Source organism: Vibrio sp. VPAP30, from assembly GCF_001188205.1.
Classification (GTDB): Bacteria; Pseudomonadota; Gammaproteobacteria; order Enterobacterales; family Vibrionaceae; genus Vibrio; species Vibrio bivalvicida.
The window spans coordinates 1-103689 of record NZ_LBLS01000035.1 but is presented as its reverse complement, the minus strand read 5'-3'; the positions used below and the strand labels follow the sequence as shown (position 1 = coordinate 103689).

At 44.3% G+C, this 103689-nt stretch carries 96 protein-coding genes and 6 tRNA genes; 53 read left to right on the top strand and 49 right to left on the bottom strand.

Annotated elements, in window-relative coordinates:
* Window positions 1-40 precede the first annotated feature (40 nt).
* Window positions 41-125 (top strand) — tRNA-Leu (locus ZX61_RS15350).
* Window positions 126-396: 271 nt separating this feature from the next.
* Here ZX61_RS15350 and ZX61_RS15345 read toward each other — a convergent pair.
* From ZX61_RS15345 to ZX61_RS15275, 15 genes are all read right to left on the bottom strand, one after another.
* Window positions 397-1530 (bottom strand): flagellin, encoded by a 1134-nt coding sequence (locus ZX61_RS15345; protein WP_049845491.1) that lies wholly within the window; start codon window positions 1528-1530, stop codon window positions 397-399.
* A 498-nt stretch (window positions 1531-2028) separates the two neighbouring features.
* On the bottom strand, window positions 2029-3174 hold the full coding sequence (locus ZX61_RS15340) for a flagellin (protein ID WP_049845490.1): 1146 nt from the start codon (window positions 3172-3174) through the stop codon (window positions 2029-2031).
* 371 nt (window positions 3175-3545) lie between these two features.
* Window positions 3546-4739 (bottom strand): flagellar hook-associated protein FlgL, encoded by a 1194-nt coding sequence (gene flgL, locus ZX61_RS15335; protein ID WP_049845489.1) that lies wholly within the window; start codon window positions 4737-4739, stop codon window positions 3546-3548.
* A gap of 10 nt (window positions 4740-4749) precedes the next feature.
* Entirely contained in the window at window positions 4750-6624 is a 1875-nt protein-coding gene (gene flgK / locus ZX61_RS15330) for a flagellar hook-associated protein FlgK (RefSeq protein WP_049845488.1), read from the bottom strand.
* Window positions 6625-6885: 261 nt separating this feature from the next.
* Complete coding sequence (gene flgJ, locus ZX61_RS15325; protein ID WP_049845487.1) at window positions 6886-7794, bottom strand: flagellar assembly peptidoglycan hydrolase FlgJ; 909 nt, start codon at window positions 7792-7794, stop codon at window positions 6886-6888.
* Between the two features lie 10 nt (window positions 7795-7804).
* Complete coding sequence (locus ZX61_RS15320) at window positions 7805-8896, bottom strand: flagellar basal body P-ring protein FlgI (protein ID WP_049845495.1); 1092 nt, start codon at window positions 8894-8896, stop codon at window positions 7805-7807.
* Window positions 8897-8963: 67 nt separating this feature from the next.
* Window positions 8964-9743 (bottom strand): flagellar basal body L-ring protein FlgH, encoded by a 780-nt coding sequence (flgH, locus tag ZX61_RS15315; RefSeq protein ID WP_049845486.1) that lies wholly within the window; start codon window positions 9741-9743, stop codon window positions 8964-8966.
* A 24-nt stretch (window positions 9744-9767) separates the two neighbouring features.
* On the bottom strand, window positions 9768-10556 hold the full coding sequence (gene flgG, locus ZX61_RS15310; RefSeq protein ID WP_049845485.1) for a flagellar basal-body rod protein FlgG: 789 nt from the start codon (window positions 10554-10556) through the stop codon (window positions 9768-9770).
* Between the two features lie 19 nt (window positions 10557-10575).
* On the bottom strand, window positions 10576-11325 hold the full coding sequence (locus ZX61_RS15305; protein WP_049845484.1) for a flagellar basal body rod protein FlgF: 750 nt from the start codon (window positions 11323-11325) through the stop codon (window positions 10576-10578).
* Between the two features lie 216 nt (window positions 11326-11541).
* Window positions 11542-12846, bottom strand: coding sequence for a flagellar hook protein FlgE (gene flgE / locus ZX61_RS15300; RefSeq protein ID WP_049845483.1), 1305 nt, complete (start codon window positions 12844-12846; stop codon window positions 11542-11544).
* A gap of 39 nt (window positions 12847-12885) precedes the next feature.
* Window positions 12886-13596, bottom strand: a complete 711-nt coding sequence (flgD, locus tag ZX61_RS15295) for a flagellar hook assembly protein FlgD (RefSeq protein ID WP_049845482.1) — start codon at window positions 13594-13596, stop codon at window positions 12886-12888.
* A 15-nt stretch (window positions 13597-13611) separates the two neighbouring features.
* The gene (flgC, locus tag ZX61_RS15290; RefSeq protein ID WP_004746770.1) at window positions 13612-14028 is read right to left on the bottom strand and encodes a flagellar basal body rod protein FlgC; all 417 of its coding nucleotides are present in this window, start codon (window positions 14026-14028) and stop codon (window positions 13612-13614) included.
* Complete coding sequence (gene flgB / locus ZX61_RS15285; protein ID WP_049845481.1) at window positions 14029-14427, bottom strand: flagellar basal body rod protein FlgB; 399 nt, start codon at window positions 14425-14427, stop codon at window positions 14029-14031.
* Between the two features lie 243 nt (window positions 14428-14670).
* Entirely contained in the window at window positions 14671-15498 is an 828-nt protein-coding gene (locus ZX61_RS15280) for a protein-glutamate O-methyltransferase (protein WP_049845480.1), read from the bottom strand.
* Between the two features lie 12 nt (window positions 15499-15510).
* Window positions 15511-16437 (bottom strand): chemotaxis protein CheV, encoded by a 927-nt coding sequence (locus ZX61_RS15275; protein ID WP_049845479.1) that lies wholly within the window; start codon window positions 16435-16437, stop codon window positions 15511-15513.
* 80 nt (window positions 16438-16517) lie between these two features.
* Between ZX61_RS15275 and flgA the strand changes: the two genes are divergently transcribed.
* The 3 genes from flgA to ZX61_RS15260 all read left to right on the top strand — a co-directional run bounded on the left by flgA (window position 16518) and on the right by ZX61_RS15260 (window position 18108).
* Window positions 16518-17264: a flagellar basal body P-ring formation chaperone FlgA gene (gene flgA / locus ZX61_RS15270; RefSeq protein ID WP_049845478.1), complete on the top strand. Its 747-nt coding sequence runs from the start codon at window positions 16518-16520 to the stop codon at window positions 17262-17264.
* Between the two features lie 85 nt (window positions 17265-17349).
* A complete protein-coding gene (gene flgM / locus ZX61_RS15265; protein ID WP_049845477.1) occupies window positions 17350-17664 on the top strand; it encodes a flagellar biosynthesis anti-sigma factor FlgM in 315 nt (104 codons plus the stop codon).
* Between the two features lie 18 nt (window positions 17665-17682).
* Complete coding sequence (locus ZX61_RS15260; protein ID WP_049845476.1) at window positions 17683-18108, top strand: flagella synthesis protein FlgN; 426 nt, start codon at window positions 17683-17685, stop codon at window positions 18106-18108.
* A gap of 66 nt (window positions 18109-18174) precedes the next feature.
* Here the strand turns inward: ZX61_RS15260 and flgP are convergent, their stop codons facing one another.
* A complete protein-coding gene (flgP, locus tag ZX61_RS15255) occupies window positions 18175-18606 on the bottom strand; it encodes a flagellar assembly lipoprotein FlgP (protein WP_049845475.1) in 432 nt (143 codons plus the stop codon).
* An 8-nt stretch (window positions 18607-18614) separates the two neighbouring features.
* Window positions 18615-19250, bottom strand: coding sequence for a FlgO family outer membrane protein (locus ZX61_RS15250; RefSeq protein WP_049845474.1), 636 nt, complete (start codon window positions 19248-19250; stop codon window positions 18615-18617).
* A 164-nt stretch (window positions 19251-19414) separates the two neighbouring features.
* On the opposite strand from ZX61_RS15250, the gene ZX61_RS15245 reads away from it, so the two are divergent.
* The 3 genes from ZX61_RS15245 to ZX61_RS15235 all read left to right on the top strand — a co-directional run bounded on the left by ZX61_RS15245 (window position 19415) and on the right by ZX61_RS15235 (window position 21375).
* Window positions 19415-20551 (top strand): flagellar assembly protein FlgT, encoded by a 1137-nt coding sequence (locus ZX61_RS15245; RefSeq protein WP_049845473.1) that lies wholly within the window; start codon window positions 19415-19417, stop codon window positions 20549-20551.
* A gap of 53 nt (window positions 20552-20604) precedes the next feature.
* Window positions 20605-20681: transfer RNA gene (locus ZX61_RS15240), tRNA-Arg, on the top strand.
* Window positions 20682-20868: 187 nt separating this feature from the next.
* On the top strand, window positions 20869-21375 hold the full coding sequence (locus tag ZX61_RS15235; protein WP_049845472.1) for a hypothetical protein: 507 nt from the start codon (window positions 20869-20871) through the stop codon (window positions 21373-21375).
* Between the two features lie 65 nt (window positions 21376-21440).
* Here the strand turns inward: ZX61_RS15235 and ZX61_RS15230 are convergent, their stop codons facing one another.
* The 5 genes from ZX61_RS15230 to ZX61_RS15210 all read right to left on the bottom strand — a co-directional run bounded on the left by ZX61_RS15230 (window position 21441) and on the right by ZX61_RS15210 (window position 27468).
* Window positions 21441-22412 (bottom strand): OmpA family protein, encoded by a 972-nt coding sequence (locus tag ZX61_RS15230; protein WP_049845471.1) that lies wholly within the window; start codon window positions 22410-22412, stop codon window positions 21441-21443.
* 228 nt (window positions 22413-22640) lie between these two features.
* Window positions 22641-23618, bottom strand: a complete 978-nt coding sequence (locus ZX61_RS15225) for an OmpA family protein (RefSeq protein ID WP_049845470.1) — start codon at window positions 23616-23618, stop codon at window positions 22641-22643.
* A 430-nt stretch (window positions 23619-24048) separates the two neighbouring features.
* Entirely contained in the window at window positions 24049-25476 is a 1428-nt protein-coding gene (gltX, locus tag ZX61_RS15220; protein ID WP_049845469.1) for a glutamate--tRNA ligase, read from the bottom strand.
* A gap of 121 nt (window positions 25477-25597) precedes the next feature.
* Window positions 25598-26248, bottom strand: a complete 651-nt coding sequence (locus ZX61_RS15215; protein WP_049845468.1) for a YccT family protein — start codon at window positions 26246-26248, stop codon at window positions 25598-25600.
* A 74-nt stretch (window positions 26249-26322) separates the two neighbouring features.
* Window positions 26323-27468 carry a porin gene (locus tag ZX61_RS15210; RefSeq protein WP_049845467.1) on the bottom strand — a complete coding sequence of 382 codons (1146 nt, stop codon included), beginning with the start codon at window positions 27466-27468 and terminating at the stop codon, window positions 26323-26325.
* Window positions 27469-27945: 477 nt separating this feature from the next.
* Between ZX61_RS15210 and ZX61_RS15205 the strand changes: the two genes are divergently transcribed.
* From ZX61_RS15205 to ZX61_RS15195, 3 genes are all read left to right on the top strand, one after another.
* Complete coding sequence (locus tag ZX61_RS15205) at window positions 27946-30642, top strand: heavy metal translocating P-type ATPase (RefSeq protein WP_049845466.1); 2697 nt, start codon at window positions 27946-27948, stop codon at window positions 30640-30642.
* Window positions 30639-31082 (top strand): DUF411 domain-containing protein, encoded by a 444-nt coding sequence (locus ZX61_RS15200; RefSeq protein ID WP_049845465.1) that lies wholly within the window; start codon window positions 30639-30641, stop codon window positions 31080-31082. The genes ZX61_RS15205 and ZX61_RS15200 overlap by 4 nt, the downstream gene beginning before the upstream one ends.
* Window positions 31083-31423: 341 nt before the next feature.
* A complete protein-coding gene (locus ZX61_RS15195; protein ID WP_235431343.1) occupies window positions 31424-32923 on the top strand; it encodes a winged helix-turn-helix domain-containing protein in 1500 nt (499 codons plus the stop codon).
* Between the two features lie 58 nt (window positions 32924-32981).
* Here the strand turns inward: ZX61_RS15195 and ZX61_RS15190 are convergent, their stop codons facing one another.
* From ZX61_RS15190 to htpG, 4 genes are all read right to left on the bottom strand, one after another.
* The gene (locus ZX61_RS15190) at window positions 32982-33668 is read right to left on the bottom strand and encodes an oligogalacturonate-specific porin KdgM family protein (RefSeq protein WP_049845463.1); all 687 of its coding nucleotides are present in this window, start codon (window positions 33666-33668) and stop codon (window positions 32982-32984) included.
* Window positions 33669-34149: 481 nt separating this feature from the next.
* The gene (hemH, locus tag ZX61_RS15185) at window positions 34150-35109 is read right to left on the bottom strand and encodes a ferrochelatase (RefSeq protein WP_049845462.1); all 960 of its coding nucleotides are present in this window, start codon (window positions 35107-35109) and stop codon (window positions 34150-34152) included.
* A gap of 132 nt (window positions 35110-35241) precedes the next feature.
* Window positions 35242-35886, bottom strand: coding sequence for an adenylate kinase (gene adk, locus ZX61_RS15180; RefSeq protein WP_049845461.1), 645 nt, complete (start codon window positions 35884-35886; stop codon window positions 35242-35244).
* Window positions 35887-36202: 316 nt separating this feature from the next.
* Window positions 36203-38107: a molecular chaperone HtpG gene (gene htpG, locus ZX61_RS15175; RefSeq protein ID WP_049845460.1), complete on the bottom strand. Its 1905-nt coding sequence runs from the start codon at window positions 38105-38107 to the stop codon at window positions 36203-36205.
* Window positions 38108-38373: 266 nt separating this feature from the next.
* On the opposite strand from htpG, the gene ZX61_RS15170 reads away from it, so the two are divergent.
* Genes ZX61_RS15170 through ZX61_RS15155 form a run of 4 tightly spaced genes read left to right on the top strand, consistent with a single transcriptional unit; the run spans window position 38374 to window position 40847 of the window.
* Window positions 38374-39240 carry a transcriptional regulator gene (locus ZX61_RS15170; RefSeq protein ID WP_049845459.1) on the top strand — a complete coding sequence of 289 codons (867 nt, stop codon included), beginning with the start codon at window positions 38374-38376 and terminating at the stop codon, window positions 39238-39240.
* A gap of 11 nt (window positions 39241-39251) precedes the next feature.
* Window positions 39252-39767, top strand: coding sequence for a regulatory protein ToxS (locus ZX61_RS15165; RefSeq protein ID WP_049845458.1), 516 nt, complete (start codon window positions 39252-39254; stop codon window positions 39765-39767).
* Between the two features lie 35 nt (window positions 39768-39802).
* Entirely contained in the window at window positions 39803-40558 is a 756-nt protein-coding gene (locus ZX61_RS15160) for a sulfite exporter TauE/SafE family protein (RefSeq protein WP_049845457.1), read from the top strand.
* Window positions 40559-40568: 10 nt separating this feature from the next.
* Window positions 40569-40847, top strand: coding sequence for a SelT/SelW/SelH family protein (locus tag ZX61_RS15155; protein ID WP_049845456.1), 279 nt, complete (start codon window positions 40569-40571; stop codon window positions 40845-40847).
* Window positions 40848-40881: 34 nt separating this feature from the next.
* Here the strand turns inward: ZX61_RS15155 and yfcE are convergent, their stop codons facing one another.
* Genes yfcE through ZX61_RS15130 form a run of 5 tightly spaced genes read right to left on the bottom strand, consistent with a single transcriptional unit; the run spans window position 40882 to window position 43747 of the window.
* On the bottom strand, window positions 40882-41430 hold the full coding sequence (yfcE, locus tag ZX61_RS15150; RefSeq protein ID WP_049845455.1) for a phosphodiesterase: 549 nt from the start codon (window positions 41428-41430) through the stop codon (window positions 40882-40884).
* 50 nt (window positions 41431-41480) lie between these two features.
* Complete coding sequence (locus tag ZX61_RS15145) at window positions 41481-41885, bottom strand: CBS domain-containing protein (RefSeq protein ID WP_049845454.1); 405 nt, start codon at window positions 41883-41885, stop codon at window positions 41481-41483.
* Window positions 41882-42232 carry a P-II family nitrogen regulator gene (locus ZX61_RS15140; protein ID WP_049845453.1) on the bottom strand — a complete coding sequence of 117 codons (351 nt, stop codon included), beginning with the start codon at window positions 42230-42232 and terminating at the stop codon, window positions 41882-41884. The genes ZX61_RS15145 and ZX61_RS15140 overlap by 4 nt, the downstream gene beginning before the upstream one ends.
* Window positions 42222-43016 carry a DUF1538 domain-containing protein gene (locus ZX61_RS15135; protein WP_049845452.1) on the bottom strand — a complete coding sequence of 265 codons (795 nt, stop codon included), beginning with the start codon at window positions 43014-43016 and terminating at the stop codon, window positions 42222-42224. Before ZX61_RS15135 ends, ZX61_RS15140 begins: the two co-directional genes overlap by 11 nt.
* Window positions 43013-43747 carry a DUF1538 domain-containing protein gene (locus ZX61_RS15130; protein ID WP_049845494.1) on the bottom strand — a complete coding sequence of 245 codons (735 nt, stop codon included), beginning with the start codon at window positions 43745-43747 and terminating at the stop codon, window positions 43013-43015. The genes ZX61_RS15135 and ZX61_RS15130 overlap by 4 nt, the downstream gene beginning before the upstream one ends.
* Window positions 43748-43977: 230 nt before the next feature.
* Between ZX61_RS15130 and ZX61_RS15125 the strand changes: the two genes are divergently transcribed.
* The 6 genes from ZX61_RS15125 to ZX61_RS24365 all read left to right on the top strand — a co-directional run bounded on the left by ZX61_RS15125 (window position 43978) and on the right by ZX61_RS24365 (window position 48968).
* On the top strand, window positions 43978-44892 hold the full coding sequence (locus tag ZX61_RS15125) for a TIGR01777 family oxidoreductase (protein ID WP_049845451.1): 915 nt from the start codon (window positions 43978-43980) through the stop codon (window positions 44890-44892).
* Between the two features lie 46 nt (window positions 44893-44938).
* Window positions 44939-45766: an SDR family oxidoreductase gene (locus tag ZX61_RS15120; RefSeq protein ID WP_049845450.1), complete on the top strand. Its 828-nt coding sequence runs from the start codon at window positions 44939-44941 to the stop codon at window positions 45764-45766.
* 321 nt (window positions 45767-46087) lie between these two features.
* Window positions 46088-46942, top strand: a complete 855-nt coding sequence (locus tag ZX61_RS15115) for a co-chaperone YbbN (protein ID WP_049845449.1) — start codon at window positions 46088-46090, stop codon at window positions 46940-46942.
* A gap of 141 nt (window positions 46943-47083) precedes the next feature.
* Complete coding sequence (locus tag ZX61_RS15110; RefSeq protein WP_049845448.1) at window positions 47084-48007, top strand: SPFH domain-containing protein; 924 nt, start codon at window positions 47084-47086, stop codon at window positions 48005-48007.
* Window positions 48008-48014: 7 nt separating this feature from the next.
* Complete coding sequence (locus ZX61_RS15105; RefSeq protein ID WP_049845447.1) at window positions 48015-48470, top strand: NfeD family protein; 456 nt, start codon at window positions 48015-48017, stop codon at window positions 48468-48470.
* 330 nt (window positions 48471-48800) lie between these two features.
* Window positions 48801-48968: a hypothetical protein gene (locus tag ZX61_RS24365; RefSeq protein WP_167350318.1), complete on the top strand. Its 168-nt coding sequence runs from the start codon at window positions 48801-48803 to the stop codon at window positions 48966-48968.
* 87 nt (window positions 48969-49055) lie between these two features.
* Here ZX61_RS24365 and ZX61_RS15100 read toward each other — a convergent pair whose 3' ends face one another.
* From ZX61_RS15100 to zipA, 4 genes are all read right to left on the bottom strand, one after another.
* Window positions 49056-49862: a hypothetical protein gene (locus ZX61_RS15100; protein WP_049845446.1), complete on the bottom strand. Its 807-nt coding sequence runs from the start codon at window positions 49860-49862 to the stop codon at window positions 49056-49058.
* Between the two features lie 136 nt (window positions 49863-49998).
* Window positions 49999-51159 (bottom strand): porin, encoded by a 1161-nt coding sequence (locus ZX61_RS15095; protein WP_049845445.1) that lies wholly within the window; start codon window positions 51157-51159, stop codon window positions 49999-50001.
* A gap of 496 nt (window positions 51160-51655) precedes the next feature.
* Window positions 51656-53665, bottom strand: a complete 2010-nt coding sequence (gene ligA / locus ZX61_RS15090) for an NAD-dependent DNA ligase LigA (protein ID WP_049845444.1) — start codon at window positions 53663-53665, stop codon at window positions 51656-51658.
* 149 nt (window positions 53666-53814) lie between these two features.
* Window positions 53815-54705 carry a cell division protein ZipA gene (gene zipA, locus ZX61_RS15085; RefSeq protein ID WP_049845443.1) on the bottom strand — a complete coding sequence of 297 codons (891 nt, stop codon included), beginning with the start codon at window positions 54703-54705 and terminating at the stop codon, window positions 53815-53817.
* A gap of 193 nt (window positions 54706-54898) precedes the next feature.
* Between zipA and cysZ the strand changes: the two genes are divergently transcribed.
* The 5 genes from cysZ (at window position 54899) to crr (ending at window position 60108) form a co-directional block, all read left to right on the top strand.
* Window positions 54899-55636, top strand: a complete 738-nt coding sequence (gene cysZ / locus ZX61_RS15080) for a sulfate transporter CysZ (protein ID WP_049845442.1) — start codon at window positions 54899-54901, stop codon at window positions 55634-55636.
* Between the two features lie 468 nt (window positions 55637-56104).
* Complete coding sequence (gene cysK / locus ZX61_RS15075; RefSeq protein ID WP_049845441.1) at window positions 56105-57073, top strand: cysteine synthase A; 969 nt, start codon at window positions 56105-56107, stop codon at window positions 57071-57073.
* 300 nt (window positions 57074-57373) lie between these two features.
* Window positions 57374-57631, top strand: a complete 258-nt coding sequence (locus tag ZX61_RS15070) for an HPr family phosphocarrier protein (RefSeq protein ID WP_004415108.1) — start codon at window positions 57374-57376, stop codon at window positions 57629-57631.
* 138 nt (window positions 57632-57769) lie between these two features.
* Window positions 57770-59494: a phosphoenolpyruvate-protein phosphotransferase PtsI gene (gene ptsI, locus ZX61_RS15065; RefSeq protein ID WP_049845440.1), complete on the top strand. Its 1725-nt coding sequence runs from the start codon at window positions 57770-57772 to the stop codon at window positions 59492-59494.
* A gap of 104 nt (window positions 59495-59598) precedes the next feature.
* Complete coding sequence (gene crr / locus ZX61_RS15060; protein WP_049845439.1) at window positions 59599-60108, top strand: PTS glucose transporter subunit IIA; 510 nt, start codon at window positions 59599-59601, stop codon at window positions 60106-60108.
* A 63-nt stretch (window positions 60109-60171) separates the two neighbouring features.
* Here crr and ZX61_RS15055 read toward each other — a convergent pair whose 3' ends face one another.
* A complete protein-coding gene (locus ZX61_RS15055; protein ID WP_049845438.1) occupies window positions 60172-61350 on the bottom strand; it encodes a 2-octaprenyl-3-methyl-6-methoxy-1,4-benzoquinol hydroxylase in 1179 nt (392 codons plus the stop codon).
* A gap of 287 nt (window positions 61351-61637) precedes the next feature.
* Here ZX61_RS15055 and miaB point away from each other — a divergent pair, with 287 nt between their 5' ends.
* The 5 genes from miaB to lnt all read left to right on the top strand — a co-directional run bounded on the left by miaB (window position 61638) and on the right by lnt (window position 67275).
* Complete coding sequence (gene miaB / locus ZX61_RS15050) at window positions 61638-63062, top strand: tRNA (N6-isopentenyl adenosine(37)-C2)-methylthiotransferase MiaB (RefSeq protein ID WP_049845437.1); 1425 nt, start codon at window positions 61638-61640, stop codon at window positions 63060-63062.
* A 119-nt stretch (window positions 63063-63181) separates the two neighbouring features.
* Entirely contained in the window at window positions 63182-64291 is a 1110-nt protein-coding gene (locus tag ZX61_RS15045) for a PhoH family protein (RefSeq protein WP_049845436.1), read from the top strand.
* A complete protein-coding gene (ybeY, locus tag ZX61_RS15040) occupies window positions 64288-64752 on the top strand; it encodes an rRNA maturation RNase YbeY (protein WP_049845435.1) in 465 nt (154 codons plus the stop codon). The genes ZX61_RS15045 and ybeY overlap by 4 nt, the downstream gene beginning before the upstream one ends.
* Before the next feature lie 76 nt (window positions 64753-64828).
* Complete coding sequence (gene corC / locus ZX61_RS15035) at window positions 64829-65728, top strand: CNNM family magnesium/cobalt transport protein CorC (RefSeq protein ID WP_049845434.1); 900 nt, start codon at window positions 64829-64831, stop codon at window positions 65726-65728.
* A 38-nt stretch (window positions 65729-65766) separates the two neighbouring features.
* Window positions 65767-67275 (top strand): apolipoprotein N-acyltransferase, encoded by a 1509-nt coding sequence (lnt, locus tag ZX61_RS15030; RefSeq protein ID WP_049845433.1) that lies wholly within the window; start codon window positions 65767-65769, stop codon window positions 67273-67275.
* A 275-nt stretch (window positions 67276-67550) separates the two neighbouring features.
* Here lnt and ZX61_RS15025 read toward each other — a convergent pair whose 3' ends face one another.
* The gene (locus tag ZX61_RS15025) at window positions 67551-68021 is read right to left on the bottom strand and encodes a zinc ribbon-containing protein (RefSeq protein ID WP_049845432.1); all 471 of its coding nucleotides are present in this window, start codon (window positions 68019-68021) and stop codon (window positions 67551-67553) included.
* Between the two features lie 189 nt (window positions 68022-68210).
* Here ZX61_RS15025 and leuS point away from each other — a divergent pair, with 189 nt between their 5' ends.
* From leuS to ZX61_RS14960, 13 genes are all read left to right on the top strand, one after another.
* Window positions 68211-70799 carry a leucine--tRNA ligase gene (leuS, locus tag ZX61_RS15020; RefSeq protein WP_049845431.1) on the top strand — a complete coding sequence of 863 codons (2589 nt, stop codon included), beginning with the start codon at window positions 68211-68213 and terminating at the stop codon, window positions 70797-70799.
* Between the two features lie 148 nt (window positions 70800-70947).
* Window positions 70948-71595 (top strand): LPS-assembly lipoprotein LptE, encoded by a 648-nt coding sequence (locus ZX61_RS15015; protein ID WP_049845430.1) that lies wholly within the window; start codon window positions 70948-70950, stop codon window positions 71593-71595.
* A gap of 8 nt (window positions 71596-71603) precedes the next feature.
* Window positions 71604-72617, top strand: a complete 1014-nt coding sequence (gene holA, locus ZX61_RS15010; RefSeq protein WP_049845429.1) for a DNA polymerase III subunit delta — start codon at window positions 71604-71606, stop codon at window positions 72615-72617.
* A 72-nt stretch (window positions 72618-72689) separates the two neighbouring features.
* Window positions 72690-73007: a ribosome silencing factor gene (gene rsfS / locus ZX61_RS15005; RefSeq protein ID WP_049845493.1), complete on the top strand. Its 318-nt coding sequence runs from the start codon at window positions 72690-72692 to the stop codon at window positions 73005-73007.
* A 3-nt stretch (window positions 73008-73010) separates the two neighbouring features.
* Window positions 73011-73481, top strand: a complete 471-nt coding sequence (rlmH, locus tag ZX61_RS15000; protein ID WP_049845428.1) for a 23S rRNA (pseudouridine(1915)-N(3))-methyltransferase RlmH — start codon at window positions 73011-73013, stop codon at window positions 73479-73481.
* 6 nt (window positions 73482-73487) lie between these two features.
* Window positions 73488-75368, top strand: coding sequence for a penicillin-binding protein 2 (gene mrdA, locus ZX61_RS14995; protein ID WP_049845427.1), 1881 nt, complete (start codon window positions 73488-73490; stop codon window positions 75366-75368).
* Between the two features lie 2 nt (window positions 75369-75370).
* On the top strand, window positions 75371-76492 hold the full coding sequence (rodA, locus tag ZX61_RS14990; protein WP_049845426.1) for a rod shape-determining protein RodA: 1122 nt from the start codon (window positions 75371-75373) through the stop codon (window positions 76490-76492).
* Window positions 76493-77275: a septal ring lytic transglycosylase RlpA family protein gene (locus tag ZX61_RS14985; RefSeq protein ID WP_049845425.1), complete on the top strand. Its 783-nt coding sequence runs from the start codon at window positions 76493-76495 to the stop codon at window positions 77273-77275.
* 90 nt (window positions 77276-77365) lie between these two features.
* The gene (locus tag ZX61_RS14980) at window positions 77366-78544 is read left to right on the top strand and encodes a serine hydrolase (protein WP_049845424.1); all 1179 of its coding nucleotides are present in this window, start codon (window positions 77366-77368) and stop codon (window positions 78542-78544) included.
* A gap of 148 nt (window positions 78545-78692) precedes the next feature.
* Window positions 78693-78971, top strand: a complete 279-nt coding sequence (ybeD, locus tag ZX61_RS14975) for a DUF493 family protein YbeD (RefSeq protein ID WP_004415161.1) — start codon at window positions 78693-78695, stop codon at window positions 78969-78971.
* A gap of 179 nt (window positions 78972-79150) precedes the next feature.
* Entirely contained in the window at window positions 79151-79819 is a 669-nt protein-coding gene (gene lipB, locus ZX61_RS14970) for a lipoyl(octanoyl) transferase LipB (protein ID WP_049845423.1), read from the top strand.
* A gap of 7 nt (window positions 79820-79826) precedes the next feature.
* Window positions 79827-80792, top strand: coding sequence for a lipoyl synthase (lipA, locus tag ZX61_RS14965; protein WP_049845422.1), 966 nt, complete (start codon window positions 79827-79829; stop codon window positions 80790-80792).
* Between the two features lie 197 nt (window positions 80793-80989).
* Window positions 80990-81316 (top strand): hypothetical protein, encoded by a 327-nt coding sequence (locus tag ZX61_RS14960; RefSeq protein WP_049845421.1) that lies wholly within the window; start codon window positions 80990-80992, stop codon window positions 81314-81316.
* A 110-nt stretch (window positions 81317-81426) separates the two neighbouring features.
* On the opposite strand, the gene glyA is transcribed toward ZX61_RS14960, so the two are convergent.
* On the bottom strand, window positions 81427-82677 hold the full coding sequence (gene glyA / locus ZX61_RS14955) for a serine hydroxymethyltransferase (protein WP_049845420.1): 1251 nt from the start codon (window positions 82675-82677) through the stop codon (window positions 81427-81429).
* Window positions 82678-83043: 366 nt separating this feature from the next.
* On the opposite strand from glyA, the gene ZX61_RS14950 reads away from it, so the two are divergent.
* On the top strand, window positions 83044-83643 hold the full coding sequence (locus ZX61_RS14950; protein WP_049845419.1) for a YitT family protein: 600 nt from the start codon (window positions 83044-83046) through the stop codon (window positions 83641-83643).
* Window positions 83644-83939: 296 nt separating this feature from the next.
* Here the strand turns inward: ZX61_RS14950 and vexH are convergent, their stop codons facing one another.
* Both vexH and ZX61_RS14940 read right to left on the bottom strand, forming a co-directional pair.
* Complete coding sequence (gene vexH, locus ZX61_RS14945) at window positions 83940-87062, bottom strand: vibriobactin export RND transporter permease subunit VexH (protein WP_049845418.1); 3123 nt, start codon at window positions 87060-87062, stop codon at window positions 83940-83942.
* Window positions 87062-88132, bottom strand: coding sequence for an efflux RND transporter periplasmic adaptor subunit (locus ZX61_RS14940; RefSeq protein WP_049845417.1), 1071 nt, complete (start codon window positions 88130-88132; stop codon window positions 87062-87064). Before ZX61_RS14940 ends, vexH begins: the two co-directional genes overlap by 1 nt.
* 288 nt (window positions 88133-88420) lie before the next feature.
* Here ZX61_RS14940 and ZX61_RS14935 point away from each other — a divergent pair.
* From ZX61_RS14935 to ZX61_RS14920, 4 genes are all read left to right on the top strand, one after another.
* Window positions 88421-88505, top strand: a tRNA-Tyr gene (locus tag ZX61_RS14935).
* A 108-nt stretch (window positions 88506-88613) separates the two neighbouring features.
* Window positions 88614-88698 (top strand) — tRNA-Tyr (locus tag ZX61_RS14930).
* 118 nt (window positions 88699-88816) lie between these two features.
* Window positions 88817-88901 (top strand) — tRNA-Tyr (locus ZX61_RS14925).
* Window positions 88902-89019: 118 nt separating this feature from the next.
* Window positions 89020-89104, top strand: a tRNA-Tyr gene (locus tag ZX61_RS14920).
* A 223-nt stretch (window positions 89105-89327) separates the two neighbouring features.
* Here the strand turns inward: ZX61_RS14920 and treC are convergent.
* The 5 genes from treC to gmhB all read right to left on the bottom strand — a co-directional run bounded on the left by treC (window position 89328) and on the right by gmhB (window position 94681).
* Window positions 89328-91010 carry an alpha,alpha-phosphotrehalase gene (treC, locus tag ZX61_RS14915; RefSeq protein WP_049845416.1) on the bottom strand — a complete coding sequence of 561 codons (1683 nt, stop codon included), beginning with the start codon at window positions 91008-91010 and terminating at the stop codon, window positions 89328-89330.
* 75 nt (window positions 91011-91085) lie between these two features.
* Window positions 91086-92510 carry a PTS trehalose transporter subunit IIBC gene (gene treB, locus ZX61_RS14910; RefSeq protein ID WP_049845492.1) on the bottom strand — a complete coding sequence of 475 codons (1425 nt, stop codon included), beginning with the start codon at window positions 92508-92510 and terminating at the stop codon, window positions 91086-91088.
* 209 nt (window positions 92511-92719) lie between these two features.
* On the bottom strand, window positions 92720-93667 hold the full coding sequence (gene treR, locus ZX61_RS14905) for a trehalose operon repressor TreR (RefSeq protein ID WP_049845415.1): 948 nt from the start codon (window positions 93665-93667) through the stop codon (window positions 92720-92722).
* Window positions 93668-93736: 69 nt separating this feature from the next.
* Window positions 93737-94081 (bottom strand): MliC family protein, encoded by a 345-nt coding sequence (locus ZX61_RS14900; protein ID WP_049845414.1) that lies wholly within the window; start codon window positions 94079-94081, stop codon window positions 93737-93739.
* Window positions 94082-94129: 48 nt separating this feature from the next.
* Window positions 94130-94681 carry a D-glycero-beta-D-manno-heptose 1,7-bisphosphate 7-phosphatase gene (gene gmhB / locus ZX61_RS14895; RefSeq protein WP_049845413.1) on the bottom strand — a complete coding sequence of 184 codons (552 nt, stop codon included), beginning with the start codon at window positions 94679-94681 and terminating at the stop codon, window positions 94130-94132.
* A 223-nt stretch (window positions 94682-94904) separates the two neighbouring features.
* On the opposite strand from gmhB, the gene metN reads away from it, so the two are divergent.
* The 3 genes from metN to ZX61_RS14880 are packed head-to-tail and all read left to right on the top strand — an operon-like array spanning window position 94905 to window position 97463.
* Entirely contained in the window at window positions 94905-95939 is a 1035-nt protein-coding gene (metN, locus tag ZX61_RS14890) for a methionine ABC transporter ATP-binding protein MetN (protein ID WP_049845412.1), read from the top strand.
* On the top strand, window positions 95929-96606 hold the full coding sequence (locus ZX61_RS14885) for a methionine ABC transporter permease (protein WP_049845411.1): 678 nt from the start codon (window positions 95929-95931) through the stop codon (window positions 96604-96606). Before metN ends, ZX61_RS14885 begins: the two co-directional genes overlap by 11 nt.
* A gap of 47 nt (window positions 96607-96653) precedes the next feature.
* Entirely contained in the window at window positions 96654-97463 is an 810-nt protein-coding gene (locus ZX61_RS14880) for a MetQ/NlpA family lipoprotein (protein WP_049845410.1), read from the top strand.
* 52 nt (window positions 97464-97515) lie between these two features.
* Here ZX61_RS14880 and ZX61_RS14875 read toward each other — a convergent pair whose 3' ends face one another.
* The 4 genes from ZX61_RS14875 to ZX61_RS14860 all read right to left on the bottom strand — a co-directional run bounded on the left by ZX61_RS14875 (window position 97516) and on the right by ZX61_RS14860 (window position 100871).
* Window positions 97516-98286, bottom strand: a complete 771-nt coding sequence (locus ZX61_RS14875) for a substrate-binding periplasmic protein (RefSeq protein WP_049845409.1) — start codon at window positions 98284-98286, stop codon at window positions 97516-97518.
* A gap of 223 nt (window positions 98287-98509) precedes the next feature.
* Entirely contained in the window at window positions 98510-100096 is a 1587-nt protein-coding gene (locus ZX61_RS14870; protein ID WP_049845408.1) for an AbgT family transporter, read from the bottom strand.
* A 388-nt stretch (window positions 100097-100484) separates the two neighbouring features.
* The gene (gene ykgO / locus ZX61_RS14865) at window positions 100485-100610 is read right to left on the bottom strand and encodes a type B 50S ribosomal protein L36 (RefSeq protein WP_004744821.1); all 126 of its coding nucleotides are present in this window, start codon (window positions 100608-100610) and stop codon (window positions 100485-100487) included.
* Window positions 100611-100871, bottom strand: coding sequence for a type B 50S ribosomal protein L31 (locus ZX61_RS14860; RefSeq protein WP_049845407.1), 261 nt, complete (start codon window positions 100869-100871; stop codon window positions 100611-100613). It lies immediately after the preceding gene.
* Between the two features lie 115 nt (window positions 100872-100986).
* Here ZX61_RS14860 and tsaA point away from each other — a divergent pair, with 115 nt between their 5' ends.
* The gene (tsaA, locus tag ZX61_RS14855; protein ID WP_049845406.1) at window positions 100987-101682 is read left to right on the top strand and encodes a tRNA (N6-threonylcarbamoyladenosine(37)-N6)-methyltransferase TrmO; all 696 of its coding nucleotides are present in this window, start codon (window positions 100987-100989) and stop codon (window positions 101680-101682) included.
* Between the two features lie 111 nt (window positions 101683-101793).
* Window positions 101794-103509: a proline--tRNA ligase gene (locus ZX61_RS14850; protein ID WP_049845405.1), complete on the top strand. Its 1716-nt coding sequence runs from the start codon at window positions 101794-101796 to the stop codon at window positions 103507-103509.
* Window positions 103510-103689 lie beyond the last annotated feature (180 nt).

The following is a 103689-nucleotide window of genomic DNA, read 5'->3' as shown; positions in this document are numbered from 1 at the left end:
AGTTGATTCTCCAATTATCAGCTAAGACTAAAAACTTGATGCGGAAGTGGCGGAATTGGTAGACGCACCAGATTTAGGTTCTGGCGCCGCAAGGTGTGAGAGTTCAAGTCTCTCCTTCCGCACCATTATTCGAAGAAACCCAGCTATTTAGCTGGGTTTTCTTTTGTCTGGAATTTGTCACCATTCATGCTTAGCTCTGCAGATCAGCCATAATTTAATAATCGCTACTACCCATTGCTTTAGCTCTAATGCAATCGGGATAAATCGGTGTAGAGAAAACTGGGCAGGAATAATCGCTTACAGCAAGCCTTACTGTTGACTTGAAGACATAAAAAATCCAGCCGAAACTGGATTTTAGTTAAGTCATGACTTTTGGTTTGCTAAGAAATTAACTCTTTAGCCTAAAAGCCCCAACGCTGAGTTGGGCGCTTGCTTTGCTTGTGCAAGAACAGAACTTGATGCTTGCGATAGGATCTGTGACTTAGTAAGAGCCGTTGTCTCTTTAGCAAAGTCAGTGTCCTTGATGCGGCTCTTAGACGCATTCACGTTTTCGTTGATGTTGTCTAAGTTGTTTATCGCATGGTTAAAGCGGTTCTGGAATGCACCTAACTCGGCACGGTGACTATCAACAAACTTGAGTGCTGAGTCCACAATTGCAACCGCTTGCTGCGAACCACCTACAGTCGTAACATCCATAGTGTCGACTGTTACGGATTGTGCTGCACCGATACTAAGTTCACCAGCAAGAGCGCCACCAAAAGTCGCTACACCTTCAACACGGTTGTTGTCTGTGAACAGTTGAAGCTTACCATCTTCGTCTACAGACGCAGTTACCAGATCCGTTTGACCGTTGATATAAGTTGCTAGCTCTTCGATATCATCGCCTTCTTTGGCATTAATAGTAACGTTTTGAGCTTGACCAAACTTATCGGTGAGAGCGATGGTCAAATCATTCGCACCAGCTTGTACACCCCAGTCCTTATCTTGACCGTTGGCAGCAACATAGCTATTACCACCCATCAAAGCGTTGTCACTTCGCATATTGTTCATGGTTAGCATAACCGCTTCACCATTGTCCGAACCAATCTGGAAAGACTTAGTAGCAAAAGTACCATTGAGTAGCTTATTACCACCAAATGATGTTGTTTCTGCAATACGGTTTAGCTCATCATTCAGCGCCGTTACTTCTTCTTGAATCGCAACTCGTTCAGACTTAGAGTTTGAACCGTTGGCAGATTGAAGGGACAAGTCACGCATACGTTGCAAGATGTTAGTCGTTTCGTTCATCGCACCTTCAGCAGTCTGTGCCATCGAAATACCATCATTTGCGTTTCGTACTGCGACGTCTAAGCCACGACTTTGCACGTTCAAACGGTTGGAGATCTGTAGTCCCGCCGCGTCATCTTTCGCGCTGTTAATCTTAAAGCCAGATGAAAGTCTTTCCATCGACGTTTCTTGGGCAGTAGTCGCACTGTTTAAATAACGCTGTGCTGTCATCGCCGAAACGTTTGTATTTACATTAACCGCCATAGTGGTTTCTCCTATTGATTTCCGTACACCGGAGGTAAAGGGTTTCCGACGTCTCGGCAAACCAATTAGTTCTCTCAAAGTAACCTTATTAACGACGCCAATTTGATTATCTTTAGAGCTAATTAGCCATTTATTTTAAAAATCTAACGATTAGAAAGAGATATTGACACAGGCAACATATATGAAATCAATTGCTAAAGTTTTAGCTTTTTTGGCCGATATAACGCGATTTTTGATGAGGTTTAAAAATTGAGGGAGAGTGCCATTTTCTTTAGGCAAAAGAAAAGCCCCTTTTCCTTTGAGAGAACCGGGGCTATTTGGTAGCCAATGCCAATATGGAGATCGAGAGAAATGATCACAGCCTGGCCGCCGTGTTACATAAGTGACTCCAGAAATGGAGCAGGTGAGAGAGAGAACTCCATAACCTGATCACCTATGTTTGCCGTCAAAACTACACTGACCCTACGTCTAGGTTAACGCCAGTGATAAGTTTGACCACTACTGCAATAGTGATATTGCAGAGTTAGGCAACTGTTTTGCTTGAGCAAGTATCGAAGTACCTGCTTGTTGCAGAATTTGTGCTTTAGTCATCTGTGTTGTCTCTTTCGCGAAATCTGTATCACGGATTCGACTATTCGATGCTTCAACGTTTTCTTGAATATTTGCAAGGTTATTAATGCTATGACTTAGACGGTTCTGTTTTGCACCTAAGTCAGCACGCTGTGAGTCAACATACTTAAGAGCCGCATCAATAATGCCTACAGAATTTTGTGCGCCACCTACTGAGCGAACGTCAATGTTCTGCACTGTGGTCTGAACACCTGGTCCACCATTTAGTCCAAGTTCTCCAGCCAGGCCCCCTGAAATATTCAAGTTACCTTGTAGGTTTGGTTCAGCGGCAAAGATTTGCAGTCTGCCATCTTGGTCTACTGAGGCATTTAGCTTGTCGGTTTGGCCATTGATGTAAGTCGCTAACTCCTCGATATCGTCACCTTCTTTGGCAATAACATCTAAAGTAATCGCTTCACCATCTTTGGTTGTGAACTCAAACTTCAGATCTTTGGCTGCCGCCGGAACACCCCATTCTTTATCTTTTGCCTTTTCAAGGTCAGAGATAAATGATTGACCACCCATGCGAAAATCGTCCGCACGAATACTGGTCAAGCCCATAATGATTGCCTCACCAGAACTCGCGCCGATTTGGAAAGAGGCTTCACCAAATGATCCGTTCAATAGCTTTCGACCACCAAATGATGTGGTTTCAGCGATTCGGTTAAGCTCATCTTGCAGTGCCGAAACTTCTTCATGTAATGCTTGGCGTTCAGACGCTGAGTTCGTACCATTAGCAGATTGCAGTGACAAGTCACGAATACGTTGAAGAATCGAAGTCGACTCATTCATCGCACCTTCCGCTGTTTGGGCGATGGAGATGCCGTCATTCGCGTTGCGCATTGCGACATCTAAACCACGAGACTGAGCCGTTAAGCGGTTCGAAATTTGTAGGCCTGCCGCATCATCTTTAGCGCTGTTAATTCTTTGACCTGAAGATAGACGTTCCATGGAGGTATTTAACTCTCCAGTCGCCTTATTCAAGTAACGCTGAGCGGTCATCGCCGACACGTTAGTATTTACAGTAATGGTCATAGTTTGCTCTCCTATTGAGTTCGCAAGTGCTTGCGAAGCGGCCAGCTTAGTCTCATTGGGAAGCACTGACCGTAAATGACTTGCTAAGTAGGTCTACTGCCTACTTAAAACTAATTTGTTTAACTCTGAACTAAACAATTCAAGTTGTATGCCAATATTCTAAAAGTTAACCAATAAAATATTTTTTCTTTATTTATTAGCCACTTAAAAGATAAGCTTGTTATTTGCTCGCATTGAGTAAATTTCACTCATCTAAAACGGCAAACTGATTGCCGCTCTTTTGCCACTCGATTGCCACTGCATTTATCAGTCGCACTATCTTTCTGGCACATCTATCTCGCTCTTATGGCATTGCACATAAGGCATTGAGCTTAGATGTAGTTAAATAGGGTTAGATCTTTGGTTTTACCAAATGCCTGTTGTGACGCCTGCAGCGCGCGTGAGTTCTCATTGAATTCAATGATCGCTTCTGCGTAATCAAGATCTTCAAAATTGCTCTTAGACTTAGCCAAGGTCATTTTGAAGTCATCATGCTGTTCTTCTTGAATATCTAATGTACTCAAGCGTGCGCCTACATCTGTACGCGCTTTGTTCAAATGAATAAATGCAGAATGGAACTCTTGGACAATCTGATGTAATTGCGCAGTATTAGACGTATCTGACACTGATCCCCGAGACAGAGCCATCGCATTTTGGAAGGTTTCAAAAATACTGTATGCTTTTTTAGGCTCAAGGGTGATCTCATCACCTTTCGTAATCTGCCCTTTAACCTGAATGGAAACATCTTCGAACTTGATGCCAACCGCTGGATCAAAGGTATCCGCTTTTACTATTGAGCCATCACGTTCTAACTGATAGCCATATTTGCCATCAGGCATATCCACGAACGTCACCTTATAAGTGGAGCTGTCGTCAGGATTGATATTTATGGCACGCTCCAGCAATAGCTCAGACGTTTCGTTAAGATTGTACTTAGGTTCAAAATCACCAAAGGGATTGTCGATCTCCATAAATAGCTTGCTGCCAGGGTCATTGATTGGCATCTCTAAGCTATTAGAGATCTTCATTTTGCGCTGATAGTCATCGCCTGCGTATACCACATCCCCATCTTTATCACGGAAGAAAGGCTGATTTTTAGGCTTAGTACCAGCAAAAATGTAGTTGCCCGATTCATCCTGAACGTTAACTAGGTTCAGAAAGTTGTTGGCTATTTCCTGCATTTCTCGACGCTTAGCCAAACGGTCTTCTGGAGACAACGAGCCATTGATCATTTCCATTACCGTTCGTTTTGCTTCATCAGCATACTCTTCGGCATTCGAGATAATCACCTCATGGTGCTCTAGACGGTTACGGGAAAGCGTAATCGCATCGGTGAACTGGCGTAGTTGCTCTTTTTGCTGGCCAATATTCTGTATGTAGTGTGTTGCTAACGGGTCATCACTCGCTTTCATCAGCTTCTTGCCAGAGGCTAGCTGAGCTTGATTGTGATGGACTTTTGCTTCCGAACGGCGCAAATCATTCTGCACTGATTGATAGTTATGGAAGCTAGAAATACGATTCATCATTTACGCCTCCTTATCTCAACGCAAGAATGGTGTTAAAGGTATCGTTAGCCGCCTGCATAATTCGAGACGAGGCCATATATGCTTGTTGGAACTTCATCATGTTGGCCGCTTCTTCATCCAAGTTCACACCGGCAATTGATGCCACTCTTTCTTGAGCGGCTTCTTTCTCTAAACGAGAAACATCGGTTAGGCGTGAAGCGGTGGACATTTGCAAGCCAACATCTGTATTCAAGTTGTGGTAAATATCCAAAATAGTCGACTCACCATCATTCAGCTTTTTGTCGGTCTGGATATTTTGCATTTTAAGCAAGTTGCCGTTGTCCCCTTCTGAAGGGACAAGGTTTGCCGTAAACTTATCATTGGGCAAAGCGCCACCGCTGAGTTCAAACGATGTTCCCTGAACCGTCACTGGGCCTGTTGGTGGATATGTTTGAGGCTGAAGTAAAATTTTGCCATCTGTATCAGTAACGGCAAATTGTTGTCCGTCAGGAGAGATAATCACTTCAAACTCACGCAGACTACCCGCTTGCGCAATACTGAACTCAGCACTGCCCTGAGCAAATGTGGTGGAAGCTTCATAACTTTGTGCAGCAATATCGCTCGGATCATTGGTTGCCATCTGCATCTGAGCAGCACCATTGCGAGTTGGACGAATGAGCACCCTCTCCCCAGCCTCTAAACCGTTACGAATATCAATACGCAAACCGTCTAACGCTATCGAATTATCAACCACTGGAACAATAAACTGCTCACCAGATGGACGAGTGACGTAGTAATCTCCGCCGACGTATTGCAGTGAATACTGACCACCGACTAGCTGATTGGTATTGTCGATATATACTGCCAAATCTGCTTTTGAATTGGAGGAAGTCACAACACGAGATTCCGCTACAAAATCAGAGTTCACATCGGTAAACATTAAGCCACCAATATTGCCCCTGAGATCCAGACCTTGAGACTGCAAACTGTTAACTTCATAAGAGAAAGAAGTCGCTAATTTACCAAGCTCATCCATCAACTGGGGAATCTTCTCATCGCGCATTGTCAGCATCGCACCTATCTTGCCATCAATATCTTTGGTGGTGATTGCTTTGATCCCTTTACCTTCAATCATGGCAAGGCGACGCTGATGTACATCTGGATAGCCATCAATCATTTTAAGCTCACTAGCTTCAGTGCCTGAAACCAATGTATGACCATTACCAATATGAACGTTGAAGCCCTCTGCATTCTTACGCGGTGTTACCGTCACTTTTGTATATTCAGATAGCTCAGAGATAAGCTTTTCATGGGTGTCCATCAGGTCATTGTGCGGACCAGGGGTACGCATCATTAGGCGGTGAAGATCTCTTATTTCTAAAGCAAGTTGGTTGACGCGCTCAATACCTAGATCCAGTTTTTTGTTGGTTACATCAGATTGACGACGCACTGTCTCATGAAAGTCATTTAGGTTCTGAGTGATTAAGTTAGCTTTCTCAAGCACAACTTTTCGCGCGCCGACATCATTAGGGCTATCAGCTAAGGACTTAACTGCGTCGAACCACTCATTGAGATTTTCTGGAATCTTTTTAGAAGCGACGGAAGACAGCATGTTGGACAGCATTTCCAAGTTGGCTTCATCATCGACTTTATGAGCATAGTTGGTAGTGGAAACGTTAAGCTCATTAACGGCAAACTGATCCCAAGAGCGGCGAACTTTTTCCACATGAACGCCCATACCATAGGTTTCCCCGCCATATTGGCGCGGCATATTTGTGCCTTGTATCACCGACTGACGGCTATAACCCTCTGTATTTACATTAGAGATGTTATGACCAGTGGTGTTTAATTGTCTCTGAGCTGTGAGAACGCTTTGCGAACCAAGATTCAGAAGATCAGACGACATATTGCCCCCAAGAAACCTTTTAAAATCAGTGTTAACTGAACATCTAGGTTAGAATCTGCAATATGTGTGCCAAGTGCGGGATGCGGGATGCGGGATGCGGAATGCGGGATACGGGATACGGGATACGGGATACGGGATGATTTTATCTAGTTTGAAAGAAGCCCTGTCAACAGCTCCTCTCCCCTCCCGAAACGCAGTGTTCTGTAGGGCGTAGCCCGTTCTCGAGCGAAGCGTCCGTAGGACGAAGTCCGCTCCTTCACCTTACATCTGGTCTATGCGTGCTTTAACGCTTAATACCTTGTCTGCGTACCTTGGATCGGTCGCATAGCCTGCTTGATGAATGCCTCTAATAAACTCTTCGTTATTACCGCCATGACGTAGCGCAGTGGTGTAACGAGGGTTTTGATTAAGGAAACGCACGTAGTCGTTGAAACTATCTTCATAGCTAGAGTAAGAACGGAAAGCTGCATTTTCTTTAACAGGCACACCTTGATGATACTCAAGAGTTTGAGTCGATACCTTATCTCCAGACCAACTACGATCCGCTTTGATATTGAATAGGTTATTACTGCTACCACGTGAGTTATTGACAACCTTCTGTCCCCAACCCGTTTCTAATGCGGCTTGAGCAAGTAGAAGCGATGAATCAATACCTAGCGCACTTGCCGCTTTTTCTGCATAAGGCTTCATTGATTTAACAAAAGTTTCTGGCGACTCAAAGCGAGAAGGTGGTGTCGATGCTGGCAAGGCTACAGTTGTAGAGTCCGCTCGTTCATGACGGGTACGGTCTATTTTTTCCATCATAGCTTCAAAATCTTCATTACGCGCTTTGGCAGTTTGATTTTCTACGCTGCCTGTAGAGAGCTGAGCAACAATCATATCCGCGAGCCCTAATGATCCCGAGGCACTTAGCTCACTCGACATTTGCTCATCCATCATCTGACGATAGAACTGCTGATTTTGGCTGTCCATCAAACCAGATTCGAACGTTGAGTTAGCATCGCGCATAGACTTAAACAGCATAGAGGTGAAAATGGCCTCAAACTGCTTTGCCGCCGCTGTTAGAGCTGCTTTTTCGCTTCCTTCATCACCCGCTACCGCTTGTTTACGTAATTTATCTAAGCCAGCGATATCGTGAATAAAGCCGATGTCATTGCCGTTGTTAATCATGCTCTACTCCTTAGATTACGATCAGTTGTCCTTCAATAGCACCTGCTTGCTTCAACGCCTGCAAGATAGCCATTAAATCAGAAGGGGCCGCTCCAACTTCGTTCACCGCTCGAACCAGATCATCCAAGGTCAACCCAGGCTCAAACTTAAACATTTTGCCCTGTTCTTCCGTCACCTCAATGTCGGTATCGGGAACGACGACAGTCTCACCACCACCAAAGGCATTCGGCTGGCTGACATTAAGATTCTCTTTGATCGCCACTGTCATACCGCCATGCGTAACCGCTGCTGGTTTTAAGCGCACATGTTTACCGACAACTATGGTGCCAGTACGCGAGTTAACTATAATTTTCGCAGAGCCTTCCGCTGGGTTAAATTCGATATTTTCAATCGCCGATAAGAAAGCAACACGCTGAGTAATGTCACGCGGAGCACGTACTTTTACCGACGTCGCATCGACCGCAGACGCCATTTGCGGACCAAGGAAGTTATTAACCGCATCGGCCATACGCTGTGCAGTGGTAAAATCAGACTCAAGGAGGTTAAAGGTAATATAATCGCCACGGCTAAACGGAGTTGGGATTTCACGTTCAACCATAGCACCGTTTGAAATCATGCCTGCAGTTGGGTTATTGCCGACAATTTTTGAGCCATCAGCCCCTGTTGCACTAAAGCCACTAACCACAAGATTGCCCTGCGCAACGGCATAGATTTGCCCATCTAAGCCTTTCAGCATCGTTTGCATCAGGGTACCGCCTCGTAGGCTCTTTGCCGAACCAATCGAAGACACCGTCACATCGATTGTTTGACCTTGTTTTGAAAAGGCAGGCAATTCAGCCGTCACAATCACAGCCGCTACATTTTTACTCTTTGGCTTCGTACCGGGTGGCATCTGAATACCAAAGTTTTGCAACATTGCATTGAAACTTTGATCGGTAAAGGGGGTTGATTCTCCTGTACCAGGTAAACCTGTGACCAAGCCATAACCAACTAATTGGTTACTACGCACACCAGCGACCTGAGACACATCTTTAATGCGTGCCGCCTGTGCGGAAGTGGCAACAAACACTATACAGGTTAAAAGGAGAAACAGCTTTTTCATGATCATGCCCTTGTTCTAATCTCTATGCCCACTTTATACACTGCCAAAAAAGCGGCATCAGATGGAATTATAGGGAGACATTAAAGAATCGTGCCAAGAATCCAGGTTCTTGCATATCTTGTTGGGTGCCCGTACCAGAGTATTGAATTCGAGCATTAGAAATTCTATTCGATGCAATCGTGTTATCGTACTTGATGTCATCCGGACGAATCGTGCCACTTAGGCGAATGTACTCATCTCCTGTATTCAGCGTTAGCCACTTCTCACCACGAATCACTAGATTGCCATTAGCGAGTACTTCTATCACTTCAACGGTAATCGAGCCAGAAATACTGTTGCTTTGGTTAGCGGCCGCACTGCCTTTAAATTTATTGTCGTTGCTTAGGTTATACGAGAAATTGTAATCACCAATGTTGAGTTGCTGGCCACCAACTTCTAATGGGTCCATTGACGCATCATTATTTTTTGATAAGTCAGCATCTGAGCTTTTTGCCGCTTTGGTACTTTCATCTAAAGTGACAGTAATGATGTCACCAAGCCCACGTGGTTTTGAGTCATCATACAAACTGTTGGTGCTCGCCGTATTAAACAGCGAGCCTGTTTCCGCTGCATAGTGCTCAGGTTGGTGCTTAGGGTGAATAGGAGCCCAAGCAGGGTCGCCTGAAACAGGATCGGAGCGGCCACGCATAGAATCAACCAGACCTGAACTTTCTTGCTTAGATTTGTCGCCCTCGACGGCATCAACAGTTGTTGTTCCCTGTATAACATCAGGGGTTTCGATTGGCGGCTCTAACATTGTACAACCCGACATCACTGCTAGCGTAAAAAGTGCAATTATTCGATTCATTTCTATTCCCACCCTAAACCGAGCTTATAACTGCTGATTCACAAAGCTCATCATCTTGTCTACTGCTGAGATGACTTTTGAATTCATTTCGTAAACACGTTGAGCTTCTATCATGTTGACTAGCTCTTCGGTCACATTCACATTCGATGTTTCAAGCATTGACTGTCTTACTTCACCAAAGCCGTCAAAACCTGGGACACCTTCTTGCGGATCACCACTTGCACCTGTCGGTAGATAAAGATTTTGACCTATCGGCTCTAGCCCGCCTGGGTTAATAAAATCGACCGTTGCAATCTGTCCGACAACTTGGTTATCTTGCTGACCTCGGACACGAACAGAGACCTCACCATCGGTACCCACAGTTATGCTGATTGCATCTTCCGGAATAGCAATCTCTGGCTCTAGTGAATAACCGGCGCCTGAAGTCACAATTACCCCTTCATCGTTAACGGTAAACTGACCATTGCGTGAATAACCAATGTTGCCATCTGGCATCAAGATCTGGAAGAAGCCATCACCTTCAATCATCATATCGAGGCTATTATTCGTTGTTTGAGTATTACCTTGGGTGTGAACTTTTTGCGTCGCCACCACTTTAGAACCTGCACCTAGCATTAAGCCACTTGGTAATTCAGTATTCTGTGACGACTGACCACCTGGCTGATTGATGTTCTGATAGAACAAATCTTCAAAAACAGCGCGGCTTTTTTTATAACCAACTGTTGAAGCGTTCGCCAGGTTGTTTGAAATTGTTGAGATATTGGTTTGTTGAGCGTCTAAGCCCGTTTTACTTACCCATAGTGCCGGATGCATAGCTCTCTCCTAGAATCTGTTAGCTCATACGAAGCAGAGAATCAGACGCTTTGTCCATGTCTTCTGCTGTGCTCATCATTTTTACTTGCATTTCAAACTGACGTTGCAAGTCAATCAGGTTAGTCATTTCGCCTATAGCATTGACGTTACTACCTTCAATTGCCCCTGTGAGCAGTTTTACACTGGCATCCACTTCGTATGCCGCATTAGGATCTTTTGCACGGAACAAGCCGTTTATGTCTTTGAATAGTGATTGGTTGTTGGTGCGAGTAAGTTTAATTCGATCGACGACTTCTATTGCATCGGCTGGAGCACCTTGCGGAACCACAGAAATCGTACCGTCATTTCCGATCTCAACTTTGCTGATTGGAATCGGCAGGGTAATCGGTGCCCCTGTTTCACCTAAGACTAGATTTCCGTTACCGCTAACCAGTAGACCGTTAACATCAATTTTGAGGTTACCGTTTCGCGTTAGACCTTCTTTGCCCGTTTTGTCGAGTACCGATATCCAACCATCACCTTGAACGGTAACATCTAAGTCTCGGCCGGTGGTGATCACACTGCCTTGCTGGAAATTATGTCCCGGACGCTCTGTCATGCTAAACACGCGGCTTGGTAGACCATCGCCATACGCTTGCATTGAACGAGCTTGCGCCAAATCAGCACGGAAACCCGTGGTACTGACGTTCGCTAAGTTGTTTGCTCTGAGCTGCAAAGCCTGCATATTTTGCTTAGCTCCGCTCATCGCGAGAAACAGTGCACGATCCATAATTTGCTCCAAAAATCACAATTCAGTTCAATGGAAGCAATTGGCGTGCCAATTTGAATATTATCTATAAATCAACAGATTAGCAGAATATGACGGCAAGTATAGAGAAGAGTTAGAGAAAGGTTTTGCCGAAGTGGCAATAATAGCAAGCTGATCATTGCCACCAGCTTGCTATTCAGATGATTGCGACATCTCGCTAAGGATACCTTACAGTGATTAACGAATCTGTAGGATATTCTGTTGCGTTTGGTTATGTACTTCTAACGAACGAGAGTTAGCTTGGAAGTTACGTTGAGCAGAGATCAAATCAACTAGCTCTTGCGTCATATCGATATTCGATTGCTCTAGAGTACCGCTAGTAATTGTACCAAATGATCCCTTGTTCGATTCGCCCCAGATCTTGTCCCCAGAGAACTGAGTAGAGTCCCACTGAGTACCACCCTTCTTATCTAGTCCTTGCTCATTCGCGACGCGAACCAATGAAACACGCCCTAGAATGATATTTTCACCGTTAGAGTAAGTACCTAGAACACTACCGTTCTCATCAAAGTCTACTTTGGTTAAGAAGCCAGTAGTCGCACCATCTTCATCGAATTTAGTCAATTCAAACGGAGCGGCAAACTGAGTGGCATCTTGAAGGCCAAACGACAGAACTTGGTTAATGTCTGCGCCATTTAGCTCAACAGGGTTCGCACCTGTACCCAGAGCTTCAGAAACGATATTCTGCCCATTATTAAGGCTTGCTAGGGTACCATCATTGTTGAACTTCATCGTATGACCAACCTGACCCGTTGGTGATGTCGCGTCTCCCCCTATAATATTCAGTGGTTTCTCACCCACACTGTCAGTTACTGTGTAGTAGGTCTGCCAAGTATTAGGTTGAGTCTGATCTTTTAGGTAGTAAGTCGTCAGCTTATACGACTGGCCCATTGAGTCATAAATCGTCGATGACGTTGAACGGTTGTAGGTTTCTGGGTCTGAGAAGTCAAACAAAGCAGGATCTTTAAGGTCACCACCAGCCGGTAGATTGACACCCACATCAATATTTGATGTCTGCTTTGGCTTACCGAACTCTTTTGGAATGTTGATTGGCGAAGGCTCGTAGGATAGAACATCACCGGTATCTTTGTTCACTTGATAGCCAAGCAAAAACTCATCGTTAGCCGTAACCATGTAGTTATCTCTGTTTAGGTGGAAAGCACCATTACGCGTTAACTCATTGGTGGTTGGCGTTAGACGATCTTTTGCGACAGAGAAGAAGCCAGTACCGCTGATACGCAGATCCATAGGGTTGTTGGTATAAACGCTAGAACCTTCATGAAACTGCTGAGCAACCTTAGCCGCTTGAACACCTTGGCCTGGTGTGGTCTTCGCATGAGTAAAGAGTGAATTTGAGTAAACATCGCCAAACTCCGCACGTGACTCTTTAAAGCCAAATGTATTTGCGTTCGCAATGTTGTTACTGGTTGTGTTCAGATCTAACTGAGCTGCGGACAAACCGCTTAGTGCAACATATGACATTCCAAAATCTCCTATCTAGCTAGCATATCTACTTAAGAGTTACGCTTTGCCAACTTCTAGTACTTCAGCAAGTCGAACTGGCGACTCAAAGCCAGCCAGATTGAGTAGTACGTTACCATCGCCTTTACCTAAGAGTACGCTGTTTACATTAGCGTAGGTCGAAACCTCAAACTCTTTGGCTTTACCATCGAGTAAACCTGATGCTTTCACATTGTATTTACCTGGTGGCAATGGATTACCGTTTTGATCTTTACCATCCCATTCAACTCGGCTGTCACCCGCAGGTTTCGCACCGACATCAAAGGTACGGATTAGCTGCCCCATTTGGTCTTCCACTCGTACCATCAAGTTATCGACAGATTGAGGGAGTTTCACCATAGCAGCCATTGAGCCGTCATCTGCTTTCACTCCTGCTGCACCAGGGACGAGAACGTCTCGACCAACAAGAGAGGAAGCTTGAAGCGCTTGGTTAGATGTCATCGACGCATTCAGTGTTTCAAACTGATTGTTCATTTTGCCGATTCCATCTACCGTGGCAAATGACGCCATCTGTGCAATCATCTGGTCATTGCTAACCGGCTTAAATGGATCTTGCTGGGCAAGTTGCTTAGTGAGCAAAGATAAGAAGTCTTCTTGTTTAAGATCTTGCTTACCTGTTGTCTCGTTGGGCTTATTCTTGTCCTGAAGCTGTTTAAGCTGGTCTACATAGGACAAGCCGCTTTGACCAACATTATTAATGCCATCGGCCATAGTTACCTCCTATCCTTATTGACCCATCTGCAGCGTACGCAGCAGCATTTGTTTGCTTGCATCTGCTACTTGAACGTTCGTTTGGTAAGAACGTGAAGCAGAAATCATGTTAGCCATCTCTTCCATCACATTGACGTTAGGTTTGTAGATATACCCTTCATCGTTTGCGAGTGGATGGTCAGGGTTGTACTCCGCATCAAGCGGCTTATCGCTTTCTACAATACCCATCACTTTCACTGGCACCGTATGGTCGCGGCCATACTTTGCCTTACTTAACTCCGCACCGAACACAGCGTGGCGGGCTTTATAGGTGTCTTTCGCTGAGCTAGAGACACTGTCCGCGTTTGCTAGGTTACTTGAGGTTGTATTTAGACGAACAGATTCAGCGCTCATGGCAGAACCAGTGACATTGAAAACGTTAAATAAACTCATCTAGTTACTCCCTTTAATTGCTTTAGTTAAGTTCTTGAATTTACTTCCTAAGAAGTCAAGTGAGGCTTGGTGTCTGATCTGGTTTTGCATAAACAAGTTACGCTCTAGATCCACATCAACGGTGTTGCCATCACCCGTGTCAGGTTGTGTAGGAAGACGATACATTACTTCCCCTGTCACCGTAGTAGAGGCAGGAATATGCCGACTGTCGGTACGGCTAAGCCCGATGCTTGCCTCCGATGTTGCCGCCTGCAATGCCTTTTGGAAGTCCATGCCTTTCGATTTATAGCCCGGAGTGTTCGCTTGAGCAATGTTGGTAGAAATCACCTCAGCATTGCGCTCACGTACACCCACCGTGTGTTGGTGGATACCTAATGCATTGTCGAAAGAAATAGCCATGTTAACCTCTACTCAAGAACTGACCGTTACTATTAAATGTAAAAGCAATTAGCGTACCAACTTTAATAAAACTTGTTTCACTGTTGCCTTCGTGTAGATAATCTGCAATAAACACGCCAATTAATTAGCTGAAATCGCATTAGAGAGTTTGGAATCACTCGTAGAAAGTATACAAGTTAAATAGAGGGGGGTATAAAAATGCCCAACAAAAATGCTGGGCATTGGGAAAAATTGACAACTCTGTTACTTGAGCTTGTAGATGATGCCAGGGTTACATCGAACCATCTCGAATCGATCAGTTAGACCTGTTAGTGATTCGGATGCACCCAATAATAAATAACCACCAGGGTTCAAACTGTTTGCCATTTGATTCAAAACTTGAGACTTCATGTCGGGAGAGAAATAAATAAGCACGTTACGACAGAAAATAATGTCGAACTTACCAAGTAATGCATAGCTATCCATCAAGTTCTGTGGACGAAAGTTAACCAAACGTTTTACATTGTCTTTGACTTTCATTCGACCATCACCCGCATCTTCGAAGAAATTGCGACGGCGCTCCGGTGACAGTCCTCTACCCAATGCAAGGTTGTCGTATACACCTGCTCGGCACATATCGAGCATACTTGCCGAAATATCTGTAGCAGTAATCGACACGCTAGGAAGCATGCCCGGCTTACGCTGCTGAGTCTCTAGTACTGTCATCCCCATTGAGTACGGCTCTTGCCCAGAAGAGCTCGCTGCTGACCAGATTTTAATTGGGCGCTTATTTGCCGCTGCCTCTGGTAACAGTTTATTCGCAAGAACTTCAAATGGGTAAGTATCACGAAACCACAGTGTCTCGTTTGTCGTCATGGCATCAACAGCGGCAACACGCAGTTCACGATTACGCCCAGTCACAACGTCTCTAAGCAAGTCAGATAATGTCGCTAACTTGAACTTAGTAACGAGTGGGCTTAGTCGGCTTCTTACAAGGTACTGTTTGCTATCACCTAGCACAATACCACATTGTGACTCTAAGAATCGGCTGAAATCACGATACTCTTGATCGCTTATAGTTATCGCTGTCATTAACTTCTCTTTTTATTCTGTAAGTGCAGTTTTCACTGCATTACCAAGCTCATCTGGATTGAATTTAGCGATAAAGGAGTTAGCTCCTACACGTTCAACCATTGCTTGGTTAAATACACCACTGAGTGATGAGTGAAGAATAACATAAAGATCTTTAAGATCAGGGTTACGCCTTATTTCGGCGGTTAGTGTATAGCCATCCATTTCTGGCATCTCTATATCGGAAATCACCAAAGAAATCTGATCATAGATGCTACCTTCAGCAGCCATTTCAACTAGTTTCTCATAAGCTTGCTTACCATCAATAACCGCAACCGCTTCAAAACCTAGTGATGTAATTGCACGCTCAACCTGCTTACGAGCAACCGTTGAGTCGTCGGCAATTAGAATGCGACGAACAATTTCTTTCTCTGCTTCAACCTGAGCTATCTCTTCCCCAATTGAAGAGTCCATAGTCTCATCAACTGGCGCGATTTCTGCAAGAATCTTCTCTACATCGAGGATTTCAACCAGTTCGTTGTCGATGTTAGTGACTGCAGTTAAATAGTTGGACTTACCAGCCCCTTCTGGAGGTGGCAAAATGGCTTCCCAATGCATATTAATAATACGCTCAACGGAAGTCACCAGAAACGCCTGAATAGTTCGATTAAACTCAGCAATAACGACAAAGGCTTTTTCAACATCTGTGGTCGGTCTGCCACCAACAGCCAGACTCAAATCGATAACCGAAACAGTATGGCCTCGGATATGGGCCACACCTTTGACTAGGTGGTGTAAGTTTGGCATTGAAGTAAGCTTAGGGCACTGAAGTACCTCTTTTACTTTAAATACGTTAATTCCGTAGCGTTGGCGCCCCATAAGGCGAAACGTTAGGAGTTCCAATCGGTTTTGACCGACGAGTTGCGTACGCTGATTCACAGAATCAAGAATACCCGACATAAGCTCATCTCCATCTCAAACTTTAATGCTAAAAAAAATGGTAGTCTACTAGCGGCCATGTAAAACTTTAGAGAAATAGAATGACATACCTAAAATCACACTTATGCTCATTTTCCATAACTAATTGTAGAGCTTTCTATAAAAAGTTTTATAAGTCTATCGGCTTTTTATTATTTTTCTTTAGTTTTTCAGCGACATCCGCAACAGAAAACCAAATCCAACTTATTCAACAAGCTGCAGAAGACTACATTCTAGCAACTATTGAGTGGCCAACGGGTGGTACATTAAAAGCCAAAGCGGCCAATCTCGATAGCCGTATCTTTGCAACCAATTGTCCAACCGAATTGACCCGCTCATCCTCTTCGACCAACCCTACCGCTAGTAATATAACGGTACTGATTGAATGTCCGGAAGACGATTGGCGCGTCTATGTACCTGTTCGTTTAACCCGTACAGGGCCACAAGTTGTGCTGACTACCCCGCTTTCCCGCGGTCAGATCGTATCAGCTCAAGACGTCACTATTAATATGGTAGACTTACAACGCTTTAGGCGGCAAGGGTTTTCCACAATTGATGCGGTAATTGGCGCAAAAGCAAAGAAAAACCTCCGCTCTGGTGACATTATAGAAGCTAGAGATATTTGCGTCGTATGTCGTAACGAAATAGTGACAATTAGAGCGGTAAAATCTGGGATGACAATAACCACGAAAGGTATCGCGCTCACAGATGGCTCACATGGTGAACAGATAAGAGTGAAAAATAGTAAATCCAACCGTATAATTGAAGGACGAGTGACTGGAATTTCTGAAGTAACGGTGATTTTTTAGTCAGTGTTAAAAAAAACTAAAGTTATAACCGTATTCGTCGATATTGACAGTACAAGTAGACAAATCTTCAAAAGGCTCAGCAATTATGGCAGGTATTGACAATATACGCTCAGGGCAAACGCTATCGACATCGACGCGTAGTTCTGTACGTAACGAAAGTAGTCCAACGAGCAGTTCAGACTCGGCAAAAAAGTCTGATGTAGCTAAGGATGCAGTTTCACTCAGCTCACAAGGTAAGGCGGTGGGAGAAATGCATAATCAAATGGTCAGCCAACCTAGCTTTGACAAAGCAAAAGTTGCCGCAATCAAAGAAGCTATTGCTAATGGCTCGTACAGCGTCGATCCTGAAAAACTTGCCGACAACATGATTAAGTTCGAAAAAGAGCTTGGCGGGTTGTAAACCGCGAGAATATAGATCATGGCAGCGATTTTAAGTTTAATCGAGTTTCAATTAAAAAATGCCCAGGAGCTTACTGAAGTTCTAGAGCAGGAGAGACTTGCGATTGCCAATCGAGTATCAAAAGATATCGAAGCTATCGCCCAACATAAAATCACTTTAATTGAGCAACTGCAAAACACAGACGAACGAGTTCGTCGTCATCCTGATGTAGAGAGCTTAACGAGCGATCCAGAGTTGAGCCCTTTGGTAGAACAAGTTAGCTCTTTAATCAGTGAGTGCCAACAAGCGAACGAAGTCAACGGCCAAGCGCTCCAACGTGCCCAACTTAGCTTTAATAAGCTCAATAATTTAATGCAGCAGTCTCAAGGCAAATTGGGAATGACTTATACAGCAGAAGGTCAAACCAAAAATGTCACGACTCTAGGCACCAACATTAAAGCCTAAAAATAGAATCAAAAAAGAACGGCAATCATTGATTGCCGTTTTTTGTTTGTTCGGAGATCTAAATCGTTAGAAAAGAGTTTGCTGACGTTTCTCTGGAACCGTTTGAACCTCACCATAATCTCGCAGCTTGTTCATTTTCTCAATATCAAGTCTAAGCTCAGTGACATAACTGTCACCGACTTTATAGCTACGAACTACTTCAGCCCCACGAATAACCCCATCGACCGCGCCAGATGTCAGCTCTGTCCCTAGGCGCTGATCTTTAAGATCGGCTCGACCACTAACGCGCATCCCATAAACCTGCTCTGCAAGTTCACGATAAGCGTCTATCTTCGATGCGCGCATCGCACGTACTTGCTTTTCTTCTTCGTTACGACCTTTTTGTTCACTGATGCTTGCATAACCAACAGCCGTTAACCAGTCATCTTTACGCATATCCGTTAAAGGCTGGCAACCTACCATCACTAAAACAACAATCAGGAGTAATAGCTTTTTCATCTCGTCTCCTACGGGCGAAGAATAACCGTATATGGCTGGGTAATCGTTGGGTCAGAACGGATTAATACACCATCTTGCGTACGAATGCTGTTAAGGGTATCAAGATCTCGACCAATACGATCCGCTGGCAAGAAACCTTGTGCAGTTGCCACAACCACTCGAGACTGCATCCCAACAACTCTCGCATTGACTAGAACACCGCCTTCCTGGCGCAGCATAGTCCCTGTTAGTACGTATTGAATATCTTGCTCTTGGGCTAAATCTTTCCAGTCACGACTAAAAGCAAAGTCACCTTGATGGGTCACTTGAATAGAGCCAGTGGTTTTGAAATCTACGACCTTAAACCCACGACGCTGGAATTGATGAATAAAGCCTTCCGATACTGAGTTACCCAACCAGTTTGTAGCATCCATATTTTGCAGATCAACAAATGACGTAACGGCAATCGGTGTCCGCGCCGAAACACTGGTATTCGAAATCATAAGATCTTCCGTCATACTCTCTACAAAGAAGTCAAGAGTATGACGCGGGCTCTCCATCAGCATAAACTGCGAGCCAGGGTACGGTTCTTTACCGTTATATATTGGAGCATAGGCACATGCGGTAAGAAATACCACAGGGACTAGCGATAGCCATTTTTTCATTCTCAAATCTCCGATACATTAAGGCTTAAAAATGCCTGATCTTTTAGCTCTCTTCTAAAAGTGGAACATTCCTTGCTTTTCTAACTTTGCAACTATTTAGAAAGGCAATGCCTAAATCAGCTAAGATTTAATAAGCAAGAAATGAACCAACTTGGTGAACATCTATGAAAAAATCGCTCCTTCTCTTCTTATCCACGCTTTACCTAAGCTTGCTCTCGAGTACCGCCTCCGCTGCGTGGTTTGAAGTGACAGGCACTGCCACTGTAGTCTCTTCTGAAGAGGCCGCTCGTATTCACGCGCTAGAAGATGCGCTGTTCAAAGCAGTGAGCTTCTCTGGAGCCGATATTGGTAGCATTGCTAATTTACGCCCTTTGCTAGAAAGCGACAAAGAAGAGTATCAGTTTACCAACAGTGAAGTACGCTACATCGTCGTTGATGAGCAGAAAACCCGTAGCGGAGTCATGTTAGTCAAAGCCCGTATTGATATTTACCCATCGGCAACGGGTTGCCACGTAAGCCAATATAAGAAAACATTTCTAGTCGGTAACATAGATGTTGCCTCCCCTCAGCAAGCCGTCATGGGGCAAATCTATGGCGTCGGTGATGATTTTGCTAATGTCATCAATCGCCAATTAGATCAACAATCTGCTAACTTTGTTTCTGTTGGCACTACAGATTTTGAGATCAGTAAACGCTACCCTGAGCGGCTAAAAATGATTGCTCAAGATACTGGCGCACAATACATCATTGGTGGTGTTATCACAGACCTTACAGCCACTATTGAAAAAGGCGGCTTGCTTCGCGATGATGTCATTAACCGCCAGTTTGCGCTTGAAATGCAGGTGTTTGACGGTAAAACAGGTAACGAAGTTTACAACCGCAATTATCGAGAGGTCGCGCGCTGGCCGTTTGCTAAAACCAGCCAGGTAGATACGCGTAGTGCTCGTTTCTGGGCATCAACCTATGGCGACATGATGCTGCGCGTAAGCCGCAATATTATGTTGGATTTAGAATCAGAGGTGTCTTGCAAAATCACCTTGCCAGAAGTGGTCGCCAAGTGGGACAACACAATCACAATCGATCTAGGACGTATTCACGGTGTGATGGAAGGCGATAAGTTGCAGCTTTGGCACACTGGTTCATTCATCGACCAACGTGGCTTACCGCGCAATAAGGTGTCTGAAACAGACATTACCCTGACCGTTTCGCGCGTGTACGAAAATGAAGCAGAGCTTAAAGTTGATCAAGCAGAGCTTTCCGGAAGTATTCAAATTGGCGATGTTATGCACAAGCTATTGTAAAAACACAAGTTCACGCTTAACTTATGATTTAAAATCAGTATCATAATGTTAAAGCTCCCGTGGCACAGCTGGATAGCGCGATCCCCTCCTAAGGGATAGGTCACAGGTTCGAATCCTGTCGGGAGCGCCAGATCTTTTAAAGGGGCTAAGTAGTCATTATTTAGCCCCTTTTATTTTGTGTCAGGTTCAGCAACGACAATTTAATGAACAAGTTTGTAGCTAAGCTGCTACAAAACAGCTTCTATTAAAAATCAAACCTTCTACATTTGTGGACATTCAACTAAAATAGCTATTAACAAAACTATTTATAAAAATGAATGACAAAAAGTAACTTGACCACTAACACTGGTCACCGCTTTATCTCAAAAGCAAATACAGCGTTCAAGATCCATATCCACACGCCAGACGACAAAGTTCTGCACCGCTCTGTGGGGTACGTACGTATTGGTGAAAAAAGAGGCTTGAAGAAAGCGATCAAACTGCGTAATGAACTCGGCTCTGAGATGTGGGGGAAATTCTGGCGCAAGCTTCTCAAAGATCCCTATTTAATGACCCGCCTCCCACACTCGCTTGAGCCTAAGATCATCTTTAAGCCTAGGCCAACCAAAGAGAACCCAACAGCGAAAGACGAATGCTACATCGCTGCTTGGCGCAACTATGATGTGAATGGCAAATTAATCTACAGGAGCGTAGTTTGCTCGATTAAAAAACATGGTCGACTGGCTGCCTATTCAAAGACAAAGAAAGCACTATTAGAAGCCAACAAAGAGAACTTAGAAATTCTCGAATTTATGGGGCGCTTAAACAGTATCGACCTGAAATAACAGAAAAGTTTGGCTGAAACAAAAAGCCTTGGCTCATCACCAAGGCTTTTTCAATTCTGATGTGGTTATTCTGCTTCGTACTCAAAAGCTGGAACAACGATTTCTACACGGCGGTTCTGAGAGCGGCCTTCAGAAGTCTCATTTGATGCGATAGGATTGTTCTCACCTTCACCACTCGCTGTAATGCGAGACCTATCGATACCGGCTTCTAACAATGCACTCTCAATCGATTTTGCACGCTTTTCAGAGAGCTTCTGGTTGTAAGCAGCCGCACCACTAGAGTCTGTATAGCCGGTAATTTCGACGTTAGACTGAGGGAACTGCGTCATAAACTGAACCAAATCCTCTAGCATTGGCAAGCTTTCAGGCTTTAGTTCAGCGCTATTTAAAGCAAACGCACCAGAATCAACCACTTTAGTTTCAAACGTCTTAAGCACCGGTGTAACAACAACGACCTCTTCTACGACTTCCTCAACCACTTTCTCTTCTGCCACATACGGTTCAGAAACTGGCTGCTCACTTGCACCGAATTTGTAAACAAAACCAAGGGTTGCGGAGTTAACCGCCGCTTTTACTAAGTCATTATTTACGTCAGTCAGACGCTGGTATTCAAGGCGGACGGTTACGTTTTTGTGTGAATCTAGCTCAAAACCAACCGCACCAAGAAATGAGTTATCATTCTTGCTGCCGTAATCAACACGAGCACCACCAAACTTACCGTAAATAGAAATATCATCGGTTAAAGAAAGGTTTAGCTTAGGAGCGATGGTGAAAGCTTTTACTTTCTCGTCCGCAAGCCCATCAGCGGTAAACTCACCTAAATAATCGTAACCTGCCTCTAGTGACAGGTAATCCATAAATTGGTAGCCGGCTAACACACCCGCTGCGATTGAATCATCGTCACAATTGGCCGTAATTGAAGTACAAGCGTCATCCAACCAAGATTTACCGACTTTACCACCCAAATAAAAATCCGCGTTTGCATTCATTGATGCTAATGCAAGCGTACTCGAAATTACCACTGCTAACTTTTTCATGAGTCCTTCCCCATTTTTCATTATGTTTATGTTGTCTACATACATAGCCGACTAACCACGCTAGCCTAGCATAGTATTTAACCACCACAACTTCTGTTGCATATAGCACACAAAATGAATCCGTGAGATATAGCGATATCAATTATAAGTGGCTTAAGTGTCTTATAAATAAGACAAAACCCCAACCATTGGTTGAGGCTTAATTTACGTTGTTAGTGATCGTTAGAATTATTGCTCCACTTGATACTCAAAAGCAGGAACTACAATTTCCACTCGACGATTCTTTTCTCGACCTTCGAGCGTTTCATTTGATGCGATCGGGTTGCTCTCCCCTTTCCCTTCTACAGTGATACGTGAGTCATCAATGCCCTTATCAACTAAAGCGCTTTCCACAGCGGCAGCGCGTCTTTCTGACACCTTTTGATTGTATTCAGCACGCCCTGACGTATCTGTATACCCCGTGGCTTCAACTTCAGCTTGTGGGTAGTCATTTAAGAAATCCACCAGTTCATCTAACCTAGCAACGCTCTCTTCGTTAAGCTCTGTACTATTGAGTTTGAAACTTTCTGTTCCTATTGTTTGAGATTCATACACCTTAGTAACGATGACTGACTCAACAGGTTGATTTTCAACTACCGCTTCGACCATTTCTTCTTGTACAACAGCCACAGGCTCTGCTGTTTGTTCGCTGCCTCCAAACTTGTAGACAAAGCCGAGTGTTGCAGTATTCCCCATGGCACGAACTTGGTTATTGTTAATGTCTGTTATTGTTTGGTATTCAATTCGTACCGCAACATTCTGGTGTGAGTCAAATTCAATACCCGCAGCACCTATATATGAATAGTCATTTTGGTTACCATACTTAACATACGCGCCACCTAATTTACCGTACAAAGAGATGCCATCAGTAATTGGTAGGTTTACTTTGGGAGCAAGTGTAAAAGCTTCGACTTTATCATCACTAAGTCCATCCGCTGTAAACTTGCCCAAGTAATCGTATCCTCCTTCAATCGACAAGAAATCCCACATTTGATAACCCGCGAAGACACCAATCGCTGATGCTTCATCATCACAATTGGCAGTAGCCGATGTACAGGCGTCATCTAACCATGATTTACCCACTTTACCGCCAAGGTAGACTTCTGCCATCGTCGGGGCAGATGCAATAAGAAGTGATGCCGAAATGACCGCTGCTAGTTTATTCATCATTAAATCCTTAGCTTTTAAGCTCTTATAGTTAATTCCAATGCGTTTAGGCCTACTCTTTAGAAAGGAAGAGCCTCCAATCAAACGCCAAACCACTTCCAAATGTGCAATTGTTCCTCACCGTCACAAACGTAACTATTTGTAACTAGCGAAGGCACCATAGGGATTTTTACCCCGTGGAAAGAGGTAAATTGTCAGCATCAAGTAAGCTAAAAATCAGAGGAAAATAAACTAAGATACTCACCCTTGGTGGCAAAAGGGCTGACAAGCTATGAAAATTTACTGTTAATAATCAGTTAATTAACCAAGCAACATTATAATTCTCGATATTGAGACGGTCACGTATCGGCTATTTCTGAGCACGCTCTGTTTAGGAAATAAAAAAGCCGCAGCGATTGCTGCGGCTTTTATGATAATAACGTTGAGTCTGTTATGCGTTAGCTTCGCGCTCAGCTATAAACTCTAGTGCCATCTTAATACGAGCGATAACTTGCTCTTTACCAACTAGCTCCATTACCGCATCAACAGATGGTGATTGACCACCGCCAGTTACCGCAACACGCAGTGGCATACCGATCTTGCCCATACCGATTTCAAGTTCTTCACAAACCGCTGCAATAACGCCTTGTTTGATGTTGGTTGTCGTCCACTCTTCTAGCGCTTCAACTTTTGCTAGTGCTAATGCTAGTGGCTCTTTCGCCACGCCGCGAAGGTGCTTCTTCGCTGCACCCGCTTCAAACTCAGAGAAGTCTTCGTAGAAGTAACGGATCTGCTCAGCTAGCTCAACAAGAGTATTGCAGCGCTCGCCTACTAAGGTGATCACTTCCGTGATTGCAGGGCCGTTTTCTACATTTAGGTTCTGGTTATCTAGATGCCATTGCAAATGCTCAGCCACATATTCAGGAGCTGAAGTCTTAATGTAATGGTTGTTCAACCAAAGTAGCTTTTCAGTATTGAAAGCCGAAGCTGATTTCGAAATTGCATTCAAGCTAAATAGATCAATCATCTCTTGCTCTGAGAAGATCTCTTGGTCACCGTGAGACCAACCTAAACGCACTAGGTAGTTGTTCAGTGCATTTGGTAAGTAACCTTCATCACGGTACTGCATCACAGAGACCGCACCATGACGCTTCGACAGCTTGGCACCATCATCACCAAGAATCATCGCACAGTGTGCAAAGGTCGGTACAGGTGCACCTAGCGCTTGATAAATGTTGATTTGACGAGGCGTGTTGTTAATGTGGTCTTCGCCACGAACAACATGAGTAATGCCCATATCCCAGTCATCCACTACCACAACAAAGTTGTATGTTGGAGCACCGTCTGTACGACGAATAATCAGATCATCAAGTTGACTGTTAGCGATTTCGATGCGGCCACGGATTTGGTCATCAAATACAACGCTGCCTTCTTTCGGGTTACGGAAACGGACAACAAACGCATCACCCTCTTTCGCTTCTGCGTTTGCAGCTACGATTTTGGGATGGTTTGCATCGTAGCGTGGCATCTCTTTCGCCGCTTCTTGCTCAGCACGGATTTCATCTAATAGCTCTTTAGAAGCGTAACACTTATATGCTTTGTCTTCAGCAAGCAGCTTATCAACCATTTCGTTGTAACGATCAAAACGCTTAGATTGGAAGTAAGGGCCTTCATTCCACTCTAAACCCATCCATTGCATACCTTCTAGGATCGCATCTACCGCTTCCTGAGAGTTACGTTCTAGGTCTGTATCTTCGATACGTAGAACAAATTCGCCACCTTGGTTTTTAGCGTAAAGCCATGAGTAAAGTGCAGTACGAGCACCACCAACGTGTAGGTAGCCTGTTGGGCTAGGAGCAAAACGAGTTTTAACCGTCATGTAAAATACCTTGATTGTCTAAATGACTGCACCATTTAGCTCATGATGAGCATGGTGCCAAAATTGCGCGTTATTTTAGCACCGATATGCAAATCTACAATCCGTCTAGACGATGTTTTATCTATTCATTGATGTGTTTAACTGCCCAAGAGATAAACTCTTGCCGTTGAGTGGGGCTCATAGACAAAAAATCCGTTTTAATTGAACCGCTTGTTGCACCTGCCGTTGCCTTTACGTCTGTTTGAATATTCTTGTTTGCCACGCTGTTGTCAGCGTGAGGTTTCACCGAAGTATTGTCGGAAACCGAGGCGACCCCGCCAACTTGGTTATACTCAGCCATGACTGCTTCGTAATCTTTAAACTGAGAAAAACCTTTCACCTGTAACAGATCAACTTGATACTCGACGGCCTTACCCTGCGCATCAACCAATGAGAAGTCTAAACTCTTACGGAATTTTTTTGCCTGGTCGACGTGACGAAATACGGGATAACTGAGCGTCACCGGAGAGGATGTCGCATCAAATTTCACAACCACAGTTGGAAACACCAACTTAGTTCGACGGCCATCCTCGACAACCAATTGATCAAGTGCAAACAGCAATTGGTTCTGACCTTGTTGAAGATTAATCACTTGGCTGCTTTGATAATCCTTACCAGTCAGCTCTTTTCCGTTTAACACTAAAGGCTCAATTTCATCAATAACGGTAAGTTCTGCGGCACATATAGGTAATGTCATTGCACCCAATAGCAAAGCAGTGGTTAGTTTTTTCATAGTTTCCTCGACGTCAAAGCGATTAAGATCGACTAAGGGCGGCAATTTGCCGCCCAAGTAGTGGAATTGTTATATTAGAACCAGTATTCGATACCGACAGATGCTTCATCAAAGCTGTCTGACTTCCAGCGTCCCTGATAGCCTTCGCCTACTTTACCTGTGTTCTCTAGGTCGTTCATCGCGTAACGTGCGTATACAACAGCATTAGTGTCAACTGAATACATGAGCTGCATAGACGTTACTTTATCTTTAGTGCCTTCAATGTCTTTGCCATCAACTTCTAGGCCTAGGTTTTCAGCGTGAGCGATCTTAGCCTGCCATTTATTGCCTTCACCGAAGTTGTAAGTTAGACCGACAGAATATGAATGCTCTGTTTCATCGCTACCTTTCGTTTCTTGCGCTTCAGCAATACGGTAGTAAGCGAAATAGCCTAGACCATTAGAGAATCCACCTTGGGATCCAATTAAGTAAGTTTGATTATCCCAGTATTTTTCATCCTTGGTTTCCATTGTGTCGTAGTTCATTTCGTACGCTAGATCGAACTGAACCCAACCCCAATCACCATTGAATTGTTGGTGCGCCGCCATCCCATGCCAGTAGTTGCTTCCTGCTTTAGGGCTATCGGTACCACCAGCGCGATCTTGTCCTGCACCCGCCGCGATATCCATGGTAAATCCAGACCATAGTTCATTGGTATCCCAACGAATTGTGTCTGATTGGCGATCGTTAAAGTTGTTACCGCCAATATTTCCGCCCCAGTCCCAAACGTTACCCATACCTGGGTTAGTCGCAGGCCAATCAATCAACTCATAAATTGGAGTCAACACGCGGCCTAAGCGCACTTTACCGAAGGTGTCATGTTCAAAACCAACAAACGTATCACGACGACCTAGGTAGCCATTACCACCATCTTCACCAGCAAACGATTCATCAACGTAGCCTGACTCGATTTGCCATAGGAATGTCCAGTTTTCCCAGCTATCAAACTTCGCTGTACCGCGCCAGCCAAGACGAGATTCGTTGTTGAATTGAACACCTTCATTTTGTGGCGAGTTGTCGTAGTCGCGGTTTGCAACCTGCATAGCAATCAAACCGTAAATACCTTGTTCATACTTAGATTCTGCGTGATTTAGGTTAGTGTCTGCGGCGGCCATGCCAGAGAAACCTAAAACAACAGTAGAAACCGCTGCGCCAAGTAGTGTCTTTTTAAACATAGACATAGAATTAACCCCTAGTAATTATTCATTTTGGTAATTTTTCTTAGTTCCCTTTGAGCATGTATAACCTCATGCTCCGGGGAATGTTTATGGACAGGGGCATGTTGACAAACTTTTTTTGCGGCAAAAAACGAGGTAAATAATAATCTGACCACGTTCAAATCAAAAAAAAAGAAAACAAGATAAAGGCATAATAATCAACAAGATAAATTCACACATAAATAAACAAAAACGTCAAAAGCAACTCTAATCACGAGTTGAGTAAGTTAACACTGGCAGTTTTGCGGTTCATATCACTGTAAATTTTCATTGGTTTATAGGTATTAACAATTTCACCAATAAAAGTTTGAAATCTCTCGCAATCGACTAAACTAACAATCTTAAGATTCACCTAATATTGACGTTTTTCTTTCATCGCTTGACCTTACCCTTAAGGGAAGGTTTAGGCTTAGCAATAGTTCTATTTTCCGAGGTGTTGTTATGTCTAAGTTTGATATCCCCTTATCAGGATTAAACTGCATGGGATGCGCACGCAATGTTGAGCGGGCCCTTACTGCAAATCACCAAGTAAAAATTCACCAACTGTCACCGACTTTTATTTCTCTCGAGACCGATAGTTCATTCTCGTCTATCGCTGAGGAGATAGAAGAGTTAGGTTATTTCGCAGGCAATCAATATCATTTTTTATTAGCTGGACTAAATTGTGGTAAATGCATTGCAAAGCTCGAGCAGGCATTAGCACAAGATCCACTCAATGGCACATTCGCAGCTTCGAAAACAGAATTAACCATTACTACCCTACGAACTGTGGATGAAATTACACAGTTAGTTGCATCGCTTGGCTATCAAGCAACCCAAGAGCAAATTGAATTAGATGACATTGAGCCTTCAAACAGCGAGGCGGATAAGCCTGTCAGCCCTACAGAAGAAGTGTCGGCTCACTCCTTCCATTTAATTATTTCCGGTATGACCTGTGCGAGTTGTGTATCGTCCGTGGAGAAAGCTCTAATTTCTGTTGAAGGCATTCAAAAAGCTCAGGTCAATTTAGCAGAACAAAGCGCGTTAGTTTTTAGTACAGAACCAAGCGAGCAGATTGAAGCCGAGCTTGTTAACACGATAAAAGAAGCAGGTTATCAAGCACAAATTATTGATGACCCAGCAACGCAGCAACAAAAACAGATTGAGCAACAAGAACAGGCGCAAGCACAGCATAAAAAAAGTGCGTTGGCAGGCATTATTGTCGGAGCTCCGTTGATGCTATGGGGAGTATTTGGCGGCAATATGATGATTCGCAACAGCCAAGACCAACTAATTTGGGGAGTCATTGGTGTGATCTGTTTTTGGCTATTGGCTACGGCTGGGCGAAGCTTTATTACCAATGCATGGCAAGCGCTTACTCACAAACGAGCGACGATGGATACCTTAGTCTCGCTTGGTACCGGAGCAGCTTGGTTGTTTTCTATGTTAGTCGTCACTATCCCCGAGTGGTTTCCACTTGCTTCAAGACACGTTTACTTTGAAGCGAGTGCAATGATCATCGGACTAATCTCACTCGGTCACTACATAGAAGCTAAAGCCAAAGCTAAAACGACTCGCTCACTACAAGCCTTGGTAAACCTTCAACCGCAGAACGCCACTCTAGTCACTGAGGATGGTGAACGTGAGATTCCGCTTGAGCAAGTCACCTTAGGCATGAAACTAAGAGTCAAACCCGGTGAGAAGGTGCCCGTAGATGGTGTGGTCGAGAGTGGCGAGTCTTATCTGGATGAATCTATGCTCACTGGTGAACCGATTCCGGTACTAAAAATATTAGGGGAATCGGTTTCAGCAGGCACAATCAATCAAGATGGCAGTTTAGTGATTACCGCCTCTGGTATTGGCAGCGACACCATGCTGTCGCGAATCATTACTATGGTTCGAGAAGCTCAAAGCAGTAAACCAGCCATTGCCAAGCTCGCCGACCAAATTTCATCGATATTCGTACCGGTTGTGGTTGCCATTGCGATTATCTCTGCACTTGTGTGGTTTATATTTGGCCCAGAGCCTAAAGCCAGTTATATGTTAGTGGTCACTACCACTGTGCTGATCATTGCTTGCCCTTGTGCACTGGGGCTCGCGACACCGCTATCAGTCACGGTTGGGATAGGTAAAGCTGCCGAGATGGGAATTTTGATCAAAGATGCCGATGTCCTTCAGTCAGCAAGCAAAATAGATACGGTTGTATTTGATAAAACCGGAACCCTGACCAAAGGTAAGCCACAAGTTCAAGCTATTCACTCTGTTTCCAATGACATTGATAACTTACTCGCATTAGCTGCATCTATTGAAAAACACTCAGAACATCCATTAGCTAAAGCCATCGTTAATCAAGCCAAAGAGAAACAGCTCACTCTCGTTGATGTAGAGAGCTTTGAGAATCGCCGTGGGCAGGGTGTCTTTGCCCAGTCTCAGCAGGGAGAAATTGCGATTGTCTCACTTAACTATGCTCAGGCGCAATCGTGGGAGATGTCCTCAATAGACGCTGAAATCCGTCGTTACTTAGACTATGCTTGGACTCCGGTTGTTATCGCGGTTAACTCTGAAGTCGTCGGCACTATCGCCATTGCCGATCCGATTAAAGAAGACGCTAAACAAACGGTTTCCATGTTAAAAGCAATGGGTATCACACCCGTCATGCTCACTGGAGACAACCAATCCGTCGCACAAGCAATCGCGACTCAGTTAGGTATTGAACGCATCATCGCTCAAGTATTGCCAGATCAGAAAGCGAGCCATATTGAACAACTTCAGAGTGAAGGCCGTAACGTTGCCATGATTGGTGATGGCGTCAACGATGCTCCTGCTCTCGCTTTAGCTGATATCGGCGTTGCCATGGGTAGCGGCAGCGACGTCGCGATTGAAAGCGCGCAAATTACCTTACTCAACTCATCGCCTGTATCCGTAATCAAGGCCATTGAATTGTCTAAAGCGACTCTACGTAACATGAAACAGAACCTGTTTGGTGCGTTCATCTATAACTCACTAGGCATCCCAGTCGCTGCTGGAGTGCTTTACCCAGCTTTTGGCTTTTTGCTCAGCCCTGTTATCGCGGGTGCAGCAATGGCTTTATCATCCATTACGGTGGTCAGTAACGCCAACCGTTTAAGATTATATAAAACTTCTGAGAGGTCACTATGAATGGAAAATTTCTAGCTTTGACAACCCTAGCACTGCTTTCTGGCCCAGCGTTAGCGGCAGATGTTATCAACCATAAATCACCCTATTGTGGTTGTTGTACAGAGTGGACTAAACATATGCAAGAAGCAGGATTTAATGTCGATGAGAGGTTACATGAAAACATGAATCCCATTAAGCAGAAACTTGGCATTAAACCAGAACTCGCTTCTTGTCATACCGCCGAAATAGATGGCTACGTCTTTGAAGGCCATATTCCAGCCGAAGATATTAAAGCTTTCTTAGAAAATCCGCCACGCAATGCTAAAGGGCTCGCTGTTCCCGGGATGCCAATGGGGTCACCGGGCATGGAGTATGGCGATAAGAAAGATGAGTACTCTGTCTATGCCTTCAATGAGGAAGGACAGGTGTTTGAATACCGCCACTACCAAGGCAATAAATAACGGATTCTGTAAGTCTATACCTAGAGCACTTTAACTCACTTCGATGAGTTAAAGTGCAATGAACTACTGAATAAAATCATAGACATAGATCTAAAATCACATCAAATGTAACTACATTCACTTTTGTTTTTCGCATTATTTCCCTTACTCAGATAGCTTTCCCATCAACTTGACGACGTCTTGACAACGACGGATGCTGAAAACAAAACCATTGTTGATAAACTTGTAACGCATCGAGTTTCTCAAAAATAATACAACAACATTTACTTATGAAGAGATCTATAAGTCGGAAGAATATTTTTGTAGAATGCGCGGCGTCACTCCGCTCACCCGGTACTCGTATGAACTTACTCGCTCAAGCTAAGCAAAACGGCAAAAATATCGCCATTGCTCACCTAATTTACGACCCTACGCATAAAACGCTAACCAATGGCATTGATGAGGTTGCACTAGAACCTCGTAACATCGCCTTACTGGAAGTGTTATTATCTAATGTGGGTGAACCAACCTCAATTGAGCAATTCATCGAACAAGTATGGGAAAATCAATACATTTCAAAGAATGTTGTGACCAATCGTATTAGTTTACTGCGTAACTTATTACGAGAAAACGTCCCAGAGATTGATTCAACAAAGCTTATCGTGACCTACCCGAAACGGGGCTACTACATTCCCAAAAGCCATGTACAACTGATCGAATCAAAGAGCTCGGAACCGATATCTGACGATCAATCTCCGGTAACAAGCAAAGCTAAGTTCAAACCATCGAAACTCTTGCTCTGGATTTCCACTCTGGCTATTACTAGCTTACTCGCATTAACCATCGTGGTAAATTCATTCTTCGACGTTAAGGTCGAAGCAAAGGATCAAGCATTATATGTTCCTCAGGTTAGGCTGTTGCTCGATCAGATATCCTCATCGCGACAATCAATGCAAGACGACGCACTCAAGCTCAAAGTTTTGTTGCTACATGCCTATAGCCATTCGCCTTATATTCATTTAGCAAATATGCGTTCCCCTAGTTACTACTTAATGAGTTTAAGCGAACACCCTAGTTTTCCGGGCTCAGATGCTCTTAGTGATTCGGATTATAAGCTAACCTTTAACCTTATAAAGGACACGGGAACAACGGATAAGCTAGAGGCCATCCTTTATCACTCTGCCTCTGCGCGTGTTGCTTGGCGTAATCTGTATACACTGGAAAACAACAAGTTAGTAAAGGCTGTCAACCAACTCAACTCTGATTTAACTGAATATTTTAAGTTGCCTACTCCCATCATCAAGATTAAGAAAAAGCTGAAAACATCCCTAAGCCAAATGTCAGAAACTGCATTTGATAAGCTAATTGACCAAAAGATGAGTGGTGCTGAAATCAGTTTTTATACTCGGGAACTGCTGTTTAGCGATCAGCCTTCTGATGTATTGCGTCAGTGGATTGATAAAGTTAAACAGAGCACGCCAACCCCCTCTCCAGAGCTGCATATGTTGTTGGCTCTCCTCACCTATCGCTCAGGGGACATCGAGAAAAGTCTGCAAATGTTGCAAAGAGAATATGTCGCGGAAATACCGAGCAACGCCTTGATATTAATGCTGCAAGCAAACATTAGCCGCAATAAGAACAATACCGAACAGTATTTAAGTAGCTATTTAAAAGCGACCGCCGCGCTCACTATTAGTATTCCTTCAAAGCAAGTATTAGCACATTATTCTAGCACCAATAAGCAAGCGGCTTGTTTGGACCTATGGAAGGATGCCTTGTCAAACATAGAGTATATACACATGCCAAACAGCATACTTTGGCAAGGAATAGAACGTTTCTGCACCCCAATCAAAACCGCATAAAACGGGTAAGGCCCAGCAAAATCTGGGCCTTAATCTAGGACAGTAGATCTAGAGTTGATTAGAAGCCGTAAGAAGCACCGAATACGAATGCAGTGTTCTCTTTCTTATCTGAACCATCTAGATTTTTCGCGCCATGACCTTGGCTACGCAACTCAAAGTATGGTTGTACACCTTCACGAGTCCAAGTAGCGCGAAACTCATGGTCCATAGTGTTCTCGGCTTCATCGCTGCGTACGTAAACGTTGTTGTACGCGAGTGTAAGAGGCATATCCCCTACTGCGTAACCAATACGGTTATCAAAACGTAGCTGATCGTTGTCGCTGTTCTTAACGTTGTGGTAACGAGTACGATTACTTAGCGCAAGACCATTGTCGAAGTTGTAGCCGATTTTCACTAGTGGACGGTTTTGCACAGTTTCACCATTGTTCAATAAGTGGTGGTAACCTGCTGCAACCCATAAGTTGTCATTGATTGAATAGCTTTGCTCGATACCCAGTGTGATATAAGGCGTAGTCCCTTTACCCTCGTTAAACTCACCTTCGTAGCTGCCGATTGAAATACCGTCAAACTCAGTTAGTAGCGTTGTGCCTGTATCAAATGTATGGCCAGCTTCAAGCGTTGAAGTCGCGTTTGGATTTTTATTTTCGCTATGGAATTGAACGTTACCTGTTACGTAAGAAGAACCCGCGTACGCTGTTGATGCAAAAGCAAGAGAAAGTGCGCTAAGAGTCAGTAATTTTTTCATTGTATTCTGCCTTTAATACTAAAATGTGTTGCGGTTATATCTTGGTATTTCTTTACCGTTAACCGCAAAATTGGGGTGCCTCCCTGGCTTGGCAGTCATAATGTCGGATTTAATTCACGATAAAAAATTAATCCATTTCTTGTGCGACACACTTCACTGTGAAAAATGAAAAAGAAATTTAACTCTTAATATTCATATACTTGTAAAAACACAAAAAATAATAAAGCCAATTTTGGTGATCAATATCACTCGATAATCTAGTATTGACCACATTAACAGTAGCCAACTCACACTACTTTTAGCTTTTGGTTGTTTTCCAATAATAATAATCTGATCTTGATCACCAAAACATCGCGCTGGCGATTAACTGAAAAATGCGTTGCTTACGAGTAATACTGAGAATTTGACGTTACGCCAAATTTCACAAGGCACAAAAAAGGCCGCTTTAGCGACCCTAAAAAAAATGGAAATTTGCCATTAATTAATGACGAGTAATCAACTCAGCCATCATTTGAATGTGGAGTTCATCATCATTTAGGCAAGGAATGTAGGTAAACTTCTCACCGCCGTGCTCCACATACAGCTCTCTGCATTGCTCAGAGAGTTCTTCCAATGTTTCAAGGCAATCAACAGAAAAGGCAGGTGCCAAAATATCAAGCTTTTTGATACCTTTACCCGGCAGTTTCTCAAGAGTTTTATCTGTATAAGGTTGCAGCCACTCCTCGCGACCAAAACGAGATTGATAAGTCATACCGATCTGGTTAGGAGCTAAGCCTAACTCTCGGGCAAGAAGAGTTGTAGTTCGATCGCAATGCTGAGGATAAATATCACCGTTGTCCGCATAGCGCTTAGGTATACCGTGGTACGAACAAAGCAGGTAATCCCCTTTGCCGTTTTCTTGCCAAGAGCGTTTTACACTTTCAGCCAGCGCCTTGATATACAGTGGGTGTTGGTGATAGTCACTAATAAACTGGTAGCTCGGTATCATTGGTAGTTGCTTAAACGCGTTCGTTAAACCATCGGATACTGCTGCCGTCGTGGTTCCCGAGTACTGAGGGTAAAGAGGCAATACGATAACGTCCTCGACTCCTTGTGCAAGCAGGGCTTCTAAGCCAGATTTAAGACTTGGATTTCCATAAGTCATGCCTAACTCAACCGGAATATCAACCTGCTCTCTGAGCTTCTCAACTTGCTTCTTTGAGTAAACAAGAAGTGGAGAGCCTTCTTCCATCCAAACGCTTTGATACAACTTCGCTACTTTGGGAGCGCGAATAGGCAAAATCACACCATGCAAAATTGGACACCATAGCCAACGTGTCATATCGACGACACGTTTATCATGAAGAAACTGACTTAAAAAGCGCTTAACCGCAGGAGCGGTTGCTTCATCTGGCGTACCTAAGTTAACGAGTAGTACACCTTGTTTTTTGTTATTTTGCATAGCTTCCTATCGACACTAAAAAGGCTCTCTACGTACCTATCTCAGAATTGGATCAAACTAAGAGCATAAAAAAAGCGACCCCAAAGAGGATCGCTTCACTATAACAAATTTTCAAAATTCGCAGTTAGCTATTTATGCTAGCGCTTTCTCGATATCTGCACTAACTTCAGCAACTTGCTTAGTACCGTCGAACTTAAGGTACTTAGTATTACCGGCTTCAGCTTCTTTACCGTAGTAAGAGATTAGCGGTGCTGTTTGCTCGTGGTACACACCTAGACGAGCACGTACTGTCTCTTCTTTGTCATCGTCACGTACAACTAGCTCTTCACCTGTTACGTCATCTTTGCCTTCAACTTTAGGCGGGTTATAAACAACGTGGTAAGTACGGCCAGAAGGTAAGTGAGCACGACGACCAGCCATACGCTCAACAATCACGTCGTCAGCAACATCGAATTCAATCACGTAATCTACGTCTACGCCCATTTCCTTCAGGCCGTCAGCCTGAGGAATCGTACGTGGGAAGCCATCAAGTAGGAAACCTTTTTCGCAGTCATCTTGAGCAATACGCTCTTTGATTAGACCAAGGATGATTTCATCAGAAACTAGCTGACCAGCGTCGATAACAGCTTTAGCTTGTTTGCCAAGCTCTGTACCTGCCTTGATAGCAGCACGTAGCATGTCACCAGTAGAGATTTGCGGAACACCGTATTTTTCCATGATGAAATTTGCTTGTGTGCCTTTACCTGCACCTGGAGCACCTAGAAGAATGATGCGCATGTTGAATCCTCTTAAGATAATGATGATTTATACCGAAGCTCACTATGGCGTTACCACATGAACATGTCTTGGACTCACGGTAAGTTTCGGTATAACTGTTCTACAGTTAACAATAAAGCAGGCGTGCACATTACACGCCTGCTCATTTGGTTTCAAGATTGCATTCTATCATACAATTTCAAACCAAAGCGCTAATTACGACTAAAGAATGCTTAAACACTCACACAAGCCTGCAACTTCGCGCGTTTTTATTCACGATTAACGCAAATAAATCAAAAAGCCCGCAAAATGCGAGCTTTTTGACGGTTTTAAACTATTAGCCCTTAGTCAAAAGGGTGTTAATTGCGCCTAAGAACTGAGATGGATCTTCCATCGAACCACGTTCAGCTAACATAGCTTGACCAAGCAGTACCTCGACCCAACGACCGAAAGCTTCTTCGTCGGCTTCATCGGCCATTTGCTTAACTAGCTCATGCTCCGGGTTGATTTCAAAGATGTATTTTACCTCAGGAGCTGCTTGACCTGCCGCTTCAAGCAGCTTCGCCATTTGTGTGCCCATCTCGAAATCGTCAGTAACTACGACCGCAGGCGTTGTTGCTAACTTAAAGGTAGTACGGACTTCTTTAACGCGATCGCCTAAATAATCTTTTGTGCGTTCAACAACAGATTTGAACTCTTCTTCCGTCTCTTTTTGCTTCTCTTTTTCTGCTTCGTCTTCAAACTTGCTCAGATCAAGGCCCGCTTTAGTGATTGACTGGAACTGCTTACCATCAAACTCAGTAAGATAATTCATTAGCCACTCATCAATACGGTCAAACATCAGAATAACTTCAATGCCTTTCGCTTTGAACTGCTCTAAGTGAGGGCTGTTCTTAGCTGCTGCGTAGCTATCTGCGGTCAGGTAGAAGATCTTATCTTGATCTTCTTTCATACGCTCAACGTATGACGCTAAGCCAACTGTTTGTTCAGCAGAATCGAATTCGGTAGATGCAAAACGAAGTAATGCAGCAACTTTCTCTTTGTTGCTCATATCTTCAGCTGGACCTTCTTTTAGCACCAAACCAAACTCTTTCCAGAATGATTGGTACTTCTCTTCGTCGTTCTTCGCCATTCGCTCAAGCATGGTAAGAACCCGCTTAGTACAAGCGTTACGTAGAGATTGCGTTACCTTGTTGTCTTGCAAGATTTCACGTGACACATTAAGTGGCAGATCATTCGAATCGATTAAGCCGCGAACGAACCGCAGGTAAGATGGCATGAACTGCTCTGCGTCATCCATGATAAACACACGCTGCACGTACAGTTTAAGACCTGATTTGTGGTCACGATTCATCATGTCCCATGGCGCTTTCGCTGGGATGTACAGCAAACTTGTGTAGTCGTTCTTACCTTCTACGCGGTTGTGACTCCATACCAATGGATCGGCGAAGTCATGCGATACGTGCTTATAAAACTCTTGGTACTCTTCTTCTGAAATATCAGTTTTGTTACGCGTCCAAAGTGCCTGAGCTTTGTTAATTTGCTCCCACTTCTTCTCACCAGTTTCTTTACCTTCTTCATCACGTTCAGCGGTTAGAATCGCTACGGGAATGCCGATGTGATCAGAGTACTTGCTGATAACTTCACGTAAACGCCACTCATTAAGGAACTCTTTACCTTCATCGCGCATATGGAGAATGATATCTGTACCGCGAGTCTCTTTTTGGATGGTTTCAATGGTATATTCACCTTCGCCCGAAGAGTGCCATTGAACCGCTTGTTGAGAATCTAAACCGGCAGCTCGAGTGCGAACCGTTACGGCGTCTGCGACGATAAATGCCGAGTAGAAGCCAACACCAAATTGACCAATTAACTGCGAGTCTTTCGATTGGTCTTCAGACAGTTTAGAGAAGAATTCAGCGGTGCCAGATTTAGCAATGGTGCCTAGATGTTCAATAACATCATCGCGGCTCATACCAATACCATTGTCCGAAATCGTTAGCGTATTTGCCTCTTCATCGAAACTAAGCTTTACCCCTAGGTCGGCATCACCTTGGTAAAGCTCAGAGTTTGACAGTGCTTGAAAGCGCAGTTTGTCAGAAGCGTCAGACGCATTAGAAATCAGCTCGCGCAGAAAAATCTCTTTGTTTGAGTAAAGAGAATGAATCATAAGGTGAAGTAATTGTTTTACTTCTGACTGAAAGCCACGAGTTTCTTTGTTTTGTGTTGCTGTTTCGCTCATGATAACTCCATAAGTTCTATACTTATCAAGCCAATACATTCATAATGACAATGTTTATTTTGGCCTTAATCTGCCAATTAACATGAGGGTGACAAATGTAAATTCAAGGTCAATAATCATAAAAACAGTGTTTTTTTTGTTTTATTTTGACTATCCTTCACCACGCCAAAAACTCAAAAAATATAAACTGATTTTGATTAAGTTAGTTGTATTGAGCGCTTTAACAACTTAACTGTCTGAAACCTCTAATATAGTGGCCGCAATTAATGAGTAACATAGGTACTAAGTTTAATCTTGATAACAGGTTTACCTTTGACCCAAACACCAACTCTCTCGTCGATAAAGAGAACAACAACGAGCTAATTCGTTTAGGTAGTAACGAAAGCCGTATTCTGCTGTTACTGTGTGAGAAACCAAGTGAAATCGTTTCTCGTAACGACCTGCATGACTTTGTCTGGCGTAAGCAAGGTTTCGAGGTTGATGACTCAAGCTTAACTCAGGCGATCTCTACACTGCGAAAGCTACTCAAAGACTCAACAAAGTCACCAATGTTTGTGAAAACGGTGCCAAAGCGCGGTTATCAACTGATTTGTTCTGTGGAACGTGCAACCACCTTGATGAGCGGAGAAACGCTCACAGAGGAAAGCTCAGAGCTGAATGTTATAGAAACTCCAGAGCAAAACAAAACTGAAGAGACAAACGAAACGCCATCGGTTGCAAAACCAATTAGTACAGTCAGTGAGATTACCGAGAGCCAAACTTCAACCAAAAAGAAGACCTCTCTTACATCTAAGCTACTGGTAGTGTGGGCGATACTAATTCCATTATATGTCATCTTGTTTACGAACCCTGCGGAGTCAAAGTTTAGACAGCTCGCTGTATTTGATAACACAGTAGTCAAAGCCCCAGTGAACCACCCAGACTTAAGCAAGTGGTATCCTTCTATTGAGCAGTGTGTGAAAAAATACAATGAAACACACCTCGATGAGCTAGCACCAGTCGAAGTCATCGCTACGGGCGGTCAGAACAACCAGCTTATCCTGAACTACATCCACTCTTTGGATAATTCAGGGGAAAACATCACTCTGCGCATCTTCGCAGAGCAAAAAGATCTCAGTAAAGTTTGCCAGTAGGAGTTGACCTGATGAATCAAAAAATTGCAGCTAGCCTACTTGTTTTATCCAGCGTATTTAGCGCTTGGTTGTACTGGGGAAGTGACTTAAAGGTTGAACAGGTGCTCACTTCAAAAGAGTGGCAATCTAAAATGGTTACTGTCATCACGGAGCCGCTTCAAGAAAAATCTGTAGGCTCACTTCGCAAAGTCGATGTGGTTTCAAACGTAAAGTATTTGCCGAACAATACATATATTCGTGTTGCTACCGTACGTCTATATCCATACAACGCCAAAACAGAGAGTGTTATCAATATTTCTGAAACTGGAGAGTGGGATATCAGCGACAACTACTTATTGGTCTCCCCAACCGAGTTTAAAGATGTTTCTTCCGCTCAAAGCAAAGACTTTACTAAAGAGCAATTAGACCTTATTACTCAAATCTTTAAGATGGACGCTCAGCAGAGCCGACGAATTGATATTGTTAATGGCAAGACACTGCTACTCACTAGTTTAAGCCACGGCTCTACTGTTCTTTTTTCTAACTAATTTCATAAAGGGGCACGATGCCCCTTTTTTATGCTATGGATTGGGTAAATACACTCGGCTTATTTCTGGGGTCACTGACCGCCAACACCCTTGCTTCTCTCTCAGGAGGGGGGGCTGGCCTACTGCAATTCCCTTTATTGATTTTCTTTGGTCTCCCTTTTTCTATCGCCTTAGCTACACACAAGATTGCAAGTGTCGCCCTTGGCCTAGGTGCGGCATACACTCATATCAAACGAAAGAGCTTTAGTTATAAAGCGGCTTTGTATCTCATCGGTGTGGGGAGCTTAGGGGTCATCATCGGCGCTAACATCGTCTTGCTTGTTCCCAGTGCTATCGCGGAGAAACTACTGGGTGGAATGATACTTTGTCTTGGCATATATTCACGCCTTAAAAAGCAGCTTGGACAACACGAGCAGCCGCTTAATCGTGATCCAAAAGGTTGGCTTATAGGTGGATTGGGCTTAATGCTGATTGGCATTATTAATGGCTCACTGACGGCGGGTTCTGGCCTACTCGTTACGCTATTTCTAATTCGTTGGTTTGGGTACAGCTATAAACAAGCGGTCGCACTAACTATGTTGTGTGTTGGCCTATTCTGGAATGGCATTGGGGCGATTACAATTGTACAAGCTGGTGCTCCTGTCTATTGGCCTTGGTTACCCGCTCTTCTACTCGGATCGTTTATCGGTGGCAGCTTAGGGGCTTATCTTACTACTCGCTATAGCAATCAATTGATCAAAATTTTCTTCGAAATCCTGACCTTTACCGTCGGTATTAAGCTTCTGTTTTAAAGGATAATTTATGGATAAGGCTGTCATTGATATTTATTACTGCCGCCAATGCAACTGGATGTTACGTTCCACTTGGCTCTCTCAAGAACTGCTGCATACCTTTAGTGAGGAGATAGAGACAATCTCACTACACCCAGATACTGGGGGACGCTTTGAAATTCATTGTAATGGCGAGATTGTTTGGGAACGAAAACGAGATGGTGGATTCCCAGAAGCCAAAGTATTGAAACAGAAAGTGCGCGATATCATCGACCCAGAGCGCGATTTAGGCCATTCCGACTCCAAATGAAAGAAGGCAGCGAGTTTTGCTGCCGTTGTCGTTGCTAGCCAATTAGTGTCGAAACCAATACCTCACCAGAGAATGTGACCACTTTAAGCTCTTTACCTTCTAGCAAGCCATAACTTGCTGCAAACCCGTCACGTGGAAAGGTAATGGAGCCCGGGTTAAATAGAAACTGTTCGCCATCACGTTCAGCGACTGGGATATGGGTATGCCCGTGAGCAATAATATCTCCTTGTTTTAATGGCGGACGCTTACTCGAATTGTACAGATGACCATGAGTTAGAAACAGGCGTTGACCCGATTCTAGCAATATCCAAGCGTAATCCATCATCATTGGAAACGAAAGCAGCATTTGGTCAACTTCGCTATCGCAATTACCGCGCACAGCCACTATCTGATCTGCATACTGGTTAAGCAATTCACTCACCGCTGGAGGGTTGTAACCCTCAGGTATAGGGTTACGTGGACCATGATTTAAAATATCGCCCAGCAGAACCAATGTCTCTGCACCAGACTGTTGATATTCGGCAAGTACTTGCTGAGTTGCTGGCAAACTACCGTGCAAGTCAGAGGCAAAAAAGAGTTTCACGACATCATCTCCTCAAAAATAACGAGGAGATTTTACCGACTCTATGACCTTTAGTCATCATGCACCATGCCGTAAATGACAATGTTATTGTAACTCACCATACCAACGATTTTCCCAGCTTCGATGACAGGTGCACGGCTGATACCAAATCGTTCAAATAAACGTGCGCAGTATTTCACATTCATATCAGGGTCTACCGACATCGCGGGTTTGGTCATGATCTCATAAATATTGGTCCTGTCTGGTGAGCGATTCTGCGCAAGCACCTTTTTAGCTATATCATTCATCAAAACCAAACCATACTCATCGTCATCATTGCGCTTATTGACCACCAGCGCCTTAACATCGTGGCTACGAGCAAGCTGTATGCCTTCTTTTACCGTTGTTAGGCCATCAATGACCACATAGTTATTCGTCATTACATCGCGTACTCGAACCTTACTATGTGCTTTCATAATTCATCCTCCACCACTTTGGTTAACCTCTCGACCTGATGCGCCACACCCACGGCATCCTCAATGTCGATTTGGACAGCAATCCCTTGACCAGACTCCTGATCAAATTCACCGACCTCACCAATTGTTTCCAAAATATGCCGTGACAAGTGTTCTTCGACCACAAATAACATCACATCTTTCTGCACATCTAAGGTGAGGCCAAAAAATGTTTTCTTTTGATTAAGGCCTTCCCCTCTCGCATTGTTGATCACCGTAGCTCCTGTCGCCCCTGCTTTACGCGCAGCATCAAGCACCACATCGGTTTTACTGTCTTCAACAAAAGCTAATAGCAATTTAAAGCGCATTTTCTTCATCCTCCCGCTCAGCGTCTTTGTTTAACCACTGAGTGATTTGTGCATACCCCATCACCGAAATCATGGGAAATAAACTGGCAAACGCAATCAATCCAAAACCATCGATCATAGGGTTACGCCCTGGGACAGTCGATGCCAACCCTAAACCTAACGCTGCAACCAGCGGAACAGTGACTGTTGACGTCGTTACCCCTCCCGAATCATAAGCAAGAGGGATGATGAGTTTAGGTGCGTAAAACGTTTGTATGACGACAATTACGTAACCGACAATAATGTAATAATGGATAGGGTCTCCGACGACGATTCGGTAGCTCCCCAAAGAAATCCCCACCGCAACACCAATAGCTACAGCAATGCGTAATCCGTTGACACTGATACTTCCGCCTGAAACTTGATTGGCTTTTATTGCCACAGCTATCAGAGAAGGTTCAGCGATCGTGGTACTAAATCCAATAAAGAAAGCAAATAAGTAGACCCAGTAATAGTCCATCCATTCAAAGATGTCGCCTGTCGAGAGTTTAAATTGTTGAATAAAGCTTGGAGCGGTAAGCTGCTCAGCCATTGTTTCACCCAGTGGAAATAGGGCGAGATCTAAACCAATTAAAAATAGAGATAAACCAAGAATGACATAAAAGAAGCCAAGGATGACTTTGGGTAGGTTAGTCACCGGGCGGCGAAGAACGGCAAATTGGAAACCAAAGATGATCGTCGCAATGGGCAAGACATCAGTAATGGTGCCGACGAAAGTATCTAAAAAATGTGTCCACTCAATCATGCCACCACCATGCCATAGACCATAACAAACATCATCGGAAGCAACGAGGCAAATGCAATCAGACCAAAACCATCGATCATCGGATTACGCCCTTTAATGGCGGATGCAAGTCCAACCCCAAGCGCGGTAACAAGAGGAACTGTGATCGTCGATGTCGTAACACCACCAGAGTCATAAGCCACCCCAATAATACTCTGCGGCGCAAACATGGTTAGGATGACCACACCAATGTATCCTCCAATGATCATGTATTGAATTGGCCAACCTTTTAGAATTCTCAACACGCCGAGTAGTATGGCAATACCGACCGATAATGCGACGGTATAGCGTAGACCGTTAGCGTAATCTTCCATCGACTCTTCGTTGTGAAGGATCATCCCCCCTTCGGCAGCAACTTCCGCCGCCTCATCCGCAACTGCTGTTAAAGCGGGTTCAGCCACTGTGGTTCCGAACCCTAAACAAAAAGCAAATATCAACAACCAGAACACACTGCCTTTACGTGCGAAAGCTTGCGCCATTGTCTCACCGATGGGAAACAAACCCATTTCTAGACCGAAGATAAAGAACGTCAAACCAAAGACGACTAATACAAGGCCAAACAAAATGGACAATAGATTGGGAAGAGGCTCTTGCAGAACAACAAGCTGAAAGAATGCAATTACAACAATAATTGGCGTAAGATCCCGCAAACTCCCTAATAGCGCTTTAATCAGCGCTGTCATTGCTTCCACTGAACCTCCTTGTTCTTCAGCTAACACTCAATCTATTCATTAGCATGGCAAACAAATTGGCTTTCTGATGTGATATCTGCAACGTCGACCGGGATAAACGTAACAAAATGTGAATTTTGTGATATTGCAACATGTGATCACATTTGCCGCTAAGTAACTATAATTAGTAACAATAGTTCACTATGGTTAATATTGGACTTGTCTGCTGTGCGTAATGAGAAGGATTGAAAATGAAGGTATTGCTCACCGGGGGAACTGGCTTTATTGGTCGAGAACTACTCAAACATTTAACGACCCATGAAGTAGTACTGCTTACCCGCGAACCTCGACAAGCAAAATCTACTCTAAACCATACTGATGTGGGCAATGTCACCTATATTTCCTCTTTAGACGATTTTCATCACCTTAACGACTTTGATGCCGTTATCAATCTCGCCGGAGAGCCCATTGCAGATAAACGCTGGACCAAAAAACAGAAGCAAACCATCTGTGACAGCCGATGGAAGCTAACAGAAAAACTCGTCGAACTCATTCACGCAAGTACTACACCACCCGAAGTGCTGATTAGTGGTTCTGCTGTTGGCTACTACGGAGATCAACAAGAACACCCTTTCGATGAAAGCTTACACGTCAATAACCAGGGATTTCCTCATCACGTTTGCAGTCGCTGGGAACAGATCGCTAATCGAGCCCGTTCAGAAATGACCCGGGTATGTATTTTACGCACGGGCGTGGTTCTTGCCCCACAAGGTGGCGCGCTATCAAAAATGTTACCTCCTTACCGTTTAGGTTTAGGGGGTCCGTTAGGTCACGGACGTCAATACATGCCATGGATTCATATGCTAGATATGGTTCGCGGTATTATCTACCTACTCGAAACCTCTCATGCTCACGGAGAGTTCAACCTCTGCGCTCCTCACCCGGTTCCAAATAAACAATTCAGCCAAACCTTGGCCAAAACACTCAAGCGTCCACACTTTCTGCGCACGCCTAAATGGGTAATGTCGATGGCGATGGGAGAAAGCTCGGTTCTACTGTTTGACAGTATTAGGGCCAAGCCCAAGAAATTAACCGAACTAGGATTTCGATTCAGTTACTCACGCCTTGAGCCTGCGCTAAAAAACTTGTTACAACACCATGAATAATCCAGTAACCTAGATCCAATCAAGAAATTCAATAGGTTAGATCGCTATGGGTAAATCTATATTAATTACTGGCTGTTCGACCGGAATTGGCTATGTCTGTGCCCATGCTCTACACAAGCATGGCTACCAAGTTGTGGCTTCCTGTCGCCAACAAAAAGACGTCGAAAGACTGCAAGCAGAAGGACTCACCTGCATCCAGATTGATCTCGCAGACAGCCAGAGCATTAGCAGAGGTGTAGAGCAAGCATTAGCACTCACCAATGGCAAGCTTGACGCTTTATTTAATAATGGTGCTTATGGACAACCTGGAGCATTAGAAGATCTACCCACTGATGGTTTGAGAGAACAGTTCGAAACCAACTTTTTTGGCTGGCACCAATTAGTATATGAGCTCCTACCAACCATGCGTAAACAGGGTTATGGTCGAATTGTTCAAAATAGTTCCGTGCTCGGCTTTGCTGCAATGAAATATCGCGGTGCATACAACGCCTCCAAGTTTGCTATTGAAGGTTGGAGCGACACCTTAAGGCTTGAGTTAATGGATAGCGACATTCATATTAGCCTGATTGAGCCAGGACCGATTGAAACAGAATTTCGCGCTAACGCCTTACTGGCTTTTAAGCGCTGGATATCCATTGAAGGCAGTGCTCATAAACAGCAGTATCGCCAGCAGTTACAAAGACTGAGCAACGAAAACTCAAATAATGCCTTTGTCTTACCAGCTGAATCTTGCATTGAGCCGCTAATCCATGCTCTTGAAGCGAAAAAGCCAAAGATTCGTTACCGAATTACCACTCCAACCAAAGTATTTTCGGTGTTAAAGCGCCTACTTCCTAGCCGAATTTTGGACAAAATATTGCGACAAGCTGCCTGAGACTTTCTGCAGTTTTGTAATTATTCCGTAACAATATCAGGTTAGATTAACACTCAGGGCAAGCCCTAGTTACAAAATTCAAGCGTTACATTCGGAATAACAACATGACTTTAAACCAGTTAAACTGGCTGAGTGTGGGTGTTGCGCTAACCTTGTTTATCGTTTTATAGACACCTTCGCTTACCCACTTTGGGCAACATCAACGCCGCCGCTACAGGCGGTGTTTTTGTTTTGATGACTTTTAATTCAAGCCCTTACCTTGAACTCTCCCTTCACAGCCCATATCTTTGGCTTATAGACTAAGTCGCAAGGAATACGTAGATGCAATCTCCATTTATTGTCGAGCTAAATGAACAGAACTTCCGCCAAGTGCTTGAAGGGTCGATGCAAACTCCTGTACTCATCCACTTTTGGGCACCTATGAGCGAAGAAAGTGCGCAAGTGATACCTGACCTGCAAATGCTAGCGCAGCAATATAACGGAGCCTTCACATTAGCTCTTTTGAACTGCGAACAAGAGCAAGCAATCGCAAGCCAATTTGGCGTACAAGCACTACCAACCATCGCTTTATTCGTTAATGGCCAGCCTGTTGATGGACTTGGAGGCCCCCAACCCATACCTGCCATTCAGCAGATGTTATCTAAACACCTTCCTAGTCAAGACGAGCTAAATCTAAAACAGGCCCTAGAGCTAATCCAAACCGGCCAGCACTCGCAGGCTCTGTCACTACTAGAAGCTTTGGCAGAAGAGCTGAAACAAAAAGGCGATGTGAAACTTGCTCTGGCTGATTGCTACCTAGAAACACAAAACTATGATCAGGCGAAAACCATTCTTGAAGTTATCCCACTTGAATATCAAGACAACTATTACAAAGGTTTAGTCGCAAAACTAGAGTTGCATGCTCAAGCAGCCAATAGCCCCGAGATTCAATCATTAGAACAAGCTTTAGCGCAAAACCCTAGCGACTTAAAGCTAAGCAACGAGCTAGCATTAAGCTACCACCAAGTGAACCGAGACGAAGAAGCCTTAGAGTTACTTTGGAATATCCTGCGTAGCGATCTGGGTGCCTTAGATAATGAAATCAAGAAATCTTTCATGGATATTTTGGCAGCTCTTGGTCAGGGGAATTCAATCGCGGGTAAATATCGTCGTCAGCTTTATTCCATTCTGTATTAGTGCATTCCAAATCATAGACTTAAAGCCGGTTACCCCCGGCTTTATTTTTGCCCAAATTTCACTCAACTTCTCACTTCTGCCATTGTCACCAGCTCTATGATAGGCAACAATCAATAGACAATTCTCATAAGGAACTCAGAAATGGCTATTGACTCATTGATTACTATCGGCGTCTTTCTCATTGTTGTGATTGCGCTGATTATCGCAGGTGTAAAAACTGTCCCTCAAGGCAACAACTGGACCGTTGAGCGATTTGGTCGCTATACCCATACCCTAAAACCAGGTTTAAACATCATCATTCCTTTCATTGATGGCATTGGTCATAAGATAAATATGATGGAGCGCGTTCTAGATATCCCTGCTCAAGAAGTTATCTCCAAAGACAACGCCAATGTCACTATCGACGCTGTCTGTTTTGTACAAGTTATCGACGCCGCTCAAGCTGCATATGAGGTCAATGACCTTCAACATGCGATTCGCAATTTGACGCTGACTAATATTCGTACTGTCTTGGGGTCAATGGAACTCGACGAAATGCTCAGTCAACGCGATATGATCAATACCAAGCTGCTATCAATTGTCGACGAAGCGACGAACCCTTGGGGGGTTAAAGTCACTCGTATCGAAATCAAAGATGTACAGCCACCATCTGACCTTACCGCGGCCATGAATGCACAAATGAAAGCTGAGCGTAATAAACGTGCTGAAGTACTTGAAGCGGAAGGTATTCGTCAGGCTGAAATTTTACGTGCCGAAGGTCATAAACAGTCTGAAATTTTAAAAGCTGAAGGTGATAAGCAAGCAGCAATTCTTCAAGCAGAAGCTCGTGAACGTGCAGCTGAAGCTGAAGCGCGTGCAACAACGATGGTTTCTGAAGCGATTGCCAAAGGTGACATGCAAGCAGTAAATTACTTTATTGCTCAGGGCTATACCGAGGCAATCAAGTCAATCGGCCAAGCAGAAAACGGTAAAATCATTATGCTGCCTCTTGAAGCAACGGGCCTAATGGGTTCAGTTGCAGGTATCGCCGAAATGTTCAAGCACTCCGACAACTCAACTAAGTGAGGCCAAGGTGTTTGAATTGTTAGACAGCATCAATCACTGGCACTGGTTAGCTTTCGGGCTAACCTTACTCGCTTTTGAACTACTCGGGACCGCAGGTTATTTTTTGTGGTTAGGTTTATCAGCTTTGATAGTCGGTGCCTTACTTACGCTTATTCCAATGAGCTGGCAGCTCCAATGGATTGCATTTGCCGCTTTTGCATTAATGACAACTTGGCTGTGGTGGAGAAGACAATTTAAATCCGACAAAAAGTCCGATGCCAACCGTGAACTTAATCAAAAAAGTAAGCAGTTGGTTGGTCAAATCATTCGCCTTGATGAGGATTTTCCAGCAGGAAAAGGTCGCTTAAAGGTGGGTGACACCACCTGGAGTGCTCAATCAGTTAGTACGATTAGTGCTGGTCAACAAGTTGAAATCACGAAAGTGAATGGCATTATTTTAACGATAAAGCCACACGATAATTAGACTAATCACTTTAATATACGCGTTATAATTATTTTTAATTAAAATTAAGTTGGTAACTAGTTAAAGAAACTATATTTTCTGAGTTTAATTCGAGAAATTAAGTATTTAACTAGTTATCTAATTACATAAATATATCCGTTCTTAAATCCCATCCATCAAAATAATATCCCAAACTTTCATACATTTAAAAGTAACCTATTCTTTCGCCCCTCAACTTAATAAACTTTAAAAAATTTGATTTTTTGCAATTATTTTTGATCCTTCGTGGTCTATTGCCATACTAGTCAGTATCTCTGACTAGGAGATTATTTGGTAAATGGAGAATATGTTATGAGAAAGCTAGCTTCAATATTGGTCGGTTTAATGTTCAGCGCTGCTGTTTTAGCAGGTAATGGAAGTGGTCAAACAGGGCCGAATGTAGAGTGTGAATTAAAAGATGGCAAGGTGCGTTATATTCCTATTATGATTTGTAAAGCAGAAGGCGGGAAGGTTTTATAGACCAAAGCTCATTCTACTACAATGAATACTCTCGCTTAACCTGAATGTTAAAAGGAACCATATCGGTTCCTTTTAATTTCAATCAGTCTATTTATTGATCAGCTCAACCAATATCGTTTTCTTTTCAGATTCGCTGGCTTTGTTAAACCAGTAAGAGAACATTTGCTCAGCCTGATCGACTGTTTCTAGTTTAGCCTCTGAGTTCTTACGATTGGAAACCGCCCAGTTTGTTACACTTTCTTGCTGCTTTTCGTCAAGCTGTTCATACCAATACATCGCCATCTCTTGTGGCTTAGACTTCTCAGTTGAATCTTGGGCAATCGCAGTTGTTGCAACAACTGGCGCTACGATAGTTGCTGCACTTGGCGCTGGCTTATTATCTACACTATTTCTAATTGCTTTGATGTAGCCTGCTGCTACGTCAAATATCACTTTATTTTGTTCAGATGAAGCTAAAGAAAACCTGAGTCCATACTGCTCTCCCTTTACTAGAGATTCTTCTGAAACATCAAACTTAAAATATTGTCTTTGCGTACAAATGTCGCTACAAGTTTCAGCGGTAGGAGCTAGAGATTTAAGGGCAACTTTTTTACCATCAACTTCTGCATACTTATATTCGCTATAGTTTTTAAAGTATTTGACTTCCATGACAATAAATGAACTTGGCACTGAGCTCTGCCCATGCGGAACAACGTAATTTAATGCCAAAGTAGATTGAGTAAGCTGAGTTCCTTTACTTGCTTCAACGTCAGGCGACAGAGATTTTCCTTCGACTAAACTATAATTTTGCTTTGTTTCTACCTGAGCAACAACATCAGTAAAACTACTGCTAGAATCCAATGTGGTGCAGCCAACCATCAACGCGATTAGAGATACAACTAAACACTTTTTCATATTAATTCCCTATTTGAAAACTTCTCTATATTACAAACATTTAACGAATTTCGACAGAGAGTTACTCCACACATTAAAGACTAAAACGCTGGCCTGTAAAGGCCAGCGTAAAGACAGTAAGCAGTTAGGCTCTCAATTAGAAGCCGTACTCTAGACCCACACGAACAACAAAGATTTCCGAGTTAACGCCTTTGTCATCCTTAAGATCACGTTGTGCTACACGTACGTAAGGTACAAAGCCGTTGTGAACGTACATTAGCTGACCAGAAACAATGCTATCTTCATCATTTTGTTTAATACCAGCTTTTTCAGACTCTAAGTTAGCAGCATAGCCTAGCTTGAAGCCCCAAGGACCGTTCCAGTATTGGCCGATGACAGAGTAAGAAGCCTGCTCAGATTTCACACCCGTTGTATCTTTAGATTCACCCGCTTTGTACGCTGCTGCTAAACCAAAACCGGCAGGAAGTGAAGCTTCGAAGCCTACAATGTAACCAAAGGTATCAGCATTCACTTGATCTGCTTTTGCAGCTGACTGATATACAGTACCAGGGGTTACGTCAGCTTCAGTGCCGACATCTTTACAAGTTTTTCCTGGCGCTGCAGTACAAACTTCATACGATGTAGCAACACTGTCTGAAATCTTACGATCTTGCTCTGATTCAAGAGCAGCATGGATTGTAAAGCTATCACCTAACTTATAGTGAGCATTGGCGCCGTAGAAGTAGTTATCCTTAACATCTTTGTCACCACGACCTGTTGCTAGCGCGAAGCTAAAGCCATTGTAATCTTTAGAATCAAAGCGAGCCATGTCGCCATGACGGTCACGGTTGTATTTTACTGTTGAACCCCAGTCAAAGGCAGCACCTAGGCCTGGGTTCGAGTATGGCCAGTCTATGATTTCGTACATTGGTGTAAGCATGCGACCGAAACGCACTTTACCCCAATCGCCTTTAAGACCCAGGAAAGTGTCACGGTTACCAAGTGTCGCACCGTCACCGTTTTCGCCAACGTAGCCCGACTCGATCTGCACGAATACATTTAAGTCATCGAACATATCTTTGCTTGCGCGGAAACCGATACGAGATTCATTCTCGTAGTCGTAACCAGTACTCTTGTCAGTTACAACACCAGTGCTCATTACTGTTTCATCAGTGTCGTAGTTAACAACAGAGATCGCAGCAACACCATATGCTTCTACTTGGAAGTCACTGTTAACACCAACTTGCTTAGCCATTACACCAGTTGACGCCACTGCCACTGCTGCACCTAAAAGTGTACGTTTAAACATTTTGTCCATGGAAAAACTCCTAAAAATGGATATAGCTGTCTTATTCTTTTTCTCACCTAAAGTTGGCCGCCGTAGGGAGAAATCATGTCCTATGTGAAAACCTTGGATTAATCATTAATTCTCAGTTTTCGATTTCCTGCATACACACCGTGTATCCATGCTTTTCAGACTAACTTCGCAACGAAAAACATCAACCAGAACTTAATTTTCATGTAAAAAAATATGACCAGCTACAAATTTTTATAATTCCAGTGATCCAGATCGACAATCACTCACCCCACAAGTTCATAAAATATTTAATTTAATAAAAACAAACACTTAAATATCAAAAACTTCTAAACCACATTGAAGTGCGTCGCATATTTTTATTTAAGATACACATAATTACATCTAACAAGATCCTCATCACAGAAGATTTGAGTATATTATGAGGTTCAAAAAGGTACTTTATTTATGACAAAAAAAAGCCACCAAAAATGGTGGCTTTAAGATAAGGTTTAATAGGTTACATTAGCGAAATAAGGTCTTCTTCGGTACGAATTTCAATACCCAACTCTTGCGCTTTAGCGAGCTTAGACCCTGCATTTTCACCAGCAAATAGAATGTCTGTTTTCTTAGAAACGCTGCCAGTAACTTTTGCACCCAATGCCTGGAGAGCTGCCTTTGCATCGGAGCGAGTAAGCTGAGACAGTGATCCAGTTAAGACCACCGTTTTACCTTCAAGCGGCTGGGGAACGTCCTCATCTTTTTCTTCTATATCTGGCCAACTCACCCCTTGTTCAATCAGTTCATCAATCACGTTTTTGTTTTTATCTTGCGCAAAAAATGACGTGATATGACTCGCAACTATATCGCCAATATCTTGAACTTCGATAAGTTGTTCATGGCTTGCAGCCTTAACTAATTCTAGAGTCTTAAAATACTGAGCGAGGTTTGCTGCTGTCGCTTCGCCGACTTCACGAATACCTAAAGAATATAAGAACCTAGCTAACGTTGTTTGCTTAGCCTTGTTCAGAGCGTCAACCACATTTTGCGCAGATTTTGGTCCCATTCGGTCAAGCACAGTGATAACACCAGCAGATAATTTAAACAGGTCGGCTGGTGTTTCGACCATTTCGCGATCAACAAGCTGCTCAATCACCTTCTCACCTAGCCCATCAACATCTAGCGCCTTACGTGATACAAAGTGCTTCAACGCTTCTTTACGTTGCGCCTGACAAACTAGACCACCACTACAACGAGCAACAGCTTCACCTTCTACTCGTTCCACTTGCGATTTACAAACAGGGCAGCTTTGTGGAAAAACAATGCCACGGGCGGTCTCTGGACGACGATCGGCAACCACTGAAACAACCTGCGGGATGACGTCACCCGCTCTTCGTATCACAACCGTATCGCCAACCATGACTCCCAAACGCTCTATCTCGTCAGCATTGTGAAGCGTGGCATTGCTAACAGTCACTCCACCAACAAATACAGGCTCTAACTTAGCAACAGGCGTGATCGCCCCTGTACGCCCAACTTGGAACTCAACATCATTTAGCGTGGTTATTTCTTCTTGAGCAGGGAATTTGTACGCGATCGCCCAACGTGGCGCTCTAGCTACAAAGCCAAGCTGTTCTTGAAGGGTGATCTCGTCAACTTTAATCACTACCCCGTCGATTTCATATGCTAGGGACTCACGACGCTCGAGGATGTCTTGATAATAAGCTTTAACTTCATCTAGGTTTTTTACGCGCTTCGTCTCAGGGCACATTGGCAGTCCCCAACCTTTAAGCTGTATAAATCGTTCATAGTGGCTCGAAGAGAGCTCAATGCCTTCTACTACACCTACGCTGTAGGCATAAAAGCTTAAAGGGCGCGTTGCCGTGATACGTGAGTCTAACTGGCGCAAACTTCCTGCCGCTGCGTTACGCGGGTTGACAAAAACTTTCTCGCCTTTTTTAAGTGCTTGCTCGTTAAGTTTGTCAAAACCCGCTTTTGGCATGAAGACCTCACCACGCACTTCAATTCGTGCTGGCCAGCCTTCACCTTGAAGCTTTAATGGAATGGCTTTTATGGTGCGTACGTTTTCGGTAATGTTTTCCCCTGTCGCACCGTCTCCACGAGTTGCGGCCTGAACTAAAACACCGTTTTCATACAGCAGGCTAACCGCAAGCCCATCTAACTTTGGTTCACAACAGAAAACATCAAACTTCGCACTGGGAATACGATCACCCATACGCTTATGGAAGCTTTCTAGCTCAGTATCATCAAAAGCATTGTCTAATGAAAGCATTGGTATCTCGTGCGTGACTGACTCAAAGCCATCAAGTGGCACCCCGCCTACACGCTGACTTGGCGAGTCAATGGTAACGAGTTCTGGGTGTTGAGACTCAAGTTCCATCAGCTCACGCATCAGCCTGTCATATTCGGCATCCGGTATTTCTGGACTGTCCTCTACGTAATACTTCACTCCATGGTAATGAAGCGTTTGACGCAATTGATTAAGCTTTTCTTGAATCTCTGTAGACATAGCTAACTCTATTTTTATAACTTCTAACGGTGTCAAGAACGGTTGCGCTCTTAACTTTAATGCTTGGCAGTATACCCTAAGCATTGTACGCAACTAAAAAATGAACGAAAAAAGGCTCCGAAATGGAGCCTTAATAATTAATGGTATTTTTAGGCTTGTTGAGCTGCTTTGAACTCTTGAATTTGAGCACGGTAGCTATCTAGACGATTTGGCGTCATTAAGTTGCGCGCATCATCCAATACATTCGCGCCTAAATCATCGGCGATCTGTTGAGCGGTTTTCAGCATCAGTTTAAAATTTTGTTCCGCGTCACCAAAGCAAGGCATGGTCATAAAGAATGAAATGCCTTTGGTGGTAAATTCAGCAGGATCATCATGTTTTAATGTACCTGGCTGCATCATATTTGCGACACTAAACAGTACCTTACCTGTACCTGATAGATCAGCATGACGATGGAAAATGTCCATTTCACCGTAAATCAGTCCATTTTGTTGCATGCTGTCAAACAGCTTAGTTCCAACAAATGGTTGTTCGCCTGAGCAATGTACATTTAACACGATCACTTCTAGTGGCGCTTCTTCTTCCACTGGAGCAATTTCCGGCTCTTGTGCTTGCTCGGCTTGAACGACAGAATCTATGACAGGCTCTAAAGGAGCTTCACCCACTTCTTCTACCTCATCTAAAGATTTGGTCGAAAATGAAGGTACATCCAACTCTACTTCGGCTTTTTCAACAAGAGGCGGAGTCGTTTCTGGTTGTGGTTCTTGGTAACTGTCGATCAGCGGATCTGCAATGACTTCATCTCGAGCAACAAAACCAGGCTCTTTTCGCTCTTTCTTGATGATCTCAAAATCATCCTCTGGAGCAAAGGCGCGCTCAGGTACTAAGTCCGAGTCTTCATTATCGACATCCAACTTACCAATTGGCTTGCTGCCAAATTTGGCTTTCCCTTCTTTTTTACTCGTCCATAAACCGTGGAATAGCAAAGCGGCAATCGCTAGCGCCCCGACAATTATGAGTACAAATCGCAGTTCCTGCATTTTTAGCTCTCATTTGCTCGACATAAACTCATTATATCGAATCTGTTTAAACCTAACTTTGAGTTACTCTACCAAAACTCGCCCCTGTTTTAGAACAACTTAATGTGAGAAGTTCCTGAAATGTTGTGATTTTGAACACGCTTTTTCTTTGTTAAGATAGAAAACGTTCGTTTTTACACCACTAAAGCAAAATATGAATACACAAATTAAACAGCGTTCTGGCTTTGGCTACTTCTTCCACGGGTTGGAGCTTGCGCGCACACCTGGCATTCGCCAATTTGTTATCTTGCCGCTACTTACCAATATCATCTTAGTAGGAGGGGCACTGTACTATTTATTCTCTAATCTCGATGCTTGGATAGGGCAATTGATGGGGCAATTACCTGAATTTCTATCTTGGCTCAGCTATCTACTATGGCCGCTGTTAGTACTGACTATTTTAGCTACGTTTTCCTACTTTTTTAGCACCCTAGCAAACTTTATTGCTGCACCTTTCAATGGGCTACTGGCGGAAAAGGTCGAAGAGCATTTGACCCAACAGAAGGTCAATGAAGATGGCATGATGGCTGTTATCAAAGATACCCCAAGAATCATGGCACGCGAGTGGCGCAAACTGATCTATGTGCTGCCTAAAGCCATTGGCCTGTTTTTATTGCTGCTGATCCCTGCATTGGGTCAAACTGTCGGACCATTTTTGTGGTTCATCTTCACTGCGTGGATTTTGGCGATTCAGTACTGCGACTATCCATTTGATAATCACAAAGTACCTTTCAACGACATGCGTAACAATTTGAAACAAAAACAAGGCAAGGCTTATAGCTTTGGTGCTTTGGTTTCTGTTTTCACTACGATTCCAATCTTGAACTTGTTTGTTATGCCAATTGCCGTCTGCGGTGCCACCTCAATGTGGGTTGCGGAGTTTAAGGAATAAGCGAGAAGCGAGAAGCGAGAAGCGAGAAGCGAGAAGCGAGAAGCGAGAAGCGAGAAGCGAGAAGCGAGAAATTTTTGGAGGGTTGGTACTTAGTATCAACCCTTTTATTTCGATAGGTTAATTCTGTCATCCTCAAGAACGAAGGATGAGTGAGTTGGGGGATCTCTTATAGCGATTCACGAGCGGATGGAGATTCCATACTCGCTCCTTCGTCTCTCTATGGAATGACAGCATATCGCTCTTCTCTCGCAGGCGTAGCCCGAAGCCGACTCTAGAGCGAAGCTTTCTCGCATCTCGAAGGACGAAGTCCGTTCCCAGTAACCACCCTTTCATATCATATAACTATTTAATCCTTTTCTCGTTTTTTAACCTATCCTAATCTCTACCCTACAAACCAATTCACTAGAACTGCGTCTATTTGAAGCACAGCTTTTAATTAGACTTGAAACAGAGATGAAGGATCACACCATGAGCAAAATCTACGAAGACAACTCTCAAACTATTGGTAACACACCTCTTGTACGTCTAAACAAAGTAAGTAACGGAAAAGTACTCGCTAAGGTAGAAGCACGTAACCCTAGCTTCAGCGTTAAATGTCGTATCGGTGCCAATATGATTTGGGAAGCGGAGAAAGCTGGCACTCTTAAGCCGGGCGTAGAGCTTGTAGAACCGACAAGTGGTAACACAGGTGTGGCACTTGCTTTTGTTGCAGCGGCACGTGGTTATAAACTAACGCTTACAATGCCTGAGTCAATGAGCCTTGAGCGCCGTAAACTTCTTAAAGCACTAGGAGCAAACCTAGAGCTAACAGAAGCGGCGAAAGGTATGAATGGGGCAATTGCAAAAGCCGAAGAAATTGCCGCAGCCAACCCAGGCAAATACCTACTGCTACAACAGTTCAATAACCCTGCTAACCCACAGATTCACGAAAAAACTACAGGTCCTGAGATTTGGGATGCAACAGACGGTGAAGTTGATGTATTCGTAGCTGGTGTGGGAACGGGCGGCACTATCACAGGTACAAGCCGTTACATCAAAGGTGAAAAAGGCAAAAACATCGTATCAGTTGCGGTAGAACCCGCTGAATCGCCAGTCATTGCACAAGCGCTAGCAGGTGATGAAATTAAACCTGCACCACACAAAATCCAAGGTATCGGTGCTGGATTTATCCCAGGTAACCTTGATTTAGAGCTTGTCGACCGCGTAGAAGCGGTAACTTCTGAAGAAGCGATTGCAATGGCTCGTCGCCTAATGGAAGAAGAAGGCATCCTAGCCGGAATTTCATCTGGCGCAGCGGTTGTAGCTGCCAATCGACTAGCGGAACTACCTGAATTTGCAGGAAAAACAATTGTTACGGTTCTTCCTAGCTCAGGTGAACGCTACCTAAGTACAGCCCTATTTGCGGGCATCTTTACCGAGAAAGAGAACCAACAGTAATATGTGGTCAAATCAAATTTTCGTCTAAAAAAGCCCCGTTCAGGGGCTTTTTTGTTGATCCCTGCCTCACCTTTGGTAATATCGGGGCTGTTTTATTTCTAGCATCAAAATAAAAGGCTAGATGAGAATTTCTATCAATGGCGAACAACAGCAAAGACTGACGGCGCGATTGTTAAATTTACAACCAGTATCAGTTCTGACACGAAATGAACGTTCTGCGCCTAGCAGAAGAGTATAATTACGGTTAAGCTAAATCTGGTTAAGAAACTATCAAAATATAAATCAATTGGGGTATATAACATGTACGAGAAGCAAGTTGAAATCACTGCAGAAAATGGCCTTCACACTCGTCCAGCTGCACAGTTCGTTAAAGAAGCTAAAGCATTCGACGCGGACATCACTGTGACTTCTAACGGTAAAAGCGCTAGCGCAAAGAGCCTTTTCAAGCTACAAACTCTTGGCCTAGTTAAAGGTACAGTAGTTTCTATCTCAGCTGAGGGCCCACAAGCTCAACAAGCTGTTGACCACCTAGTTGCTCTAATGGATCAACTACACTAATCCGGTCTCCTATTTTCAAAGCCATTTTGTGAAAACAAAATGGCTTTGTTGGAAATAGGCCCAAATATAAGCTACAACTATTCGTTAGCGCACTCATTATTCTCCCGTTTTAAAAGTTGACCAATTTAAGGTAAGGCTATGATTTCAGGCATCCTAGCATCTCCTGGTATTGCTATCGGTAAAGCACTACTACTTCAAGAAGATGAAATTGTCCTAAACACACACACTATTTCTGATGATCAAGTAGAAGCAGAAGTTGCACGTTTCTTCGACGCACGTAACAAATCATCTGCTCAACTAGAAACTGTCAAACAGAAAGCACTTGAAACCTTCGGTGAAGAAAAAGAAGCGATCTTTGAAGGTCACATCATGCTTCTTGAAGACGAAGAGCTAGAGGAAGAAATCCTAGCGCTAATCAAAAACGATAAGATGCACGCTGATAACGCTATTCACACTGTTATCGAAGAACAAGCATCTGCTCTAGAGTCTCTAGACGACGAATACCTAAAAGAACGTGCAACAGATATCCGTGATATCGGTACACGTTTTGTTAAAAATGCACTAGGTATCAACATCGTTTCGCTTAGCGACATTGATGAAGAAGTTATCCTAGTTGCGTACGACCTGACACCATCTGAAACAGCACAGATCAACCTAGACTACGTTCTTGGTTTTGCTTGTGACATCGGTGGTCGTACATCTCACACCTCTATCATGGCTCGCTCACTTGAGCTTCCAGCTATCGTGGGTACTAACGACATCACTAAACAAGTTAAGAATGGCGATATGCTAATTCTTGACGCGATGAACAACAAAGTCGTTGTTAACCCATCTGAAGGTGAGCTAGCAGAAGCTAAGGCTGTTAAAGCAGCATTTATCGCTGAAAAAGAAGAGCTAGCTAAGCTTAAAGATCTACACGCAGAAACCACTGACGGCCACCGCGTCGAAGTTTGCGGTAACATCGGTACAGTGAAAGACTGTGACGGTATCATCCGCAACGGTGGTGAAGGTGTGGGTCTGTACCGTACTGAATTCCTATTTATGGACCGCGATGCTCTACCAACTGAAGAAGAGCAATACCAAGCGTACAAAGAAGTTGCAGAAGCAATGAACGGCGAGTCTGTTATCATCCGTACTATGGACATCGGTGGTGATAAAGATCTTCCATACATGGATCTACCACAAGAGATGAACCCGTTCCTAGGCTGGCGCGCAGTACGTATCAGTTTAGACCGTCGCGAAATTCTTCGTGACCAGCTACGTGGTATTCTACGTGCATCTGCACACGGTAAGCTACGTATCATGTTCCCTATGATTATCTCTGTAGAAGAAATTCGTGAGCTTAAGAAAGCAATCGAAGAGTACAAAGCGGAGCTTCGCGCTGAAGGCCACGCTTTCGATGAAGAAATCGAAATTGGTGTAATGGTAGAAACTCCAGCGGCAGCGGCTATCGCGCACCACCTAGCGAAGGAAGTTGCTTTCTTCTCTATTGGTACTAACGACCTAACTCAGTACACGCTAGCAGTAGACCGTGGTAACGAGATGATCTCTCATCTATACAACCCTCTATCACCAGCAGTACTGACCGTCATCAAGCAAGTTATCGACGCGTCTCACGCTGAAGGTAAATGGACGGGAATGTGTGGTGAGCTAGCAGGCGACGAGCGAGCTACTCTACTTCTACTAGGCATGGGACTAGATGAGTTCTCTATGAGCGGCATCTCAATCCCGAAAGTGAAAAAAGTCATCCGTAACTCTAACTTCGCTGAAGTAAAAGCGATGGCTGAAGAAGCGCTTTCACTACCAACGGCTGCAGAAATTGAAGCGGTTGTAGAAAAATTCATCGCAGAGAAAACTCAATAATCAGCTAATTCCAATGAGATAGGCGGCAAAAACTGTCGTCTATTTTCTGAGATTGGTATACTATAATTCGACAGAATTAAATAAAACGTTAGGAGCATGACACAATGGGTCTGTTTGACAAACTTAAGAAGCTAGTATCTGACGACAGCGCAGAAGCAGGCGCAATCGAAATTATCGCGCCTCTATCTGGTGAAATCGTAAATATCGAAGATGTGCCAGATGTTGTTTTCGCTGAGAAAATTGTTGGTGACGGTATCGCTATCAAGCCTGCTGGCAACAAGATGGTAGCTCCTGTAAACGGTACTATCGGTAAGATTTTCGAAACTAATCACGCATTCTCTATCGAGTCTGACGATGGTGTTGAACTCTTCGTTCACTTCGGTATCGACACTGTTGAACTAAAAGGCGAAGGCTTCAAGCGCATCGCTGAAGAAGGTCAATCTGTTAAAGCTGGCGACACTATCATCGAGTTCGACCTAGCTCTACTAGAAGAGAAAGCAAAGTCTACTCTTACTCCTGTTGTTATCTCTAACATGGACGAAATCAAAGAGCTAAACAAGCTTGCTGGTTCTGTTACTGTTGGTGAAACACCAGTACTACGCGTGACTAAGTAATTTCTACTTAGCATCGTGTAAAAAACGCAGCCAATGGCTGCGTTTTTTGTTTCTCAAGCTAGGCTACTTCAAACCCAAGGCATATTTAAGTACCTGAGTTTTCAAACCACCGCTATTTTCAGCAATTTTCAACGCCGCATTACGCACCAGTTTTAGTGGGCCAATATCGTTGCTAAAACCTTTATAGAAAATATCCATTCCCGTCTGCATTAATAAATTGTCTGGTCGACGTTTACGCTCATAGTGTTTCAGTACAGGCTCATCAAGTGATGTCTGACCTTGAGTAGCCGCAAGCAAAACTTCTACATCTTTAAAGCCTAGATTCACGCCTTGTCCAGCTAAGGGATTAATAGTGTGGGCCGAATCGCCAACCAGAACACACTTCTTGCTGGAATACGCTTGAGCATGACGACGCGTAAGAGGGAATGAATCAAACTGAAGCACTTTAATGTCGCCCAGTTCAGCAGGAAAATGGATTAATACTTCTTGCCTGAGCTGATCTGGGGTCATCGCACAAAGTTGCTTAATACGCTTAGGACTGTCGTACCATACTAACGAACCCTGCCCTGTGCCTTCAGATTGAGAATCTAATGAAGCTAAAGGCAGAAATGAACGAGGTCCACTTGGTGTAAACTGTTGCCAAGTAATATCTTGCTGAGGAAGCTCGGTCTGGACATTGATCAGCATGCAGTGCTGCCTGTAATCCCAAGCAGTAATACCGATGCCGGCTAACTCGCGTACTTTTGAATTTGCCCCGTCAGCCCCTACCACCAGCTCGGCCTCAAAGCTTTCTCCAGAATCTAAAACCACTCGGTTTACATCATCAAACTCGATGACTTTCAATTTGTCAGGACAGTAGAAACTAATGCTTTCAAACTGTTCCAATTGTTGCCACAAACCAAGTTGAATCAGTCGATTTTCAACGATATAACCAAGTTGTTGCATTTCTAAAGCATCAGAATGAAAGCGAGTGCGACACTCAGGGTACTCCCAAGTCTCTAAGCGGCGATATGGACAAACGCGCATCTGCTTAATCTTGTCCCAAGCGCCGAGACTGTCGAGTAATGCTACTGAATGCTCAGAGATTGCTGAGACCCGAATATCCATTGTCTGCTCTGGAGAAAAAGCTTTCGGCGCATAGCCCTCAACAATAGCGACTTTCCTACCCTGCTTAGCAAACCCAATAGCAGTAGCCGCACCGACCATACCGCCACCAATCACTGCAACATCAAACTTGGTCATAATTTACACTTCAATTGATTGATTCATTGACTGTTTTTTATTGTACGTTTTCATTACTTAAATGTAACCAAAAACCTCAAGTACTCTATGGGCAAATCCCTTGCTTAATAACGCTTTGAATAGATTGTACAGCAACACTAGTCAGTCGGTTTTTAAAGCAGTACAATACGCCGCTCTCTGCTATGTGAGCAGAAAATTCGGTCATCACACATTACATTCTATCGATGACCTTAAGTAACACTGGGCGATTTGCTCCCTTAATTTAAACTAACGATCGAGCGAACAAAATGAGTAAGAAACTGCTAATTAAAACCTGGGGCTGCCAGATGAACGAATACGATTCATCTAAAATGGCCGATCTACTGAACGCAGCTAACGGCTACGAGCTAACAGAAGATCCAAAAGAGGCAGATGTACTACTTCTTAATACCTGCTCTATCCGTGAAAAAGCACAAGAGAAGGTATTCCACCAGCTTGGTCGTTGGAAAACACTAAAAGATAAGAAAGAAGGTGTTGTTATTGGTGTAGGTGGCTGTGTTGCAACCCAAGAAGGCGACCACATTCGTGAACGCGCACCTTTTGTTGACGTTATCTTTGGCCCACAAACATTGCACCGTCTACCTGAGATGATCAAGCAGTCTCAGTCAGACGAAGCGCCAGTGATGGATATTTCTTTCCCTGAGATTGAAAAGTTTGACCGTTTACCTGAGCCGCGCGCTGAAGGTGCAACTGCATTCGTTTCAATTATGGAAGGTTGTTCTAAGTACTGTACATACTGCGTTGTTCCGTACACTCGCGGTGAAGAAGTTAGCCGCCCGATGGATGATGTGCTATTCGAAATCGCACAGCTTGCTGATCAAGGCGTGCGTGAAGTAAACCTGCTAGGTCAAAACGTAAACGCATACCGTGGTCCAACACACGAAGGTGATATCTGTTCTTTTGCAGAACTGCTTCGTCTTGTTGCTTCTATCGATGGTATCGACCGTATTCGCTTTACCACAAGCCACCCATTAGAGTTCACTGACGACATCATCGCAGTATATGAAGATACCCCAGAGCTAGTAAGCTTCCTGCACCTACCAGTACAAAGTGGTAGTGACCGTATCCTTACTATGATGAAGCGCCCACACACAGCAATTGAATACAAGTCGATCATTCGCAAGCTACGTAAAGCTCGTCCTGATATCCAAATCAGTTCTGACTTCATTGTTGGCTTCCCAGGTGAAACTGCGAAAGATCACCAAGACACTATGAAGCTAATCAAAGACGTTGATTTCGATATGAGCTTCAGCTTTATCTTCTCTCCACGTCCAGGTACGCCAGCAGCAGACTACCCATGTGATGTACCAGAGCAAGAGAAAAAAGAACGTCTATACGAACTGCAACAAACAGTCAACGCACAAGCAATGCGTTACTCGCGCCTAATGCTTGATACCGAGCAGCGCGTTCTTGTTGAAGGCCCATCGAAAAAGAACCTGATGGAGCTTCGCGCACGTACTGAAAACAACCGCGTGGTGAACTTTGAAGGCAGTGCAGACTTAATCGGTCAGTTCGTTGATGTGAAGATCACTGACGTATTTGCTAACTCTTTACGTGGTGAGCTGGTTCGCACCGAAAAAGACATGGACCTTCGCACAGTTATCTCTCCAACTCAGATGATGGCAAAAACTAAGCGCGAAGATGAGCTAGGTGTAGCAACCTTTACGCCTTAAGCTACAAATTAGCTTGAATTTACCTGACTCTGATACCATCTTAGAGAAAGGTATATAAGGTCACTAAAAGCCCGGTCTAAATCGGGCTTTTTTAGAGTGGCAAACAATGAGAGGCAACTTTGAGCAATAAAATTGTAACTCTAGAAATCAATCTAGAACCTTCTGACAATCGCCGTCTAGCCAGCCTTTGCGGTCCTTTCGACGATAATATCAAGCACTTAGAGCGTCGCTTAGGCGTTGAAATCAGCTACCGTGGTAACTTCTTTACCATCGTAGGTAAGCCACATACCAGTGCTGCAGCGCTTGAAATCATTAAAACACTTTACGTCAATACCGCACCTGTTCGCGGCAACATTCCTGATGTTGAACCAGACGAGATCCACCTTGCGATCAAAGAGACAGGTGTACTAGAGCAAGATCTAGAAGCGAGCTTCGAGCACGGCAAAGAAGTATTCATTAAGACGAAGAAAGGCGTCATCAAACCGCGTACGCCAAACCAAGGTCAATACTTAATGAACATGGTTACCCATGACATTTCTTTCGGTATTGGTCCAGCAGGTACCGGTAAAACTTACCTAGCGGTTGCTGCGGCTGTAGATGCTTTAGAACGTCAAGAAATTCGCCGTATTTTACTCACTCGTCCAGCAGTTGAAGCAGGTGAGAAGCTAGGCTTCCTACCAGGTGACTTAAGCCAAAAAGTCGACCCATACCTTCGTCCTCTCTATGATGCCCTGTTCGAAATGCTCGGCTTCGAGAAGGTTGAAAAACTGATCGAACGTAACGTGATTGAAGTTGCACCTTTAGCTTATATGCGTGGTCGTACACTAAACGACGCATTCATCATCTTAGATGAAAGCCAAAACACCACTGTAGAACAGATGAAGATGTTCTTAACACGTATCGGCTTTAACTCTCGTGCGGTGATTACTGGTGACATTACTCAGATTGATTTACCTCGCGGTGCTAAATCGGGTTTGCGTCATGCCATTGAGGTATTGAGCGAGGTTGATGATATCAGCTTTAACTTCTTCCAATCGGACGACGTTGTTCGCCACCCTGTGGTCGCGCGTATCGTTAATGCTTATGAGCAGTGGGAAGCGAAAGATCAGAAAGAACGTAAAGAGCTTGACAAGAAACGTCGCGAGGAACGCGAAGCACAACTGATTGAAACCGCTAAAGCTGAGCTTTCAAAAAAAGTACAGGCAGATACGGCAGAAGGTAAGTCATGAGTATCGAACTAGATCTACAATTAGCGGTCGAAGATGAAAATGGCTTACCAAGTTTTGATGATATTCATCTCTGGTTAAGCTCCGCTGTGACAAGCTTTCAACCGCAGGCCGAAGTAACGGTTCGTTTAGTGGATGAACAAGAAAGCCACCAGCTTAACCATGACTATCGTGGCAAAGACAAGCCAACCAATGTGCTTTCTTTTCCGTTTGAAGCGCCTCCGGGCATTGAGATGGATTTATTGGGTGATCTCATCATCTGCCGCCAAGTTGTTGAACGTGAGGCCATCGAGCAAAACAAACCTCTAATGGCTCACTGGGCGCATATGGTTGTACATGGCAGCCTGCATCTGCTAGGTTATGATCATATCGATGATGACGAAGCTGAAGAGATGGAGTCACTCGAAACAGAAATCATGCAAAGTATGGGATTCAAAGACCCATACATTGATGAGAAAGAGTAAAAGCGAAACGGTTTTCAACTCGCCTTTACCAATGTGAGCTATCACACATCTGATAGCGTTACTTAAATGAGAAACAATGAACGAAGACAATTCGCCCTCTTCTCTAGAAGGTAAGAAAGAAAAATCTGAAGGTCCGAGTAGAAAGTCCTTCTTCGGACGCCTAGGTCAAATTTTTCAAGGCGAGCCAAAAGATCGCCAAGAACTTGTGGATGTGATCCGTGACTCTGAAGAAAATGACCTGATCGATCACGACACCCGAGACATGCTGGAAGGTGTTATGGAGATCTCTGAAATGCGTGTGCGTGATATTATGTTACCGCGTTCGCAAATGGTTACCGTTGACCGAAGTGACAATTTAGACGCTTTGATCAACCTGATCACTGATGCCCAGCACTCGCGCTACCCAGTGATCAGTGAAGACAAAGACCATGTAGAAGGTATTCTGTTAGCGAAGGACTTACTTAAATACTTAGGTTCTGGCAGCGAGCCATTTGATATAGAGCAGGTGATCCGCCCTGCAGTGGTGGTTCCTGAGAGCAAGCGTGTAGACCGCTTACTCAAAGAATTCCGTGAAGAACGCTATCATATGTCTATCGTTGTCGATGAATTTGGTGGTGTATCCGGACTTGTCACCATTGAAGATATTCTCGAAGAAATCGTGGGTGAAATCGAAGATGAATTCGACGATGAAGAAGAGCTAGATATCCGCAAGCTAAGCAAACACACCTTTGCAGTAAAAGCACTCACCACTATCGAAGAGTTTAACGATACGTTTGGTACGTCCTTCAGCGACGAAGAGGTGGATACTGTAGGTGGTATGGTGATGACAGCATTTGGTCACCTACCTTCTCGTGGCGAGGTAGTAGAGATTGAAAGATACAACTTCAAAGTAACTTCAGCCGATAACCGTCGCGTTGTGCAGCTACAAGTTACCATACCTGACGAAGAGCTTATTGCAGACTCTACTCAAGAGTAACGCTAACCATCCCTAATGGGAACAGATAGAAATATACGATGATAAATTCACTTTTTCATCGCCTCAAACGGCCGCTTGCGGCCGTTTTTGTTGGCGCATTAACCACACTTGCATTTGCACCTTACCAATTATGGCCGCTGGCGATTGTTAGCCCTGCCGTATTGCTACTCCTTATCCACCAGCAATCAACAAAACGTGCACTGTGGATAGGTTACGCCTGGGGACTTGGTCAGTTCTCAACAGGCATTAGTTGGGTGCACGTAAGTATCGATAATTTTGGCGGCATGCCCAAGATAGCTAGCGTATTCCTCATGGCACTGCTTGTCGGTTACCTTGCCATTTATACGGCACTGTTTAGCTGGTCTATTAATCGATTCTTTCCACAAACAACTCGTACTCGATTTATGCTAGTCGCTCCGGCACTGTGGCTAATCTGTGATTGGTTACGGGGCTGGGTTATGACGGGTTTCCCTTGGTTGTGGCTAGGTTATAGTCAAATAGACACACCGTTGGGCAATTTTGCTCCGCTTGGTGGGGTAGAATTTATCACACTGCTAATAGTTGTCAGTTCAGGAGCTATAGCCTATGCTACCTTGCAGCGCCAATGGCTGTTGCTACTCATCCCAGCAGTTATTTTCATGACAGGCTTTGGCTTACAGTCCGCACAATGGGTCACCCCAAACTCAGATCAGGTGACTAAAGTAGCGCTGATCCAGGGGAACATTCCGCAAGAACTAAAATGGCAGCCAAGCCAACGTTGGCCAACCATCATGAAGTACACTGATCTGACCCGAGAAAACTGGGATGCAGACATCATCATTTGGCCTGAAGCCGCTGTACCTGCTCTTGAATTCGAAATCTCATCTTTCCTCAGCAATTTAGACTCCGCAGCACGGATGAATAATAGCGCCGTGATCACTGGTATCATTAATCAAGGGGAAGATAAGAAGTTCTACAATAGTATTCTCACGCTGGGTAAAAATCCTTTCGGGGATTACCGCTACGACATGAACCTCCGTTACCATAAACACCACTTATTGCCATTTGGAGAATTTGTTCCATTTGAACAAGTTCTGCGTCCCCTTGCCCCTTTCTTTAACTTGCCGATGTCTTCATTTAGCCGTGGTGATTTTGTCCAAGCGAATATTGATGCCAACGGTAAGCAAATGGCACCTGCGCTTTGCTACGAAATCATCTTCAATGAACAAGTAAGACAAAATGTAACTCAAGACACTGACTTTATACTTACGCTGTCAAACGACGCATGGTTCGGGCGTTCTATCGGCCCTTTGCAGCATATGGAAATCGCCCGCATGCGCGCACTGGAACTTGGTAAGCCCGTAATACGTGCAACCAATAATGGGGTAACAGCAGTGACAGACTATAAAGGTCATATCACAGCCCAAGTGCCGCAATTTGAAACCGCTGTCTTGCGCGCCGAAATCCCGTCCACTTCAGGTGAAACACCTTATCGCCAGTTTGGTACATGGCCAATGTATATTTGGGTTGTGTTGAGTTTAGTTATTGGTTGGAGATTGCGAGACTAGAGCGAGAAGCGAGAAGCGAGAAGCGAGAAGCGAGAAGCGAGAAGCGAGAAGCGAGAAGCGAGAAGCGAGAAGCGAGAAGCGAGAAGCGAGAAAAGCTAAAAGATTGGCACTATGTGTCGACCCTATTTTTTAAATTCATAGAATTAGCCCCTTCGAGAAAGGTTTCAGTCAGCAACTTCCGGTTCAGTTGCCACAAACCCTTCTCGAAGGACGAAGCCCGCTCTCGCAGCGCAGCGTTCTAGCATCTCGTAGGGCGCAGCCCGTCCCGACTCCCACTAAGGCTTGAGCGCCTGACGACTGAATCCTTTATGCCCGCAATGAGTACAAGGGATAATCACCGTTGGGTGGTTATACTGGGTTTTGTGCCCACACTCATCGCAGACCAGTATGCCTAAACCAATCACTTCGCCTGCTTGGTATAAGCCTTGGTGCTCCAAGTCTTGGAACAACTCGACCCACTCCACTTTTGTACGATCCGTTATATCTAACAAGCCTTGCCAAATCGAGTCGGTAACCATCAAATAGAACGGCCCACCTTTAGACTCTTCGTAGTTTTCAGCAAACTCTTTTAAATCCGACTTCACATACGCGGAAACCAATGCCATTTCATCTTTGGTGAGATCATTGGCGGCTTGCGCAACTTTTCCTGAAGTTTCAATTACATGATTAACCTCATCAGGGCTGTGCTTGAGTGTTTCCACAACATCTTCAAGCATCTCTTCATAACCTGCTTTTCTTTTTGGCATCGCTGACCTCCGCAATGAATCTCACAAACAAACTCGATATGTCGACTCAAGGTCGTCTCCTAACCATTTAATGCTGAGGAGAGTATGGATTGGCTATTGTTGTGCACCTTTCCTTTAGGTATTCTATGACGATCTATTTAAGTCTGTTCTAACCGAACTCACAAATTCCAAGATAACCGGACATCATCGATGCAAGAACAATACAACCCGCAAGATATTGAACAGAAAGTTCAACAGCACTGGGACAACAACAAGACCTTTGTTGTAAGTGAAGACCCAAATAAAGAAAAATTCTACTGTCTATCTATGTTCCCTTACCCAAGTGGCCGACTGCACATGGGTCACGTGCGTAACTACACTATCGGTGATGTAGTCTCTCGTTTCCAACGTCTGCAAGGTAAAAACGTAATGCAACCAATCGGTTGGGATGCATTCGGTCTACCTGCAGAAAACGCGGCAGTGAAAAACAACACTGCACCTGCGCCATGGACTTATGAAAACATTGAGTACATGAAGAACCAACTTAAGCTTCTAGGCTTTGGTTATGACTGGAGCCGCGAATTTGCAACCTGTACACCTGAGTACTACCGTTGGGAGCAAGAGTTCTTCACTAAGCTTTACAACAAAGGCCTAGTTTACAAGAAGACATCTTCTGTTAACTGGTGTCCAAATGACCAAACTGTTCTCGCAAACGAGCAGGTTGAAGACGGCTGCTGTTGGCGTTGTGACACACCGGTAGAGCAAAAAGAGATCCCACAGTGGTTCATTAAGATCACTGAATATGCTCAAGAGCTACTAGACGACCTAGACAACCTAGACGGTTGGCCTGAAATGGTTAAGACCATGCAGCGTAACTGGATCGGTCGCTCTGAAGGTGTAGAACTCCGATTTACTGTAAAGAACGTCGAAGTTAAGGGTCTGCAAGACCTAGAAGTTTATACAACACGTCCAGACACACTAATGGGTGTCACTTACGTGGGTATCGCAGCAGGTCACCCTCTTGCATCTGTAGCAGCAGAGAATAATCCTGAGCTTGCAGCGTTTATCGACGAATGTAAGAACAACAAAGTTGCTGAAGCGGAGCTGGCAACAATGGAGAAGAAAGGTATGGCAACTGGCCTTACCGCTATTCACCCATTGAACGGCCGAGAAGTTCCAGTATACGTCGCTAACTTCGTACTGATGGACTACGGTACAGGCGCGGTAATGGCCGTACCTGCACACGACCAACGTGACTACGAGTTTGCAACTAAGTACGGCCTAGACATCGTTCCAGTGATCAAGCCAACTGACAACAGCGAGCTAGACATCACCGAAGAAGCGTACACAGAGAAAGGTGTACTATTCGACTCTGGTGAGTTCGATGGCCTTGAATTCCAAGCAGCATTCGACGCAATCGCGGCCAAGCTAGAAGCAGAAGGCAAAGGTACTAAGACTGTAAACTTCCGTCTACGTGACTGGGGAGTATCTCGCCAACGTTACTGGGGCGCACCAATCCCTATGGTCACCACCGAAGATGGTGAAGTTCATCCAGTACCCGCTGACCAACTACCAGTGATTCTTCCAGAAGACGTGGTAATGGACGGTGTGACTAGCCCTATCAAGGCGGACAAGTCTTGGGCTGAAACAACATTCGACGGCGAACCAGCTCTTCGTGAGACAGACACGTTCGATACCTTCATGGAGTCTTCTTGGTACTACGCGCGTTACTGTTCACCACAAGCTGACGACATACTAGATCCAGAAAAAGCAAACTACTGGCTACCAGTAGACCAGTACATCGGTGGTATCGAACACGCTTGTATGCACCTACTGTACTCTCGCTTCTTCCACAAACTTCTACGCGACGCAGGCTACGTAACCTCTGACGAGCCTTTCAAGCAGCTTCTATGTCAGGGCATGGTACTGGCTGATGCGTTCTACCATGAGAACGAGAAGGGCACTAAAGAGTGGGTTGCACCTACTGACGTAGCGATAGAGCGTGACGGTAAAGGTCGCATCACCTCTGCGAAAGACAACGAAGGCCGTGACGTAACTCACTCAGGCATGATCAAGATGTCTAAGTCGAAAAACAACGGTATCGACCCACAAGAGATGGTAGACAAGTACGGTGCTGATACAGTACGTCTATTCATGATGTTTGCTTCTCCTGCAGACATGACACTTGAGTGGCAAGAGTCTGGTGTAGAAGGCGCTAACCGTTTCCTAAAACGTGTATGGAAACTGGTCAACGAGCACGCTTCAAAGGGTGCAGCAGAAGGTGTTGACACCTCAGCACTATCTAGCGACCAGAAAGCACTACGACGTGATGTTCACAAGACTATCGCCAAAGTGACTGACGATATCGCTCGCCGTCAAACGTTCAATACCGCAATCGCTGCGATCATGGAACTGATGAACAAGCTCGCAAAAGCACCTCAAGAATCAGTACAAGACCGCGCAATCCTTGATGAAGCACTGAAAGCTGTTGTTGCAATGCTTTACCCTATCACTCCACACATCTCATTCGAAATGTGGACGGCACTGGGTGAGTCTGATGTCGATAACGCACAGTGGCCGACACACGATGAAAAGGCGCTTGTTGAAGACGAGAAACTCATCATCGTTCAGGTTAACGGTAAGCTACGCGCGAAGCTGACTGTTCCGGCTGACATCTCGAAAGAGGAGATTGAACAGTTAGGCCTAAACGATGAAAACGTTACTAAGTTCACAGAAGACAAAACGATTCGTAAAGTGATTTACGTACCGGGTAAACTTCTAAACATTGTAGCGAACTAATCGTAGCTTCATACGTCATATACTCAAGTATAAAGAGTATAAGCGGGGTAAGTTATTACCCTGCTTATACTTATCTTAGGGTTTTATCAGCTATTATAGAAACTAGAGCCTTAACATAAGTATTCCAATAATCGAGAGTCCTAAATCCATGTTTCGTCGTGCATCGCGCCTTATTTCATTATCCTTTGTAAAACTTACTAGTGTTGTTTTATTGGCAAGCTTGCTTTCAGCTTGTGGTTTCCACTTACGTGGTGATTACTCGGTTCCAGAAGAATTGGAAACCATGTCTCTCACCAGTTACGACCAATACAGCATTTTCACTCGTATGATGAAGGGTCAATTGCGCATGAGTGAAATCGAGGTAGTTCCGCCAGCGGAAAACATTCCTAACTTGCACCTTCTCAGTGAAGGTGTTGGCGAGCGTACACTATCTCTTTACCAAAATACGCGCGCAGCGGAAATCGAACTGACTTTCCGTGCATCTTACCGCGTGACAGTGCCAGAGCTTGGAACAAAAACTTTTTCGACCAGCGTAACTCGTAGTTATCTAGATAACCCACTAACCGCACTGGCAAAATCGGTAGAACGAGACATGATTGAAGATGAAATGCGTAAGCTAGCCGCTTCCCAAATCATTCGCCAAATGGGCCGATTGAAAGCAGATATTGAAGCCAACGAGCTATTGGAAGAAGAGCAGGAAGCTTTACTCAAAGTAGAAGAAGAGCAGTACCGTGTAAAAACGTACTACGGGGAAGATGCTCAGGGGAATGTTACACCTGAAACCCCAGCTAACTAATTACGATTATGCGAATTTTCGCCGACCGTCTAGTGGAGCAGCTAGCTAAGCAGCTCCACCCTACTTACCTCATCTTTGGTAACGAACCTCTCCTGATTCAAGAATCTCGTCAATTCATTCACAAAGCAGCGTTTTCACAAGGCTTTGAAGAGCGACACCGCTTTGCTATCGACAGCTCATTTGACTGGAACCTAGTATATGACTGCTGTCAGGCGATGAGCTTGTTCTCTGCAAGACAGATCATAGAGTTGGAACTGCCTGAGTCAGGTGTAAATGCCGCCATTGCCAAAGAGCTGGTAGCTGTTTCTGAACTACTCCATAGCGATGTCATACTGGTCGTCATTGGAGCTAAGCTAACTAAAGCCCAAGAAAATGCCAAATGGTTTAAGACACTCTCAAGCCAAGGTTGTTGGGTAAACTGCTTAAGTCCAGATATCCAAAGACTACCGCAGTTTGTGCAGGCACGTTGCCGTGCTCTAAATCTAAAACCCGATCAAGAAGCCGTCCAGATGCTTGCTCAGTGGCATGAAGGCAACCTATTTGCTCTTAGTCAAAGCTTGGAAAAATTAGCGCTGCTCTACCCTGATGGCGTACTAAACCTGATTCGGCTTGAAGAGTCTTTAAGCCGCCATAATCACTTTACTGCCTTTCACTGGGTTGATGCTTTATTAGCGGGAAAAGCCAAACGCTCACAACGCATATTGCGTCAGCTAGAAGCAGAAGGTGTCGAAAGCGTTATTTTAGTTCGCACCATACAAAAAGAGCTGACTCAATTACTCAATATGGCTAATCAAATTAAAGTAAAGCCGATAGGTCAGGTGTTTGAAAGCTATCGAGTTTGGCAATCTAAGCGCCCCTTATACTCAGCAGCTTTAGAGCGCTTGCAACCAGAAAAAATTACCCGCTTACTTCAATTACTGACTAAAGTCGAATTATTGGTTAAAACTCAATACGATCAATCAAGCTGGCCACTATTACATCAGTTAAGTACTGAGTTTTGTGTACCACAAGTGAAGCTATAGAAAGCGTGCTATACTTCGCCGCCGAAAAAAGACAAACCTGTGCGTGAGCACAACACCAACGAGGACACTACCTTGCAATTTGAAGAGTTAAACAACTTCCTTGCTGACAAAGCCGATGATATGAAAGCACAAGACATAAAAACCATTGATGTTCAAGGCAAATCAAGTATTACTGACTTCATGATCGTCTGTACGGGTACATCTAAGCGTCACGTTGTCTCTATCGCTGAACATGTTGCAAAAGAATCAAAGCTAGCTGGAATTGATCCACTGGGTATTGATGGGGAGGCTGAAGGTGAATGGGTCGTACTAGATATGGGTGATACCATTGTTCACGTAATGCAAGAAGAACAACGTGAACTGTACCAACTGGAAAAGCTTTGGGGCTAAGCGATGAAAATACAGCTGGTTGCCGTTGGGACTAAGATGCCTAAGTGGGTCGAAGAAGGCTTTCAAGAATATCGCCGTCGCTTTCCCCACGATTTGCCACTAGAGCTTGTTGAAATAACCGCCGGAAAACGCGGAAAAAATGCCGATATTGCAAGAATTCTGCAAAAAGAAGGCGAATCCATGCTCGCAGCCGTGCCAAAAGGCAATCGAATTGTTACTCTCGACATCCCTGGCAAAAAGTGGGATACACCGCAATTAGCACAACAATTGGAAAACTGGAAGCTTGACGGAAGAGACGTATCGATTCTCATCGGTGGTCCAGAGGGTCTTGCTCCGGCCTGTAAATCAGCGGCTGATCAAAGTTGGTCGTTGTCAGCGTTAACCTTACCTCACCCATTAGTGCGCATTGTCATGGCTGAGAGTTTATATCGAGCGTGGAGCATTACCGCGAACCACCCTTACCACCGAGAATAGCCATTAATGTTACGGAAGCGTACCCAGATAAGGGATTACCATGAAGAAGCGCGACTCTTTAGAAGTCGCGCTATTGTCGCTTTCATCGGTATTGTTGCCTTGGTTGGGGTGTTAATCACTAACCTGTACAACATCCAAATCAATCAGTTCCAAGATTACAAAACTCGTTCGAACGACAACCGAATTAAGGTTGTACCTATCGCGCCAAACCGTGGCCTAATCTACGATCGCAAAGGGAATCTCTTAGCTGAAAACCGCCCAGTGTTCAGCCTTGAAATCACGCCGGAGAAAGTCAAGGATATGGACGAAACGCTTGATCGTTTACAACAGATTCTAACTATTACTCCCGAGCAAATCGAACGATTTAAACGTGAGCGCCGTCAAACACGTCGCTTTAAATCCGTTCCAATTCTGACCCAATTGACCCAAGAACAAGCGGCAAAATTCTCGGTCAACCAGCACAACTTCCCTGGTGTTTCGATCAATGCCGCGCTTAAAAGGCATTATCCATACGGTGAGGTCCTTACTCATGTAATTGGCTATGTATCTCGAATCAATGATCGCGATGTTCAACGCCTGGTGCGAGAAGAGAAAGACGCAAATTATCAAGCCACTCGCGATATCGGAAAGTTAGGTATCGAACGTTATTACGAAGATACGCTTCATGGTATTGCAGGTTATCAAGAAGTCGAAGTAAACAGCCGTGGTCGGGTGATAAGAACCCTTAAATACGAACCACCAGAACCTGGTAAAGACATTGTTCTTAACCTCGACATTGATTTACAGCTCTACATTCATCAATTACTCGCCGACCGTCGTGGCAGTGCTGTCGTGCTTGATCCCAAAGATAATGGGGTATTGGCTATGGTCTCTAGCCCAAGTTACGATCCAAATGCTTTTGTTCACGGTATTTCTGGTAAGGCATACAGTGCACTACTGAATGATAAGAACCGCCCACTAGTAAACCGCGCAACGCTAGGGATCTACCCACCGGCCTCAACCATCAAGCCGTTTATGGCGGTCGCTGCACTAGAAGAAGGCGTTGTCACTCCTTACACCACTCGCAACGACCCTGGTTATTGGAAGATCCCTAACTCTAAAACTCGACCATTCCGAGACTGGTTGGCTTGGGGGCACGGTAAGGTGGATATCGTTAAATCGATTGAAGAGTCAGTCGATACGTTCTTCTACCAGATTGCTTATGACATGGGTATCGATCGCATCTCGCGCTGGATGATGATGTTTGGTTTCGGTGACTATACCGGGATTGATATTCATGAAGAAAGCAAAGCCAATATGCCGACTCGAGAGTGGAAAATGGCCCGCCACCGTGTGCCTTGGTATCAAGGTGACACCATCCCGGTAGGTATTGGTCAAGGTTACTGGACGGCAACCCCAATGCAAATTGCCAAAGCGACGTCTGTTCTGGTTAATCGAGGTGAAGTGATTGCCCCTCACCTACTAAGAGCAACCATAAATAATGGTGAAGATTTTGAAAAGAGACAACTGTCAGATATCGAAACTTATCCGCCAATTAGCGGAGTAAAAGATCGCTACTGGGATATGGCGATTGAAGGTATGCGCTTAGTTAACCATGGTAAGAAAGGAACTGCACGCCGCTCTTTTACCAAAACGGGATACTCCAGTGGGGGAAAATCAGGCACCGCCCAAGTCTTTGGTTTGGCTGAAGATGAAGAGTACAACGCAGATGAAATCGCAGAGCATTTGCGAGACCATGCGCTATTTACGGGGTTTGCGCCCATTGAAGACCCAGAGCTGATTGTGACCATAGTATTAGAAAACGCGGGGGGGGGTTCTTCTCAAGCTGCTCCGGTAGTGAGAAGAATATTCGACCATGTTCTCGTAGATAATAATAAGGCGAAATAACCATGGACTTGAACCCGGCAACAGGTCAAAACCGCGCTCTATTTGAACGCTTTCACTTAGATCTACCACTGCTTCTGGGGATTTTGGTACTCATGGGCTTTGGTCTAGTTGTTATGTACAGTGCTAGCGGCCAAAGCTTAGCCATGATGGACAGACAAGCAATGCGTATGGCCCTCTCGCTTGGCGTAATGCTAATCCTTGCTCAGATACCACCGCGTACCTATGAAGCACTGGCACCACTTATGTTTGTTGGCGGCGTTATTTTACTACTAGGGGTACTGTTCTTTGGTGAAGCATCTAAAGGGGCACAACGTTGGTTGAATTTAGGCTTTGTTCGCTTTCAGCCCTCCGAGCTATTGAAGCTTGCCGTACCGCTGATGATTGCCCGCTATATAGGTAAGCGACCTCTTCCACCGACCTTCCAGACTCTGGTTATTTCGTTGGTGATGGTATTTGTACCTACAATCTTGATCGCCAAACAGCCAGATTTAGGCACTTCAATCCTAATCGCAGCATCGGGGATATTTGTAATTTTCTTAGCAGGTATCAGCTGGAAAATTATCTTTGCCGCCGCATGTGGCTTAGGTGCTTTTTTACCAATTCTGTGGTTCTTCCTAATGCGTGAGTATCAGAAAGTTCGAGTTAGGACCCTATTCAACCCAGAATCGGATCCACTCGGTGCCGGTTATCACATTATTCAGAGTAAAATAGCCATTGGCTCTGGTGGTGTTTCTGGCAAAGGTTGGCTACAAGGAACTCAATCTCAATTAGAGTTCCTTCCCGAGCGACATACTGACTTTATTTTTGCAGTTATCGGCGAAGAGTGGGGCTTGATTGGCATATTGATTTTGCTTGGTCTGTACCTTTTCATCATTGGGCGAGGTCTTGTGCTCGCAAGTAAAGCTCAAACTGCCTTTGGCCGCATGATGGCTGGTAGTATCGTTCTCAGTTTTTTTGTCTATGTTTTCGTTAACATCGGCATGGTAAGTGGTATTTTACCTGTGGTAGGCGTTCCACTGCCTCTTATCAGTTATGGCGGTACATCAATGGTTACTCTCATGGCTGGTTTCGGCATTTTGATGTCTATTCATACCCATAGAAAAGCGTTCTCTAAGGCAATCTAAATGATAAATAAGCAATTATTGCTAACAGTAACAGCAACGAGCCTAATCTTGGCTGGCTGTTCATCTGCGCCGTCAAAGCGCTACACCATTGACGACGACATTGCCCCGGACGCACCGATTAGTGTCGATCATATTGAAGATGCAACACCTATGTATGAATCATACAGCCTAGGGGGAAATAGCAATTACCGCCTAAGAGGTAAAGACTACACCATCATCAAAGAGCCACAAGGCTTTCAACAACAAGGTATCGCTTCTTGGTATGGTAAAAAGTTCCATGGTCATTTGACCTCTAATGGCGAAATATATGATATGTACTCGATGTCAGCGGCGCACAAAGAGCTGCCGATTCCAAGCTATGTCAAAGTCACCAACAAAGATAATGGCAAAACGGCGATTGTGCGGGTCAATGACCGTGGTCCTTTCCACGAAGGTCGAATCATCGATCTGAGCTATGCTGCTGCGCTAAAACTCGACGTGATTCGTACTGGTACGGCCAAGGTTGAAATAGAGGTCATCACCATCGACAAACCGACCCAAACACATAAACAAGAAGCATTACCAAAGTTTGTTGTTCAGGTCGCTTCGTCACAACATCAAGACCGAGTTGAAACTTTAGCACAAAATTTGAGTCAAAAGCTTTCGGTCAAGAGTTATGTTAGTTCCGGCGACAAGCTTCACCGAGTATTTTTAGGCCCATTTAGCGACTATATGCACGGCCAAAAAGCACTTGAACAAGTGAAAGACTTGGGTTACACCAGTGCTTTCATAAAATCCCACTAGTCCTCAATCCAGTGTATCCAAACCGCTACACTGGCTTGAGAGATTGATTCTGTTAAGATATGGACAGTAAACGATAATTCTGTAGTCAATATGAAAAAAACAACGCTAATTAAATCAGCTTTTGCGTCTTCGATTGCGCTTTCTGCAACATTCGCATCTTCTGTATTCGCATCCCCAATTGTGGTTCCTGACGCCCCTCAAATCGCAGCCAAAGGCTACGTATTGATGGATTACCATTCAGGTAAAGTACTTGCTGAAAAAGAGATGAACACCAAGTTATCTCCAGCGAGTTTGACTAAGATGATGACCAGTTATGTCATCGGCCAAGAATTAGAGCGTGGCAACATCTCACTTCAAGATGATGTCACTATCAGCAAAAACGCTTGGGCGAAAAACTTCCCTGATTCTTCAAAAATGTTTATCGAAGTTGGTACTACGGTAAAAGTAGAAGACCTAAACCGCGGTATCATTGTTCAGTCTGGTAATGATGCTTGTGTTGCAATGGCAGAGCACATCGCTGGTTCAGAAGACGCATTTGTCGATCTAATGAACGCTTGGGCTGACACTATCGGTATGAAAGACACCCACTTTGCTAACGTGCATGGTCTAGACAATCCGAATCTATACTCAACCCCTTACGATATGGCCCTGCTTGGCAGCGCACTGATCCGCGACGTGCCAGACGAGTACCGTATCTACTCAAACAAGAAATTTACTTACAACGGCATCACCCAATACAACCGCAATGGTTTGCTTTGGGACAAGAGCATGAACGTTGATGGCATTAAGACTGGCCACACAAGTAACGCGGGCTACAGCTTAGTTAGCTCTGCAACTGAAGGAAAAATGCGCCTAGTTGCTGTGGTAATGGGAACAAAGAATGCCAACGCACGTAAATCAGAAAGCAAGAAGCTTCTGAGCTATGGCTTCCGCTTCTTCGAAACAGTCGCGCCACATAAAGCTGGAGAAACCTTCGTTGAAGAGAAGATCTGGATGGGTAACAAAGATACTGTAGCCCTTGGTCTTGACCAAGATACCTATGTAACTCTTCCTCGCGGCCAAGCAAAAAACCTTAAGGCAAGCTTCGTGCTTGAAAAAGAGCTAGAAGCCCCAATTATGAAGGGTGACGTAGTTGGTAAGCTATACTATCAACTAGAAGGTGAAGATATTGCAGAGTACCCGCTTCTTGCTCTTGAAGACGTGGAAGAAGGCAGCCTATTCAGCCGTCTATGGGATTACATTGTGATGCTATTCAAAAGCTTCTTGTAATTCGCGTACTTAGCTTTAAAAAGCCGCCTAGTGCGGCTTTTTTACTTTTCACCCAATTGACAAAGCGCTGAGGTAATCTTGAGTTCGCACTCGATAGAAAGTACTATTTCGCGCTGCTAACAACGACTTCCCAACTTGGAGTTTCAAAATGCTGAACATTAACTCAGACGCAAAACTGAAAGACCTGCTGGAATTCCCGTGTTCTTTTACATACAAGGTAATGGGCTACGCTAAGCCTGAACTTCCTGAAAAGGTTTTAGAAGTAATTCAACGCCATGCTCCAGGTGATTACAGCCCAACAGTAAAGCCAAGCGCTAAGGGCAATTACCACTCGGTGTCGGTTAACATCACTGCCACTTCAATCGAACAGGTTGAAACGCTTTATAAAGAGCTAGGTGAAATCGACATTGTACGCATGGTTCTATAACTAAATTTGATATAATCAATTTTTTTTGAAGGCAGCGGGAGCTGCTTTCTTTTTAGATATCAAATAGATAATCATCCTGCAAAAAGTCTAGGGTTAAAAATGTGTTACTGGTATATAGTTCCTTGACCAGAAGCAGTTTATAATCCGTTAACTTTATTAACCGACGATGGAAAAGCGGAATGCGAAACCAGCTTGTTGTTAAACATCTAGGAAGACAAGATTACGAGCCAATCTGGCAAGCAATGCACGACTTCACAGATAGCCGCACTGAAGATACTGCCGACGAGGTATGGCTTGTCGAGCACAATCCAGTCTTCACACAAGGACAAGCAGGTAAAGAGGAGCATCTACTGAACACAGGTGATATTCCAGTCGTTCAAAGCGATAGAGGTGGCCAAGTCACCTATCATGGTCCTGGCCAGCTCGTCGCCTATTTTCTAATTAACCTTCGTCGTAAAAAAATAGGTGTGCGAGATCTTGTTACCCATATAGAGAATCTCGTCATCAATACACTAAAAGCATACAATATCGACTCGGCTGCACGCCCCGACGCACCGGGAGTCTATGTAGATGGGAAGAAAATCTGTTCCTTAGGGTTACGAATCCGTAAAGGTTGTTCGTTCCACGGCTTAGCGCTAAATGTAAATATGGATCTTACGCCATTTCTCCGAATCAACCCATGCGGTTATGCGGGAATGGAAATGGTTCAAGTCAGCCAACTTGGCGGGCCTGAAGATATAACACAAGTAGAGACAAAACTTGTCGAAGAACTGGTTACTTTACTCAATTATCAGCAGGTCAAAATTGACACACAAGCAGGCCACAAGACCAACAGTAACGAGAAGTAAGAGAAGCATGAGTAAACCAATCCAAATGGAAAAAGGCGTTAAGTACCGCGACGCTGACAAAATGGCACTGATTCCAGTAAAGAACATGCCTACAGAGCAAAAAGAAGTTCTTCGTAAACCAGACTGGATGAAGATCAAGCTACCTGCCGACAGCCAGCGCATTCAAGATATTAAATCTGCAATGCGTAAAAACAACCTACACTCCGTTTGTGAAGAAGCTTCATGCCCTAACCTTGCAGAATGTTTTAACCACGGGACCGCGACCTTTATGATTTTGGGTGCGATCTGTACTCGCCGCTGCCCATTCTGTGATGTTGCCCATGGTCGCCCTCTTACGCCTGAAGCAAATGAGCCACAAAAGCTGGCAAAAACGATTCAAGATATGAAACTGAAGTACGTAGTGATTACTTCAGTTGACCGTGATGATCTACGTGATGGTGGCGCACAGCACTTTGCTGACTGTAACCGCGAGATCCGCGCGCTTAATCCAAGCATAAGAATTGAAACACTGGTACCTGACTTCCGCGGCCGTATGGATGTTGCGCTCGAATTATTGAAAGATAATCCACCAGATGTCTTCAATCATAACTTAGAAACAGCACCTCGCCTGTACCGTAAGGCTCGGCCTGGCGCAAACTACAAATGGTCTCTACAGCTTCTACAGAAGTTCAAAGAGCAACACCCGAATATTCCGACCAAGTCAGGAATCATGATGGGGCTTGGTGAGACGAAAGAAGAGATCGTCGAAGTATTGAAAGATCTTCGAGCGCACGGTGTAACCATGCTGACGTTAGGCCAATACCTAGCACCTAGCCGTCATCATTTACCAGTAGAGCGCTACGTTCCACCTTCAGAGTTTGATGAACTAAAAGAGATTGCACTTGAACTTGGCTTTACTCACGCAGCATGTGGGCCATTTGTTCGCTCTTCTTACCACGCCGATCTTCAAGCGCAAGGTGTCGAAGTAAGCTAACACCAAGTGATTATTCAGTTTATATGCCTCTCGTTTTTGAACGTGAGGCATATTTTATTTGTGCTGATTTTACTCGCCCGCCACAATCCACTACCATATCAAATGCTGAAACAACTTTGATACTAGAATGAAAGTACAGGTTTGATATAATACTTAAATCAACCTTTCATCACATACTCGAATTATTGGATAGATACATGAAAAACATTTTTGCTGCCGCTGTTGTGGCTATTACTCTTGCAGGTTGTGCATCTGAACCAACTCAGCAAGATAACTACATGGACGCTTCTTTCGAGCTTTGTAATACTGAAGTGAAAACCTATTCAGTGAGTGACGATGGTCGTGTACGTATCGTATGTGCTGATGGCTCTAAATTTGCGCTTCGCAGTGAAGCAACTCTAGACACTATGCGTGATATCAACGCAGACTACTGTAGTGGTGAAGGTCTATCTAAATTCAACGAAAGCACTAAATACTACCAATTCCGTTGTAAATCTGGTGAGACAATCAGTGTAAACAAATAAGCTCAACTAAGATTTGAAACGGCAGCCTCGGCTGCCGTTTTTGTTTCTCATTTTCAAATCATAAAAAAACACCTCCAAGTTGGAGGTGCTTTAATCAATCAGAATTTTGATTAAGCGTAAACTGGTAGGCGCTTACAAATTTCAAGCACTTTTGCTTTAGTCGCTTCAATAACGTCTTCGTTACCGATGTTATCTAAAACGTCACACATCCAGTTTGCTAACTCTTTTGCATCTTCTTCAGTGAAACCACGACGTGTGATTGCTGGAGATCCAACACGAATACCTGAAGTAACAAACGGGCTACGCGGGTCGTTTGGCACTGAGTTTTTGTTTACCGTGATGTTTGCGGCACCTAAAGCTGCGTCTGCGTCTTTACCTGTGATGTCTTTATCGATTAGGTCAACAAGGAACAGGTGATTTTCAGTACCATTAGAAACGATTTTGTATCCGCGTTCTTGGAACTGAGCAACCATGGCTTTTGCGTTCTTCACTACGCGCGCTTGGTAAGCTTTGAATTCAGGCTCCATTGCTTCTTTGAACGCAACTGCTTTACCAGCGATAACGTGCATCAGAGGACCACCTTGACCACCAGGGAATACTGCTGAGTTCAACTTCTTATACATCTCTTCGCCAGCATTAGACAGAATGAGACCACCACGTGGGCCTGCTAGCGTTTTGTGCGTAGTTGTTGTAACAACATGAGCATGTGGTACTGGTGTCGGGTATTCGCCTGCTGCAATTAGACCAGCAACGTGCGCCATATCAACAAATAACCAAGCGCCAGCCTTGTCTGCGATTTCACGCATGCGCGCCCAATCTACGATTTGAGAGTAAGCAGAGAAACCACCGATGATCATCTTAGGCTTATGCTCAAGAGCAAGTTGCTCCATTTCGTCATAGTTGATTTGACCCGCTTCATCGATACCATAAGGAATAACGTTGTAGTGCTTACCAGAGAAGTTTACCGGAGAGCCGTGAGTCAGGTGACCACCGTGCGCTAGGCTCATACCTAAAACCGTATCGCCTGGATTTAAAAGTGCCATGTAAACAGCGCTGTTTGCTTGAGAACCAGAATGTGGCTGTACGTTTGCATACTCACAACCGAAAAGCTCGCATGCGCGGTCGATAGCAAGAGCTTCTGCTTTATCAACGTACTCACAGCCACCATAGTAGCGCTTGCCCGGGTAACCCTCAGCGTATTTATTTGTCAGCTGAGAACCTTGCGCTTCCATTACACGTGGGCTTGTGTAGTTTTCTGAAGCGATAAGTTCAATGTGTTCTTCCTGGCGAAGGGTTTCTTCTTGGATTGCTGCGAACAGTTCCGCATCGTAATCTGCGATGTTCATATCACGCTTTAGCATCTGTATCTCCTGACTCAGATTAAGACTTAAAAAATGTTAATAAACTGATTTCTGACCTCAATACCGACGTTTTTTACCTGACGCAAACGTTTGCATTAAGCTAATGACGCGCATTTTACATAATTTGATCTAGGTCATAAAGAGAAAATTCACATTTTTCTCATGCAGTTTTTTCATAATGCTCTACAAGGAATGTCATATTGAACGTCTGCCTAAATGATAATTTAGAAAAGTGTCAATTTTGTCCTTTACACTCCGTAAAACGATAATTACATAGGTTTACCTTAAATTTCTCTCTCAAGCTACCGAAATCCTCATTTTTTAAATAGTATGCACGCCATTATTCAGCGATTAAATTTCAATCTGATGGAAAAACACTCAAGAAGAGAAGACTGGATCGCAATTTTAACGGGCACCTTTCTTGTTGCCCAAGGCGTTTTCTTTTTACAGTCAGCCTCACTACTCACTGGAGGGACGACCGGACTTGCGCTATTAGCGAGTCAATTCGTCTCACTCTCTTTTGGTACGCTCTACTTTGTGGCTAATTGTCCTTTTTACCTGTTGGCTTGGAAACGATTTGGTTCTCGCTTTGCATTTAATAGTGCTATTTCTGGTGCTTTGGTGTCGGTTTTTGCCGATCATCTCTATTTAGTGATTAGCTTAGATACAATAAATCAGGTCTATTGTGCGGTCGCAGGTGGTTTACTAATGGGGTTAGGGATGCTAATTCTCTTCCGCCACCGCTCAAGCCTTGGTGGATTCAACGTCCTGTGCCTATTCATCCAAGACAAATTTGGTATTTCTGTTGGCAAATCCCAGCTAGCTATCGATTTTTGCATTTTGGTCGCGTCATTCTTCTTCGTCTCACCACAGGTTATCGCACTTTCAATCATCGGTGCTGTGGCGCTCAACCTTGTATTGGCCATGAACCATAAGCCAACGCGTTATAGTGTTAATTACGGTTAGCGAGAAGCGAGAAGCGAGAAGGGTTGACACTATATGTCAACCCTTTGTTTTTTTTCAATCTCGTCATCCTCAAGAGTGAGGTACGAACGAGTTGGGGATCTCTTCAAGCGGATGGGAACCTTGTTAGAGATTCCTTACTCGCTCCTTCGTCGCTCTAAGGAATGACAATTTTCTCGAAGGACGAAGTCCATCTCAACTCTCGAAACGCAGTGTTCTCGAAGGGCGAAGCCCGTTCCAAATTCTCGCAGAGCGAAGCCCGATCTCGTAGCGGAGCGTTCCAAGGACGCAGTCCGCCTTTACTCCAACTCTCCGTGCGAAACACGCGCTTTCACATCGTGGCTTAGCTCCTTGTTTAGCTCTGCTTCCACATGACCAGGTGATTGTGTGCTTGCAGAAATCAAGCGGTACATAGCTGGAATCACAAACAGAGTAACGAGTGTCGCAAAGCCCATACCAAAGAAGATTACCGTACCTACAGCTACGCGGCTTTCATAGCCAGCCCCCGTAGACAGAATCAATGGGATGGCTCCAGCCAATGTAGTGAATGCCGTCATCATAATAGGACGCAAACGCCGCGCTGAAGCGTCAACAATGGCCTTCTCAAACTCAATGCCACGATCGCGAAGCTGGTTAGCGAATTCAACTATCAAGATGCCGTTCTTAGTCACCATACCAATCAACATGATCATGCCAATTTGGCTATAAATGTTGAGGCCTTGTCCCATCAAAAATAGCCCAAGGAATCCACCCAAAACGCCCATAGGCACTGTAAACATCACCACTAATGGGTTGATAAAACTTTCGAACTGAGCCGCTAGAACTAAGTAGGCCACCAGCAGCGCTAAACCAAATACGACTAAAATGCTCGATTGGTTCTCTTTGTAGTCTTTTGACTCACCAGAGTAGCTAACTGAAATATCCCCAGGCAGTAACTCTATCGCTTGCTGGTCTAAGAAATCGAGCGCATCTCCTAGGGTATAACCGTCCGACAAGTTTGCTGTAATCGTCACCGCCTTTTGTTTGTTGTAGTGCGATAAGCGAATCGAAGAAGCGACTTCCTCAATCTTAGTCACTGCATCTAAGGTAACAAGTTCACCAGCGGCGGTACGCATGTAGATCTGGCTTAAATCTGCCGCATTATTGAAGCTGTTCTCATCGCCTCGCAAATAAACGTCATACTCTTCACCGCGCTCGACAAAAGTCGTCTCACTTTTGCCACCAAGCATAATCTCAAGGGTTTCAGATATTTCCTGAACGCTGATACCAAGCTCGGCTGCACGCTGTTTATCAACCGACACAACCAGCTCTGGCGTTCTTTCTGAGTAGTTGATGTCCGCACCTTCCATATAAGGGGAGTCTTCAGCCAGTTGCTCTAATTTTTCCGCCCAGAGTTTAAGCTCGGCATAGTCGGAACCGCCCAACACAAATTGAACAGGTTCACTCGAACCACCACGGAAACCTGGCATAAATGGAAACACTCTGACATCAGCAACACCCGCAAGCGCTTTACGCACTTCACCTAACGCTTGTTGCGCGGTGACATCACGATCGTTCCAATCTTCAAGGATCATGATAACAAAACCCGTTTGGTCACCTGCGTTGCCACCAAAAGCTGGTGATTGAATACTGAAGGATTTGAGGAAGCCTTGCCCAAGCAGAGGCATCAAACGTTCTTCAATGATATCCATGTTCGCTGCCATACGGTTGTAACTGGTTGCATCAGCACCGCGAGCGAAGGCGAAAATAACGCCGCGATCTTCTGAAGGCGCTAATTGAGCTGGAACTTGCTGCATTAACCCCCAGCTACCACCGACACAAGCCATAATGACTAACGGCGCTGCCCATTTCCAACTAAGTGCCCCTTTCAGTATTTTACGGTAGCCTTTTTCAAGGTGAGCAAACATGTTATCGATAAACTGATTAAAACGATTTGGTTTAACATTAGCTTTTAATAGTTTGCTGCCGAGTACAGGTGTTAGCGTTAAAGCAATCAAAGAGGAAAAAATCACCGACATCGCTAGAAGAACAGAGAACTCGGTAAACAGTAAGCCGACCATGCCATCCATAAAGGAGATTGGTAGGAAGACCATTACTAGCACCAATGTTGTGGCAACAACCGCGAAACCAACTTCACGTGTCCCCTTATAAGCGGCTAAGAGTGGTTTCTCACCGCGCTCAATATGATGGAAGATGTTTTCTACCACCACAATGGCATCATCAACCACCAAACCAATGGATAGAATTAGAGCCATCAAGGTAATTAGATTGATTGAAAAGCCAAAGTAATAAGCGGCGATAAACGAAGAGATCAGAGAAACAGGTACGGTTACAGCGGGGATTAAGGTTGCGCGCGCTTGGCCGATAAATATGTACAACACCAAGATCACCAGGCCACCAGTAATAAACAGCGTGCTATAGACTTCAGAGATCGAACGCTCAATAAACACCGTCGAGTCATAATCGATCGCCAAACGGGTGCCCTCAGGTAAAAACTGCTGAATGTTTTCAACTTGCTGATGCACTCTAGTTGCCACGTCTAGCGGATTAGCATCGGATTGCGGCACGATCCCCATACTAACATTGACTACGCCATCACTCTTAAAAGTCGAGTTTTCGTTCTCTGCACCAATAAAAACATCAGCAACATCTTTTAGATAGATAGGGGAGTTATCAGATGCTCGTTTGACAACGAGGTATTCAAAATCTTCCGCTTGGTTATAGCTACGTGCGGTTCGCACAGACATTACTATTTGATCGTTGCGCACCTCACCACCTGGGTTTTCAACGTTTTCACTACGTAACGCTGTTGTGATATCTGAAGCAGTAACACCCCGCCCCGCCATTTGGTCAGGCTTGAGCTTAACGTACATCACTTTGTACAATCCACCCGACACATCAACCGAACTAACCCCAGAAATAAGACTAAAACGGTCAAGAAGCACACGGTCGACATAATCAGTCAACTGAGTACGATCCATTTCGGACGAGCTTAGGTTGATATACAGAGACGCCTCACCCGATCCATTATTCTTAAAAACAACCGGATCATCAGCTTCATCAGGCAATGCTCGCTGAGCCCGTGCTACCGCATCTCGAACGTCACTGACGCCAGTGTTAAGGTCATACCCCAATTCGAAAGTGATGGTAATTCTTGAACTACTGTTGCGTGTCGTTGAAGAAATCTCATCGATACCACTAATGCCAGACAGCTGATCCTCAAGTACTGAGGTTATTTGACTCTCAATAATGGTCGCAGACGCTCCATCATAACGAGTGTTGATCGAGACCACCGGGCTTTCTATATCTGGCATTTCACGCACGGCAAGCTTATTAAACGAAACAATACCAAACACACACAATAAGAGGCTGAGTACAACAGCGGCAACGGGTCTTTTAACTGAAACATCAGATAACAGCATTAGTTAGCCCCTTCTTGACTGTTAGATGTCTTTTGCGGGCGCCCATCGCTGCCCAGTTCGGCAACAACAACACCATCACGCATGTTGACAATGCCCTGCACCACAATCTTATCGCCAATTGATAGCCCTTGTTCAATCACCACTTGATTGTCAACACGCGCACCCAATGTCACTTCAGTGCGTGTCGCCGTGCCACTTTCATTTACTAAGTAGACAAAACGTTTGGTTCCCGAATACTCGAGGGCTTGAACTGGAATAATAGGGGCTTCAATCGCTGGAAAATCCATCTCGGCAGACACTAACATGCCAGGTTTTAGCTGTTGCTCTGGGTTCGAGAAATGAATCCTTACACGTAGGTTCAATGTTTCTTGGTTAATGCGAGAGTCAATACCGACCACTTCGCCATTAAACGACTGACCTTGCCATGCCGCGGTGGTTGCGGTGACTTTCATTCCCTTCGATAACTGAGACAAATAGCGCTCTGGCACTTGCAGATCCAAACGCATTACGGACAGATCATCTAAGCTCAGTAGCTCAGCCCCGACACTGACCATCTTGCCACGGCTAAAATCAATAAAACCAACCGTACCTGTAAAAGGAGCGCGGATATGTAAGTCATTTAGCTCGGCATTAGCGGCATCTAAGCGTGCCTGAGCAATATCAACACTCGCTTCTTGAGCATCTATCTCTGTTTGCGTGATCGCATTGCGCTTCACCAAGCGCTTGAACTCTTTTAATTTACGCTGTTCATCTTTGAGATACGCTTTCGCTTCGACAACCGCAGCCTTAGCTTTGTCATCATCTAATTGAATCAGCAATTGCCCTTCACGTACCACTTGATTCGCTTTAACAGCGATAACGTCGACCTTTCCAGAGACTTCTGGAGAAATAGTGACCGCCTGCTCGGCATTCAACTTACCAACAAGCACAAGAGACTGAGAAACTTGATGAGTTTGTACCTGTTCAGTAACAACGGTAACCTTCGATGGACCTTGTCGCTTGGCAAAAGATGCAGGCGCAGCAGCCAGAATAGACAGAGATAATAAACTCAGAACAATTTTATTTTTCATAGTGAGATTCTGCATAGATAAACTAGACATATTGTATCCGGTAATTCACATTCTGAACGTCAACTAATGTAAAGAGCGATAAATATTAAGTAAGTAAACCCGTTGATTGTTTGAGCTTTATGGTTAATTCCTACCATCTTTGCCCAAAAAGGCATCATTCAATTCAAAATTATAAGAAAAAGGCTTTACAGCTTTTACGAGTTTGCTATGATGCGCTCCGCACTTGAGCAATGTGTTGGGAAATCATTGTTTAAGCTTATTCCTTAATTGAGAATAGGAAAACACCCTGGAGGGGTTCCCGAGTGGCCAAAGGGATCAGACTGTAAATCTGCTGGCACTGCCTTCGATGGTTCGAATCCGTCCCCCTCCACCATATTTCTTCTTATGACTGTTCCACTGAATAAGTTGTGAGAAACACTTGGATAATGTGTTGGGAAAACATCATTCAAGCTATTCCTTAATTGAGAATAGAAAACACCCTGGAGGGGTTCCCGAGTGGCCAAAGGGATCAGACTGTAAATCTGCTGGCACTGCCTTCGATGGTTCGAATCCGTCCCCCTCCACCATATTATCTTATGACTGTTCCACTGAATAAGTGATTGAATAAGTTGTGAGAAACACTTGGATAGTGTGTTGGGAAAACATCATTCAAGCTATTCCTTGATTGAGAATAGAAAACACCCTGGAGGGGTTCCCGAGTGGCCAAAGGGATCAGACTGTAAATCTGCTGGCACTGCCTTCGATGGTTCGAATCCGTCCCCCTCCACCATATTGTCTTATGACTGTTCCACTGAATAAGTGATTGAATAAGTTGTGAGAAACACTTGAATAGTGTGTTGGGAAAACATCATTCAAGCTATTCCTTAATTGAGAATAGAAAACACCCTGGAGGGGTTCCCGAGTGGCCAAAGGGATCAGACTGTAAATCTGCTGGCACTGCCTTCGATGGTTCGAATCCGTCCCCCTCCACCATATACAGAAAACCAGCTCACTGAGCTGGTTTTTTTATATGCTGAAAACGCCTATTCTCTATTCTCTATTCTCTATTCTCTATTCTCTATTCTCTATTCTCTATTCTCTATTCTCTATTCTCTATTCTCTATTCTCTATTCTCTATTCTCTATTCTCTATTCTCTAACAAGCATAAAAAAGCCCCGACATTCCGGGGCTAAACAAACTAACAACTATAGGGGGGTTAGTTTTCCAAAAGGATAATGCGTGTTTCATAAGGGCGAAGTACTTGATGCTGATTCACAACGCCAGCTAAATCTTGGTAGTTACCCAATAAATATTTGGCTTGTGTCGTATCAAAATCCAGTGGAAGAACACATTCGGTATCTTCGCCATAGTAGTTGTTAAGACAAATGAGTGTCTGCTGCTCAGATTTGCGCTGATACCCAAATACAGCGTTATGCTCTGGATATAGGTCGGTGTAGCTACCCGTTGTGATCACCTCGACCTCTTTACGCAATTGGATCAACTTCTGATAGAAGTAGAAAACTGAGTTATTGTCTGCCACTGCTTTATCTGCATTTATTTGTGGATAGTTACTCGCTACCTCTAGCCAGGGTTGAGCTTTAGAGAAACCAGCATATTGTTCGTCATTCCACTGCATCGGTGTACGAGAGTTATCACGAGATTTTTGCGCTAAAATGGCCATCATTTCATCGTGCGTGACACCTTGCTCATTGACCATAATGTCGTACATATTAGTACTTTCAACATCACAGTATTGCTCGATAGTAGTATAACCTGGGTTAGTCATACCTATCTCTTCACCTTGATAGATATAAGGTGTCCCTTGCATCATATGCACAGACGCTGCGAGCATTTTGGCGGACTCTACACGATAATGTTTATCGTCGCCTAATCGGCTTACAACGCGTGGTTGGTCATGGTTACACCAAAACAGCGCCCCCCAACCTTTATTATTTAATCCTGTCTGCCAATGATTAAAAATCTGCTTCAACTGAGAAAAATCAAATGGTGCTTTGGTCCACTTATCACCATTTACATAGTCAACTTTGAGGTGATGGAAGTTAAACACCATCGATAATTCTTTATTGTCGAGAGACGAATATTTCTGGCAATGCTCGAGTGTCGTCGAAGACATTTCCCCCACAGTCACACTGCCATACTTTTGGAACACCGCCTCACTGATCTCTTGCAGGTATTCATGTACACGTGGACCATCGGTGTAAAAGCGTCGACCATCACCAATATCATCATTTGGAAAATTTTGCTGCTTAGAAATCAAGTTGATCACATCTAAACGGAATCCATCTACGCCTTTTTCTGCCCAAAAGCTGATCACTTCTTTCACTTCACCGCGAACTTTCGGGTTCTCCCAGTTAAGATCCGCTTGTTCTTTAGCAAACAAGTGGAGGAAGTACTGGCCTGTATTTTCATCCAGCTCCCAAGCGCTGCCGCCAAATTTCGACTGCCAATTGTTAGGGATATCACCATCAACCGGATCTTTCCATATGTAGTAGTCACGATATGGGCTGTCCTTGTCACCAAGTGCCGACTGGAACCATGTGTGATCAGTTGAGGTGTGGTTAACCACAATATCCATAATGATGCGAATACCGCGTTGATGAGCCTCAGATAGAAGCTGGTCAAAGTCTTCCATGGTGCCAAAATCTGGGTTAATCGCGTAGTAATCTGAGATGTCGTAACCGTTGTCAATCATTGGTGACTTGTAAACTGGCGTTAACCAAATCGCATCGACACCAAGCCGCTTTAAGTAATCAAGCTTAGAAATAATGCCTTGGATATCACCCGTACCTTTGCTGCCACTATCACAGAAGCTCTTAGGATAGATTTGATAGATAGAGGCGGTTTTCCACCAATTTTTATCATTAGCGATTGTTGTCATTTCTAAACTCACTTACCAAAAAATAATAAACTTTGAAAAAGGAGCGACGAAAAGCCGCTCCGAAATAAGAGGGGATTAAGCGTTTGCAGGCTCTAGTTCGCCTTTCACTTGTGCACGCTTATAGAAGAAGAGAGTTAATGCCGCTGGCACAGCGATAGCCACAAGCATAGCGATAGCAAAGATGCCCCAGAATTGTGGTTGGATTGATAGAATGCCTGGTAGACCACCGACACCGATACCATTCGCCATAACCCCAGCACTACCACAGATAGCCGCTGCAATTGCACTACCAATCATTGCGCTTAGCATTGGGAATTTGTATTTCAAGTTAATACCGTACATCGCTGGCTCTGTTACACCAAGGTAGGCAGAAATGGCTGCGGGTACAGAAATATCACGCTCACCATGCTTTTTACTGATGATAATAATGCCGACAACAGCTGAAGCTTGAGCAATGTTTGACAAAGCAATTAACGGCCAGATTGGCGTACCACCTAAGTCTTGCATTAACTGTAGGTCGACTGCGTTAGTGGTGTGGTGGATACCCGTAATCACTAGCGGAGCATATAAGAAGCCAAACACCATTGAACCAATAACGGCAAAGTCTCCCGTCATTGCTGCTTTAGCAGCGAAAGCAACACCATCACCTAATACACGACCAAATGGGCCAATTAGAGAGTGAGCCAATACTACAGAGACGATGATTGATACAAAAGGTACAACTACCAAGTAAAGGTAAGAAGGAACGATACGCTTGAGGTTGGTTTCGATAAACGCCAGAGCTATACCCGCGAGCATGGCTGGAATCACCTGTGCTTGATAACCAACTTTCTCAATCACAAACAGACCAAAGTCCCACACTTCAGGCACTTGCTTGCCGATCAGATAAGCGTTCATCAACTGTGGTGAAACTAAAGTCACACCAAGAGTGATACCAAGAATTGGCGTACCTCCGAGTTTTTTCACCGTTGACCAACATACGCCAACAGGTAGGAAGAAGAAGATTGCCTCACCAATCAACCATAGGAAACTATGTACCGTCGCCCAAAACTGGCTGATTTCAGTCAGTGACTGTCCATCAAACATCTTGATGTCACCAATCACGTTACGGAAACCTAAAATCAAACCACCCGTAATAATGGCAGGAAGCAGTGGTACGAAGATTTCAGCAAGATGGGAAATACCACGTTCCAAGATATTCATATTCTGACGAGCAGCTAGCTTCGCCTCATCTTTAGAGGCTTCTGATTTGCCAGAAAGATCAATCAACACCTTGTAAACTTCATCGACTTCAGTACCAATTACCACTTGGAACTGACCAGCATTAGTAAAGCAACCTTTGACCAGAGGTAAAGCTTCTAGCGCTTTCTGATCTGCTTTATCGGTATCATTTAGTACGAAGCGAAGACGAGTCAGACAGTGACTTACGCTCGCGATGTTTTCGCGGCCACCGACCAATTCAATCAGACGCTCAACTTCTTGTTTCGCAATCTTACTCATATCCATGTCCACCCTAATTGGATTCTCATTCATCTGTTGTCAACAGCGTTGACGTTTTAAACTGACTAAGCGTGTTGTTTTTCTATTTATGGGAACATTCCCAAAATGTAGCATTATATTGTCAGATCTATTTACAGATAAAAATGGGAACAGTCCCATTAATTGAAAGAGATCACAGTATAATTTTAATTCACTTTGAAAATAATGGGTTAGATTGAGATAGGCTCTTGAGTGATATGTACTTGGCCAAGCTCACCATTTACTTGAGATATCAGAAGCTTAGCCGCTTTCTCACCTGCCAACGAGTAGCCAGGATCAATACTGAACACTTTAGGAAATAGGAAGGAAAGCAGTTCATTACCCCCAACCCCAGTAACAACAACGTCTTCACGATTGAGCTCTTGCAAACGTTTTATAACTCCCAACGCTAATGTATCACTTGCACAAACAATCGCTTGAACTTTTTCAGTCAACACATCATCCACCAGCAAATAGGCACTTTCATGGTTGAGTTGACCTGTTTGATAATTGGGTGCGATAGATTGAATTTGACACCACTCAAGATAAGCTTCTAAACGCAACTTACCCGTCGTTTTATCACTAGGATCGACACCAATAAACGCGATGTTGGTAAGGTTTCTTTGCTCTAGAAACTCTAGCGCTTTAGCAATCACTTGCCTATTGTCGTAATTGATAGAAGACACCTCATCAGTGTCCATAGCGATGACCACTGTACGATTATGCCAACTCGCGAGTTTAGCGATATCGAAACCACTGAATCCAAACACAATCACACCATCAACATTACGCTTTTTCAGCACGTCTAAATGTTCATTTGTCTTGTCACGATCAAACTGACTCTCCATGATGACGACATCATAGCCCGTCCTATATAACGTATTGAGCATACTGCCCACCGCTTTGTTTTCTGATGGCGAATCGAGACGAGAGATGATCACTCCGACCACTTTTTGGCTCCCCCCACGCATCGCCTGAGCCGACTTTGATGGGACATAACCTGATTCTTGAATCACCTGCTCCACTTTGGCACGTGTTTCAGGTTTAACCTTAGGGTCATTGGTTAAAACACGAGAGACCGTCGACTTTCCCACACCGGACAGTCGCGCAATATCAAGAATGGTTAGTTTTTTGCTCATATAATAGTGATTCTAGTCGTTGATCATTAAAAGGAGGCTCTCGCCTCCTGACAAGCTATCGTAAAAGATCTATTGGGTAATACAGTTTTTGTAGACAACTTGACCTAAGTCGAGACGTGCTTCTTTACCTTTGGTATAGAGCGTCACAAAATTTTGTATTTCTGCTGTGCCATCATGAAGAATATACTTGGTCCCCGACCCAGAAGGCACTTGAATCATCCTATAGTCTCTTTTCGGAAGCCTAAGTAGCGCTGTGTCGTCATTGGGCATTAACGCTAACTCAAATGTCTCACCAGCACTGCACTGATAAAACATAAAATCGCCCTGATAGTGATTTTCTCTTTCCATTGCAGTAAAAGAGCACCCAGATAGGCTCAATGCTAGGACTGTTGTAAACAATACACGATGTTTCATGATTCCCTCCAAACAAGACAAAGGCCGTCCGTGGCAGCCTTTCTCAGTTTATTTCGCTAGATACGCTGGAACCTGTTTAATACTATCTAGTACTACCGAGGCAATCGCCTCTCCCTTATCAGTGACAGGTTTCCCCGTACGAACAAGGATCATGGTGCCAACACCTGCGGCCTTTGCCGCCATCATATCTTCTGCTTTATCGCCAACCATGACTGAATTAGCCATATCAATTTTTAAGAAGTCACGAGCTGAAATAAACATCCCAGGTTTTGGCTTGCGGCATTCGCAGTCTTGCTTGTACTTCCCTATGCCATGCTCAGCATGATGCGGACAGTAATAAATACCATCAAACTCAACACCATTGTCGACGAAGTTCCAATCCATCCACTGAGTTAATGAAAGAAAGCGATCTTCGCTAAATTTACCACGAGCAATGCCTGACTGATTTGTCACCAATACGAGCTGGTAACCCATTTCTTTGAGTTTCTTAGCGGCATCAAAAACACCATCAATAAACTCAAAATCGTGCTCGTCGTGGACATAGCCATGGTCGACATTAATCACGCCATCTCGGTCTAAAAAGACTGCTGGTTTTGCCAAAATATGCTTCTCATTTTTACATTATTTACTAAGAATTATTGCACGCTTTATTTCTTTCATCACTATCTAATTACCAATCGATTGAGCAAAAAATACGTTTAGACGTCTAGACGTAAAAATATCTATTGACACAAAACACGTGAGACCATAGCATCATCTACTAAATGAGATGTAGCTCGATATTATCTGCTGCTCTTCATCTAATCTGATAGCGAGTCCCTCGATGATTGAAATTAATCAAGTAAATAAGGTGTTCCACCAAGGTAATAAGGAAATACATGCCTTAAAGGAAATAAACCTTCATATCCCACAGGGAACCATCTTTGGTGTTATTGGCTCATCGGGAGCAGGAAAAAGTACGCTTATACGTTGTGTAAACATGCTAGAAGCACCAACGACAGGATCGATTGTTGTTGACGGTGTCGATCTAACAAAGTTAGGTAAATCTCAACTCAGCGAAGCTCGCCGTAATATTGGCATGATCTTCCAACACTTTAACTTGCTGTCATCACGTACCGTATTTGGCAATGTTGCTCTACCACTAGAGCTGGCAAGCCAAAACAAGGCGCACATCACGAGTAAAGTGACAGAGCTATTAAAGCTCGTTGGTCTTGAAGATAAGCATGAAAGCTATCCTGCAAATTTAAGTGGAGGTCAAAAGCAGCGTGTCGCGATTGCCCGTGCTCTCGCGTCAGATCCAAAAGTCCTGCTGTGTGATGAGGCCACCAGCGCGCTTGATCCTGCAACGACACAATCGATTCTTGAGCTACTCAAGGAGATCAACCGCAAGCTAAATATTACGATGCTTTTGATTACTCACGAAATGGACGTTGTTAAAAGCATCTGCCACGAAGTCGCTATCATTGGTGGTGGTGAGCTAGTCGAAAAAGGCACGGTAGGCGAAATCTTCGCTCATCCTAAGACAGAACTGGCGCATCAGTTCATTCGTTCTACTTTGGACCTTTCGATTCCAGAAGATTACCAAGTTCGTATACAAGAGACGCGTGTAGAAGGCAGTTACCCATTGGTTCGTCTAGAGTTTACAGGCGCAACGGTTGATGCGCCGCTAATGACGCAAATTGCTCGAAAATTCAACATTGATGTCAGTATTTTGAGTTCTGACCTTGATTACGCCGGCGGTGTCAAATTCGGCATGATGGTCGCTGAGCTATTTGGTAATGAGCAAGATGACAACGCAGCGATTGAGTTCCTGCGTGAGCACAACGTAAAAGTAGAGGTACTGGGCTATGTCCTTTAATGAAATTTCACAGTGGCTGAGCTTAAACAGCAATCTACTTATCGGCGCTACTTGGGAAACCCTCTACATGGTGGCAGTTGCGGGTATTGTTGGCTTCGCAGTTGGTATTCCACTCGGCGTTATTCTGCATATCACTAAGAAAGGTGGCTTACTTGAAAACACCAAACTCAATAGTGTACTTGGTGCTATCGTTAACGTAGGTCGTTCAGTCCCTTTCCTAGTCTTGATGGTTGCCATTATTCCGGTCACCAAGGTAATCGTTGGTACCTTTATCGGTACAACGGCGGCGATTGTCCCACTGACCATTGGCGCAATCCCATTTGTAGCTCGTCTTATTGAAGGCGCACTGCTGGAAGTACCTACAGGTTTAGTGGAAGCTGCTCAATCCATGGGAGCGACACCTGTTCAGATTATTTCTAAGGTACTGCTTCCAGAAGCAATGCCAACTATCGTTAACTCGGTAACGATTACGCTCGTCACACTTGTCAGCTACTCCGCAATGGCAGGTACTGTTGGAGGAGGTGGTTTAGGCGACGTTGCGATTCGCTACGGCTTCCACCGCTACGATGTGGTTATCATGGCAGTCACCGTTGTGATGCTTATCGTGTTAGTGCAAATCATTCAATCAATTGGTGATGCGATTGTCCGTCGCGTTGATCACCGCTAAAAATAAAGAAAATAATACTCGCAGATTTAATTTATAAGGAGATAGTGATGAAATTCAGTTTTAAAGGTCTACTGACTATCGCAGCTGCTGCATCAGCATTAGTACTAGCAGGCTGTGGCGAAAAAGAAGCCGATACCAGCAAAATCAAAGTTGGTGTAATGGCAGGTGCAGAAGCACAAGTTGCTGAAGTTGCGGCTAAAGTCGCTAAAGAAAAATACGGCCTAAATGTAGAGCTAGTAACATTTACTGATTACGTGACTCCAAACGCAGCGCTAGACGACGGCTCGATTGACCTCAACGCGTTCCAACACAAGCCATACCTAGATCAGCAAGTTACCGATCGCGGTTACAAACTGACGATTGCTGGTAACACTTTTGTGTACCCAATCGCGGGTTACTCTAAGCAAGTGAAATCAGTTGATGAGATTCAAGATGGAGCACGTATCGCAGTACCTAACGATCCAACAAACCTAGGTCGTTCACTGCTTCTGCTTGAGCAACAGGGTCTGCTGAAACTGCGTGAAAACGTTGGTCTACTAGCGACAGTACGTGACATCGTTGAAAACCCGAAAAACATTACTATTGTTGAGCTAGATGCTGCACAGCTACCACGCTCTCTAGATGACGTTGCGCTTTCTGTTATCAACACGACTTACGCAAGCTCTATCAACCTAACGCCACAAAAAGACGGTGTATTTGTTGAAGACAAAGAGTCTCCATACGTAAACCTTATCGTGTCACGCGAAGATAATGCGCAAGCAGAAAACGTACAGAACTTTGTTAAGTCTTACCAAACTGAAGAAGTTTACTCAGCGGCTTCTGACATATTCAAAGGCGGCGTAGTAAAGGGTTGGTAATTACTCGCCTGCGCTAATGATTACGAACAGGGCTGACATTGCATCAGCCCTATTATTTGTTCTCGGTTTTTAGCCCATCGAAGTAGTTGTCAATAATCATCTCGTAGCGCCCATCATCTTTCATCTCCCTTAACACCTGATCAAATCTATCTCTCAGCCACTGGTGTTGGCGCAGTTTGGAAAAAGCGATATAGCTTGGCGTTGCCTCGATTGGAGGCGAAAGGATCTCTAATACCTCTTCCATTTGTTCGCTGGCAAGAATACTCCGCGCACCAAAATCATTATTGACCCAAACATCAGCACGCCCCGTCCTGACCAAGCGAGCACAATCTTCGGTGCGATTACGCCAAAATACGAGTCTAAAGCGACCGTTAGCCAGTAAGGCGTCCATCTTTTTGCCGTAACTGACTCGATTGACCGCGCAAATAGCGATATCTGACACGTCACGAACTAAAAAATCATAGCTACTGATTTTGCTGTTGGCTTTCACTACTAGACTAATATTCTGGGTAAATAATATCTCATGACTATAATCGGCGAATTTCTCGCGGGTCGGATTTTTAAAAGCGGTAAAGATAGCGTCTGCACGGCCAAATTCAACATTACTCAGTGCTCTTGCCCAAGGTAACACTTCTATGGTGATCGGCACATTGAGCTCATCAAATACTGCTTCAACTAGCTCTACCGCCACGCCTGTTAGCTCCCCTTTTTTACTAACTATATAGGGTGGGTAGTCAAGCGTTACTAGCTGAATAGAGGTTGAACTCAATGCCTGAAAAGAGCACAACCAAACCAATATGGATAAAACCCATTGCTTATTCATACTCGTTAAGCATACTTAGAGGCTAAGATTAGCTTGAGCAAAACTTGATACCAGAGTGCACTGAGTTTGAATCACCATTTCACCTCCAAAGCATACAGCTACAAAGGTAAGTAAAGTTCACCGCTATCACTTGTCAACTTATCAAAGAGCAACGGAAAACCTTAATATACAAAAAAGCCGGAACAATACGCTCCGGCCAAATCATTCAGTAAAATACGTATTATTAAGGCGTATAGTACGTTGCCGCACCTGGACCTACAGGTAGACCCAAGATAAACACCCAAATGTAGAACAGTAAACTCCAACCGATGATGAAGCAGATTGAGTAAGGTAACATGGTTGCGATTAACGTACCGATACCTAGGTTTTTCATGTAACGTGTTGCTACAGCAAGAATAAGACCAAAATAGCTCATCATAGGTGTGATGATGTTTGTTGTAGAGTCACCGATACGGTAGGCCGCCTGAATGGTCTCTGGTGCGTAGCCCACTAGCATTAACATTGGTACAAAGATAGGTGCTGTCACTGCCCACTGCGCAGAAGCAGAACCAATCATTAAGTTAATGAAGCCACACATAAGAATGAAAGCAAAGAACAGCATTGGCCCAGTTAGACCAATCTCTTGCAGGAAGCTTGCACCTGCAACCGCAAAGACTTGACCAAAGTTAGTCCACTTGAAGAATGCAACAAACTGAGCCGCAAAGAATACCAATACGATGTACATGCCCATAGAAGACATCGACTTCGCCATAGCATCGATTACGTCGCGATCCGTCTTCATCGTACCGACAACTTTACCGTAAACAAAGCCCGGTACTGCAAAAAAGACAAAGATAAAGGCAACAATACTCTTCAGGAATGGTGAGCCAGCGATTGTCCCTGAATCAGAACGCAAAATACCGTCGGCTGGAACCACAGTCCATGCAAGTAATGCAGATACAACCAGTACAGCAAGGCCCGCTAGCTTAAGAGCTTTCTTTTCAATGTCTTTTAGTTTACCCATAGAGTCGTTAGACAAATCTTCTGACGCTTCCTCATCATTGTATTTGCCTAATTTCGGCTCAACGATTTTTTCAGTAACAAAAGCACCAGTGATTGCAATGAAGAAAGTCGACACAAACATGAAGTACCAGTTAACTTCTGGTCCTACAGTGTAAGTTGGATCGATCATTTGCGCTGCAGTTTCTGTAATACCAGAAAGCAATGGGTCAACAGTACCGATCAGCAGGTTTGCAGAGTAACCACCAGATACACCCGCAAATGCCGCAGCAAGACCTGCGAGAGGGTGACGACCTAAGGAGTGAAATAGCATCGCTGCTAGCGGGATAAGTACCACATAACCTAGCTCAGATGCAGTATTAGAAATGATACCTGCGAATACAACCGTTACCGTTACCATGCGCTTAGATGCGCCCATGACCATACCACGCATTGCCGCTGACAATAGGCCAGAGTGTTCAGCAATCGCGACACCTAGCATTGCGACTAGTACAGTACCTAATGGTGCGAAGCCAACAAAGTTTTTCACTAAGTTAGTAACGATTAACTCCAAGCCATCAGCATTTAATAAGCTGACAACGTGAATCATGCCGTCTGCTGCACGACCTTTCGCGCCTTCAGGACGTGGGTCAATAACAGAAACTTCAAAGTAACCGGCAATACCAGATAGCACTAAGATTGCTAAACAGAAGATGGCGAAAAGTGTGATGGGATGGGGCAATAGGTTCCCCAAATATTCAACAGCGTCTAAGAAGCGCGTAAATAGTGGCTTCTTCGGTGAATTTTGTTTAATTGAAGCAGATGAACTCATCTGTTCCCTCCTTGTAGTTATTCCTGTGCAAATGTGACAAAAATGTTCAAAATGCCAGCGCAGGGTACTCGACAAAACACTCAATTAGAAATGCATAATGTTACAAAGTGTGTAATGAATCATATTATTTAACGGGTTTTGCACAAATAATTAGCAAATATCACTAAAACAAAACCAAATGACAGAATTATAATTTATATAAATACATTCATTCTGTTTATTTAATGACCTTTAAGTCGTTGATTGGTATAAGGAGGAAACTCAACCACCAAAGAGAGGCATAAACAACGCTTATCTATAGCCGAGCACTCTGATGGTTTAATAGCAGGGGAAAAGTCTCAAACTGCGATAGTCAAAAATGAGAGCTTTATCCGTTTGAGAATGGAGGCTACTTTTGCACCGCTTTAAATCTTGGATTGGTTTTGCAGATAACGTACAGACGCCCTCTTCTCTTGACGATTTGACAATCAGGATGGCGATTTTTAGCGCTCTTAAGAGATTTTACGACCTTCATTTACTCGCCTCCTTTAGAAAACTGACCAAATCGACGCTTAAAGTTAGCGACACGGCCTTCCTGATGAATGACACGCTGTTTACCTGTGTAGAAAGGGTGGGACTTTGAAGAGACTTCAATCGTAAAGTACGGGTAGGTTTTGCCATCTTTCCACTCAATAGTGCGGTCAGTTTGTAATGTCGAACCGATAAGGAAATACTCATCAATGCTTGTATCATGGAAAACCACCGCTCTGTACTCAGGATGAATGTTGGGTTGCATAATTACCTCAATTTAAAATGTTATGTTATAACATTTTAAATAATAATCATTATCAACAAGATTTGCTACTCTTTTTTGTGATACTTTTCTACTTCACCAATTTGAGAGAAAAGAGATGTATTCCGTAGAGCCAATCGGTTTTATTGAAAGCCCATATAAAGAGAAGTTCGCCGTTCCTCGGCAACCGAGCTTAGTACCCGCTGCTCGCTCGCGAGTAAAGCTAGTTGGAGAGGCGAATAGTCCCGAAGCGGTGCGCGGGTTGGAGCAATTTTCCCATGCTTGGTTATTGTTTCTGTTTGACCAGAATTTAGCGGCGGGATGGAAGCCTACTGTCAGACCACCTCGACTGGGTGGCAATCAGCGTGTAGGTGTATTTGCTTCTCGTTCGACATTTAGACCCAATGGGATTGGAATGTCAGCGGTTGAAATTAAAGGAATCACAAAGCAAGGCGATCAGATCTATCTCGATCTTGGCAATGTCGATTTGGTCGATGGTACCCCCATCATCGACATCAAGCCGTATATCCCTTATTCAGACTCTATTCCTCAAGCGCTGGCAAGCTACGCTGAAACGGAACCAGAAGAGTCTCAAGTTCTGTTCTCGTCAATAGCCACAGAGCAGTTAGAAACCCGCGGATATCTTGACTATCAAAAGACAGTGATTGAGCAGGTTTTAGCACAAGACCCTCGTCCTGCGTACAAAAAGAACAAGCCAGACAGCAAAGAATATGCGGTAAATTTGTTCGATCTAAATGTGAAGTTCACCGTTAACGATAACTTAATAACGGTTACTGCGATTGAAGGCTTTTGACAATGGCATTTGGCTGATATTATAAGCGGCTAACAATTTTCCCCTCGTGGGACTTCCATACTCCTGTCCATTCTGGCTTGAGTATCTAACTTTAATAAACGGATAAGTTAAATGCGTACCAGTAATTATCTTCTTTCTACTCTGAAGGAGACTCCAAACGACGCAGAAGTAGTGAGCCACCAGCTCATGCTACGTGCAGGTATGATCCGTAAGCTGGCTTCAGGTCTCTACACCTGGCTACCTACTGGTCTACGTGTACTGCGTAAAGTCGAAAACATCGTTCGTCAAGAGATCGACAATGCAGGCGCAGTCGAAACATTGATGCCCGTTGTTCAGCCGTTTGAACTATGGGAAGAGACAGGCCGCAGCGAGAAGATGGGTCCTGAGCTACTTCGCTTTACTGACCGTCACACTCGTCCGTTTGTTCTTAGCCCTACCGCTGAAGAAGTAATCACTAGCCTAGTGCGCAACGAAGTGAGTTCGTACAAACAGCTTCCGCTAAACCTGTACCAAATCCAAACTAAGTTCCGCGATGAGCGTCGCCCACGTTTTGGCGTAATGCGTGCACGTGAATTCTGCATGATGGATGCATACAGCTTTGATATCGATAAAGAAGGTCTACAGAAGTCTTACGATGCAATGCACGATGCTTACTGTAAAGCCTTCGACCGCATGGGACTTGAGTATCGCCCTGTACTGGCTGACTCAGGTGCGATAGGTGGTAGCGGTTCTCAAGAGTTCCACGTACTCGCGGAAAGCGGTGAAGACCTAATCGCCTTCTCTACTGAGTCTGATTACGCAGCGAACATCGAAAAAGCCGAAGCACTCGCTCTGGCTGACGAAGCTGCAGCTCCAACTCAAGAGATGACGCTAGTTGACACGCCAAACGCGAAAACAATTGCTGAACTTGTTGAACAGTTTGAGTTACCAGTTGAAAAGACGGTTAAGACTCTATTTGTTAAAGCGTCTGATGACGTTGACGCTGACCTAATTGCGCTAATCATCCGTGGCGACCACGAACTGAACGAAGTGAAAGCGGAAAACCTTCCTCAAGTTGCAGCTCCTCTAGAGATGGCAACAGAAGAAGAGATCCGTGCCCTAATCGGCGCTGGCCCTGGCTCACTAGGTCCTGTTGGTCTTAAACTGCCATTCATCGTTGACCGCACTGTTGCTGTAATGAGTGACTTTGGCGCAGGCGCTAACGTAGACGACAAGCACTACTTCGGTATCAACTGGGGTCGTGATGTTGAGCTTGGCCAAGTTGAAGACTTACGTAATGTGGTTGAAGGCGATCCGAGCCCTTGTGGTAAAGGTACTATCGCACTGAAACGTGGTATCGAAGTAGGTCATATCTTCCAACTAGGTAATGTTTACTCTCAAGCAATGAATTGTGGCGTTCTTGGTCCAGACGGTAAAAACGTTATCCTAGAAATGGGTTGTTACGGTATCGGTGTTTCTCGTGTTGTTGCGTCTGCAATTGAACAGAACCACGATAAGTACGGCATCATCTGGCCTGACGCACTTGCACCTTTCCAAGTCGCGATCGTACCAATGAACATGCACAAGTCAGAAGAAGTGAAGGAAGCAGCTGAGAAGCTGTACGCTGAACTGACGGCAATGGGCATCGAAGTTCTATTCGACGACCGTAAAGAGCGCCCTGGCGTCATGTTCTCTGATATGGAGCTAATCGGCGTTCCTCATACTATCGTTATTGGCGACCGTTCAATGAAAGAAGGCAACTTCGAGTACAAGAACCGCAGATCTGGTGAGAAAACCGCTGTCGCGATGGCTGATATCGTTGAGCATGTTAAAGCTCAGCTAGCGTAAGCTAGCTCCTAGAAATACAGAAGGCCGATGGAGACATCGGCCTTTTTATTGCGAGCGAGAAGCGAGAAGCGAGAAGCGAGAAGCGAGAAGCGAGAAGCGAGAAGCGAGAAGCGAGAAGCGAGAAGCGAGAAGCGAGAAGCGAGAAGCGAGAAGCGAGAAGCGAGAAGCGAGAAGCGAGAA

Bases quoted from the DNA above. Each gene is read 5' to 3' on its own strand.
- ZX61_RS15345 (WP_049845491.1), bottom strand. From the start codon at position 1,530: ATGGCGGTTAATGTAAATACAAACGTTTCGGCGATGACAGCACAGCGT.
- ZX61_RS15340 (WP_049845490.1), bottom strand. From the start codon at position 3,174: ATGACCATTACTGTAAATACTAACGTGTCGGCGATGACCGCTCAGCGT.
- flgL (WP_049845489.1), bottom strand. From the start codon at position 4,739: ATGATGAATCGTATTTCTAGCTTCCATAACTATCAATCAGTGCAGAAT.
- flgK (WP_049845488.1), bottom strand. From the start codon at position 6,624: ATGTCGTCTGATCTTCTGAATCTTGGTTCGCAAAGCGTTCTCACAGCT.
- flgJ (WP_049845487.1), bottom strand. From the start codon at position 7,794: ATGATTAACAACGGCAATGACATCGGCTTTATTCACGATATCGCTGGC.
- ZX61_RS15320 (WP_049845495.1), bottom strand. From the start codon at position 8,896: ATGAAAAAGCTGTTTCTCCTTTTAACCTGTATAGTGTTTGTTGCCACT.
- flgH (WP_049845486.1), bottom strand. From the start codon at position 9,743: ATGAATCGAATAATTGCACTTTTTACGCTAGCAGTGATGTCGGGTTGT.
- flgG (WP_049845485.1), bottom strand. From the start codon at position 10,556: ATGCATCCGGCACTATGGGTAAGTAAAACGGGCTTAGACGCTCAACAA.
- ZX61_RS15305 (WP_049845484.1), bottom strand. From the start codon at position 11,325: ATGGATCGTGCACTGTTTCTCGCGATGAGCGGAGCTAAGCAAAATATG.
- flgE (WP_049845483.1), bottom strand. From the start codon at position 12,846: ATGTCATATGTTGCACTAAGCGGTTTGTCCGCAGCTCAGTTAGATCTG.
- flgD (WP_049845482.1), bottom strand. From the start codon at position 13,596: ATGGCCGATGGCATTAATAATGTTGGTCAAAGCGGCTTGTCCTATGTA.
- flgC (WP_004746770.1), bottom strand. From the start codon at position 14,028: ATGAGTTTATTTAACGTTTTCAATGTCACTGGTTCTGCCATGAGCGCT.
- flgB (WP_049845481.1), bottom strand. From the start codon at position 14,427: ATGGCTATTTCTTTCGACAATGCATTAGGTATCCACCAACACACGGTG.
- ZX61_RS15280 (WP_049845480.1), bottom strand. From the start codon at position 15,498: ATGACAGCGATAACTATAAGCGATCAAGAGTATCGTGATTTCAGCCGA.
- ZX61_RS15275 (WP_049845479.1), bottom strand. From the start codon at position 16,437: ATGTCGGGTATTCTTGATTCTGTGAATCAGCGTACGCAACTCGTCGGT.
- flgA (WP_049845478.1), top strand. From the start codon at position 16,518: ATGACATACCTAAAATCACACTTATGCTCATTTTCCATAACTAATTGT.
- flgM (WP_049845477.1), top strand. From the start codon at position 17,350: ATGGCAGGTATTGACAATATACGCTCAGGGCAAACGCTATCGACATCG.
- ZX61_RS15260 (WP_049845476.1), top strand. From the start codon at position 17,683: ATGGCAGCGATTTTAAGTTTAATCGAGTTTCAATTAAAAAATGCCCAG.
- flgP (WP_049845475.1), bottom strand. From the start codon at position 18,606: ATGAAAAAGCTATTACTCCTGATTGTTGTTTTAGTGATGGTAGGTTGC.
- ZX61_RS15250 (WP_049845474.1), bottom strand. From the start codon at position 19,250: ATGAAAAAATGGCTATCGCTAGTCCCTGTGGTATTTCTTACCGCATGT.
- ZX61_RS15245 (WP_049845473.1), top strand. From the start codon at position 19,415: ATGAAAAAATCGCTCCTTCTCTTCTTATCCACGCTTTACCTAAGCTTG.
- ZX61_RS15235 (WP_049845472.1), top strand. From the start codon at position 20,869: ATGACAAAAAGTAACTTGACCACTAACACTGGTCACCGCTTTATCTCA.
- ZX61_RS15230 (WP_049845471.1), bottom strand. From the start codon at position 22,412: ATGAAAAAGTTAGCAGTGGTAATTTCGAGTACGCTTGCATTAGCATCA.
- ZX61_RS15225 (WP_049845470.1), bottom strand. From the start codon at position 23,618: ATGAATAAACTAGCAGCGGTCATTTCGGCATCACTTCTTATTGCATCT.
- gltX (WP_049845469.1), bottom strand. From the start codon at position 25,476: ATGACGGTTAAAACTCGTTTTGCTCCTAGCCCAACAGGCTACCTACAC.
- ZX61_RS15215 (WP_049845468.1), bottom strand. From the start codon at position 26,248: ATGAAAAAACTAACCACTGCTTTGCTATTGGGTGCAATGACATTACCT.
- ZX61_RS15210 (WP_049845467.1), bottom strand. From the start codon at position 27,468: ATGTCTATGTTTAAAAAGACACTACTTGGCGCAGCGGTTTCTACTGTT.
- ZX61_RS15205 (WP_049845466.1), top strand. From the start codon at position 27,946: ATGTCTAAGTTTGATATCCCCTTATCAGGATTAAACTGCATGGGATGC.
- ZX61_RS15200 (WP_049845465.1), top strand. From the start codon at position 30,639: ATGAATGGAAAATTTCTAGCTTTGACAACCCTAGCACTGCTTTCTGGC.
- ZX61_RS15195 (WP_235431343.1), top strand. From the start codon at position 31,424: ATGAACTTACTCGCTCAAGCTAAGCAAAACGGCAAAAATATCGCCATT.
- ZX61_RS15190 (WP_049845463.1), bottom strand. From the start codon at position 33,668: ATGAAAAAATTACTGACTCTTAGCGCACTTTCTCTTGCTTTTGCATCA.
- hemH (WP_049845462.1), bottom strand. From the start codon at position 35,109: ATGCAAAATAACAAAAAACAAGGTGTACTACTCGTTAACTTAGGTACG.
- adk (WP_049845461.1), bottom strand. From the start codon at position 35,886: ATGCGCATCATTCTTCTAGGTGCTCCAGGTGCAGGTAAAGGCACACAA.
- htpG (WP_049845460.1), bottom strand. From the start codon at position 38,107: ATGAGCGAAACAGCAACACAAAACAAAGAAACTCGTGGCTTTCAGTCA.
- ZX61_RS15170 (WP_049845459.1), top strand. From the start codon at position 38,374: ATGAGTAACATAGGTACTAAGTTTAATCTTGATAACAGGTTTACCTTT.
- ZX61_RS15165 (WP_049845458.1), top strand. From the start codon at position 39,252: ATGAATCAAAAAATTGCAGCTAGCCTACTTGTTTTATCCAGCGTATTT.
- ZX61_RS15160 (WP_049845457.1), top strand. From the start codon at position 39,803: ATGGATTGGGTAAATACACTCGGCTTATTTCTGGGGTCACTGACCGCC.
- ZX61_RS15155 (WP_049845456.1), top strand. From the start codon at position 40,569: ATGGATAAGGCTGTCATTGATATTTATTACTGCCGCCAATGCAACTGG.
- ZX61_RS15145 (WP_049845454.1), bottom strand. From the start codon at position 41,885: ATGAAAGCACATAGTAAGGTTCGAGTACGCGATGTAATGACGAATAAC.
- ZX61_RS15140 (WP_049845453.1), bottom strand. From the start codon at position 42,232: ATGCGCTTTAAATTGCTATTAGCTTTTGTTGAAGACAGTAAAACCGAT.
- ZX61_RS15135 (WP_049845452.1), bottom strand. From the start codon at position 43,016: ATGATTGAGTGGACACATTTTTTAGATACTTTCGTCGGCACCATTACT.
- ZX61_RS15125 (WP_049845451.1), top strand. From the start codon at position 43,978: ATGAAGGTATTGCTCACCGGGGGAACTGGCTTTATTGGTCGAGAACTA.
- ZX61_RS15120 (WP_049845450.1), top strand. From the start codon at position 44,939: ATGGGTAAATCTATATTAATTACTGGCTGTTCGACCGGAATTGGCTAT.
- ZX61_RS15115 (WP_049845449.1), top strand. From the start codon at position 46,088: ATGCAATCTCCATTTATTGTCGAGCTAAATGAACAGAACTTCCGCCAA.
- ZX61_RS15110 (WP_049845448.1), top strand. From the start codon at position 47,084: ATGGCTATTGACTCATTGATTACTATCGGCGTCTTTCTCATTGTTGTG.
- ZX61_RS24365 (WP_167350318.1), top strand. From the start codon at position 48,801: ATGAGAAAGCTAGCTTCAATATTGGTCGGTTTAATGTTCAGCGCTGCT.
- ZX61_RS15100 (WP_049845446.1), bottom strand. From the start codon at position 49,862: ATGAAAAAGTGTTTAGTTGTATCTCTAATCGCGTTGATGGTTGGCTGC.
- ZX61_RS15095 (WP_049845445.1), bottom strand. From the start codon at position 51,159: ATGGACAAAATGTTTAAACGTACACTTTTAGGTGCAGCAGTGGCAGTG.
- ligA (WP_049845444.1), bottom strand. From the start codon at position 53,665: ATGTCTACAGAGATTCAAGAAAAGCTTAATCAATTGCGTCAAACGCTT.
- zipA (WP_049845443.1), bottom strand. From the start codon at position 54,705: ATGCAGGAACTGCGATTTGTACTCATAATTGTCGGGGCGCTAGCGATT.
- cysZ (WP_049845442.1), top strand. From the start codon at position 54,899: ATGAATACACAAATTAAACAGCGTTCTGGCTTTGGCTACTTCTTCCAC.
- cysK (WP_049845441.1), top strand. From the start codon at position 56,105: ATGAGCAAAATCTACGAAGACAACTCTCAAACTATTGGTAACACACCT.
- ZX61_RS15070 (WP_004415108.1), top strand. From the start codon at position 57,374: ATGTACGAGAAGCAAGTTGAAATCACTGCAGAAAATGGCCTTCACACT.
- ptsI (WP_049845440.1), top strand. From the start codon at position 57,770: ATGATTTCAGGCATCCTAGCATCTCCTGGTATTGCTATCGGTAAAGCA.
- crr (WP_049845439.1), top strand. From the start codon at position 59,599: ATGGGTCTGTTTGACAAACTTAAGAAGCTAGTATCTGACGACAGCGCA.
- ZX61_RS15055 (WP_049845438.1), bottom strand. From the start codon at position 61,350: ATGACCAAGTTTGATGTTGCAGTGATTGGTGGCGGTATGGTCGGTGCG.
- miaB (WP_049845437.1), top strand. From the start codon at position 61,638: ATGAGTAAGAAACTGCTAATTAAAACCTGGGGCTGCCAGATGAACGAA.
- ybeY (WP_049845435.1), top strand. From the start codon at position 64,288: ATGAGTATCGAACTAGATCTACAATTAGCGGTCGAAGATGAAAATGGC.
- corC (WP_049845434.1), top strand. From the start codon at position 64,829: ATGAACGAAGACAATTCGCCCTCTTCTCTAGAAGGTAAGAAAGAAAAA.
- lnt (WP_049845433.1), top strand. From the start codon at position 65,767: ATGATAAATTCACTTTTTCATCGCCTCAAACGGCCGCTTGCGGCCGTT.
- ZX61_RS15025 (WP_049845432.1), bottom strand. From the start codon at position 68,021: ATGCCAAAAAGAAAAGCAGGTTATGAAGAGATGCTTGAAGATGTTGTG.
- leuS (WP_049845431.1), top strand. From the start codon at position 68,211: ATGCAAGAACAATACAACCCGCAAGATATTGAACAGAAAGTTCAACAG.
- ZX61_RS15015 (WP_049845430.1), top strand. From the start codon at position 70,948: ATGTTTCGTCGTGCATCGCGCCTTATTTCATTATCCTTTGTAAAACTT.
- holA (WP_049845429.1), top strand. From the start codon at position 71,604: ATGCGAATTTTCGCCGACCGTCTAGTGGAGCAGCTAGCTAAGCAGCTC.
- rlmH (WP_049845428.1), top strand. From the start codon at position 73,011: ATGAAAATACAGCTGGTTGCCGTTGGGACTAAGATGCCTAAGTGGGTC.
- mrdA (WP_049845427.1), top strand. From the start codon at position 73,488: ATGTTACGGAAGCGTACCCAGATAAGGGATTACCATGAAGAAGCGCGA.
- rodA (WP_049845426.1), top strand. From the start codon at position 75,371: ATGGACTTGAACCCGGCAACAGGTCAAAACCGCGCTCTATTTGAACGC.
- ZX61_RS14985 (WP_049845425.1), top strand. From the start codon at position 76,493: ATGATAAATAAGCAATTATTGCTAACAGTAACAGCAACGAGCCTAATC.
- ZX61_RS14980 (WP_049845424.1), top strand. From the start codon at position 77,366: ATGAAAAAAACAACGCTAATTAAATCAGCTTTTGCGTCTTCGATTGCG.
- ybeD (WP_004415161.1), top strand. From the start codon at position 78,693: ATGCTGAACATTAACTCAGACGCAAAACTGAAAGACCTGCTGGAATTC.
- lipB (WP_049845423.1), top strand. From the start codon at position 79,151: ATGCGAAACCAGCTTGTTGTTAAACATCTAGGAAGACAAGATTACGAG.
- lipA (WP_049845422.1), top strand. From the start codon at position 79,827: ATGAGTAAACCAATCCAAATGGAAAAAGGCGTTAAGTACCGCGACGCT.
- ZX61_RS14960 (WP_049845421.1), top strand. From the start codon at position 80,990: ATGAAAAACATTTTTGCTGCCGCTGTTGTGGCTATTACTCTTGCAGGT.
- glyA (WP_049845420.1), bottom strand. From the start codon at position 82,677: ATGCTAAAGCGTGATATGAACATCGCAGATTACGATGCGGAACTGTTC.
- ZX61_RS14950 (WP_049845419.1), top strand. From the start codon at position 83,044: ATGGAAAAACACTCAAGAAGAGAAGACTGGATCGCAATTTTAACGGGC.
- vexH (WP_049845418.1), bottom strand. From the start codon at position 87,062: ATGCTGTTATCTGATGTTTCAGTTAAAAGACCCGTTGCCGCTGTTGTA.
- ZX61_RS14940 (WP_049845417.1), bottom strand. From the start codon at position 88,132: ATGAAAAATAAAATTGTTCTGAGTTTATTATCTCTGTCTATTCTGGCT.
- treC (WP_049845416.1), bottom strand. From the start codon at position 91,010: ATGACAACAATCGCTAATGATAAAAATTGGTGGAAAACCGCCTCTATC.
- treB (WP_049845492.1), bottom strand. From the start codon at position 92,510: ATGAGTAAGATTGCGAAACAAGAAGTTGAGCGTCTGATTGAATTGGTC.
- treR (WP_049845415.1), bottom strand. From the start codon at position 93,667: ATGAGCAAAAAACTAACCATTCTTGATATTGCGCGACTGTCCGGTGTG.
- ZX61_RS14900 (WP_049845414.1), bottom strand. From the start codon at position 94,081: ATGAAACATCGTGTATTGTTTACAACAGTCCTAGCATTGAGCCTATCT.
- metN (WP_049845412.1), top strand. From the start codon at position 94,905: ATGATTGAAATTAATCAAGTAAATAAGGTGTTCCACCAAGGTAATAAG.
- ZX61_RS14885 (WP_049845411.1), top strand. From the start codon at position 95,929: ATGTCCTTTAATGAAATTTCACAGTGGCTGAGCTTAAACAGCAATCTA.
- ZX61_RS14880 (WP_049845410.1), top strand. From the start codon at position 96,654: ATGAAATTCAGTTTTAAAGGTCTACTGACTATCGCAGCTGCTGCATCA.
- ZX61_RS14875 (WP_049845409.1), bottom strand. From the start codon at position 98,286: ATGAATAAGCAATGGGTTTTATCCATATTGGTTTGGTTGTGCTCTTTT.
- ZX61_RS14870 (WP_049845408.1), bottom strand. From the start codon at position 100,096: ATGAGTTCATCTGCTTCAATTAAACAAAATTCACCGAAGAAGCCACTA.
- ykgO (WP_004744821.1), bottom strand. From the start codon at position 100,610: ATGAAGGTCGTAAAATCTCTTAAGAGCGCTAAAAATCGCCATCCTGAT.
- ZX61_RS14860 (WP_049845407.1), bottom strand. From the start codon at position 100,871: ATGCAACCCAACATTCATCCTGAGTACAGAGCGGTGGTTTTCCATGAT.
- tsaA (WP_049845406.1), top strand. From the start codon at position 100,987: ATGTATTCCGTAGAGCCAATCGGTTTTATTGAAAGCCCATATAAAGAG.
- ZX61_RS14850 (WP_049845405.1), top strand. From the start codon at position 101,794: ATGCGTACCAGTAATTATCTTCTTTCTACTCTGAAGGAGACTCCAAAC.